At 71.4% G+C, this 109,454-nt stretch carries 109 protein-coding genes and 1 tRNA gene (1 of these 110 running past the window's edge); 55 read left to right on the top strand and 55 right to left on the bottom strand.

The features are described from left to right. A protein-coding gene (locus tag ACGWYJ_RS01810; protein WP_395103704.1) for an FAD-dependent oxidoreductase crosses the window boundary here: on the top strand, nucleotides 1–414 show its 3' portion. Its footprint begins 1,245 nt before the window's first position; the window shows 414 of its 1,659 coding nt (coding positions 1,246–1,659); the start codon falls outside the window, past its left edge; the stop codon is at nucleotides 412–414. Continuing rightward, on the top strand, nucleotides 411–1,877 hold the full coding sequence (locus ACGWYJ_RS01805; protein ID WP_395103703.1) for an ATP-binding protein: 1,467 nt from the start codon (nucleotides 411–413) through the stop codon (nucleotides 1,875–1,877). The genes ACGWYJ_RS01810 and ACGWYJ_RS01805 overlap by 4 nt, the downstream gene beginning before the upstream one ends. Before the next feature lie 4 nt (nucleotides 1,878–1,881). On the opposite strand, the gene ACGWYJ_RS01800 is transcribed toward ACGWYJ_RS01805, so the two are convergent. The 3 genes from ACGWYJ_RS01800 to ACGWYJ_RS01790 form a co-directional block, all read right to left on the bottom strand. Further along, nucleotides 1,882–3,090 (bottom strand): alpha/beta hydrolase family protein, encoded by a 1,209-nt coding sequence (locus ACGWYJ_RS01800; RefSeq protein WP_395103702.1) that lies wholly within the window; start codon nucleotides 3,088–3,090, stop codon nucleotides 1,882–1,884. A 61-nt stretch (nucleotides 3,091–3,151) separates the two neighbouring features. After that, nucleotides 3,152–4,786 (bottom strand): long-chain fatty acid--CoA ligase, encoded by a 1,635-nt coding sequence (locus ACGWYJ_RS01795; RefSeq protein ID WP_395103701.1) that lies wholly within the window; start codon nucleotides 4,784–4,786, stop codon nucleotides 3,152–3,154. A gap of 209 nt (nucleotides 4,787–4,995) precedes the next feature. Beyond that, on the bottom strand, nucleotides 4,996–6,408 hold the full coding sequence (locus ACGWYJ_RS01790) for a PucR family transcriptional regulator (RefSeq protein WP_395103700.1): 1,413 nt from the start codon (nucleotides 6,406–6,408) through the stop codon (nucleotides 4,996–4,998). A 204-nt stretch (nucleotides 6,409–6,612) separates the two neighbouring features. Between ACGWYJ_RS01790 and ACGWYJ_RS01785 the strand changes: the two genes are divergently transcribed. The 5 genes from ACGWYJ_RS01785 (at nucleotide 6,613) to ACGWYJ_RS01765 (ending at nucleotide 11,714) form a co-directional block, all read left to right on the top strand. After that, nucleotides 6,613–7,371, top strand: a complete 759-nt coding sequence (locus tag ACGWYJ_RS01785; protein WP_395103699.1) for an ABC transporter ATP-binding protein — start codon at nucleotides 6,613–6,615, stop codon at nucleotides 7,369–7,371. Nucleotides 7,372–7,445: 74 nt separating this feature from the next. Beyond that, a complete protein-coding gene (locus ACGWYJ_RS01780; protein ID WP_395103698.1) occupies nucleotides 7,446–8,213 on the top strand; it encodes an ABC transporter ATP-binding protein in 768 nt (255 codons plus the stop codon). 2 nt (nucleotides 8,214–8,215) lie between these two features. Further along, a complete protein-coding gene (locus ACGWYJ_RS01775; protein WP_395103697.1) occupies nucleotides 8,216–9,097 on the top strand; it encodes a branched-chain amino acid ABC transporter permease in 882 nt (293 codons plus the stop codon). Between the two features lie 247 nt (nucleotides 9,098–9,344). Beyond that, nucleotides 9,345–10,421, top strand: coding sequence for a branched-chain amino acid ABC transporter permease (locus ACGWYJ_RS01770; protein ID WP_395103695.1), 1,077 nt, complete (start codon nucleotides 9,345–9,347; stop codon nucleotides 10,419–10,421). Nucleotides 10,422–10,424: 3 nt separating this feature from the next. Then, entirely contained in the window at nucleotides 10,425–11,714 is a 1,290-nt protein-coding gene (locus ACGWYJ_RS01765; protein WP_395103694.1) for an ABC transporter substrate-binding protein, read from the top strand. Between the two features lie 87 nt (nucleotides 11,715–11,801). On the opposite strand, the gene ACGWYJ_RS01760 is transcribed toward ACGWYJ_RS01765, so the two are convergent. Together ACGWYJ_RS01760 and ACGWYJ_RS01755 are read right to left on the bottom strand one after the other, a co-directional pair. After that, entirely contained in the window at nucleotides 11,802–12,044 is a 243-nt protein-coding gene (locus tag ACGWYJ_RS01760) for a hypothetical protein (protein WP_395103693.1), read from the bottom strand. Nucleotides 12,045–12,096: 52 nt separating this feature from the next. Continuing rightward, the gene (locus tag ACGWYJ_RS01755) at nucleotides 12,097–12,423 is read right to left on the bottom strand and encodes a hypothetical protein (protein ID WP_395103692.1); all 327 of its coding nucleotides are present in this window, start codon (nucleotides 12,421–12,423) and stop codon (nucleotides 12,097–12,099) included. 49 nt (nucleotides 12,424–12,472) lie between these two features. On the opposite strand from ACGWYJ_RS01755, the gene ACGWYJ_RS01750 reads away from it, so the two are divergent. Both ACGWYJ_RS01750 and def read left to right on the top strand, forming a co-directional pair. Next, nucleotides 12,473–13,144, top strand: coding sequence for a haloacid dehalogenase type II (locus ACGWYJ_RS01750; protein WP_395103691.1), 672 nt, complete (start codon nucleotides 12,473–12,475; stop codon nucleotides 13,142–13,144). Nucleotides 13,145–13,218: 74 nt separating this feature from the next. Next, a complete protein-coding gene (def, locus tag ACGWYJ_RS01745) occupies nucleotides 13,219–13,791 on the top strand; it encodes a peptide deformylase (RefSeq protein ID WP_395103690.1) in 573 nt (190 codons plus the stop codon). On the opposite strand, the gene ACGWYJ_RS01740 is transcribed toward def, so the two are convergent. Continuing rightward, on the bottom strand, nucleotides 13,788–15,287 hold the full coding sequence (locus ACGWYJ_RS01740; RefSeq protein WP_395103689.1) for a hypothetical protein: 1,500 nt from the start codon (nucleotides 15,285–15,287) through the stop codon (nucleotides 13,788–13,790). The two genes, def and ACGWYJ_RS01740, sit on opposite strands and share 4 nt — an antisense overlap. Nucleotides 15,288–15,745: 458 nt before the next feature. Here ACGWYJ_RS01740 and ACGWYJ_RS01735 point away from each other — a divergent pair, with 458 nt between their 5' ends. After that, a complete protein-coding gene (locus ACGWYJ_RS01735; protein ID WP_395103688.1) occupies nucleotides 15,746–15,910 on the top strand; it encodes a hypothetical protein in 165 nt (54 codons plus the stop codon). Between the two features lie 60 nt (nucleotides 15,911–15,970). Here ACGWYJ_RS01735 and ACGWYJ_RS01730 read toward each other — a convergent pair whose 3' ends face one another. From ACGWYJ_RS01730 to ACGWYJ_RS01720, 3 genes are read right to left on the bottom strand one after another with little or no spacing between them, the layout of a single operon-like run. Beyond that, nucleotides 15,971–16,510 carry a DUF488 family protein gene (locus tag ACGWYJ_RS01730; protein ID WP_395103687.1) on the bottom strand — a complete coding sequence of 180 codons (540 nt, stop codon included), beginning with the start codon at nucleotides 16,508–16,510 and terminating at the stop codon, nucleotides 15,971–15,973. 9 nt (nucleotides 16,511–16,519) lie between these two features. After that, nucleotides 16,520–17,041, bottom strand: coding sequence for a MaoC family dehydratase (locus ACGWYJ_RS01725; protein WP_395103686.1), 522 nt, complete (start codon nucleotides 17,039–17,041; stop codon nucleotides 16,520–16,522). A gap of 60 nt (nucleotides 17,042–17,101) precedes the next feature. After that, on the bottom strand, nucleotides 17,102–17,962 hold the full coding sequence (locus ACGWYJ_RS01720; protein WP_395103685.1) for a TIGR03620 family F420-dependent LLM class oxidoreductase: 861 nt from the start codon (nucleotides 17,960–17,962) through the stop codon (nucleotides 17,102–17,104). Nucleotides 17,963–18,063: 101 nt separating this feature from the next. Here ACGWYJ_RS01720 and ACGWYJ_RS01715 point away from each other — a divergent pair, with 101 nt between their 5' ends. Continuing rightward, entirely contained in the window at nucleotides 18,064–18,600 is a 537-nt protein-coding gene (locus ACGWYJ_RS01715) for a TetR/AcrR family transcriptional regulator (protein ID WP_395103683.1), read from the top strand. Nucleotides 18,601–18,651: 51 nt separating this feature from the next. Here the strand turns inward: ACGWYJ_RS01715 and ACGWYJ_RS01710 are convergent, their stop codons facing one another. The 3 genes from ACGWYJ_RS01710 to ACGWYJ_RS01700 are packed head-to-tail and all read right to left on the bottom strand — an operon-like array spanning nucleotide 18,652 to nucleotide 19,962. Further along, the gene (locus ACGWYJ_RS01710; RefSeq protein ID WP_395103682.1) at nucleotides 18,652–18,840 is read right to left on the bottom strand and encodes a zf-HC2 domain-containing protein; all 189 of its coding nucleotides are present in this window, start codon (nucleotides 18,838–18,840) and stop codon (nucleotides 18,652–18,654) included. Beyond that, complete coding sequence (locus ACGWYJ_RS01705; RefSeq protein ID WP_395103681.1) at nucleotides 18,837–19,499, bottom strand: cytochrome b/b6 domain-containing protein; 663 nt, start codon at nucleotides 19,497–19,499, stop codon at nucleotides 18,837–18,839. Before ACGWYJ_RS01705 ends, ACGWYJ_RS01710 begins: the two co-directional genes overlap by 4 nt. Beyond that, nucleotides 19,486–19,962, bottom strand: coding sequence for an Ig-like domain-containing protein (locus ACGWYJ_RS01700; protein WP_395103680.1), 477 nt, complete (start codon nucleotides 19,960–19,962; stop codon nucleotides 19,486–19,488). The genes ACGWYJ_RS01705 and ACGWYJ_RS01700 overlap by 14 nt, the downstream gene beginning before the upstream one ends. Nucleotides 19,963–20,103: 141 nt before the next feature. On the opposite strand from ACGWYJ_RS01700, the gene ACGWYJ_RS01695 reads away from it, so the two are divergent. From ACGWYJ_RS01695 to ACGWYJ_RS01660, 8 genes are all read left to right on the top strand, one after another. Continuing rightward, nucleotides 20,104–20,616, top strand: coding sequence for an RNA polymerase sigma factor (locus ACGWYJ_RS01695; RefSeq protein ID WP_395103679.1), 513 nt, complete (start codon nucleotides 20,104–20,106; stop codon nucleotides 20,614–20,616). Further along, nucleotides 20,609–21,295 (top strand): anti-sigma factor family protein, encoded by a 687-nt coding sequence (locus ACGWYJ_RS01690; RefSeq protein ID WP_395103678.1) that lies wholly within the window; start codon nucleotides 20,609–20,611, stop codon nucleotides 21,293–21,295. Before ACGWYJ_RS01695 ends, ACGWYJ_RS01690 begins: the two co-directional genes overlap by 8 nt. A 37-nt stretch (nucleotides 21,296–21,332) precedes the next feature. Beyond that, a complete protein-coding gene (locus ACGWYJ_RS01685; RefSeq protein WP_395103677.1) occupies nucleotides 21,333–22,193 on the top strand; it encodes an arylamine N-acetyltransferase in 861 nt (286 codons plus the stop codon). Nucleotides 22,194–22,197: 4 nt separating this feature from the next. Next, nucleotides 22,198–22,680 carry an RrF2 family transcriptional regulator gene (locus ACGWYJ_RS01680; protein WP_395103676.1) on the top strand — a complete coding sequence of 161 codons (483 nt, stop codon included), beginning with the start codon at nucleotides 22,198–22,200 and terminating at the stop codon, nucleotides 22,678–22,680. Nucleotides 22,681–22,768: 88 nt separating this feature from the next. After that, nucleotides 22,769–23,245 (top strand): carboxymuconolactone decarboxylase family protein, encoded by a 477-nt coding sequence (locus tag ACGWYJ_RS01675; RefSeq protein ID WP_395103675.1) that lies wholly within the window; start codon nucleotides 22,769–22,771, stop codon nucleotides 23,243–23,245. Between the two features lie 147 nt (nucleotides 23,246–23,392). Next, nucleotides 23,393–23,917 carry a GNAT family N-acetyltransferase gene (locus tag ACGWYJ_RS01670; RefSeq protein WP_395103674.1) on the top strand — a complete coding sequence of 175 codons (525 nt, stop codon included), beginning with the start codon at nucleotides 23,393–23,395 and terminating at the stop codon, nucleotides 23,915–23,917. 270 nt (nucleotides 23,918–24,187) lie between these two features. Continuing rightward, nucleotides 24,188–24,340: a hypothetical protein gene (locus ACGWYJ_RS01665; protein ID WP_395103673.1), complete on the top strand. Its 153-nt coding sequence runs from the start codon at nucleotides 24,188–24,190 to the stop codon at nucleotides 24,338–24,340. Between the two features lie 44 nt (nucleotides 24,341–24,384). Further along, nucleotides 24,385–24,819, top strand: a complete 435-nt coding sequence (locus ACGWYJ_RS01660; RefSeq protein ID WP_395103671.1) for an acyl-CoA thioesterase — start codon at nucleotides 24,385–24,387, stop codon at nucleotides 24,817–24,819. Here ACGWYJ_RS01660 and ACGWYJ_RS01655 read toward each other — a convergent pair. Beyond that, a complete protein-coding gene (locus ACGWYJ_RS01655; protein ID WP_395103670.1) occupies nucleotides 24,816–25,559 on the bottom strand; it encodes a PaaX family transcriptional regulator C-terminal domain-containing protein in 744 nt (247 codons plus the stop codon). The genes ACGWYJ_RS01660 and ACGWYJ_RS01655 overlap by 4 nt on opposite strands. Before the next feature lie 59 nt (nucleotides 25,560–25,618). Between ACGWYJ_RS01655 and ACGWYJ_RS01650 the strand changes: the two genes are divergently transcribed. Both ACGWYJ_RS01650 and ACGWYJ_RS01645 read left to right on the top strand, forming a co-directional pair. Next, the gene (locus tag ACGWYJ_RS01650; protein WP_395103669.1) at nucleotides 25,619–27,403 is read left to right on the top strand and encodes an acyl-CoA dehydrogenase family protein; all 1,785 of its coding nucleotides are present in this window, start codon (nucleotides 25,619–25,621) and stop codon (nucleotides 27,401–27,403) included. A 63-nt stretch (nucleotides 27,404–27,466) separates the two neighbouring features. Next, a complete protein-coding gene (locus tag ACGWYJ_RS01645) occupies nucleotides 27,467–28,717 on the top strand; it encodes a cytochrome P450 (protein WP_395103667.1) in 1,251 nt (416 codons plus the stop codon). Nucleotides 28,718–28,747: 30 nt separating this feature from the next. Here the strand turns inward: ACGWYJ_RS01645 and ACGWYJ_RS01640 are convergent, their stop codons facing one another. Beyond that, nucleotides 28,748–29,659 (bottom strand): NAD(P)-dependent oxidoreductase, encoded by a 912-nt coding sequence (locus ACGWYJ_RS01640; protein WP_395103666.1) that lies wholly within the window; start codon nucleotides 29,657–29,659, stop codon nucleotides 28,748–28,750. Between the two features lie 60 nt (nucleotides 29,660–29,719). Here ACGWYJ_RS01640 and ACGWYJ_RS01635 point away from each other — a divergent pair, with 60 nt between their 5' ends. The 3 genes from ACGWYJ_RS01635 to ACGWYJ_RS01625 all read left to right on the top strand — a co-directional run bounded on the left by ACGWYJ_RS01635 (nucleotide 29,720) and on the right by ACGWYJ_RS01625 (nucleotide 31,484). Beyond that, entirely contained in the window at nucleotides 29,720–30,763 is a 1,044-nt protein-coding gene (locus ACGWYJ_RS01635; protein ID WP_395103665.1) for an NAD(P)H-dependent flavin oxidoreductase, read from the top strand. Nucleotides 30,764–30,915: 152 nt separating this feature from the next. Further along, nucleotides 30,916–31,260, top strand: a complete 345-nt coding sequence (locus ACGWYJ_RS01630; protein WP_395103664.1) for a DUF3140 domain-containing protein — start codon at nucleotides 30,916–30,918, stop codon at nucleotides 31,258–31,260. Nucleotides 31,261–31,292: 32 nt separating this feature from the next. Then, complete coding sequence (locus ACGWYJ_RS01625; protein ID WP_395103663.1) at nucleotides 31,293–31,484, top strand: hypothetical protein; 192 nt, start codon at nucleotides 31,293–31,295, stop codon at nucleotides 31,482–31,484. 54 nt (nucleotides 31,485–31,538) lie between these two features. Here ACGWYJ_RS01625 and ACGWYJ_RS01620 read toward each other — a convergent pair whose 3' ends face one another. After that, on the bottom strand, nucleotides 31,539–31,721 hold the full coding sequence (locus ACGWYJ_RS01620) for a hypothetical protein (RefSeq protein ID WP_395103662.1): 183 nt from the start codon (nucleotides 31,719–31,721) through the stop codon (nucleotides 31,539–31,541). Nucleotides 31,722–31,770: 49 nt separating this feature from the next. Here ACGWYJ_RS01620 and ACGWYJ_RS01615 point away from each other — a divergent pair, with 49 nt between their 5' ends. Further along, nucleotides 31,771–32,463, top strand: coding sequence for a haloacid dehalogenase-like hydrolase (locus ACGWYJ_RS01615; RefSeq protein WP_395103661.1), 693 nt, complete (start codon nucleotides 31,771–31,773; stop codon nucleotides 32,461–32,463). 268 nt (nucleotides 32,464–32,731) lie between these two features. On the opposite strand, the gene ACGWYJ_RS01610 is transcribed toward ACGWYJ_RS01615, so the two are convergent. From ACGWYJ_RS01610 to ACGWYJ_RS01595, 4 genes are all read right to left on the bottom strand, one after another. Continuing rightward, the gene (locus ACGWYJ_RS01610; RefSeq protein ID WP_395103660.1) at nucleotides 32,732–33,622 is read right to left on the bottom strand and encodes a hypothetical protein; all 891 of its coding nucleotides are present in this window, start codon (nucleotides 33,620–33,622) and stop codon (nucleotides 32,732–32,734) included. 94 nt (nucleotides 33,623–33,716) lie between these two features. After that, complete coding sequence (locus tag ACGWYJ_RS01605; protein ID WP_395103659.1) at nucleotides 33,717–34,361, bottom strand: LuxR C-terminal-related transcriptional regulator; 645 nt, start codon at nucleotides 34,359–34,361, stop codon at nucleotides 33,717–33,719. Between the two features lie 10 nt (nucleotides 34,362–34,371). After that, entirely contained in the window at nucleotides 34,372–35,679 is a 1,308-nt protein-coding gene (locus tag ACGWYJ_RS01600; protein ID WP_395103658.1) for a sensor histidine kinase, read from the bottom strand. A 160-nt stretch (nucleotides 35,680–35,839) separates the two neighbouring features. Next, nucleotides 35,840–36,709: a polysaccharide deacetylase family protein gene (locus tag ACGWYJ_RS01595; protein WP_395103657.1), complete on the bottom strand. Its 870-nt coding sequence runs from the start codon at nucleotides 36,707–36,709 to the stop codon at nucleotides 35,840–35,842. Nucleotides 36,710–36,858: 149 nt separating this feature from the next. On the opposite strand from ACGWYJ_RS01595, the gene ACGWYJ_RS01590 reads away from it, so the two are divergent. After that, nucleotides 36,859–38,112 carry an amino acid deaminase gene (locus ACGWYJ_RS01590; RefSeq protein ID WP_395103656.1) on the top strand — a complete coding sequence of 418 codons (1,254 nt, stop codon included), beginning with the start codon at nucleotides 36,859–36,861 and terminating at the stop codon, nucleotides 38,110–38,112. A 14-nt stretch (nucleotides 38,113–38,126) separates the two neighbouring features. On the opposite strand, the gene ACGWYJ_RS01585 is transcribed toward ACGWYJ_RS01590, so the two are convergent. The 7 genes from ACGWYJ_RS01585 to ACGWYJ_RS01555 all read right to left on the bottom strand — a co-directional run bounded on the left by ACGWYJ_RS01585 (nucleotide 38,127) and on the right by ACGWYJ_RS01555 (nucleotide 46,718). Then, nucleotides 38,127–38,249 (bottom strand): hypothetical protein, encoded by a 123-nt coding sequence (locus ACGWYJ_RS01585; protein ID WP_395103655.1) that lies wholly within the window; start codon nucleotides 38,247–38,249, stop codon nucleotides 38,127–38,129. Nucleotides 38,250–38,588: 339 nt separating this feature from the next. Then, nucleotides 38,589–41,195, bottom strand: coding sequence for an ATP-dependent chaperone ClpB (gene clpB / locus ACGWYJ_RS01580; RefSeq protein WP_395103654.1), 2,607 nt, complete (start codon nucleotides 41,193–41,195; stop codon nucleotides 38,589–38,591). A 16-nt stretch (nucleotides 41,196–41,211) separates the two neighbouring features. Then, on the bottom strand, nucleotides 41,212–41,682 hold the full coding sequence (locus ACGWYJ_RS01575) for a heat shock protein transcriptional repressor HspR (protein WP_395103653.1): 471 nt from the start codon (nucleotides 41,680–41,682) through the stop codon (nucleotides 41,212–41,214). 7 nt (nucleotides 41,683–41,689) lie between these two features. Continuing rightward, nucleotides 41,690–42,856, bottom strand: a complete 1,167-nt coding sequence (dnaJ, locus tag ACGWYJ_RS01570; RefSeq protein ID WP_395103652.1) for a molecular chaperone DnaJ — start codon at nucleotides 42,854–42,856, stop codon at nucleotides 41,690–41,692. Between the two features lie 175 nt (nucleotides 42,857–43,031). Beyond that, nucleotides 43,032–43,754 carry a nucleotide exchange factor GrpE gene (gene grpE, locus ACGWYJ_RS01565; RefSeq protein ID WP_395103651.1) on the bottom strand — a complete coding sequence of 241 codons (723 nt, stop codon included), beginning with the start codon at nucleotides 43,752–43,754 and terminating at the stop codon, nucleotides 43,032–43,034. Further along, nucleotides 43,751–45,619 carry a molecular chaperone DnaK gene (gene dnaK / locus ACGWYJ_RS01560; RefSeq protein WP_395103650.1) on the bottom strand — a complete coding sequence of 623 codons (1,869 nt, stop codon included), beginning with the start codon at nucleotides 45,617–45,619 and terminating at the stop codon, nucleotides 43,751–43,753. The genes grpE and dnaK overlap by 4 nt, the downstream gene beginning before the upstream one ends. A gap of 235 nt (nucleotides 45,620–45,854) precedes the next feature. Then, nucleotides 45,855–46,718 (bottom strand): AraC family transcriptional regulator, encoded by an 864-nt coding sequence (locus ACGWYJ_RS01555; RefSeq protein ID WP_395103649.1) that lies wholly within the window; start codon nucleotides 46,716–46,718, stop codon nucleotides 45,855–45,857. Nucleotides 46,719–46,803: 85 nt separating this feature from the next. Between ACGWYJ_RS01555 and ACGWYJ_RS01550 the strand changes: the two genes are divergently transcribed. After that, entirely contained in the window at nucleotides 46,804–48,195 is a 1,392-nt protein-coding gene (locus ACGWYJ_RS01550; RefSeq protein WP_395103840.1) for a pyridoxal phosphate-dependent decarboxylase family protein, read from the top strand. Here the strand turns inward: ACGWYJ_RS01550 and ACGWYJ_RS01545 are convergent. After that, nucleotides 48,192–49,748, bottom strand: a complete 1,557-nt coding sequence (locus tag ACGWYJ_RS01545; RefSeq protein WP_395103648.1) for a 3-hydroxyacyl-CoA dehydrogenase — start codon at nucleotides 49,746–49,748, stop codon at nucleotides 48,192–48,194. The genes ACGWYJ_RS01550 and ACGWYJ_RS01545 overlap by 4 nt on opposite strands. A gap of 198 nt (nucleotides 49,749–49,946) precedes the next feature. Between ACGWYJ_RS01545 and ACGWYJ_RS01540 the strand changes: the two genes are divergently transcribed. The 4 genes from ACGWYJ_RS01540 (at nucleotide 49,947) to ACGWYJ_RS01525 (ending at nucleotide 55,435) form a co-directional block, all read left to right on the top strand. Continuing rightward, entirely contained in the window at nucleotides 49,947–51,158 is a 1,212-nt protein-coding gene (locus ACGWYJ_RS01540; RefSeq protein ID WP_395103647.1) for an acetyl-CoA C-acetyltransferase, read from the top strand. Between the two features lie 102 nt (nucleotides 51,159–51,260). Further along, on the top strand, nucleotides 51,261–51,851 hold the full coding sequence (locus tag ACGWYJ_RS01535) for an RNA polymerase sigma factor (RefSeq protein WP_395103646.1): 591 nt from the start codon (nucleotides 51,261–51,263) through the stop codon (nucleotides 51,849–51,851). Beyond that, the gene (locus tag ACGWYJ_RS01530; RefSeq protein WP_395103645.1) at nucleotides 51,848–52,990 is read left to right on the top strand and encodes a CU044_5270 family protein; all 1,143 of its coding nucleotides are present in this window, start codon (nucleotides 51,848–51,850) and stop codon (nucleotides 52,988–52,990) included. Before ACGWYJ_RS01535 ends, ACGWYJ_RS01530 begins: the two co-directional genes overlap by 4 nt. 276 nt (nucleotides 52,991–53,266) lie before the next feature. Beyond that, entirely contained in the window at nucleotides 53,267–55,435 is a 2,169-nt protein-coding gene (locus ACGWYJ_RS01525) for a (Fe-S)-binding protein (RefSeq protein WP_395103644.1), read from the top strand. Here ACGWYJ_RS01525 and ACGWYJ_RS01520 read toward each other — a convergent pair. After that, a complete protein-coding gene (locus tag ACGWYJ_RS01520; RefSeq protein ID WP_395103643.1) occupies nucleotides 55,422–57,101 on the bottom strand; it encodes a BTAD domain-containing putative transcriptional regulator in 1,680 nt (559 codons plus the stop codon). The two genes, ACGWYJ_RS01525 and ACGWYJ_RS01520, sit on opposite strands and share 14 nt — an antisense overlap. A gap of 145 nt (nucleotides 57,102–57,246) precedes the next feature. On the opposite strand from ACGWYJ_RS01520, the gene ACGWYJ_RS01515 reads away from it, so the two are divergent. Then, nucleotides 57,247–57,981, top strand: coding sequence for a hypothetical protein (locus ACGWYJ_RS01515; protein ID WP_395103642.1), 735 nt, complete (start codon nucleotides 57,247–57,249; stop codon nucleotides 57,979–57,981). A 162-nt stretch (nucleotides 57,982–58,143) separates the two neighbouring features. Here the strand turns inward: ACGWYJ_RS01515 and ACGWYJ_RS01510 are convergent, their stop codons facing one another. The 4 genes from ACGWYJ_RS01510 to dcd form a co-directional block, all read right to left on the bottom strand. Beyond that, entirely contained in the window at nucleotides 58,144–59,034 is an 891-nt protein-coding gene (locus ACGWYJ_RS01510) for a glycine betaine ABC transporter substrate-binding protein (protein ID WP_395103641.1), read from the bottom strand. A 90-nt stretch (nucleotides 59,035–59,124) separates the two neighbouring features. Beyond that, on the bottom strand, nucleotides 59,125–60,003 hold the full coding sequence (locus ACGWYJ_RS01505) for an ABC transporter permease (protein ID WP_395103640.1): 879 nt from the start codon (nucleotides 60,001–60,003) through the stop codon (nucleotides 59,125–59,127). After that, nucleotides 59,990–61,219 carry a glycine betaine/L-proline ABC transporter ATP-binding protein gene (locus ACGWYJ_RS01500; protein WP_395103639.1) on the bottom strand — a complete coding sequence of 410 codons (1,230 nt, stop codon included), beginning with the start codon at nucleotides 61,217–61,219 and terminating at the stop codon, nucleotides 59,990–59,992. The genes ACGWYJ_RS01505 and ACGWYJ_RS01500 overlap by 14 nt, the downstream gene beginning before the upstream one ends. A gap of 197 nt (nucleotides 61,220–61,416) precedes the next feature. Further along, entirely contained in the window at nucleotides 61,417–61,992 is a 576-nt protein-coding gene (gene dcd / locus ACGWYJ_RS01495) for a dCTP deaminase (protein WP_285700611.1), read from the bottom strand. Between the two features lie 81 nt (nucleotides 61,993–62,073). Here dcd and ACGWYJ_RS01490 point away from each other — a divergent pair. Beyond that, nucleotides 62,074–62,144 (top strand) — tRNA-Gly (locus tag ACGWYJ_RS01490). 93 nt (nucleotides 62,145–62,237) lie between these two features. On the opposite strand, the gene ACGWYJ_RS01485 is transcribed toward ACGWYJ_RS01490, so the two are convergent. After that, the gene (locus ACGWYJ_RS01485) at nucleotides 62,238–62,507 is read right to left on the bottom strand and encodes a hypothetical protein (RefSeq protein ID WP_395103638.1); all 270 of its coding nucleotides are present in this window, start codon (nucleotides 62,505–62,507) and stop codon (nucleotides 62,238–62,240) included. Between the two features lie 767 nt (nucleotides 62,508–63,274). Between ACGWYJ_RS01485 and ACGWYJ_RS01480 the strand changes: the two genes are divergently transcribed. Continuing rightward, a complete protein-coding gene (locus ACGWYJ_RS01480) occupies nucleotides 63,275–63,865 on the top strand; it encodes a hypothetical protein (RefSeq protein WP_395103636.1) in 591 nt (196 codons plus the stop codon). A gap of 624 nt (nucleotides 63,866–64,489) precedes the next feature. Continuing rightward, nucleotides 64,490–64,990, top strand: a complete 501-nt coding sequence (locus ACGWYJ_RS01475) for a DinB family protein (protein WP_395103635.1) — start codon at nucleotides 64,490–64,492, stop codon at nucleotides 64,988–64,990. Between the two features lie 39 nt (nucleotides 64,991–65,029). Here the strand turns inward: ACGWYJ_RS01475 and ACGWYJ_RS01470 are convergent, their stop codons facing one another. After that, nucleotides 65,030–65,671, bottom strand: coding sequence for a hemerythrin domain-containing protein (locus tag ACGWYJ_RS01470; protein ID WP_395103633.1), 642 nt, complete (start codon nucleotides 65,669–65,671; stop codon nucleotides 65,030–65,032). Nucleotides 65,672–65,784: 113 nt separating this feature from the next. On the opposite strand from ACGWYJ_RS01470, the gene sigJ reads away from it, so the two are divergent. The 3 genes from sigJ (at nucleotide 65,785) to ACGWYJ_RS01455 (ending at nucleotide 67,814) form a co-directional block, all read left to right on the top strand. Continuing rightward, the gene (gene sigJ, locus ACGWYJ_RS01465; RefSeq protein ID WP_395103632.1) at nucleotides 65,785–66,675 is read left to right on the top strand and encodes an RNA polymerase sigma factor SigJ; all 891 of its coding nucleotides are present in this window, start codon (nucleotides 65,785–65,787) and stop codon (nucleotides 66,673–66,675) included. 66 nt (nucleotides 66,676–66,741) lie between these two features. Continuing rightward, nucleotides 66,742–67,320: a DUF6939 family protein gene (locus ACGWYJ_RS01460; RefSeq protein WP_395103631.1), complete on the top strand. Its 579-nt coding sequence runs from the start codon at nucleotides 66,742–66,744 to the stop codon at nucleotides 67,318–67,320. Continuing rightward, a complete protein-coding gene (locus ACGWYJ_RS01455; RefSeq protein WP_395103630.1) occupies nucleotides 67,317–67,814 on the top strand; it encodes a GNAT family N-acetyltransferase in 498 nt (165 codons plus the stop codon). The genes ACGWYJ_RS01460 and ACGWYJ_RS01455 overlap by 4 nt, the downstream gene beginning before the upstream one ends. Nucleotides 67,815–67,825: 11 nt before the next feature. Here ACGWYJ_RS01455 and ACGWYJ_RS01450 read toward each other — a convergent pair whose 3' ends face one another. From ACGWYJ_RS01450 to ACGWYJ_RS01415, 8 genes are read right to left on the bottom strand one after another with little or no spacing between them, the layout of a single operon-like run. Further along, nucleotides 67,826–68,737, bottom strand: coding sequence for a TIGR03621 family F420-dependent LLM class oxidoreductase (locus tag ACGWYJ_RS01450; protein ID WP_395103629.1), 912 nt, complete (start codon nucleotides 68,735–68,737; stop codon nucleotides 67,826–67,828). Between the two features lie 37 nt (nucleotides 68,738–68,774). Continuing rightward, nucleotides 68,775–70,091 carry a hypothetical protein gene (locus ACGWYJ_RS01445; RefSeq protein WP_395103628.1) on the bottom strand — a complete coding sequence of 439 codons (1,317 nt, stop codon included), beginning with the start codon at nucleotides 70,089–70,091 and terminating at the stop codon, nucleotides 68,775–68,777. After that, nucleotides 70,078–70,482 (bottom strand): hypothetical protein, encoded by a 405-nt coding sequence (locus ACGWYJ_RS01440; RefSeq protein ID WP_395103627.1) that lies wholly within the window; start codon nucleotides 70,480–70,482, stop codon nucleotides 70,078–70,080. The genes ACGWYJ_RS01445 and ACGWYJ_RS01440 overlap by 14 nt, the downstream gene beginning before the upstream one ends. Further along, a complete protein-coding gene (locus ACGWYJ_RS01435; protein WP_395103626.1) occupies nucleotides 70,479–71,618 on the bottom strand; it encodes a molybdopterin-dependent oxidoreductase in 1,140 nt (379 codons plus the stop codon). Before ACGWYJ_RS01435 ends, ACGWYJ_RS01440 begins: the two co-directional genes overlap by 4 nt. Further along, on the bottom strand, nucleotides 71,615–72,238 hold the full coding sequence (locus ACGWYJ_RS01430; protein ID WP_395103625.1) for an SAM-dependent methyltransferase: 624 nt from the start codon (nucleotides 72,236–72,238) through the stop codon (nucleotides 71,615–71,617). The genes ACGWYJ_RS01435 and ACGWYJ_RS01430 overlap by 4 nt, the downstream gene beginning before the upstream one ends. 13 nt (nucleotides 72,239–72,251) lie before the next feature. Further along, nucleotides 72,252–72,917: a TIGR04282 family arsenosugar biosynthesis glycosyltransferase gene (locus ACGWYJ_RS01425; RefSeq protein ID WP_395103624.1), complete on the bottom strand. Its 666-nt coding sequence runs from the start codon at nucleotides 72,915–72,917 to the stop codon at nucleotides 72,252–72,254. Next, a complete protein-coding gene (locus ACGWYJ_RS01420; protein ID WP_395103623.1) occupies nucleotides 72,914–73,579 on the bottom strand; it encodes a glycosyltransferase family 2 protein in 666 nt (221 codons plus the stop codon). The genes ACGWYJ_RS01425 and ACGWYJ_RS01420 overlap by 4 nt, the downstream gene beginning before the upstream one ends. Then, complete coding sequence (locus ACGWYJ_RS01415) at nucleotides 73,576–74,595, bottom strand: NAD-dependent epimerase/dehydratase family protein (protein ID WP_395103622.1); 1,020 nt, start codon at nucleotides 74,593–74,595, stop codon at nucleotides 73,576–73,578. Before ACGWYJ_RS01415 ends, ACGWYJ_RS01420 begins: the two co-directional genes overlap by 4 nt. Before the next feature lie 118 nt (nucleotides 74,596–74,713). On the opposite strand from ACGWYJ_RS01415, the gene cbiT reads away from it, so the two are divergent. Then, a complete protein-coding gene (cbiT, locus tag ACGWYJ_RS01410) occupies nucleotides 74,714–75,319 on the top strand; it encodes a precorrin-6Y C5,15-methyltransferase (decarboxylating) subunit CbiT (RefSeq protein WP_395103621.1) in 606 nt (201 codons plus the stop codon). Here the strand turns inward: cbiT and ACGWYJ_RS01405 are convergent. Next, nucleotides 75,279–76,316 (bottom strand): cobalt-precorrin-5B (C(1))-methyltransferase, encoded by a 1,038-nt coding sequence (locus tag ACGWYJ_RS01405; RefSeq protein ID WP_395103620.1) that lies wholly within the window; start codon nucleotides 76,314–76,316, stop codon nucleotides 75,279–75,281. The genes cbiT and ACGWYJ_RS01405 overlap by 41 nt on opposite strands. 18 nt (nucleotides 76,317–76,334) lie before the next feature. On the opposite strand from ACGWYJ_RS01405, the gene ACGWYJ_RS01400 reads away from it, so the two are divergent. After that, nucleotides 76,335–77,069, top strand: a complete 735-nt coding sequence (locus tag ACGWYJ_RS01400; protein ID WP_395103619.1) for a cobalt-precorrin-6A reductase — start codon at nucleotides 76,335–76,337, stop codon at nucleotides 77,067–77,069. A 122-nt stretch (nucleotides 77,070–77,191) separates the two neighbouring features. Further along, a complete protein-coding gene (locus tag ACGWYJ_RS01395) occupies nucleotides 77,192–79,030 on the top strand; it encodes a substrate-binding domain-containing protein (RefSeq protein ID WP_395103618.1) in 1,839 nt (612 codons plus the stop codon). A gap of 13 nt (nucleotides 79,031–79,043) precedes the next feature. Here the strand turns inward: ACGWYJ_RS01395 and ACGWYJ_RS01390 are convergent, their stop codons facing one another. Continuing rightward, nucleotides 79,044–80,249: a PucR family transcriptional regulator gene (locus ACGWYJ_RS01390; protein WP_395103617.1), complete on the bottom strand. Its 1,206-nt coding sequence runs from the start codon at nucleotides 80,247–80,249 to the stop codon at nucleotides 79,044–79,046. Between the two features lie 257 nt (nucleotides 80,250–80,506). On the opposite strand from ACGWYJ_RS01390, the gene ACGWYJ_RS01385 reads away from it, so the two are divergent. From ACGWYJ_RS01385 to ACGWYJ_RS01355, 7 genes are all read left to right on the top strand, one after another. Beyond that, nucleotides 80,507–81,310: an ABC transporter ATP-binding protein gene (locus ACGWYJ_RS01385; RefSeq protein WP_395103616.1), complete on the top strand. Its 804-nt coding sequence runs from the start codon at nucleotides 80,507–80,509 to the stop codon at nucleotides 81,308–81,310. Further along, complete coding sequence (locus ACGWYJ_RS01380; protein WP_395103615.1) at nucleotides 81,307–82,155, top strand: ABC transporter ATP-binding protein; 849 nt, start codon at nucleotides 81,307–81,309, stop codon at nucleotides 82,153–82,155. Before ACGWYJ_RS01385 ends, ACGWYJ_RS01380 begins: the two co-directional genes overlap by 4 nt. After that, a complete protein-coding gene (locus tag ACGWYJ_RS01375) occupies nucleotides 82,152–83,051 on the top strand; it encodes a branched-chain amino acid ABC transporter permease (RefSeq protein WP_395103614.1) in 900 nt (299 codons plus the stop codon). The genes ACGWYJ_RS01380 and ACGWYJ_RS01375 overlap by 4 nt, the downstream gene beginning before the upstream one ends. After that, nucleotides 83,044–84,210 (top strand): branched-chain amino acid ABC transporter permease, encoded by a 1,167-nt coding sequence (locus tag ACGWYJ_RS01370; RefSeq protein ID WP_395103613.1) that lies wholly within the window; start codon nucleotides 83,044–83,046, stop codon nucleotides 84,208–84,210. Before ACGWYJ_RS01375 ends, ACGWYJ_RS01370 begins: the two co-directional genes overlap by 8 nt. Continuing rightward, nucleotides 84,207–85,478, top strand: coding sequence for an ABC transporter substrate-binding protein (locus tag ACGWYJ_RS01365; RefSeq protein ID WP_395103612.1), 1,272 nt, complete (start codon nucleotides 84,207–84,209; stop codon nucleotides 85,476–85,478). Before ACGWYJ_RS01370 ends, ACGWYJ_RS01365 begins: the two co-directional genes overlap by 4 nt. 48 nt (nucleotides 85,479–85,526) lie before the next feature. Continuing rightward, nucleotides 85,527–88,496, top strand: coding sequence for an AAA family ATPase (locus ACGWYJ_RS01360; protein WP_395103611.1), 2,970 nt, complete (start codon nucleotides 85,527–85,529; stop codon nucleotides 88,494–88,496). Nucleotides 88,497–88,765: 269 nt separating this feature from the next. Continuing rightward, nucleotides 88,766–89,182, top strand: a complete 417-nt coding sequence (locus ACGWYJ_RS01355) for an ATP-binding protein (RefSeq protein WP_395103610.1) — start codon at nucleotides 88,766–88,768, stop codon at nucleotides 89,180–89,182. A gap of 13 nt (nucleotides 89,183–89,195) precedes the next feature. On the opposite strand, the gene ACGWYJ_RS01350 is transcribed toward ACGWYJ_RS01355, so the two are convergent. Continuing rightward, the gene (locus ACGWYJ_RS01350; RefSeq protein ID WP_395103839.1) at nucleotides 89,196–90,746 is read right to left on the bottom strand and encodes an MDR family MFS transporter; all 1,551 of its coding nucleotides are present in this window, start codon (nucleotides 90,744–90,746) and stop codon (nucleotides 89,196–89,198) included. Between the two features lie 173 nt (nucleotides 90,747–90,919). Here ACGWYJ_RS01350 and ACGWYJ_RS01345 point away from each other — a divergent pair, with 173 nt between their 5' ends. From ACGWYJ_RS01345 to ACGWYJ_RS01330, 4 genes are all read left to right on the top strand, one after another. Then, nucleotides 90,920–91,522 carry a TetR/AcrR family transcriptional regulator gene (locus ACGWYJ_RS01345; RefSeq protein WP_395103609.1) on the top strand — a complete coding sequence of 201 codons (603 nt, stop codon included), beginning with the start codon at nucleotides 90,920–90,922 and terminating at the stop codon, nucleotides 91,520–91,522. A 41-nt stretch (nucleotides 91,523–91,563) separates the two neighbouring features. Further along, nucleotides 91,564–92,106 carry a MarR family winged helix-turn-helix transcriptional regulator gene (locus ACGWYJ_RS01340; protein WP_395103608.1) on the top strand — a complete coding sequence of 181 codons (543 nt, stop codon included), beginning with the start codon at nucleotides 91,564–91,566 and terminating at the stop codon, nucleotides 92,104–92,106. Nucleotides 92,107–92,204: 98 nt separating this feature from the next. After that, nucleotides 92,205–93,398 (top strand): homogentisate 1,2-dioxygenase, encoded by a 1,194-nt coding sequence (locus ACGWYJ_RS01335; RefSeq protein ID WP_395103607.1) that lies wholly within the window; start codon nucleotides 92,205–92,207, stop codon nucleotides 93,396–93,398. A gap of 202 nt (nucleotides 93,399–93,600) precedes the next feature. Further along, complete coding sequence (locus ACGWYJ_RS01330; RefSeq protein WP_395103606.1) at nucleotides 93,601–94,749, top strand: Ig-like domain-containing protein; 1,149 nt, start codon at nucleotides 93,601–93,603, stop codon at nucleotides 94,747–94,749. 32 nt (nucleotides 94,750–94,781) lie between these two features. On the opposite strand, the gene ACGWYJ_RS01325 is transcribed toward ACGWYJ_RS01330, so the two are convergent. The 6 genes from ACGWYJ_RS01325 to ACGWYJ_RS01300 all read right to left on the bottom strand — a co-directional run bounded on the left by ACGWYJ_RS01325 (nucleotide 94,782) and on the right by ACGWYJ_RS01300 (nucleotide 101,932). Next, nucleotides 94,782–96,032, bottom strand: coding sequence for a DUF4032 domain-containing protein (locus tag ACGWYJ_RS01325; protein WP_395103605.1), 1,251 nt, complete (start codon nucleotides 96,030–96,032; stop codon nucleotides 94,782–94,784). A 7-nt stretch (nucleotides 96,033–96,039) separates the two neighbouring features. Continuing rightward, complete coding sequence (locus ACGWYJ_RS01320; protein ID WP_395103604.1) at nucleotides 96,040–97,371, bottom strand: ABC transporter ATP-binding protein; 1,332 nt, start codon at nucleotides 97,369–97,371, stop codon at nucleotides 96,040–96,042. Nucleotides 97,372–97,379: 8 nt separating this feature from the next. Next, a complete protein-coding gene (locus ACGWYJ_RS01315) occupies nucleotides 97,380–98,210 on the bottom strand; it encodes a carbohydrate ABC transporter permease (protein WP_395103603.1) in 831 nt (276 codons plus the stop codon). Beyond that, complete coding sequence (locus ACGWYJ_RS01310) at nucleotides 98,210–99,142, bottom strand: carbohydrate ABC transporter permease (RefSeq protein ID WP_395103602.1); 933 nt, start codon at nucleotides 99,140–99,142, stop codon at nucleotides 98,210–98,212. Before ACGWYJ_RS01310 ends, ACGWYJ_RS01315 begins: the two co-directional genes overlap by 1 nt. A gap of 13 nt (nucleotides 99,143–99,155) precedes the next feature. Then, complete coding sequence (locus tag ACGWYJ_RS01305; protein ID WP_395103601.1) at nucleotides 99,156–100,484, bottom strand: extracellular solute-binding protein; 1,329 nt, start codon at nucleotides 100,482–100,484, stop codon at nucleotides 99,156–99,158. A 449-nt stretch (nucleotides 100,485–100,933) separates the two neighbouring features. Beyond that, nucleotides 100,934–101,932, bottom strand: coding sequence for an SCO0930 family lipoprotein (locus ACGWYJ_RS01300; protein ID WP_395103600.1), 999 nt, complete (start codon nucleotides 101,930–101,932; stop codon nucleotides 100,934–100,936). Nucleotides 101,933–102,178: 246 nt separating this feature from the next. Here ACGWYJ_RS01300 and ACGWYJ_RS01295 point away from each other — a divergent pair, with 246 nt between their 5' ends. Both ACGWYJ_RS01295 and ACGWYJ_RS01290 read left to right on the top strand, forming a co-directional pair. Further along, a complete protein-coding gene (locus tag ACGWYJ_RS01295) occupies nucleotides 102,179–103,432 on the top strand; it encodes a hypothetical protein (RefSeq protein WP_395103599.1) in 1,254 nt (417 codons plus the stop codon). A gap of 57 nt (nucleotides 103,433–103,489) precedes the next feature. Next, nucleotides 103,490–104,563, top strand: a complete 1,074-nt coding sequence (locus ACGWYJ_RS01290; protein ID WP_395103598.1) for a quinone-dependent dihydroorotate dehydrogenase — start codon at nucleotides 103,490–103,492, stop codon at nucleotides 104,561–104,563. Here the strand turns inward: ACGWYJ_RS01290 and ACGWYJ_RS01285 are convergent. The 4 genes from ACGWYJ_RS01285 to ACGWYJ_RS01270 all read right to left on the bottom strand — a co-directional run bounded on the left by ACGWYJ_RS01285 (nucleotide 104,560) and on the right by ACGWYJ_RS01270 (nucleotide 108,385). After that, nucleotides 104,560–106,071, bottom strand: coding sequence for a methyltransferase (locus tag ACGWYJ_RS01285; protein ID WP_395103597.1), 1,512 nt, complete (start codon nucleotides 106,069–106,071; stop codon nucleotides 104,560–104,562). The two genes, ACGWYJ_RS01290 and ACGWYJ_RS01285, sit on opposite strands and share 4 nt — an antisense overlap. Nucleotides 106,072–106,075: 4 nt before the next feature. Next, complete coding sequence (locus tag ACGWYJ_RS01280; RefSeq protein ID WP_395103596.1) at nucleotides 106,076–106,891, bottom strand: N-acetylmuramoyl-L-alanine amidase; 816 nt, start codon at nucleotides 106,889–106,891, stop codon at nucleotides 106,076–106,078. A 100-nt stretch (nucleotides 106,892–106,991) separates the two neighbouring features. After that, nucleotides 106,992–107,228: a hypothetical protein gene (locus tag ACGWYJ_RS01275; RefSeq protein ID WP_285701466.1), complete on the bottom strand. Its 237-nt coding sequence runs from the start codon at nucleotides 107,226–107,228 to the stop codon at nucleotides 106,992–106,994. Between the two features lie 158 nt (nucleotides 107,229–107,386). Then, on the bottom strand, nucleotides 107,387–108,385 hold the full coding sequence (locus ACGWYJ_RS01270) for a LacI family DNA-binding transcriptional regulator (RefSeq protein ID WP_395103595.1): 999 nt from the start codon (nucleotides 108,383–108,385) through the stop codon (nucleotides 107,387–107,389). Nucleotides 108,386–108,725: 340 nt separating this feature from the next. On the opposite strand from ACGWYJ_RS01270, the gene ACGWYJ_RS01265 reads away from it, so the two are divergent. Further along, nucleotides 108,726–109,409 carry a TetR/AcrR family transcriptional regulator gene (locus tag ACGWYJ_RS01265; RefSeq protein ID WP_395103594.1) on the top strand — a complete coding sequence of 228 codons (684 nt, stop codon included), beginning with the start codon at nucleotides 108,726–108,728 and terminating at the stop codon, nucleotides 109,407–109,409. Nucleotides 109,410–109,454 lie beyond the last annotated feature (45 nt).

Genomic DNA, 109,454 nt, shown 5'->3' with positions numbered 1-109,454 from the left:
ATCCGCTCCATCGACAACATCAACGTGCGGCTGCGCACGACCGTGGTCGGCGCGCACGGCGACGAGCACCTGGAGGAGCTGACGCTCTGCGAGCAGGACGGCGGCCAGATCGAGCGGGTCCCGTGCCGGCACGCCTTCGTGTACATCGGCGCGACCCCGCACACCGAATGGCTGAGCGACACCCTGAGATGCGACCAGCACGGGTTCATCTGCACCGGGCCCAGCCTGCTGGCCGAAGGGGCCAGACCGCCGGGCTGGACGCTCGACCGCGACCCCTTCTACCTGGAGTCGTCCGTCCCGGGCGTGTTCGCCGCCGGGGACGTGCGGTCCCAGTCCGTCAAGCGAGTCGCCTCCGCCGTCGGCGAGGGCGCTATGGCGGTGGCGCTCATCCACCGCTATTTGGAGGAACGGTGAACGACCAGGAAGCGGTGAGGATAGACGAGCTGCGCACCAGGCCCGATGAGCTGCGGAAGCTGTTCCTGTTCGAGGCGCTGACCCCCGAACAGCTGGAATGGGTGGCCGCGCACGGAGAGGTGGAGAGGTACGCGCAGGGCGCCGCGGTGATCCGCGAGGGCGACCCGGCGACGTGCTTCTACGTCCTGCTGGAGGGGACGCTGCGGCTGACCCGGCAGGTGCGCGGCTCCGAGATCGAGATCAACCGCACCGGCCAGCGCGGCGTCTACACCGGCGCCACCCAGTTCGTCCTGGCCGAACGCCAACCCGACCAGCGCTACATGCAGACGGTGTACGCGCTGACCGACTGCGCGCTCTTCCAACTCCCCGCACGGGAACTGGGCGACCGGTTCCGCGAGTGGTTCCCGATGGCCACGCACCTGCTGGAGGGGCTGTTCGAGGGCGGCCGCAACATCCGGCAGATCGTGGAGCAGCGGGAGCGGCTGCTGGCGCTGGGCTCGCTGTCGGCGGCGCTCACCCACGAGCTGAACAACCCGGCCGCGGCGGCGGCGCGGGCCACGGCGTCGCTGCGCGAACGGGTCGCGGGCATGCGGCACAAGCTGGCGCTGCTCGCCAAGCACGACATCGACCCCAACCTGCTTGAGAAGCTGATCGACGTCCAGGAGGACCTGGTCAAGCGGGTCGCGGACGCGCCCCAGCTCAGCGCGGTGGAGTCCTCCGACCGGGAGGACGAGCTCACCGACTGGCTGGACGAGCACGGCATCGCCGAAGGCTGGGACATGGCGCCCTCCCTCGTCCCGGCCGGGATCACGGTGCGCGACCTGGACGGGATCGCGGAGAGCGTCGGCGACGCGTTCGTCAACACCGCCCTGCGCTGGCTGACCTACTCGCTGGAGACCGAGACGCTGATGGGGGAGATCGAGGACGCCACGTCCCGGATCTCCAACCTGCTGGCGGCGGCCCGGCAGTACTCCCAGATGGACCGGGCGCCCTACCAGCGCGTCGACGTCCACCAGGGCCTGGACTCCACCCTGGTCATGATGGCCAGGAAGATCGGGCCCGAGGTGCGCGTGGTCAAGGAGTACGACCGCTCGCTGCCGCCCATCCCGGCCTACCCCGGCGAGCTCAACCAGGTGTGGACGAACCTCATCGACAACGCCGTGTCCGCGATGGACCGCAAGGGCACGCTGACCGTGCGCACCACGGCCACCGAGGACGGCTGTGTCCAGGTCGAGATCGCCGACACCGGCGCCGGCATCCCGAAGGAGAACCTGGAGCGGATCTTCGAGCCGTTCTTCACCACCAAGCCGATGGGCGAGGGCACCGGTCTCGGCCTGGACATCTCCTACAAGATCGTGGTCAATCGCCACCACGGCGATCTCCGCGTCACCTCCCGGCCGGGCGACACCAGGTTCCAGGTCATCCTGCCGGTCCAGGAGCAGACCCGGGCGTCGGAGGGATGACCGGTCACGGGCACGCCGGGTAGAGCGGCCGGGTGCCGGTGTTCCGGACGGCGGGGTCGGTGAAGCGGCAGCCGTAGGCGGGGTCCGCCACGACACCGCGGGTCTTGACGTCGTCGCCCGGCGGGCGCACGCCGTACCGTTCCCAGCGGACGAGGTCGTCCCAGGCGTCGCCCGCCTCCTTCGGCGAGAACTCGCAGTGGCCCGCGGCGCGGATGGCGCGCTGCACGAGCAGCCCGGTGCGGCCGTGGCGGGCCACGTCGTCACGGTAGAGCTGCTCCATCGAGAACGGCACGAACAGGTCCCCCAGGTTGTGCAGGGACAGGACGGGCACGCTCAGCCGTCCCGAGATGCTCGGGTTCTCGGTCAGCCTCCGGGTGGCGCGCAACCCCGGCTCGGCGGGACGGACCCGCTGCACTGTCTTGTTGACGTTCACCGGCTTGTCCGGGACGTACCGGGTGCGAAGGTTCGTCGCGACCTGCTCGGGCTCCTGCGCCAGGGTGCCGTCGGGGACGCGCGGCGTGGCCAGCCCGAACAGGAAGCGGTACCAGTTCGCGAACGCGGCCGTGTCGCCGGGCCGCGGCCCGCCGCTCCGGTTGATCACGATCGAGCGGAACTGCTTGCCCAGCGCGTTGGTGGTGTCGGGGCCGGTCGGGGTGAGCCCGGTCAGTCCGAGCGCCGCCTGGATCTTCGGGACGACCACCGTCTGGTAGTCCGCCGGGACGGGGTAGGCGGGCAGGTCCGCCAGATCCTGCGCCACCACCTGGAAGTCGAGGAAGAAGTCGAACAGGCCGTGGTCGCCCATCACGCCGCACATCGGCATCGCGGCGTCGTAGTAGCCCGGGTACTCCTCGATCGACCGTCCCGTGATGTGGCCGCCCATCGACACGCCCACGATGAACCGCTTCTTCGGCTTGCCCACGAGATGCGCGAAACGGTCCGCGAGGTGCCGGGTGCTCAGCACACCGGCCTTCACGTCATAGTCGTTGGCGTAGTACGACGACGACGCCCACGCGTACCCCTGGCTCACCAGCTTCTGCCGTAACCCGAACGCGGGCGGCTCCGGGGACAGCACCCTGGTCTCGCCGACGAACCCGTGCGCCCACATCACGAGCTGCCCGTTCCACCGCGCCGGCACCTCGATGATGTACGCGGCATGCCCGGTCGTCCCCTGGAGCACGCGCGCCGGCCGGCCGTCGACGACCAGCGGGGCCAACGGCGGATTATTGATCGTGTACCCGGGGAGCGGCTGGTCGTCCGGTACGGGGTCGCGCGGCCTACCCTGGGCCGCCGCCGGCGCCGCGCCCGCGATGGCCAAGGTCAGGCCGCAGAGCACTGCCAGGCATCGCCTCGCCCTCCGCGCGTGATCCCGTCTTGGCCGGTGAACGGGACGGCTCATGGCCGTCACCTCCTTCTTGGGGGGTGGTGGTCGCCGCGCCGGACGGCGGCAGCCCGAGACGGCGTTTGAGAATCTTGCCGGTGGGGCCGGTCGGGAGCTCGTCCACGAACCAGACCTGCCGGGGGTACTTGTAGGCGGCGACGCGTTCCCTCACGAACGCGCGCAGCTCGTCCGGGCCGACCGGGGCGCGCACCGCCACGCACGCGGCGACCTCCTCGCCCAGCTCGGGATGCGCGACGCCGACCACGGCCGCCTGGCGGACGGCCGGATGCTCGTACAGCACCTCCTCGACCTCCCGCGGGTACACCGTGTAGCCACCGCGGATGATCACGTCGCGGCGCCGGTCGACCAGGAAGAAGAAGCCGTCCTCGTCCATTCGCCCCAGGTCGCCGGTGTGAAACCAGCCGTCCCTGACCGCGCCCGCGGTGGCCTCGGGGTCGTTCCAGTAGCCCTTCATGACGTTGGGGCCGCGCACCACGATCTCGCCGATCTCCCCGGCGGGCAGCTCGCAGCCGTTCTCGCCGACCACCTTCATCCGCACGTCCCTGATGGGCTGCCCGATCGAGCCGGGCCGCCGTCCCGCGCCGACCCGGTTGGTCGCGCTGACCGGCGAGGTCTCGCTCAGCCCGTAGCCCTCGATGATCTGCACGCCGAACCGCTCCTCGTACGCGCGCAGCACGTCCACCGGCATCGCCGCGCCGCCGCTCACGCACAGCCGCAGCAGCGACAGGTCCGACACGCCCGGCTGGTCGAGCAGCGCGATGTACATCGAGGGCACGCCCTGGAACACCGTCACCCCGTCCCGCCTGATCACCTCAAGGGCGCGCGACGCCTCGAAACGCGGCAGCAGCGTCAGCCGCCCTCCCGCGCAGATGGTGGCGTTCAGCGAACAGGTCTGCCCGAACGCGTGGTACAAGGGGAGCGCTCCCAGCACGACGTCGTCCACGCCGAGCGCGTGCATGTGAGCCACCGTGGCCGCGTTCCCCCCGAGGTTGGCGTGGGTCAGCTCGATGCCCTTGGCCCTGCCGGACGTCCCGGCGCTGTAAAGGATGACGGCGGTCTCGTCCCCGGACATGGGCGCGATGTCGTGCTCGGGCGCCACGCCGCGCAGCAACCGCTGGAACTCCTCGGGCACCACGAACAGGAAGTCGGCGCGGGTTCCGGCCGTGCCCGCCTCCACGGTCTCGGCGTACGCATGCCAGGCGATCACCAGCCGGGCCCCGCAGTCCCCCAGATACGCGGCGATCTCCCGGCGCTTCAGCAGCGGGTCGAGCGGGACGACCACCGCCCCGATCCGCAGCAGCCCGTAGTAGACCACCGCGAACTCGGGCACGTTCGGGAGCATCACGGCGATCCGGTCGCCGGGGCCGATGCCGCGGCGGCGCAGCAGCGCGCCCACCCTCGCGCTCATGACCTCCAGCGCCCGGTAGGTCAGCGCCGCCCGGTCCAGCGTGAGGGCGGTCTTGCCGCCGAGCCGCCCGGCGGCGACGCGCAACCGGTCAGCGAGGTTCATGGCTGTTGTCGTGTGGGGGGGCGACCCCCCACACCCCCCGGGGACGCGGCGGCCGCGTCCCTCCGCTCGCAGAACTCGCTCCAGGCCACGGCCTCTTCGCCGCGGTCAGGGGCTCCGCCCCCAACACCCCCGGCAAGGGGCTCCGCCCCCTGCACCCCCGTCCGGGGGCTACGCCCCCCGCGCCCCCGGTCACCACTGGGATCTGGGGCTCATTTCGCTGGGTCATGATGCGACGTTATGTCGGCCGTCCCATGGCTCTCATTGGTCGCGGAAACCAGTCTTTGCCGCGCGGAGTTGGTCCCAGGGGCGGTCCCGGGGGGTAGGGCGTCCTGGAGGGCTATCGCCACCAGCAGGTCGACCAGGTCGGTGATGTGCCGCAGGTTGCGGCCGGTGCGCTCCTGGATGCGGCGCAGCCGGTACTGGGCGGTGTTGTGGTGGATCTGCAACCGCTCGGCCGCGGCGCGCAGATTGAGGTCGGCGGACGCGAACGCCCTGATGGTGGCGGTGAGCACGCCGCCGCGGGCCCGGTCCTCGGCCAGCAGCCCGGTGATGCGGGGATCCACGAGGTGGCGCGCGGTGTCGTCGGCGCGCATCGCCATGTACTCGAACGGGCTGATGCGGGGCAGCGCCGCCACCCCGCCGTCCTCCGGCAGGAACTCCAGCACCGCCCGCGCCTCGTGGTAGGCGCGGGGGATCTCCTCCACGCCCTCGACCACGGTGCTGATCCCCACGGCCAGCGCGATCCCCTCGGCCAGCAGGTTCGCCTGGACCTCCTGGAACCGGTCGCACAGCTCCTCGGGGTCGCCACCCGGGCCCAGCGCGGGCACCGCGACGATCTCCGACTGGCGGACCACCGACAGGGTCCGGCGCCCGTTCACACCGGTGCGGGCGATCGCCGCGCACGCCGCGTGCCGCGCGTCCGCGCCGCATCCCGGCAAGGCGCTGGGACGGGACATCGCCGCCGTACCGTCCTGGCCGACCAGGACGGCGCTCACCACCATCAGCGGCGCGCGGGGGTCGGTGACCAGGCCGTGCGCGTGCGCGGCGGCGAGCTGCGGCCCGCGGGTCGGCATTTCACCGGCCAGCAGCACCTCCACCAGGTCACGGCTCTCCCGTACCGCCTCGGCCGCCGCGTACTGCTGGAACTCCATGTACGCGTTGGCGGCGTGCGTGCTGGCGAAGTCGCAGTACCGCATCAGTGGCCCCGCCAGCGTGAGCGCCGCCTCGTGCCCCGCGTATGACCCGCCCGCGTGAGCGAGCACCGCCTCCCAGAACACCTGCTGCCCCACGCGGAAGGCGTTGATGTAGTCGGCCAGCGCGAACCCCGCCTGGGCGCGGCGCATCGACGCGCGCCGGCTGAACGCGATGTCCTCGAAGGTCACCGTGCGCTCTTCGAGGAAGATGGCCAGCTTGGTGCGGTAGTGGCGGCGCACCTGCTCCAGCACGTCGGCGTGGAAGCCGGCGTCCTGCGCCTCGTACGCGGGGATCTCCGTGCACATCACGGCGAGCGCCCGTTCCGCCAGTTCGTCGACTCGATCGAGGAGTTCGGCAAGGATCCGTGAGCGTTCGGCACGGACCGTGTCCGCACCGGTGAGCGTTCCCGTGCTGAAGCCACCGGACATGCCCGGATGATCCACGTCACAGAGCGGGGCGTCAACGGTCCGTGACACGTCCGAGACGCGGCCTGTTCTCTGCGGACAACTCGCCGGTCCCATCTTGGGTTCTCGTGCCCAATGTGCTCTCTGAGGTGCGGATTTTACGCTGACGCCCTACTCCAGAACCTCGTTCCGCCGTCCCACCGCACCACCCCGAAGGCAGGAGGCCGGATGCTGGAGGTTGACGACCTCACCGTTCGCTTCGGTGGCATCACCGCGCTGGACGGTGTCGGCTTCGCCGTGCAGCCCGGCGAGATGGTGGGACTGATCGGCCCGAACGGCGCCGGCAAGACCACCCTGTTCAACTGCCTGACCCGCCGGTACGAGGCGAACTCCGGCCGGGTCGTCTATCAGGAGCGCGACCTCCTGGCCGAGCCTCCGCACGCGATCGCCGCCCTCGGCATCGCCCGCACGTTCCAGAACCTCGGGCTGTTCCCGCGGATGACGGTGCGTGACAACGTCATGGTCGGCGCCCACCACCACGGCCGCACCGGCTTCGTCAGCGCGAGCCTGCGGCTGCCCTCCGCCCGCCGCGAGGAGGCCCGGCTGCGCGCCGAGGCCGACGAGGTGCTGGACCGGCTCCAGCTCACCGACGTCGCCGACCACCCGGCGGCGGGCCTGCCGTTCGGCACGCTCAAACGGGTGGAACTGGCCCGCGCGCTCGCCGTCCACCCCACGCTGCTCCTCCTGGACGAACCGGTGAACGGTCTCAGCTCGTCGGAGGTCGACGACTTCTCCGACCTGCTCAGGACCATCCGCGCCGACCTGGACCTGACCCTGATCGTGGTGGAGCACCACATGGGCTTCGTGATGGGCATCTGCGACCGCGTGATCTGCCTCGACTTCGGCCGCAAGATCGCCGAAGGCCCACCCGACGAGGTCCAACGCAACCCGTCCGTCATCGAGGCGTACCTGGGGACCGCAGCATGAGCGAGCGAAGCGAGCACATGTCTGCGGCGGCTGCCGGGGGGTCTGGGGGGTCGCCCCCCCAGAAAGAACACAGCATGAGCGAGCGAAGCGAGCACATGTCTGCGGCGGCTGCCGGTGAGCCCTCCGACGCGTTCCTGGTCGTCGAGGACCTGCACGCCGGGTACGGGGCGGTGCGCGTTCTGGAAGGCATCAGCCTGTCGGTCGGGGAGGGTGAGATCTGCGCGATCCTCGGGCCGAACGGCGCGGGCAAGACCACTCTTCTGCGGGCCCTGAGCGGTGTCGTCAAGGGGCGCGGCAGTGTGCGGCTCGACGGCATCGCGCTCTCCGGGCGCTCCCCCGACGCCGTGGCCCGGCTCGGTGTCGCGCACGTCCCGGAAGGACGCGGGACGTTCATGCCGCTGACCGTCGAGGAGAACCTGCGGCTCGGCGCGTTCGCGCGGCGCGACCGGGCCGCCGTCCAGGCCGACCTGGAGCGCGTGTACGGCCACTTCCCCGTCCTGAAGCGACGGCTGAAGCAGGCGGCGGGCAGTCTCAGCGGCGGCGAGCAGCAGATGCTCGCGATCGGCCGCGCGCTGATGCTGCGGCCCCGGCTGATGCTCCTGGACGAGCCGTCCCTGGGACTGGCACCGATGGTGACCAGGGAGCTGTTCGGCATCGTGCAGTCGATCAACCGGGAGGAGCGCACCACCGTGGTCGTGGTCGAGCAGAACGCCCATCTGGCGCTGGACATCGCCGATCAGGCGCACGTGCTGGAGACCGGCCGGATCGTGCTGTCGGGCTCGGCGGCCGACATCCGCGCGGACGAACAGGTCGCCCAGTCCTACCTCGGATACCGGATCTAGGCATGACGGACTTCCTGCAGCAGATCGTCGAGGGACTCGGCGCCGGCGCGATCTACGCCAGCCTGGCGCTCGCCCTGGTGCTGATCTACCAGTTCACCGGGATCGTCAACTTCGCGCAGGGCGAGCTGGCGATGTTCGCGACCTACATCGCCTGGCAGTTCGTGAACGGCGGGATGCCGTTCTGGCTGGCGCTCGTGCTCACCCTGGCCATCTCCTTCCTCGGCGGGATGGTGATCGAACGCGTGATCATCCGTCCGGTGGAGGGGGCGCCGGAGCTGACCGTGGTGATCGTCACGGTGGGGCTGTTCATCTTCGTCAACGCCACGGCCGGCTGGATCTGGACGTTCCTCATCAAGGACTTCCCCAACCCGTTCCCGCGCGGCGCGCTGGAGGCGGGCGGGGTGAGCGTCGCCTACTCGACGCTGGGCGTGCTCGCCGTGGTCATGGCCGTGATGGGCCTGCTCTACCTGCTGTTCCAGTACACCAAGATCGGCCTTGGGATGCGCGCGGTGGCCACCAACCCCGACTCGGCGCGGCTGGTCGGCATCCGGGTCGGCTGGACGCTGGCGCTCGGCTGGGGCCTGGCCGCGATGGTCGGCGCGGTGTCCGGCGTACTGGTGGCGCCGCTGCTGTTCCTTGAGCCGAACATGATGGGCGGCGTCCTGATCTACGCGTTCGCGGCGGCGACGCTGGGCGGCTTCGACAGCCCCGTGGGCGCGGTCGTCGGCGGCCTGATCGTCGGTGTCGCGGAGACCCTGGCGGGCGCCTACATCGGCTTCATCGGCTCCGACCTGAAGATCGGCGTACCGCTGGCCGTCATCCTCGGCGTCCTGCTGCTGCGCCCCCAGGGCCTCTTCGGCCGAGCGGCGGTGGAAAGAGCATGAGCGGGCCTGAGGGGCGCGGCGCCGCCTGGACTGAGGAGCGCAGGGAGCGAGGAACGAGCGACCGCAGCGACGAAGGAAGGCGGCGCCAAACAGCGCCCCGCAGGCACGCGGACAAACACAGCATGAGCGAGCCCAAAAGGCGCAGCGCCACCTGGACTGAGGAGCGCAGGGAGCGAGGAACGAGCGACCGCAGCGACGAAGGAAGGCGGCGCCAAACAGCGCCCCTGAGGCTCGCGGGGAGCACTGCATGAGCGAGAAGACGAAGGTCGAGCTGGAGAAGACCGCGTCCGACGACGAGACCCCCGCGCCGCCGGTGGAGAGCGACGAGCGGGCGCCGGAGGGCCGGGGTTCCGTGGTGGGGCGGCTGATCGGACTGGTAAGGAGCCGACCGCAACTCGTCGCCGTGGTGGTGCTGCTGGTGGTGGCGCTGTACGTGCCGTTCCAGCTCGTGCCGTTCCGGGTGTTCCAGTTCACGATGGTGATGGTCTACGCGGTGGCGTTGCTGGGCCTGAACCTGCTGGTGGGGCATGGCGGGCAGATCTCGCTGGGGCATGGGGCGTTCTACGCGGTGGGCGCGTACGCGGCGGCGATCATGATGTTCCACTGGGACGTGCCGTACCCGCTGACGCTTCCCGCCGCGGCGGTGGCGGCGTTCGTGATCGGGCTGGCGCTGGGGGTGCCCGCGACCCGGCTGCGCGGGCTGTACCTGGCGCTGGTCACCCTGGCCATCGCGGTCTTCCTGGTGCCGCTGCTGAAGCGGTTCGAGTCGGTCACGGGCGGGTCGATGGGGCTGTCGCTGGAGAAGCCGCAGCCGCCGGCGTGGACGGGGCTGGCCGAGGACCAGTGGCTGTACCTCATGGTGCTGGCGGTGACGATCGTGGCGTTCGCGGGCACCTACAGCATGCTGCGCTCGCGGGTGGGCCGCGCCCTGCACTCGGTGCGGGACAACGAGACGGCGGCCGAGGTCATGGGCGTGCGGCCGGCCTCGTACAAGCGGCTGGCGTTCGCGTGGAGCGCGATGTTCGCGGGGGTGGCCGGCTGCCTTCACACGTGGACGTTCGCGTTCGTCTCGCCGGACTCGTTCACCGTCAATCTGTCGATCATGCTGCTGGCGGGGATCGTCGTGGGCGGCCTGGGCTCGTCCTGGGGGCCGCTGCTCGGCGGGCTGTTCGTGATGTTCGTGCCCAGCCTGTCCCAGGACAACAACAAGGCGGCACCCGGAATGATCTTCGGGCTGCTGATCATCGCGGTGATGTACGTGGCCCCGACCGGGCTGGCCGGGCTGGCGGGACGAGCTGCGCAGGCGCTCAACCGGAAGGGATAGGACATGCGGTCATTCGGAGGCGGGACGGTGCGCGGCACGGCGGCGACGGCGGCCGTGCTGCTCGCGGCGACGATGCTGGCCTCGTGCGGCGGGCGCGGCGAGGACGGAGGCACCCAGGCCTCCGGCGAGTGCCAGGGCCAGCAGACGACGGGTATCACCGACAAGACGCTGAAGCTGGGCGGGGTCTACCCGCTGTCCGGCCCGGCGTCGGCGTACGGGGACATCCCCAAGGGCATCCAGGCGTACTTCGAGTACGTGAACAAGGAGAAGGGTGGTCTGGACGGACGCCAGGTCGAGTTCGTCGTCCGCGACGACGGCTACCAGCCGCCGAAGGCGGTGGAGGAGGTGCGCCGCCTGGTGGAGCAGGAGCAGGTGTTCGCGCTGTTCCAGACCCTGGGCACCCCGTCCACCACGGCGACCTGGGACTACACCAACCAGCGCAAGGTGCCGCAGGTGTTCGTGGCGACCGGCGCGTCCAAGTGGGGTGCGGACACCAAGCACCCGTGGACGATCGGCTGGCAGCCGAACTACGTCTCCGAGGCCCGGGTGTACGCCAAGTACCTCAGGACCGAGAAGCCGAACGCCAAGGTCGCGGTGCTCTACCAGAACGACGACTTCGGCGAGGACCTGCTGGGCGGCTTCAAGAAGGCGATCGCGGGCAGCCAGATCTCGATCGTGGCGGAGCAGAGCTACGAGGTCACCGACCCGAGCGTGGAGCCGCAGATGCGGAACCTGTCCGGCTCGGACGCCGATGTGTTCCTGAACATCACCACGCCGAAGTTCGGGTCGCAGGCGCTGGCGGCCGACGCCAAGCTCACCGACTGGAACCCGCTGCACATAGTGAACAACGTGGCCGCGTCCATCACCGTGCTGCGCCCGGTCGGGTTCGAGAACGTGCAGAACGTGCTTTCGTCCACCTACTACAAGGACCCGGTCGACCCGCAGTGGGCGGACGACGCGGAGATGAAGCTGTACAAGGCGAAGATGAAGCAGTACCAGCCGAACGCCGACCCGAACGTCCCGTACCACGCGTTCGGCTGGGCGGTGGCGGACAGCTTCGCCAAGACGTTCACGGCGGCCAAGTGCAAGACGCGCGAGGGCCTGCGCGACTCGATGCGCAACCTGAACAACGTCCAGGTCCCGATGCTGCTGCCGGGCGTCACGATGACGACCTCCAAGGACGACGGCTTCCCGATCGAGTCGATGCAGATGATGCAGTTCAAGGGCGAGCGGTGGCAGCTGCTCGGCGAGGTCATCGACACCCGCAAGGAGTTCGGCCCGCTGACGGGCTGACCCTCGGGTCCCTGGCCGCCCGCGGCTGAGGATGGATCTGCGGCCGCCTCCCGCCTCACAGGTAGGCGATGAGGCGGCCGCAGACGATCACGGTCGGCCAGGCGACGAGGGACACCACCGCGGCGGCCCGCTCGCCGCGGCCAGTCCGCTCACCGGCACCCGCCGCGCGAAGCCCAGCAGGCGCAGGTCGAAGACGGCGATCGCGCCGAACATCGTGGCGAGCCCGATGAGGTGGGCCGATTCGGTGAGCGGGTAGATCCACCGGCCTCCTCGCACGGCGCCGGCCGGCGGGGTCTCCTCCACCCAGGTCAGGGCGTCGAGGAACGTCACCCGCCGTCCGTCCCGCCCGAGGCTCCGCCCGTGCGGCGCATGCGGAGGCGGATCAGGGCGATGACGCGGACATGTCCGCCAGCGTGCCCGTCACGTCCGGTGGGAGCAGCAGGTCGCGGACCTGCCCGGCGCCCTCCGGCGCCGGATGCCCCGTCCAGTTCTCGTACCCGCCGAGCCGGCGCACGTCCGGCAGGTCGCGCGGCACGGTCAGGTTCGCCGGGACCTCGATCCGCATCGTCCCGTGCGGGAACGCGTACCGGGCCTGGATGATGCGGCCGCGCAGGTAGAGGGGGTGACCCGAGTCGTACCTGCCGGTGCCGCCGTGGTGGGCGAGGATGCCGTGCAGGACGAGCAGCCTGAGCGCGGTTCCTGCGAACATGGCCACCTTTGTAGGTAAGAGCCGCATAAAGGACCGAGAAAGGCGGACAATGCCCATACCTTCCCGACCGCAGGTGGTCGCGTTCGACGTCATCGAGACCCTGATAGCCCTGGAGCCGCTGCGCGCCCGTTTCGTGGAGGCGGGCCTGCCGGGTCACCTGCTGGAGACCTGGTTCACGCGGACGCTGCGGGACGGGATGACCCTCAGCGCGACGGGCGACTTCGAGCCGTTCCGTCCGGTGGCGGAGAACGCGCTGCGCGCGGTCACCCGGTTCGAGGTCGGGGACGCGGCGGTCGCGCACGTCCTGGACGGCTTCGCGACGCTGCCCGCGCACCCGGACGTGGAGCCCGCGCTGCGGCGGCTCGCGGACGCGGGCGTCCGGGCGATGCTCCTCACCAACGGCGCCCGCGCCACCACCCTGGACTTCGTCGAGCGCCATTCCCTCACCGACCTCATCGAACGCGTCGTCACGGTCGAGGAGGTGCGGAGGTGGAAGCCTCCGGCGGTGGTGTACGAGCACGCCGCGTCCGTCGCGGGCGTGCCGGCCGACCGGCTCGCGCTCGTCGCGGCGCACGCCTGGGACTGCCACGGGGCGAAGCGCGCCGGGCTGGTCACCGGCTGGGTGTCCCGTCTCGAACGCGACTACTCCGCGATCTTCGCGCCGCCCGACGCGCGCGGCGACGACCTGGTCGAGGTGGTGGACGCCCTGCTCGCGCTCTAGCGGGCCGCATCCGGCGTCCCTTGAGCACCGCCACGCTCAGTAACATTCGTGGTGGTTCCGAGGAGAGGACGCCGATGGCCGGCAACGTACGACCGATCACCTTGGTGGGGACGCCCGTCCTGCACCGGCCCTGCCGTGAGGTCGACTCGTTCGACGACGACCTGGCACGGCTGGTCGACGACATGTTCGCCAGCATGTACGCGGCGGAGGGCGTGGGCCTCGCCGCCAACCAGGTCGGCGTTGACCTGCGCGTCTTCGTCTACGACTGCCCGGACGGGAACGACGTCGCCCAGAAGGGCGTCGTGGTCAACCCCACCCTCGTCCTGCCCGGCCTGGAGGAGCGCCGCCTGGACGACGGGGAGGAGGGCTGCCTGTCGGTTCCCGGTGCGCACGCGCGGCTGGCCCGTCCCGACCGCGCGACCTGCCACGGCTTCGACGTACGAGGCGAGCCGGTGACGGTCGAGGGCACCGGCCTGCTGGCGCGCTGCCTCCAGCACGAGACCGACCACCTGGAAGGGCGCCTCTACATCGACCGGCTGTCCAAACGGGCCCGCAAGCAGGTGCTCAGGGACTACGAGAACTTCCGCGCAGAGGCCGCCGCCGGTGGCGACGCGGAGCCCTCGCCAGGGCCCGAGCCCGACCTCTAGAGCAGCGCCTCGTAGGCGTCCAGGACGGCGTGGAAGTCCGCGACGGGGAGTTCGCAGGATCGACCGTCCAGCCACAGGTGCTCAAGCCGCACCGACTCGGCGCCGCGGATCAGATGGCAGGCGTTCCCCGTGTGCTCCCATCCCGGTTCGGCCGCGCGCAGGACGCCGATGTGGTGCCTGTGGCATTGGACGTCCTGGAGCAGGAACGCGGCCAGCACGTACCGGCGTCCCGTCACGCCGGGAAGCCCGTCGACCAGCGACATGACCTGCTCCGGAGGAGGACAGCCCATCACCGGGAAGAACACGCGGATGTGCCCGGCCGCGATACCCGCCGCTTCGGGCTCGACGGGCAGCCGCCCCACCCCGTTCGGATCGAGGTAGCCGTGTCCCGGCACGTCGGCGACCACGCCCGTCCACGCTCCCGGGATGCCGGGGATGAACGCCGCGTCGTCCGCCATCAGCGCCCCGACCAGGTCCGTCATGACCCGGACGCCGTCCACCCGGCGCGGCAGGAAGGTCTTGGTTCCCGTCCACACCCGGCCCGTCCCATGGTCCTTCATCGCCAGGTCCGCCCAGTACACGCCCGTGCCCGCGCCCATCACGCCGCGCGGCAGGCAGTCGTCGGGATGCGGGACGAGCCCGGCCACCTCGGTGAGGGCCGCGTGGGACGTCTGGAGCAGTCCCCACCCCCACACGGGCTCCGCGACCCGGCCGAGCGCCAGCATCATCACCGCCGGTCCGGGTCCCGTTCCCGTTTCCGATAGTTGGAACGCAGGCGGCAGTTGCGGCGGCTCGGTCGCGAACGAGTCGAAAAGCGCCTGTTTGTACGCGGCCAGCGCCTGCCGGAACGTCTCGGTGTCGAGGCTCGTGATCGAGCCGTCCATCGTGCCGATCAGGGTGGTGGCTCCGGTGACCTGCACCGTGTACACCGGCCCAGGCCAGGTCACGGCGGGATCGTCGTGGTCCAGCTCGTCCAGCAGCCAGTCCAGCACCGGCAGCATGGTGACGTCGTCGGACCCGAGCAGCCCGGCCAGGTGCCCCTCGTGCCCCGGCGCCGCCCGGCACTCGATCCGGCCGGGTTCCAGGATCCGGAACGACACCGGCAGTTCGCGGTCGGGCACGAAGCGCGGCAGGCCGCCTTCCGCCTTGATGTGCTCCAGCGTCCGCCGGTGCTCGGCGAGGCCGACCAGCTCAAGGTATTCGACCAGGCAGGCGTCCAGCACGGCCGGGTGGACCGCGTACTCGGGACCGTTCCCGTCGAGGGCGCGCACGTGGACCATCGCGCCGTCGTAGTCGAGCACGTGATACCTGTACCGGGACTGCCACGGCAGGTAGGGGTCGCCGGACGACAGCAGCGCCCGCGTCCGCGCGATCGTCGTGATGCGCAGTCCGAGATCGCGGACGAAGAAGTCGCGCAGGGGCTCGTGGCCGGGGTCCGCCTCGACGGCCACCCGGGTGTCGTCACCATGGAAGCGCAACGGCAGCGGCATCATCATCGTGCGATTATGCCGCCCTCCACCCCATAAAGCGGCGCATCCCGCCAAATATCCGCCGTCCTCACGCCCCCGGGGCGCCCACCCCGCGACCGGGCACGACGCATTTCCAGCCCGGCCGCCGAAAGACCGGAGATCAATGGTTGACAGCGCACCGGACCCTACGGCAATATCTACGCCATGGGTTCCTGATCCGCATGGGTTGAGCCGCCGCAGCAGTCCAGCGGCCCGCTCCCCTCTCTCCGGCGCCACCGGCGCTCTCATCCCGCATCTCGCCTCGTAGCGCGTCCGCATCCGCGTGCCCGCGCGTGTTCTCGCACGTCCGCGCATGCCCGGCGGCGGTCGCCCACCGGGGCCGATGCCATGCCGATTCCAGTCCACGGACCATTTTCCGCGACCTTTCGAACGCCCGTTCACGGCCGTTCCACGGTCGAATTCGCCATGCCCGGAGGTGTCAGTTCATGCGTGCCGTGCAACAGAATTCAGGTGACGAGAAGCCCTTCCAGAAGGCCCTGAAGAAGAAGGGGAAGAACCGGGGCTTCGACCCCCGGTCCAACGGCTTCGCCCGTAACCAGGGCCGCAACGCCCGCCAGATGCCCAGCCGCCGCCTCCAGCGCGGCCGCTGACCCAGGGGATCCATCGGCCCCCGGCGCGCTCGGCGCCGGGGGCCGATGGCGCCTGCTCCTTCACGCGAGCGTCGACTGGCCGCCGTCGTACACGAGCAGCCCGTCGTCGCGTACCCGCGCGGCGGCGAAGGGCTCGTGCTCGGTCAGCCTCCCGTCGTGCATGAGGTGCGCCACGGGCACGTCCCGTACGAGCACCAGGAAGTCGGCGACCAGCCGCCGATGGCAGCGCCACCACACGCTCTCGCTGCACATCACCGCCACCCCGCCGTCCCCCTCCGCGAGCAGATCGTCGATCCCGTCCGAGAACTCCTCGGTCCGCATGTGCGCGGCGTATCCGCGGAACATCCGCTCCCGCCACGCCACGTCCGGCGAGTCCGGTGGCGGACGGCGGAACCCGCCGAGGCGTTTGTCCCAGCGGTAGCGGATCCCGTGCCCGGGCAGCCACCGCTCCAGCTCGCGCCGGGCCACGTGCGGGTTGCGCCGGCTTCCGGGCGCGGTGCGGATGTCCACGAGCGACCGGACGCCCGCGCCGCCGAGCAGTTCGAGGATCCGCTTCTCGCTCGCGGTGCCGTGCCCGAAGGTGATCAGCCGTGTGTCCACCCTCCCCCTCTACCCCGTCCGGCCCTCCCGGACGGGACGGCGGCGGATGAGGTTCATGGCGCGCAGGGTCAGCACCGTCCGCTCGTCGTCCTTGGTGATCAGCTCGCAGCCCGTGGTGACGATGCCGCGGTCGGGCTTGGACCTGGACGGCCGCGCCGCCAGGATGGTCGTGCGCAGCCGTACCGAGTCGCCGGGACGCAGCGGCGCCGGCCAGCGCAGCTCGTCGATCCCCGGGGACGCCAGGCTCGCCCTTGGCGGCAGGTAGTGATCGGCGATCAGGCGCATGCAGAGGGCCGAGGTGTGCCACCCGCTGGCGATGATCCCGCCGAACGGCCCGGTGGCGGCGTACTCCCGGTCGACATGGATCGGCTGGGGGTCGAACCGTTCCGCGAACTCGATGATCTCCTCTTCGGTCACGGTGAGGTACCCGTACTCGTGGACCGCGCCGGGCCGGTAGTCCTCGAAGTGGCGCTCTTCGGGAGGGACGGGGAAGTCGGTGTCGCTGAGGGTCCTGGTCGTACCGTTCGTCATGCGATCAAGCATCGCGCACCCCGTCCCGCGCCGCCGTCCCGGTCGGCCCTTGAGGCCCGGTCAGCCCTTGAGAAAGGGCGCCAGGCGTTCCAGCTGGTCGACCGTGGAGACGAGATCGGGCGCGATCGGATGGACGAGCACATGATCGGCCCCCGCGTCGGCGTGGGCGCGCAACCGCTCGGCGACGGCGGCCCCGTCGCCCCAGGCGAGCAGATCGTCGATGAGCCGCTCGCGCTCGTCGTCCCGGTACCCGAGACGCCGGTAGTTGCGCCTGTACGAGGATTGCGCGTCGCCGACGCCTCGGCTGAACAGCGCGAGCAGCCGGCCGCGGGCGGCGTCGGGATCGGTCTCCAGGACGACCGTCTGCTGTGGGATGACCAGCTTGCCCGACCCGAGCGAGGCCCGTGCGATCTCCGTCTGCCGGACCGGCTGGAGGAACGGATGGGCGCCGTCGGCCCTCGCGTCCACGACCTGGTGCGCCTTCGGGCCGAGCGCCGCCAGCACGCGCGGGTACCGGACGGAGGGAAGCAGGCGCCCGGCCGCGGCGTCCATCGCGTCCAGGTACTCCCGCAGCATCGTGAGCGGCCGCGGGCCCGAGTGACCTCCGAGCCCGAGGACGAACCGGTCCGGGTACGCTTCGGCGAGCGTGGCGGCGCCGCCGTGCATGGCCACCGGGTCGCGCATGACGATGTTGGCGATGCCCGTCCCGACCACGAGGCGTTCGGTGGCGGCCAGCATGATGCCGTGCTGGGTGAACGCCTCCCGCGAGCCACCGTGGACGCCGGGCGGTTCTCCGCTCCACAGCGACCTGTACCCCAGCCGTTCGATCCTGGCGAACTGCTCGCGCTGCACCACGACGGGAGTCTTCAGCAGCGTCTGAGGTGACAGCCAGACCCCGAAACCCTGGCGAATCGCGTCCATATCCCTGCCCCTCTCTAATCGGAGGCAACCTCCGCTTTGTCGCCTCACTACGATAGGGAGGTGGCCTCCGCTTAGCAACAGGGGGAGGAAGGAGGAACCGCATGCGGGCCGACGCGCGGCGCAACCACGAACGGCTCGTGGCCGAGGCGCGCGCCGCCTTCGCCGAGCACGGCACCGAGGCGTCGCTTGAGGACATCGCGCGCCGCGCCGGGGTCGGGATCGGCACGCTCTACCGGCATTTCCCGTCCCGGGACGCGCTGCTCGAAGCGCTGCTGCGGGAGCGCTTCGACACGCTCGCCGCCCAGGCCCGCGAGGCCCCCGCCACGCGCGACGCCCTCCTGTCCTGGACGCGGACCCTCACGGAGAGCAGCACCGCCTACCGCGGCCTCGTCACGGCCTTCCTCACCACCCTGCGGGACGAGTCGTCCGCCCTCTACGCGTCCTGCAAGGCCATGAACGCGGCGGCCTCGGACCTGCTCGCCCGTACCCAGAAAGCGGGCGAGATCAGGCCCGACCTCGAACCGTCGGAGTTCCTCACCCTCACCTACGGCATCGCCTGGGCCGACGAGCAGGTCGCCGCGCCACCCCGCCGCGACCGCCTGCTCGCCCTCCTCTTCGACGGCCTCCGCCCGTCCTGACACGGACCCCGCCAGGCCCCCGCACCGGCGTCCTGCGCGGCCCGCCTCCGGTCAGGTGGTCGCGTCGCCGGGTGGGCGGATCACCAGGCTCGCGAGTGCTCGCAGGATGCCCGCGAAATCGGCCACGTCCGCCCGGCAGGAGGGGCACTCCTCCAGATGGACGGTCATGCGCTCGCGGTCGCCCGGGGCCAGGATGCCCAGGGCATAGGCGGCCGTGTCCATCCGGAAGGGGCATCTCATCGTCGATCCGGGCGGCCCTCGCGGGCGCGCTCGAACCAGCCGGGCCAGAGACGCCGGGCCACCCGGGCGTCGAGCCGCCCGCCCAGGTGCATGGACCGCCAGACACCGCGGTAGCCCGGGAGGACACCGGCGGCGATGAGCACGTGCCCGGCGATGAGCACCGTGCAGAGGTAGGTCGACCACTTGTGGAGGCGGACGAGCACGGCGAACGTGGGCCCGCCGTGCAGGAGGACGAGCCCCACGCCGCTGCCGACCAGGACGAGCAGGGAAGCCGCCAGCAGGACGTTGACCACCCGCTGCCCGGGGTCGAAGCGACCTTCGTGCCGGGCGAACCGTCCCGTCAGGGCGGCGGACGGCCACGCGCGGAACCACCTGAGGTCGCCCCTGCGGAACCTCAGCGACTCCACCGCGAACGTGGAGGCCCCCCGTACCCCGAGGACCAGCAGCACCGCCAGTGCCCAGCCCACGGCCTTGTGGACGTCCGTGTCCGGGACGCCGGTCAGCCGGGCCACCGGGGTCGGGTCGCCCTCATGCCCGAGCAGCAGCCACCAGCCGGTGCCCAGCAGCACCAGGACCGTCAGGTAGACGCCGGCGTGGAACCACCGCACCGGGCGGGCGTGGCGTTCGACGACGACGCGGCCCGATTCACGGGTAGTCATAGCCGCCGCCGCCTCCGGACGGCGCCGTGGTCTCACCGCCTCCGGACGGCGCCGTGGTCTGGCCGCCTCCGGCGACGTTCACGTTGACCTGGGCGGACGCGCCCGCGTCCGAGTGGTCGGCGTGCTGGAGCGTCACCCCGATGCGGTGCCGTCCCGGCGTGAGGCCGTCGATCCGGTGGGTCGTGGACGTGACGACCTCGTAGTCGTCGGTCTTACCGTCGATGGTGACGTGAACATGGTGCTTGCCGGACTCCTCGGGTCCGATGTCCTCGCTGCTGGTGAACGTCAGCGTCACGGGCGCCGTCACGGTCGCGCCCTCGGCCGGCGAGGTGATCGTCAGCGTCGGCCCACCGCCGCCCGCCGCGTCCCCGTCGCCCGAGTCCCCCGCGCCCGAGCAACCGCCGAGCGCCAGCATCGCGCAGGCGAACCCGGCCGCCGCCAACCCCTTCACGCGCATCGCCATTCGATCTCCTCCTTCGCGGAGCGAGTGTCGAAGGTAATACCGCCGGGCGGCCGGAAAAGATTCTCCCGCGGGTGAACCCTTTCGCCTTCGGCGGCCGTATTACTTCTGTGGGAACTATCAGATGAGTCATTGCTCGCGGGTATGGCCGCGGGCGACGCGGAGACGGCCGCCGTGTTCGTCCGGCGATATCAGGCACGGGTCTACGGCCTGGCGTTCGCGCTGGTCGGATCGTCGGCGATCGCCGAGGAGATCGCGCAGGAGGCATTTCTGCGCGCCTGGCGCCATGCCGGTGCCTACGATCCGCGAAAAGGCCGCGCGGTCAGCTGGCTTTTGACGATCACAAGAAACCTGGCCGTGGACGCGGTGCGGCTGCGCGGCGATACGCCGGTCGATCCGCATATTCTGCTGAACACGCTGACCAGGAATGAGCGGGCCAATCCGGCGGCGGCCACGTTCGAGGACACCGAGGAACTGCGCGCGGCGCTGCGCGCGCTCCCGCCCGAGCAGAGCACCCCGATCGTCCTGTCGGTGTTCTACGGGCTGACCGCCACCGAGATCGCCGACCGCGAGCGCATCCCGGTCGGCACCGCCAAGACCCGGCTGCGCCGCGGGCTGGCCAAACTCCGCGAGGCGCTGGGAGTGACCCATGACTGACCGTCCCGCCTGCGCCGGCACCCGCCCGCTCCTGCCGGAGCTGGCGGCGGGCATCGCCTCGGCGGAGGAACGCGCCCGGTCGCTGCGCCATCTCGCCGGATGCGGGCGGTGCCACCGCGAGCTCGAAGCGCACACCGCCCTCGTCGACGAGCTGCTCCTCCTCGCCCCCGAACGGCAGCCGCCCGCGGGTTTCGAGGCCGCCGTCCTCGCTCCCATGACCCAGCGGCGCGGGCCCCGCCGCCGGCGGCTTCGTGACGCGGCCCTGCTGGCGGCGGCCGCCGTCCTCATCGCGGCGACCTCCGCGGGATCGGTCTGGCGGCAGACGGAGGACGACCGGGCCCTGGCCGACGGCTACCGCGAGACCCTGGCCGTCGCCAAGGGCCGCTACCTGAAGACGGTCGCCATCGACGGGGCCGGCTCCACCCCGGCGGGTTATGTCTTCGCCTACCAGGGCACCCCCGCCTGGTTGTTCGTCACGATGCCGGGCGACCTCCGCCAAGGCGACTACCGGATCACCCTGACCAGCCGCGACGGCCGCACCGTGCCCCTGGGCACGATGACCGTCCGGCCCGGCGGAGGCTCCTGGGGGCGGACCATTCCGCTGGACGTCCACGACATCCTCGTCCTGCGCATCCACGACCCGGGGGGCGGCGAGTTGCTGGCCCGCTTCATGGTCTAACCTAGACATCGATCGTCCAGAATATGGAGGGACGCCGATGGTCCAGGGACTCGACGGTACGGGGTGGCAGGGGGAACTACTGGACGTCGACGCGTACCTGGAACGCATCGGCTACCTCGGCGACCGCTCGCCCACGATCGACGCGCTGCGGGCACTGCACCGCGGGCATGTCACGTCCATCCCGTTCGAGAACCTGGAGATCGTGCTCGGACGTCCCATCGTCCTGGGCGTCGAGGCTTTGCAGGACAAGCTCGTCCGGCGGCGGCGCGGAGGCTACTGCTTCGAGCACACCGAGCTGTTCGCCGCCGCGCTCGAACGGTTCGGGTTCACCTTCACCGCCCTGTCGGGGCGGGTGCAGTTGGGGGCGCCGGAGCTTCGCCCACCCACGCACGCGCTGGTCCGGGTCGAGGTGGACGGCGGCGTGTGGCTCTGCGACGTCGGCTTCGGGTCCGGCCCGCTCGCGCCGCTGGAACTCGTCGACGGCGCCGAGTCGGCACAGGAGGGCTGGGCGTACCGGCTCGAACGGCTCACGGCCTCGCAGGGCGGCCTGCCGGGCGTCGAGCAGTGGGCGCTGCACCAGCGGCGCCCCGAGGGGTGGGTGCGGCGGCACGTGTTCACGGTCGCGCCCTCCTACCACGTCGATTACCACCTGGCGAACTACTACGTGTCCACCAACACGCGGTCGCCGTTCACCGGCCGGCTCTACGCGCAGCACTTCGCCCCGGACGTCCACCACCAGCTCGACGACACCCGCCTGACGATCACCCACCCGGAGGGCCCTGTCGAGACCCGCGTGGTGGAGCGGGGCGAGGTACCGAAGATCCTCGCCGAGGTCTTCGGCATCGAACTCGGCGCCGGCGACACCGCCCGCCTCGTGGCGGGGCTGCCGGGAGCGTGACGGCATGAGGATGAGCGAGGGCGTCGAGTGGGCGGTGCACGTCTGCCTGCTCCTCGACTGGCTGGAGACGGACCGCCCGGTCTCCACGACCCGGCTCGCCGCGAGCTACGACCTGCCGCCCCCATACCTCAACAAGCAGCTCCAGGCGCTGGTCCGAGCCGGGATCGCGACCTCCACCCCGGGTGCGAGAGGCGGCTTTGCCCTGGCCCGGCCGCTGGACCAGATCACCTTGATGGACGTGGTCACCGCGATCGAGGGCCCGGACGAGGCGTTCCAGTGCACCGAGATCCGCCGCCGCGGCATGGGCGCCGGGTCGTCCGGGCCCGAAACCGAGATCCCGTGCGCGGTGAGCATCGCGATGCACCGCGCCGAACTGGCGTGGCGGCGCGCCCTGGCCGCGCAGACCCTCGCCGACGTCCGCAAACAGGCCGAACGGGTGTCGCCCCGCCTGGGCGAACGCATCCGGGCCTGGCACGCCCGTAACTGACCCGCCCCCGGCCCGTACCCACCGACCCGCGCCCTCCCTGTGGCGTGAACCTGGACACAAAATGTCCAATTAAGAGGAGGAGACACACATGAAACCGCGCATGGACAACATCTCCGCGCTCGCCCCCGGCGCCTACAAGGCGATGCGACAGGTCGAGAAGTTCCTGCACGAGAGCGGCGTTCCCGACACCACGCTGCATCTGATCAAGCTCCGCGCGAGCCAGATCAACGGCTGCGGCCTCTGCGTCGACATGCACTCCCACGACGCCAAGCGGGCCGGGGAGACCGACGAGCGCCTCTGGTCGGTGGCGGCCTGGCGCGAGGCCCCGTACTACACCGACGAGGAGCGCGCCGCCCTCGCCCTCACCGAGGCCGCGACCCGGATCGCCGACAACCCCGGCGGTGTCCCCGATGACGTCTGGGAGCAGGCCGCCGACCACTACGACGAGGAGACCCTGGCCGCCCTGATCATGGGGATCGCCCAGATCAACGCCTGGAACACCATCAACGTCACCATCCGCCAGACCGCCGGGGCCTACCGCCGCGCCGCGGCGGCGAGCGCCTGACGGTCGCGCCTGGCCTCCGGAACGGCGTGCGGCCGACCGGAGGCCAGGCGAAGCTCCCCCCAATACCCCCGACGAGGAAAAGCCCTCCGATGTGGGTACGGTCCTCCCGGGGTCCCACGTACCCGGCACGACCAAGGAGCGGCGAGCATGGCGGAGACCTACCTCAGCCGCCACCCCGGGCACATCCCGCTCGGCACGCTGGACGAGATGGCCGACCTGTACGAGCGGGTCTACGCCGAGCCGCCCTACGACTCCGCGCCGAAGTTCTCCCGGGCGCGCTTCGCCAGCAGAACGCGCGAACAGGCCCTGACCAGGGACTTCACCCTCATCACCGCCCGCCGGGACGGCGTGCTCGCCGGCTACACCTTCGGCTTTCCCATGCCGCCCGGCGCCTGGTGGGCCGCCGCGTCCAGGCCGTCCGCCGCGATCCTCGCCGCGCCCAAATTCGCCGTGATCGAACTCATGGTGGACAGGCCGCGCCGCAGGGAAGGCATCGGCCGGGCGCTTTTATCGGCGCTCCTCGACAACCGTCCCGAGCCCTACGCCACCCTCGCCGCCGTCGTCAATGCCGACGCCTACGGCTGGTACCTGCGGAACGGCTGGCGCAAGACCGGCGAATTCCGCGTCGAACCCCCTTTCGCCGATGCCCTTCTCCTTGATCTGCCCCGCTGACCAGCAAGGATCTCGTTTCACCGGACGACCCGGCACACACGAGATGTGCGGGCCCGACATAGTTCACCGCCGACCGGCGAATTTCCTATTCGCACAATTCTTCCGCAGACACGAAGGGGTCCGGAAAAATGTCGGTGAGAACAGGTGCCATGGCCCCGTACCGGGGCAACAAAAAGATCCGTATGGTTGCAACTTTCGGGCGTCCGGCGTTCGTTGTCCAGGTGAGGCTCGCTGGACCCGCCCCGCGCGCCCGACATGGAGGAGTTCGGTATGGCTTCGCTCGTTGATCGGATCAAGCGTTTTCTGCATGGTCCCCAGGGGCGGCAGGCCCGCGCCCGCGCCGAACGGCTGGCGCGCGACCCCCGTACGCAGGCCAAGGTGCGCGGCATCCTGGCCAGGCTCCGTGGCGGGCGCCGCCACTAGAGCCGCGGATCCCGCCCGGTCCGGCGGTTCCTATTCTGGACGCCGTGAACGACGACTACGCGCATTGGGTGACGGTTCCGACGCGGTGGAAGGACAACGACCTCTACGGCCACGTCAACAACGTCGTCCATTACTCGCTGATGGACACGGCCATCAACGAGTGGATGATCCGGTCGGCCGGGTTCGACCCGGGCACGGCCGAGATCATCGGGCTGTGCGTGGAGTCGCACTGCTCGTACAAGGCGGAAGTGTCCTTCCCTGAGCCGATCCAGCTAGGGCTGCGGATCGGGAGACTCGGGCGTTCCAGCGTCCGGTGGGAGGTCGGGCTGTACCGCCCGGACGGGACGCTGGTCGCCGAGGGCCACTTCGTGCACGTGTTCGTCGGCCGTGAGGATCGGCGGCCGGTCGCCGTCCCCGAGCCGATCCGCGCCGAGATGGAGAAGCTGGTGGCCCCGGGACGCCCGGACGGGGGCGGCTAGTCGCCCCCGAAGATGTGCTCGGCCAGCACGCGCTCGAACCCGGCCTCGTACCGCTCGTAGTGTTCCCGCAGGTCAGGGCCGGGCCAGGCGTCGGGCAGCAGCGGTACGGGCAGGAGCGGGTCGCGGAGCAGGTGGCGCCGTACCGCCGCCGACACCGTGAACCGCTCGGCCAGCGTGCCCGCCTTCCCGAGAAGGGCACGCAGGTCATGGGCCGTGGACGCCCAGGCGTCCAGGTCCCACAGCGTGGCGGCCAGCGCCGCGGGATCGCCTTCGGGGCGCCCGGAGAGGTAGGTGCACTGGCGTTCGACGATCGGGGGCCGGGAGTCCCTGGTCAGGTTGGCGGGCCGCAGCCAGGTGCCTTCGCGCAGCTCGGCCAGCCGCAGCTCGGACATGGCCTGGCGCAGCGCGGCGCGCTCGGCGGCGGGTCGGCGCTCGGCGGTGATCACGGCGATCTCCCAGGTGCCGTCCCAGGGCCGGGTGCGCGGGAAGCGGCCCTCGTCCTGCCGGGCCTGCCGGAGCCGCAGCCGTTCGGACAGCTCGTAGACGCCGCCGGTCTGGACGAGGTCGCCGGAGGCCACCATCCGCGACAGCGCCACCCGGATCGTGCCCTCGGCGATGCCGAACAGCTCGCCGACCCGGACGAAGCCGCGGGCGCCGAGGCGGGGCGGGTGCAGTCCGAGCAGCGTGCTGAGCACGACCGACCGCGCCGTCAGCGGACGCAGCCCGAGACCGTTCGCCATGCCGGGCACCCCTCGATTACAGACTTCCGCCAGGTGTAGCAAGAGTGTAATGTCCGGATATGGCCTCCTACCTCATCGAGCCCGTGGACAGGCTTCCCTTCGGCGGCCCCGGCAAGGCCCGCCGGTACGCGACCGAGCGCTACCAAGGGGCCGTCGGCCTCAACTGGTACACCAGCGACCCGACGCTGCGCTTCCTCATGCGGCGGCACCTGGGAGCGGACGGCCTGGCGTGGGCCGAGCCGCGCCTGACCGAGCTGGGCGCGCTGATGGGCGGCCCGGTCGCGCGGTGGGCGGAGGAGACCGACCGCAACCCGCCGCGCCTGGAGAAGTACGACCGGTGGGGACGCGACATCAGCCAGGTCGTGATGCCGGCGTCGTTCGAGGCGGCCCGGCGCGAGCTGGTGGCCTCCGCGTCCAACCGTCCCGACTTCCACGCCGAGGCGAAGGCGGCGGGCGTGGACCCGGCGCCGATCGAGGTGGCCTGGAGCTACCTGCTCGACCAGGCCGACATCGGGATGGCCTGTGCGCTGGGCACGGGCGGCGACATGGTGGTGCGGCTGACCGAGCTGTTCGCGCCCGAGGACGTCAAGGCCCGCGTGCGGGAGCTGTTCGCGGCCGGTGAGTTCTCCGGAGAGGCCGCGCAGATGCTCACCGAGCGCTCCGGCGGCTCCGACCTCGGGGCCCTGGAGTCCACCGCCTCCCCCGACGCCGACGGCGCCTGGCGGCTGAACGGCTTCAAGTGGTTCGCGTCCAATGCCAACGGGTCGGCGTTCGTGGTGCTGGCCAAGCCCGAGGGGGCCGTGGACGGGGTGCGCGGCATCGCGCCGTTCCTCGTCCTGCGGGACCGCCGGGACGGGACGCGCAACGGCGTCCGGATCCGGCGTCTCAAGGACAAGCTCGGCACCCGCTCCGTCGCCTCCGCCGAGATCGAGTTCACCGACGCCGAGGCGTTCCTGCTCGCCCCGGCGTCCACCGAGGGCGGCGCGGGCGACGGCAAGGGCCTGGCGCGGATGATGGAGCTGACCAACGGCGCCCGGCTCGCGATCGCGGCGATGGGCCTGGGCTGCGCGCGCCGGTCGCTGGTCGAGTCGCTGTGCTACACGCGGGCCCGCGAGGCGTTCGGGGCGCCGCTGTACGAGCAGCCGCTGATGCGCCGCAAGCTGGCGGAGCTGATCGTGGAGACGGAGGCCGCGCAGGCGCTGGTGTTCGACGGCTACCTGGGCCGTCCCCGGCTGCGGCTCGCCCCCGCGCTGATCAAGCTGCGCGCGGCCCGGCTCGGCGTGACGGCGGCCAGCGACGCCATCGAGATCCACGGCGGCAACGGCTACATCGAGCAGTGGCCGGTCGCGAGGATCCTCCGGGACGCGCAGGTCAACCCGATCTGGGAGGGCGGCGACAACATCCTGTGCCTGGACGTGCGCCGCGCCATGGAGAGGGAGCAGGCGCACCTGCCGTTCCTCGACCGCGTCGAGGAGGCCGCCGCCCGCGCCCCGGAGGGCGACGCCGCCACGGCCGACCTCGTCCACCAGCGCGTCGGCGACCTGCGCAAGGCGATCAACCGGTGGTCGGGGCTGGACCGGGTCACGGCCGAGGCGCGCCTGTACCCGCTGGCCCAGTACATGGCGGACGTGTACGCGGCGGCGCTGCTGCTGGAACAGGCCGGCTGGGAGCGCGCCGAGCTGGGCACCGACCGCAAGGCCCTGGTCGCCCGCCTCTACGCGTCCGCGCATCTGGCCGACCACGGCGCCCTGCGGGGCATCGACGCCCCGTCCGAGGATCTCGAACGGTTCAAGGATCTGGCGGACGGCGCACTGATCGATACTCGGCCGCCCGCGGATGGTTGACCGAATGGGGTTCGGCTTTTAGGTTCCTTGCGGGCGGCGCTGCCGATCGAAGGAGCCGGACACATGAGCCTCACCGTGGAGGAGGCGGGCCGCGCGCTCGCCGATCCGACCGCGTACGCCGACGACGCACGGCTGCACGCGGCGCTGGCCCTGCTGCGCAGGGACGCCCCGGTGCACTGGGTCGAACGGGACGGCTACAACCCCTTCTGGGCGATCACCAAGCACGCCGACGTCCTGGAGATCGAGCGCAACCACGAGCTGTTCCTGAACGCGCCGCGGCCCCTGCTGGCCACGGCCCTCCAGGACCAGATCAACCGCGAGCGGGCCGAGCAGGGCATCGCGCTGCGGACGCTCATCCACATGGACGACCCCGACCACCGGGTGATCCGCGCGATCGGCGCGGACTGGTTCCGTCCCAAGGCGATGCGCGAGCTGGAGCCGCGGATCAGGGAGCTGGCCCGCCGGTACGTCGACCGGATGGCGATCCTCGGCCACACCTGCGACTTCGTCCAGCAGGTCGCGGTGCACTACCCGCTGTACGTGATCCTGTCCCTGCTCGGGCTGCCGGAGTCCGACTTCGACCGCATGCTCAAGCTCACCCAGGAGTTGTTCGGCGGCGACGACTCCGACCTGCGCCGCGGGGACAGCCCGGAAGAGGTCCTCCAGGTCCTGATGGACTTCTTCGCCTACTTCCAGCAGCTCACCGAGGCCCGGCGCGCCCGTCCCACCGACGACCTGGCCTCCGCCATCGCCAACGCCAGGGTGGACGGGGAGCCGCTGAACGACTTCGACACCGCCTCCTACTACGTGATCATCGCCACCGCCGGGCACGACACCACCAGCTCCACCGTCGCCGGCGGCCTGCACGCGCTCATCGAGCACCCGGACCAGCTCCAGCGCCTGCGGGACGACCCTTCCCTCATGCCACTGGCGGTGGAGGAGATGATCCGCTGGGTGACCCCGGTCAAGGAGTTCATGCGCACCGCCACCGCCGACTACAAGCTGCGGGACGTCACGATCCGCGAGGGCGAGTCGGTGCTGCTGTCCTACCCCTCGGCCAACCGGGACGAGGAGGTCTTCGACGACCCGTTCACCTTCGACGTGGGCCGCGACCCCAACAAGCACCTGGCGTTCGGATTCGGCGTCCACTACTGCCTGGGCGCGGCGCTGGCGCGCATCGAGACCCGCGCGTTCTTCGAGGAACTGCTGCCCCGGCTGGAGTCGATCGAGCTGGACGGCACGCCCGAACTCACCGCCACCACCTTCGTCGGCGGCCTCAAGCGGCTGCCGATCCGGTACTCGCTGCGGGGATAGGCCGCCGACGCGCCCTGCTAGCGGACCCTGCTAGCGGACCCTGTGCAGCAGTTCCTCGCCCGCGGCGAGGCGGCGGCAGTTCTCGACGGCGGTGTCGAAGTAGCGGTCCCAGGTCTCCCGGGTCAGGTACGCCACGTGCGGCATGACCACCACGTTGTCCAGGGCGAGCAGCGGGTTGTCCGGCGGCACCGGCTCCTGCTCGAACACGTCCAGGCCCGCGCCGCCCAGCCGGCCCGACGACAGCGCCGCGACCAGCGCCGCCTCGTCGATGATCGCGCCCCGGGCGGTGTTGACGACGATCGCGCCGGGCGGCAGCAGCGCGAGGCGGCGCGCGTCCAGGAGGTGGTGCGTGTCGTCGGTCAGCGGGATGTGGACGGAGAGGACGTCGCTCGCCCGCAGCAGGTCGTCCAGCTCGCGCCAGGCCGGGTCGTCCGGGCGCCGCGTCCGCGAGGTGTACAGGACGCGGGCGCCGATCGCCTCCAGCGTCCCGCGGACGAGACCGGCGATCTGGCCGCCGCCCAGCAGCCCGACCGTGCGGCCTTTCAGCTCCCCGCCGACCAGGGCGCCTCCCGCGGGCCAGCCGCGTCCCTCCCGGGTGCGGGCGTCGAAGGTGATCACGCGGCGCAGCGCGGCGAGCATGAGCAGCAGGGTCGCCTCCGCGACGGCCTGCGCGTTGCGGCCCGGCATGTTCGCGACGGCGATCCCGCGCGCCTCCGCCGCGTCCAGGTCGATCGTGTTCACCCCGCTACCGAGCTTCTGGACGAGGCGCAGCTTCGGCGCCCGGTCGAAATCGGCCGCCGTCAGGGGCCGCAGGTTGTGCCAGATGACCTCCGCCTCGGGCAGCAGCTCGGCGAACCGCTCGTCGTCCTCCTGCGGGCAGCTCACCACGTCGAGCCCGTCGGCTCCGGGAAACTCCATGTCGTAGTGCAGCAAAACCCGCATTCCCGCCCCTCTTCGTTGGTAGGTCACCCCGTAGTATTTCGCGGGCCGCGAGGAGGGGTCATGCTGGATCGGGCGGGATCGCTGGAACGGCTGGGCATCGAGCATCCGATCGTCCAGGCGCCCATGGCGGGCGGCGCCTCCACGCCGGCGCTGGCGGCGGCGGTGTCGGAGGCGGGCGGGCTCGGGTTCCTGGCCGCGGGCTACAAGAGCGCCGCCGCGGTACGGGAGGAGATCACCCAGACCCGGGGGCTGACCTCGCGTCCCTTCGGGGTGAACGTGTTCATGCCCGCCGTGGACGCGGTGGACGGCTCGGCCGTGCGGGCGTACTGGAAGCACCTGCTGCCCGAGGCCGAACGGCTGGGGGTGGGGCCGGGAAGCCCGCCCGGTGATCGCACCGACGACTGGGACGCCAAGATCGAGGATCTGCTGGCCGACCCGCCGCCCGTGGTGAGCTTCACCTTCGGCTGCCCGGACCTCGGCACGGTGTCGGAGTTCCAGGTCCAGGGCACGTTCGTGATCGTCACCGTCACCACGCAGGACGAGGCCCTGTCCGCCGCCACCGCCGGAGCCGACGCGCTGTGCGTCCAGGGGGTGGAGGCCGGTGGCCACCAGGGGTCGTTCGTGAACGACACGGCCGGGACCCCGCTGCGGGAGCTGCTGGCCGCCGTCCGGACGATCACCACGGTGCCGCTGATCGCCGCCGGGGGCCTCGGGACGGGCGAGTACATCGCCGAGGTGATCGAACTGGGCGCCGACGCGGCCCAGCTGGGGACCGCGTTCCTGCGCTGCCCCGAGAGCGGCGCGCATCCCGTCCACAAGGCGGCGCTGGCCGATCCCCGCTACACCCGCACGTCGCCGACCAGGGCGTTCACCGGACGTCCCGCGCGGAGCCTGGTGAACAGGTTCGTCGAGGAGCACGGGGAGCAGGCCCCCGCCGCGTACCCGGACGTCCACTACCTCACCTCGCCGCTGCGCAGGTCCGCGGCCGAACATGGGGACCCGGACGCCATGAGCCTGTGGGCGGGGACCTCGTTCAGGCTCGCCGTGGACGCGCCCGCCGCCGAGATCGTCGCCACCCTGGTGGAGGGCGTCCAGCGCGCCTGACCGGGTGCTTTGCACGATTTTGGGCATACCGGGCCTTTCGCCGGGTACGCGCGGCTAACGAAGCCCATCAGCCGAGACACCAGGGAGCGAGAACACGACGGCGTCCGTCCCGTACGGCGCGATACCCGCCTGACGCCCGGAAGGAGAGACGAATGGCCGAACCGACACCCGCGGACGTCGAGCGGCTCTGGGAGCAGTTCCACCAGGTCGTCAACATGACCTCGGACGAGATCCGGGTGTGGCTGCTCACCGACGCCTCCAACGAGGACGGCGCGTTCCCGCCGGATCCGGACATGCACCTTCCGGAGCTCGGCACCCAGGTGGTGGAGGTGCTGCGGAAACGCAAGAGGGACCTCACACCGCACGACACCGACGTGATGCGCCAGGTCGTGGACTACGTCGAGGACCGCACGGAGAATCCGCCTCCGAGCGCCGAGCGGAACGAGGAGTGGCGGCGGTCGCTGATGTCCGTCGGCCACGACCCGCTCAAACCCTGACCGCTCATCGAGGGGAATCGGAGGGAGTGGACATGCCGAACCCGCAGCAACGCGAGATCAGCAGGTCCGAGCGCACGGCCGTGAACGAGGAGCCCGCGCCCGAGGCCACCGACCCGAAGCCGACCCGCCAGAAGGGCCACGCCCACGGGACCGACAAGGGGAACAAGGGCGGCGGCAAGGGCGGCGGCGTACCGCCCGACCAGCAGTCGCCCTACCCCGGCTGAGCCTGTGAGAAGCGGGCCGCGCGAGATCCTCTCGCGCGGCCCGCTCATGTCGGATCAAGGGATTTCGGTCTGCGAACTGTACCCGTCGTCTTCGCCACCGGGGGTGTCGGCGGGGGCGTTCGGGGGGTCGGACGGACCGGGCTCGTGCTCCTCCGCGAAATCGGGCTCCTCTTCCTGCGGCGCACCGCTCTCCGCCCGCCGATCCGCGAACGACTTCCTGTCGCTCTTCTCGGTCATAGGCAGCCGATACCCGTCGAGCGCCGACCCAGTCGCCTACGATCCAGGCGTGCGAACCCTGGTGCTGTGGGACATCGACCACACGCTGATCAACGCGGGCGGCGTCGGCCGGGAGGCGTACGCGGCGGTGTTCCAGCAGGTCATCGGGCGTCCCCTGGAGAGGCACGCGGAGATGGCGGGCCGCACCGACCGGGCGATCACCGCGGAGACGCTGCTCCTGCACGACATCGAGCCCACCGGCGACCTCATCACGACGTTCACCGCCCTGCTCGCCGAGTCGTTCGCGACGCGCCGCCACGAACTGGCCGTCCGGGGCCGCGTCCTCGCCGGCGCGCACGCCGCCCTGCGTGCCCTCGCCGACCGCCCGGACGTGGTGCAGTCCGTCCTCACCGGCAACATGGAGCCGATCGCGCGCTACAAGCTGCTGGCCTTCGGGCTGGACGGCTTCGTGGACTTCCAGGTCGGCGCCTACGGGATGGACGGCGTGGAACGTCACCCGCTGGTCCGGCTGGCCCGCCAGCGCGCCGAACGCAAGTACGGCCAGGTCTTCGACGAGTCCACGACCGTCCTGATCGGCGACACCCCGCACGACGTCCGAGCGGGCCACGAGGGCGGCGCGAGGGTCGTGGCCGTCGCCACCGGCTCCACCCCGGCCTCCGCCCTCCGCGCCTGCGGCGCGGAACGGGTCATCCCCGACCTGACCGACACCGAGACCGTCCTGGAAGCCATCCTGACCCCCTAGCCCCACGCCCCGGTGCGGCCGGACCGCCGATCGATCACCGCCCAGGCGGCATGCCCCGCGGCCGACCTCATCCGCATAGGCGCCCGCCAGCAGCAACCCCCGCCCATGCTCGGCGAGCTCCTCCCCCGAAGTCTCCTCCGGCGCTGCCGCACCGCCACTCGAACGCCTCGGCCAGCGCGGAATCATCGGAAAGCGGCAAGGCGTGGAGGCCAGCCCTCCTGCCCACCGGGATCGGGGTGCGGGACGGCCCCGCGGGGAGCGGGCCCCGTCACTGGGATGACGGGTTGTGGAGGCGGGTGGCGGGGAGCTGGGTCAGGCGGGTCGTCGTGGTCGCCGGATCGGAGATCAGGGCGGCGGGTTCGGCCTTCAGGAGGTCGGCCAGGGGGAGGACGGCGCAGAGCAGGGAGCTCGGGGTCCGGGTGATGACGAGGGGGCCCAGTTGGGCTCCGCCCTGGTCGATCTGCTTGAGGGCGCCGATGAGGTCCTGGACGGGGTCCAGGCGGGCGTCGTCGGCGGGGGGCGTGGAGAGGTCGCGAAGCAGGTCGAGGAAGTCGCTTTCCAGTTCGCGGGGGCTTCGGCCGGTGAAGTAGTAGCGGGTCTGCCAGGCCGAGTCGCTGTCGGGCATGCGGTAGGCGGCGGGGGCGGTCAGTTCGACGCGCAAGCCGTACTGGGCGGCGAGGCGTTCGTAGGCGTGGGTGAGGTCAGGGCTCGGGCTGGCGGCGGAGCCCAGGGCGCCCGCGATCGTGTCGGCCGGGTCGGCGCCGAGGGACGTGGCCACGGACGCCTCAAGGCGGGCGACGAGGTGGTCGCGGAGGCGGGTCACCTCGGCGTCGAGACGGTCGATGGCCTCGTTCTGCTGGTTGAGGCGGGCGTTGACCTCGGGCAGCATCCGGTCGTTGATCTGGTCGATCAGGGAGCGGATCCGGGCGTCGGCCTCGATCACCGATTCGGCCTGTTTGGCCTGGGTGGACGCCAGGCGGGCGATCTGATCGTCATGGGTGGCGTGGTGGTGTTCCAGCTCGCCGCGGACGCCCTCCAGGAGGCTCAGCCGCCTGCGCAGATCGGGGAGGTCCGGGACGGCGGGGCGCCTGCGGTCGAACGCGAGGTAGAGCTCGCGACCGGCGATCGCCAGGCAGAGCAGGACCAGAATCCATGTCATGGGCACGACCCTCCGGATGAGTCCTGGCAGGCAGGATATTCACCCTGGTGGGGACGGGGCAGCCCAAAGCCCGGTTTGCGTGGGCCTGACGGGGTCAGCGGTTGAGGTAGGCCAGGACGGCGAGGACGCGGCGGTTGTCGTCGTCGGAGACGGCCAGGCCGAGCTTGTCGAAGATGTTGGCGGTGTGCTTGCTGATGGCCCGTTCGGTGACGACGAGCTGCTGGGCGATCGCGGCGTTGGAACGTCCCTGCGCCATCAGTTCGAGCACTTCGAGCTCGCGGGGGGTGAGGCGGGCCAGCGGTTCCTCGCGGGTGGTGCGGGCCACCAGCCGGGAGATGACCTCGGGATCCATCGCGGTGCCCCCGGCGGCGACCCGGCGGACGGAGTCGATGAACTGGGCGGCGTCGAACACCCGGTCCTTGAGCAGGTAGCCGATGCCGCCGGTGCCGTCGGCGAGGAGCTCGCGGGCGTAGAGCTGCTCGACGTACTGCGACAGCACCAGCACCGGCAGGCCCGGAACCTGGCGGCGCGCCTCCAGCACGGCCTGGAGTCCCTCATCGGTGAAGGACGGCGGCAGCCGCACGTCGACCACCGCCACGTCGGGACGGTGGTCGAGCAGCGCCTTGATCAGCGACGGGCCGTTGTCGACGGCGGCGGCGATCTCGAAGCCGTGCGCCTCCAGCATGCTGACCAGGCCCTCCCGCAGGAGGGCCAGGTCCTCGGCCAGGACGACGCGCATCAGCGGCGGCTCACGGGTGGGACGTGGTACGCAGGTCGCAAGGAACCTCCAACGTGACGATGGTGGGGCCGCCGGGCGGGGAGCTCAGGGCCAGGACACCGTCGAAGGTACCGATCCGGCGTTCGACGCCGCGCAGCCCCGTACCGGCCTCCAGAGAGGCGCCGCCCTGCCCGTCGTCGGTGACGGTGGCGCGGAGCGTGCCGTCGTTGTGCGTGAGCTCCACCCACACGCGCCGGGCGCCGGAGTGCTTGGCGGCGTTGGTCAGCATCTCGCAGATCGCGAAGTAGACGGCGGACTCGACCGGCGCCTCGGGACGTCCCGGAAGCTCGACGGTCACCTCCACCGGGAGCGGGTGGTCGAGGGCGAGCGCCTTGACGGCGTCCCCGACACCGCGGTCGGCCAGCACGGGCGGGTGGATGCCGCGGACCAGGTCGCGCAACTCGGCGAGGGCCTTGGCGGACGACGCGCGGGTCTCGGCGAGCAGCAGCCGGGCCTTCTCCGGGTCCTTGTCGAGCAGGTGCTCGATCGCGCCGAGGCTCATGCCCATCGCGACGAGCCGGGCCTGGGCGCCGTCGTGCAGGTCCCGCTCGATGCGGCGCAGTTCGGCGGCGGAGACGTCCACGGCGTCGTGCCGGGTCTCGGTCAGGTGCTGGACGCGCAGCGCCAGCTTCGCCTTCTCGGTGGGGCCGAGCAGCCAGCGGGCCCACCGGGCGTGGTAGTCGAGCATCGCGGGCCCGATCAGGAAGCCGACCGCGATGAAGAGGGTGCCGAGGACGGCGGTGCCGACGACCCGCTCGGGCTGCTGCGTGTAGTCCTGGCTGATCGGGATCATCACGTACCAGTCCTGGGCGCCGATGTCGCCGAGCACCGACCCGGCCCACAGCGACAGCATCCACCCCCACACCCCGTACACGATGAGGAGGAACGGCAGCGCGCAGGTGAAGACGGCCACGATCGGCTCGCACATCAGGAAGGAGTAGTCCCGCCAGGTGGCCGGGTCGGAGACGGCCCGCATGAAGCACCGCTGCGCGCGGGTCATGGTGGCGAAGCTCCCCTTCGTGTGCGGCAGGTAGGGACGTTCGATGGGGCGGCCGGTCCACGCGCCGATCCGGTCGCGGTAGACGTTGGTCATCCGGCGCTGGAGCTTCGCGGCGGAGGGGATCATCGGGATGCCCACCCCGATGCTGATCAACGACACGGCGGTGTTCATCCAGGTGACCACGATCATCGTGGGGAACGAGAGCAGCCACAGCCGGAAGCCGTGCCAGGGGGCCCGTGCCCGCGTGTCCAGCCAGGTCCGCCGGTCTTCCCGCGTCATCTCGCCTACCACCGGTTCCTCCGCACGTCGCCTGGGATCACAGCGTCCAGTCTTCGGCCGATCCCCGGCATGCGCAGTGTGCCTTCATCCCCAATGGGGGGTGTAGCCAGCTACACCTTCCGGCCACGCCCCCTGGCTCCACCATCGCATGCGAGAACGGTCAAAGGGAGACGAAGGTCATACCGCGTTTCTTCAGTTCCGGGATGACGGACCGCAGCGCCTTCAGCGTCTGGGACCGGTCGCCGCCGCCGTCGTGGACGAGCAGGATGTTCCCGGCCTCGCATTTGAGCAGCGCCTTGCGGATACGGCCGACCCCTGGGCGGGACCAGTCGCGGGGGTCCACCGCCCAGTCCAGCGGCAGCATGCCGTGCTCGGCGACGACGTCGAGCACCCGGGGCGTCCAGTTGCCGCCCGGGGCGCGGAAGAACGTGGGGACCACCCCGGAGACCTGCGCGATCCGGTCGTGCGCCTCGCCGATCTCCGTCTCCAGCCGCTTCCCGGACATCCCCCGGAAGGAGATCGGGTGGTTCATGGTGTGGTTGCAGATCTGGTGCCCGGCGTCCACGATCCGCCGGGTGATCTTGGGATACCGCTTGACCTGCGAGCCGATGGCGAAGAACGTGGCGCGCACGTCGTGCTCGTCCAGCAGGTCCAGGATCCGCGGGGTCCACCTGGGGTCGGGGCCGTCGTCGAGGGTGAGCGCGACCGACGCTCCGGGCGGCGGCGGGACGAGCTGCCGGAGGTCGCTGATGGGCTTCTTCGGCGTCGTCGCGGCGAGCCGCGCGGACGTCCAGGACGCGGGCCGGGGCGTGGGCCGCCGGGGCGGCGGTGTCGCGTGGGTAGCCGGGCGCACGACGAATTGCCCCTGGTCGGCCATTCCGGCGCGGGTCGGCGACGCCGCGTCGGCCGCCAGAAGCGCCGCGCCGCCCATGCCCATCAACCAGAGGGCCCTGCGGCGGGTGATCAGTTCCGAACGGTCCAGCCGCAGGTCAGAGGGGTCCAGGCGGAGATCAAAGGGGTTCAGCCGCACATCAGAACGGTATCGGTGCGAGCGGGGTGATGGTGACAGAAGTGATCATAATCGACCCGACGCCGGCGGACGTCGGCGTGCCGCTGGGCGGTGCCGACCCGTGGCGATCATCGAGAGTGGTAGCCCGCCCGGAGTGGTAGGGAGATCATGTGGGCATCGACAGAGACGCGGTGGACGCGCTGGGCGACGAGGTTCTCGACTGGCGTTACAAGGCGATACCCGCGTCCGCCCATGGAAGCACCGTCCGGGACTATGTGCGCGCACACCGGCCCTTGGACGAGTTCGGCACCCCCCTGCTGACGTTCGACGAGAGCGCGCTCGACCACAACGTGCGCCTGATGGCCGACTGGACGCGCAAGGCCGGGGTGGAACTCGCCCCGCACGGCAAGACGACGATGGCCCCGCAGCTATGGCGGCGGCAGCTCGACGCGGGCGCGTGGGGCATCACCGTTGCGAACCTGCCTCAGGTGCGGGTGGCGCGGGCGTTCAAGGTGTGCCGCGTCCTGCTGGCCAACTCGCTGCTGGACGAGGCGGGCCTGGCATGGCTGGCGGGCGAACTCGAAAACGAGCCGGAGTTCGACTTCCTGTGCTGGGTGGATTCGGTCCGTTCCGTGGAGTTGATGGACGGGGCGCTGCGTACTGCGCGCGCGCAGCGGCAGGTCGATGTGTGCGTGGAACTCGGCGGCCCTCATGGACGAACCGGCGTCCGGGATGAGAACGACGCCGTCACCGTGGCGGAGGCCGTCCGCAAGGCCGCGACGCTACGGCTGGTGGGCACCGCCGGTTACGAGGGCGCGCTCGCGCATGACTCGTCCAGCGAAGGGCTGGCCGCGGTCGACACCTACCTGCGGCGGCTGGCCGACCTGTACGGGCGGCTCTCGTACGAGACGGACGAGCCGGTGGTGACGGCGGGCGGCAGCTCGTACTTCGACCAGGTCGTGGACGCGCTGGGCGGGCTGGACGCGACGGTGGTGCTGCGGTCGGGCGCGTACATCATCCATGACGACGGCTTCTACCGGCAGATATCCCCGTTCGCCCGCACCCTCCCAGGCCCGGACCGGTTCAGGTCGGCGATGCACGGGTGGGCGCGCGTGGTGTCCCGTCCCGAACCGGGACTGGCGTTGCTGGACGCGGGCAAGCGCGACCTCCCGTTCGACGAGGACATGCCCATGCCGCAGTTCGTCCGCGGCAGGGGCGCGGAACCGGTGGCGGGGGCGCGCGTCACCGCCCTCAACGACCAGCACACCTACCTGCGCGGCTCCCAGGTCGAGGTCGGGGAGGTCGTGCGGCTCGGCTTGTCGCATCCGTGCACCGCCTGCGACAAGTGGAACCTGATCCCGGTGGTGGACGACGCGGACGCGGCCCATCCCGTGATCGTCGATCTGATCAGGACCTGGTTCTGACCGGTCAGCGCCCGTCAGGCGTCGGGCAAGGTGATCCGCACGGTCGTGCCCGCGTCCGGCCCGCCGGTGATCTCGACGCTGCCGCGCAGCGCGCCGACCCGGTCGCCTTCGAGCGCTCCGGCATCAGGCGGCGCCACCGCGAGCCCTTCGTGGACCGCGGCGACGGGGTGCTCGCGCTCATCCACCCGGTGGACGAGGTCCCGAAGACGCTGCTGCTGCACCCGTTCGTCCAGATCTGGACGAGGGGCGCGTAGGTCCGTGCGAGGACGCCCTCGTAGCCGTGGCGGACGATGGACTGGTAGATGTCCTCCGACACCACCAGCGCCAGCGGGGAGGTCGTGTGGCGCAGGGCCTCCTTGGTCTCGGGGGCGTCCAGGAGCCGGAACGTGGCGGGCCGCTGCCACCAAGGCTGGATCCACACACACGCCCGTCTTCAAGGCGGGGCGGCCCCAGGGCCGCCCCGCCTTGTCTCGGGGTCAGGACTTGGTGAGGGTCAGGCCGCTCGCCGGGACGACCGTGAGGGCGTCGGCGGCTTCGTCCAGGTCGACCACGACCTCGTCGCCGTCCTGGATGTGGCCCGACAGCAGCTCCTTGGCGAGCTGGTCGCCGATCGCGGTCTGCACGAGGCGGCGCAGCGGGCGCGCGCCGTACAGCGGGTCGTAGCCGGTCAGGGCCAGCCACTCGCGGGCCGCGTCGGTGACCGTGAGGGTCAGCCGGCGGTCGGCCAGGCGCTTGGCGAGGCGGTCGACCTGGAGGTCCACGATGCGGGTCAGCTCCTGCGTGGACAGGGCGTCGAAGAGGATGACGTCGTCCAGCCGGTTCAGGAACTCCGGCTTGAACGCGGCGCGCACCGCGCTCAGGACGGCGTCCCGCTTGGCGCCGTTCTCCAGCGTCGGGTCCACCAGGAACTGCGATCCGAGGTTGGAGGTGAGGATCAGGATCGTGTTCCGGAAGTCGACCGTGCGGCCCTGCCCGTCGGTGAGCCGCCCGTCGTCCAGCACCTGGAGCAGGATGTCGAAGACCTCCGGGTGGGCCTTCTCCACCTCGTCCAGCAGGACCGCCGAGTACGGGCGGCGCCGGACGGCCTCGGTGAGCTGGCCGCCCTCCTCGTACCCGACATAGCCGGGCGGCGCGCCGACCAGGCGGGCCACCGAGTGCTTCTCGGAGTACTCGCTCATGTCGATGCGGGTGATCGCCCGCTCGTCGTCGAAGAGGAACTCGGCGAGGGCCTTGGCCAGCTCGGTCTTGCCCACGCCCGTCGGGCCGAGGAACAGGAACGAGCCGGTCGGGCGGTCCGGGTCGGCGACCCCGGCGCGGGCACGGCGGACCGCGTCGGAGACGGCGCGGACGGCGTCCTCCTGGCCGATCAGCCGCTTGCCGATCTCGTCCTCCATGCGCAGCAGCTTGGCCGTCTCGCCCTCCAGGAGCCGCCCGGCGGGGATGCCCGTCCAGGACGCGACCACGTCCGCCACGTCGTCCGGCCCGACCTCCTCCTTGACCATGGCGTCGCGCCGTCCGTCGTCGGCCTGCTCGGCGGCCTCGTTCAGCTGCTTCTCCAGCGCCGGGATCTCGCCGTAGGTGAGCCGGGCGGAGGTCTCCAGGTCGCCGTCGCGCTGGGCGCGCTCGGCCTCGCCGCGGAGCTGGTCGATGCGCTCCTTGAGCTCACCGACCCGGTTCAGCCCGGCCTTCTCCTGCTCCCACCGGCCGACCAGCGCGTTCAGCTGCTCCTGGCGGTCGGCGAGGTCGCGGCGCAGCCGCTCCAGGCGCTGCCTGGACGCCTCGTCGGTCTCCTTCGCCAGCGCCAGCTCCTCCATCCTGAGCCGGTCCACCGCGCGCTGCAGCTCGTCGATCTCGACGGGACGCGAGTCGATCTCCATCCGCAGCCGGGACGCCGACTCGTCCACCAGGTCGATCGCCTTGTCCGGCAGGAACCTGGCGGTGATGTACCGGTCGGACAGGGTCGCGGCGGCGACCAGCGCCGAGTCGTTGATCTGCACCTTGTGGTGCGCCTCGTACCGGCCCTTGAGCCCGCGCAGGATCGCGATGGTGTCCTCGACCGTCGGCTCGCCCACGAACACCTGCTGGAACCGGCGCTCCAGGGCCGCGTCCTTCTCGATCCGCTCACGGTACTCGTCCAGCGTCGTCGCGCCGATCATGCGGAGCTCGCCGCGGGCCAGCATCGGCTTGAGCATGTTGCCCGCGTCCATCGCGCCCTCGGCCGCGCCCGCGCCGACCACGGTGTGCAGCTCGTCGATGAACGTGACGATCTGCCCGTCGCTCTGCTTGATCTCGTTCAGGACGGCCTTGAGCCGCTCCTCGAACTCGCCGCGGTACTTGGCGCCCGCGACCATCGCGCCCAGGTCCAGCGCGACCAGCCGCTTGCCGCGCAGCGACTCGGGGACGTCGCCCGCCACGATCCGCTGCGCCAGGCCCTCCACCACGGCGGTCTTGCCGACGCCGGGCTCGCCGATCAGCACCGGGTTGTTCTTGGTACGCCGCGACAGCACCTGCACCACGCGCCGGATCTCGGTGTCACGGCCGATCACCGGGTCGAGCCGGCCGTCGCGCGCCGCGGAGGTCAGGTCGATGCCGTACTTCTCCAGCGCCTGGTAGGTGTCCTCGGGGTTCTCGCTGGTCACGCGGGCGTGGCCGCGGACCCGCTCGAACGCCTCCAGCAGCGCCTGCGGGGTCGCGCCGAACTCCTTGAGCAGTCCCGCGACGGGACCGCCGTCCGCGGCCAGGCCGACCAGCAGGTGCTCGGTCGAGACGTACTCGTCCTCCAACTGCTTGGCGCGGTTGGCCGCGGTGTTGAGCGCCACGATCAGCTGCCGCGACATCTGCGGGGACGACAGGGTCGAACCGGCCGCCTTCGGCATCGCCGACAGCTGCTCCTCGGCCCGGCGGCGCAGCGCCTGCCAGTCCGCGCCGACCGCCTCCAGCAGCGGGACGGCCGTGCCCTCGGGCAGGCCGATCAGCGCGACCAGGAGGTGCTGCGGCTCGACCTGCGGGTGACCCTCGGCGGCCGTCCTGCGGACCGCGACCGACACCGCCTCCTGACTCTTCTGCGTCAGCTTGTAGTCCATATTCTCTTTTCCCCCGTCAGTCCTTGCCGCGCCGCTCCTGCCACACCACGACGCTGGTGTGGCGGATCGGCACCAGATCGCCGCCCGGAGCGCCGGACGCGGCCTCCGGGGCCTCGCCCCCCCGCCGGCGCTGCTGCGCCAGCCGCGCCGCCACGGCCCGGGTGGACTCCAGCTCGTTGGCCAGGTCCTCCAGCGCGGCGTGCGCCTTGGTCAGCTGCTCGCGCAGCATGACGTTCTCGCGCTGGAGCTCCAGGATGTGCTTGATGCCGGACAGGTTGATGCCCTCTTCCTGGGAGAGCCGCTGGATCTCGCGGAGCATCACGATGTCCCGCATCGAGTAACGGCGGCCACGGCCGGCGGCGCGGCCGGGCGACACCAGTCCCATCCGGTCGTAGGTGCGCAGCGTCTGCGGGTGCAGCCCCGACAGCTGCGCCGCCACCGAGATCACGTAGACCGGGGTGTCGTCGCCGAACGGATCAGCGTTCATGACTCCCTCACTCCTCCCGTGCCTTGGCCAGCAGCTCGCTGCGCAGGTCGTCCCCCGCCCCGCTCGCGCGCAGCCGCTCCAGGGCCTCGCGGGTCTGGTCGTCGACCTTCTGCGGCACCTGCACGTCCACCGTCACCAGCAGGTCGCCCTTGGTGCCGTCGCGGCGGGTCGCGCCGCGGCCGCGGACGCGGAACGTGCGGCCGTTCGGCGTGCCCTCCGGCAGCCGCAGGGTCACCGGCTGTCCCTGGAACGTCGGCACCTTGATCTCGGCGCCGAGCGCCGCCTCCGGGAACGTCACCGGGACGGTCAGCGTCAGGTTGTCGCGGTCGCGGCCGAACACCGGGTGCGGCTTCACCTTGATGTCCACGTACAGGTCGCCGGCCGGGCCGCCGTTCTCGCCCGGGGCGCCCTTGCCCTTGAGCCGGATCTTCTGGCCGTCGGCGACGCCCGCGGGGATCCGGGCCTGGATGGTACGGGTGCCGGTCGCGCGGCCACTGCCGTTGCAGGTCGGGCAGGGGTCGTCCACGACGAGCCCGCGGCCGCGGCACTCCCGGCACGGCTCCTGGAAGCCGAAGCTGCCCAGGTTGCGGGTCTCGTGCCCGGTGCCCTCGCAGTTCGGGCAGACCCGCGGCACGGTGCCCGTCTTGGCCCCGGTGCCGCGGCAGCTCGGGCACGCGGCCTCGCTGGTCAGCTTGAGCGGCACCGTCACGCCGTTCATGGCCCGGCCGAACGACAGCGTCACCTCGGTCTCCACGTCCGCGCCCCGGCGGCCCCTGCGGGCACCGGTCGTGCGGGTACCGGCTCCGCCGCGGCCGAACAGGCCGCCGAACAGGTCGCCGATCCGGTCGCCCGCGCCGCCCGCGCCTCCGGTCCCGGACTGCCCGAAGAGGTCCCCCAGGTCGAACCCGAAGCCGCCCTGCTGGCCGCCGCGGAACCCCCGCGGCATCGCGCGGACCGCGTCGTACTCCTTGCGGCGCTTCTCGTCCGACAGGACGTCGTAGGCTTCGGACACCTCCTTGAAACGGTCCTCGGCGTCGCTGTCGCCCTTGTTGGCGTCCGGGTGGTACTTGCGGGCCAGCTTGCGGTACGACTTCTTGATCTCGTCCTGTGAGGCGTTCTTCGAGACACCGAGGACCTTGTAGTAGTCCTTTTCCAGGTAGTCCTTGGTGCTCACGGCGCCCCGCTCTCTGCTCGTGCCACTGCTTTATGGTGAAACGTCCAGGTCGTGCCTGACGTCAGCTCATCTGTACCTCGGGCGGCCCCGCTCCGGAAGGGAGCGGGGCCACCGCGAGGGTCCGCCCTCACCGGCGGTCGCCGGACGGGCGCCGGGTCGTGCGGGGCTCCGCCGGTCAGGCGTCGCCCTTCGGCCCATCGGTGTTCTGCTCACCGTCGGACGCGGCCTCCGCACCGGGCGCGGCCTCGGCCGCGGGCCCGGCGGCCTCCGCGCCGGCGGCGGATTCGGCGTTCGGGTCGGGCTCGGCCACCGCGACCCTGGCGGGCCGCAGGATGCGCTCGCCGATCCGGTAGCCGGGCTGGAGCACGTCGGTGACGCTGGTCTCGGTCACCTCGGCCGAGTAGCCGTGCATCAGCGCCTCGTGCACGACCGGGTCGAAGGGCTCGCCCTTCTCACCGAACCGGGTGAGCCCGAGCTTGCCGGTCGTCGCCTCCAGCGACTCGGCCACCGACTTGAAGCCGCCGACCAGTTCGCCGTGGTCGCGTGCCCTGCCGATGTCGTCCAGTACGGGCAGCAGTTCGTTCAGTACGTTGGCCAGGGCCTGCTCGCGCACCGCGACCCGGTCCCGCTCGACCCGCTTGCGGTAGTTGTCGTACTCCGCCTTGAGCCGCTGCAGGTCCAGGGTGCGCTCGGCGAGCTGCGTCTGGAGCGCGGCCACCTCCTCGCCGGCCTCCTTCGCCGGTTCGCCGCCGGAGGCGGTCCCGCCGGACGGGCCGGGCGACGGCGGCGTGGCCGCCGTCTCCCTGACCTTGCCCGTCTCGGGATCGATGCGCCGCTTGTCGCGGATCACCGGTCCCTCACGCTCCTCGCCCTCGCCCTTGGTGGGAGGGGTCGTCACGCGGCACCGTCCTTCTTGTCCTTGTCGTCGTCCACGATCTCGGCGTCGACGACCTCGTCGTCCTGCCGGTCGTCGCCGCCCTGGGCGTCGGCCGTCGGGCCGGCGTCACCGGCCTGCGCACCGGCGTCGGCGTTCTGCGCGTACATCGCGGCGCCCATCTTCTGGCTGACCTGGGCCAGCCGCTCGGCGCTGGTACGGATCGCGTCGACGTCGGTGCCCTCCAGGTTCTTCTTGACCTCGGCCACCGCCTCCTCGACCTCGCTCTTGAGCTCCGCGGGGACCTTGTCCTCGTTCTCCCGCAGGAACTTCTCGGTCGAGTACGCCAGCGTGTCGGCCTGGTTGCGAACCTCGGCCTCCTCCTTGCGCCGCCGGTCCTCCTCGGCGTACTGCTCGGCGTCCCGCACCATCCGCTCGATGTCCTCCTTCGGCAGCGCCGAGCCGCCGGTGATGACCATCGACTGTTCGCGTCCGGTGCCCTGGTCCTTCGCCGAGACGTTGACGATGCCGTTGGCGTCGATGTCGAAGGTGACCTCGATCTGCGGCACGCCGCGCGGCGCCGGGGGAAGCCCGGTGAGCTGGAAGGTCCCCAGCTTCTTGTTGTAGGCGGCGATCTCCCGCTCGCCCTGGAAGACCTGGATCTCCACCGACGGCTGGTTGTCGTCGGCCGTGGTGAAGGTCTCCGAGCGCTTGGTGGGGATGGTGGTGTTCCGCTCGATGATCTTGGTGAAGATGCCGCCCTTGGTCTCGATCCCCAGCGACAGCGGCGTCACGTCCAGCAGCAGGACGTCCTTGACCTCGCCCTTGAGCACACCGGCCTGCAGGCTGGCGCCGATCGCCACCACTTCATCAGGGTTGACGCCCTTGTTCGGCTCCTTGCCCCCGGTCAGCTCCTTGACCAGATCCGACACCGCCGGCATCCGCGTGGACCCACCCACCAGCACCACCTGGGAGATGTCGCCCACACCGATCCCCGCATCCCGCAGCACCTGCTGGAACGGGCCACGCGTGCGCTCCAGCAGATCAGCGGTCATCCGCTGGAACTCCGCCCGCGTCAGCTTCTCGTCCAGATGCAGCGGACCCTCCGCCGACGCGGTGATGTACGGCAGATTGATCTGCGTCTCCGACGACGACGACAGCTCGATCTTGGCCTTCTCCGCCGCCTCACGCAGCCGCTGCAAGGCCATCTTGTCCTTGCTCAGATCCACCCCGTTGGCGTTACGGAACCGCTCCACCAGCCAGTCCACGACCTTGGAATCCCAGTCGTCACCGCCCAGGTGGTTGTCCCCCGAGGTGGCCTTGACCTCCACCACCCCGTCACCGACCTCCAGCAGGCTGACATCGAAGGTCCCCCCGCCCAGGTCGAACACCAAGATCGTGGCCTCGTTCTCCTTCTCCAGGTGATAGGCCAGCGCCGCACTGGTCGGCTCATTGATGATCCGCAGCACGTTCAGCCCGGCGATCTGCCCGGCCTCCTTGGTCGCCTGCCGCTGATGATCGGAGAAATACGCCGGCACCGTGATCACCGCATCGGTCACCGGCTCACCCAGATACGCCTCGGCATCCCGCTTGAGCTTCTGCAGCACGAACGCGCTGATCTGCTGCGGCGTGAACGGCTTGCCATCGATCGTGGTCTTCCAGTCGGTCCCCATCTCCCGCTTCACCGACCGGATCGTGCGATCCACATTGGTCACCGCCTGCCGCTTGGCGACCTCACCGACCAGCACCTCACCGTTCTTGGCGAACGCCACCACCGACGGCGTGGTCCGCGACCCCTCCGCATTAGCGATCACCGTGGGCTCCCCGCCCTCCAGGATCGCGACGACCGAGTTGGTCGTCCCCAGGTCGATACCGACCGCACGTGCCATGTTCCTCGTCCTCCGTCGGGTCCGTCTTGCGGTATGTGGCTCCGGCCGGCGCCTCCGCCCGGACGAACGTCCAGGCCGGGAGGGCGGCCGGTCGAGTCTGCTGTGGGCCAGGGTGCCGCCCCCTGATCCCGGATGTCAAATCACTTGAGTCAGTTCGGCTCAAGTTTGCTGACGACTTCAGTAACAGGACGATTGAGTCGGGTATTCCGGTTCCCGATCCCGCGAACCCGTTCGCCTACAGCGATCGGACCGCGGCGTCCCTCGCGTACCGGGCGGGGGTCACGCCGACGAGCCGCTTGAAGTGCCGGGTCAGGTGGGCCTGGTCGTAGAACCCCGCCTCCACGGCGACCTCGCCCGCGGGCAGTCCCGTCTTGAGCAGCGCCTTGGCACGCCTCACCCGGGCTTGGGTCAGGTACGCGTGGGGCGTCATCCCTACGGCCTTGCCGAAGACACGGCACAGGTGGAACGGGCTCAGGCCCGTGAGCCCGGACAAGGTCTGGAGGGTGACGTTCTCCCTCGCGTGTGCCCGCAGATACTCCCTACACAGGCGGACGGCGTCATGTTCCCGGCCAGCCGCCCTCGGTTCCCTGGGCGGCTCCCCGTGCCGACCGGCCAGCAGGACGAGGGTCTCGGCCAGATACGTCTCCCGTTCGAGCGCCTCCGTCAGGGGCGTTTCCGCCAGCCGGTGGAAATGGCGGAGGCGTGCCGTGACGTCCCGGTCCCGGACGAGGTCGCGGCCGAACCTGGGCGGCTTCCCGCCACTGTCCGCGCCGAGGTCCGCGGCGATCCCGCTCATGAGGGCGGGATCGGCGTAGAGGGCGCGGTAGGTCCAGCCGGCGCCCGCCGGTGGGCCGCCCGCGTGCGGCTCCTCCGGGTTGAGCATGATCACGTCCCCTGGGCCGACCATGTGCGTGCCGCCCCGGTAGACGGCCGCGGCCCGGCCCCGCTCGGTGAGGGCGATGAAGAACTCCTCGTGCGCGTGCGGGCTGAAGGAGAACTCGGTGAGGCTGGCCCTGAACAGCTCCACGCCACCGAGGTCCGGCGCGCGCCAGATCCGGGCGCCGTGCCGGTCAGAGGACGAGGTCCACCCGGTCACCACACCAGCACTTAACCACAGCGCTTCATCACAGCAATTCCGTACAAGACCGGATATCTACGCCCGATCTAGCGTCCCCACCGTGGAGATGCTGGAGACGCAGGAGACGCGAACGAAGGAGTTGCTGGCCAGGACGGCGGAGATCGCGACCGAGTGGCTCGGCACGCTCGGCGAACGGCCGGTGTCCGTCCGCGCCACGGTCGGCGAGCTGCGGTCGAGGCTGGGCCGCCCGCTGCCCGAGGAGCCCGTCGACCCGTTCACCGTGCTGGAGGACCTGGCGCGCGACGCCGAGCCGGGCGTGGTCGGCAGCCAGTCGGGACGGTATTTCGGATTCGTGATCGGCGGGGCGCTGCCCGCCGCCGTCGCGGCCGACTGGCTCACCTCGGTCTGGGACCAGTGCCCCGGGCCGTACGTGTGCGGTCCGGCCGCCGCCGTCGCGGAGGAGGTGGCGGGCGCCTGGCTCGCCGACCTTCTCGGCCTGCCGGGGGACGCCTCGTTCGCCGTCGTCCCCGGGTGCCAGACCGCCCACCTGACCTGCCTGGCCGCGGCGCGCCACCACGTGCTGCGGGCCGCGGGCTGGGACGTCGAGGAGCTGGGGCTGGCCGGGGCGCCGCCGATCCGCGTGCTGGTGGGCGCCGGGCGGCACGCCAGCGTGGACCGCGCGCTGCGGTTCCTGGGCATCGGGCGTGCCGCGATCACCGTCGTCCCCGCCGATGATTCGGCGCGGATGCGCGTGGACCTGCTGCGCCGGGAGCTCGACGGGCTCGCCGGCGCGCCCGTGATCGTCTGCGCGCAGGCCGGGGAGATCAACACCGGAGCCTGCGACGACCTGGACGCCATCGCCGACGCGGCGGCCGGGGCGGGCGCCTGGGTCCACGTCGACGGGGCGTTCGGGCTGTGGGCCGCCGCGAGCCCGCGGCTGCGCCCCCTCGTCCGAGGGGCCGGGCGCGCCGACTCGTGGGCCTTCGACACGCACAAGTGGCTGAACGTCCCGTACGACTCCGGCCTGGCGTACTGCGCCCACCCGGAGGCTCACCGGGCCGCGATGAGCGTGAGCGCCGACTACCTGGTGCTGGGCGGCCCGGAACGGCCACGCGACCCCATCGACTGGACCCCCGCGTTCTCGCGGCGCGCCCGCGGATTCGCCATCTACGCGGCGCTGAGGTCGCTCGGCCGGCGCGGAGTCGCCGACCTGGTGGAGCGGAGCTGCGACCTCGCGCGGGCGTTCGCCGCCGGGCTGAGCGGCGTCCCCGGCTGCCGGTTGCTGAACGAGGTCGTCCTCAACCAGGTGCTCTTCCGCTTCGGCGACGACCGCACGACCGACCTGGTGCTGCGCCGCGTGGTGGACGGCGGTGAGGCGTGGATGAGCGGGACGACGTTCGGCGGCCACAGGGCCATCCGCCTGTCGGTGTCCAACTGGCGGACGACCGAGGCCGACATCGACCGCACCCTCCAGGCGCTCCGGGACGCCGTGCGCTAGGACCGCGGCACGAGGTCGGCGGGGGCGGTGCCGGACGCGGTGAGGGGAAGGCCGAGGGTGGTGCGTTCGGCCAGCCAGCGGCTCGGGCGGTAGCGGGGGTCGCCGGTGGCGTCCTGAAGGCCCGCGAGGATGTCGAAGACCTGCCCGGCCCCCACCTGATCGCCCCATTCCAGCGGCCCGCGCGGGTAGCCGAGGCCGAGCCGGACGGCGAGGTCGATATCCTCCGGCCGGGCCAGCCGCTGCTCGGCGATCCCGCAGCCGACGTTCACGATGGACGCCAGGAGCCGCTGCGCGACCGTGGCGGGCGCGTCCCGCACGACGCTGACGGGACGTCCGGTCGAGAGCAGCGCGGCGAGCGCGGCGCGCCCGGCCTCCGGGGACAGGCCGGGGTGGACGGCCAGGGTCAGCCGGGACGCGAAGCCGCCGAGAGGATCGACGCCCAGGGTCCGCTCGGCGGGCAGGCCCTTGAAGCCGACCATGTCCACCACGCTCTCGCCGACCGGGGTGACCAGCACGACCGCCCGGCCGGACGGCTCGTCGCCCTCCTCGACCTCGACCCCGGCGCCGGAGAGCAGCGCGGTCAGGGCGTTCCTCGCCTCGGGATCCCGGTCGTGGATCCAGACGGGTCGCGGCTCGGCGTCCGGAGCGGTGACCTCGGGCGGCTCCTGCTTGGCGCCGTCCACATAGGCGTAGAAGCCCTCACCGGACTTGCGTCCGTACAGGCCCGCGTCCACCCGCGCCCGGCCGATCCTGGACGGGCGGAAGCGCGGCTCGCCGTAGAAGCCGGTCCACACCGACTCCATCACCGTGTGCGACACGTCCAGCCCGGTCAGGTCGAGCAGTTCGCAGGGACCCATCCTCAGGCCCAGCACGTCCCGGGCGATGCGGTCGATGTCCACCGGTTCGGCGGCGCCCTCGGAGAGGATCTGCAGGGCCTCGGTCACCAGGCCGCGCCCGGCGTGGTTGACCAGGAACCCCGGCGTGTCCGGGGCCAGGACGGGTTCGTGCCCGAGACGCCGGACCAGGGCCATGAGCTGCTCGGTCAGCCATCCGGCCGTGCGGGCGCCGGGGATCACCTCGACCAGCCGCATCAGCGGGACGGGGTTGAAGAAGTGCAGCCCGGCCAGGCGGCTCGGGTCCTCCAGGGCGGAGCCGATCGCCGTGATCGGCAGCGAGCTGGTGTTACTGGCCAGGACCGTCCCCTGGCCGCACACCTTCTCCACGGCGGCGAACAGCTCGCGCTTGGTCTCCAGGTCCTCCCGCACGGCCTCGATCACCAGATCGCAGCCGTCCGCGGGGGCCAGCGGGCCGGCGACCGGGCGCAGCCGCGACCTGGCCGCGTCGGCCTCCACCACGCTCATGCGGCCCTTGTCCACGAGCCTGCCGTACATGGCGCCGATGTGGCCGACGGCGTCGGTCACCGCCTCGGGGTTCAGGTCGGCCAGTTCCACCGTGAGCCCGCCCGCCGCCGCGAGCTGGGCGATCCCGCGTCCCATCACCCCGGTGCCGATCACCCGGATCGTTCCGGCCCGCTCGGCCGTCCACTGCTCCATGTCGCCGCGTCCTTCCCACAGGGAAATCTCGTACCGTCCGGCCTCTCCTCCCCCAGGGCAGGCTCTCACGTCCTCGCGCGCTTTCCCCCGGCGCCGGGCGATTTGGGCGAAGCCACCATCTACCCAGGCACCGCCGTATTCCACTGCAATGCGCCCACCTATTCTCGGTAGGACGTTGATCTGCGTGAGGAGCCAAGCATGCGCGACGCGGTGATCTGTGAGCCGATACGGACCCCCATCGGCCGTTTCGGCGGCGCCCTGAAGTCGGTGCCGGCGGCCGAGCTGGCGGCGACCGTGATCCGTGCGCTGGTGGAGCGCACCGGACTGCCCGGCGAGGCGGTGGACGAGGTGATCCTCGGCCAGTGCTACCCGACCTCCGACGCCCCGGCCATCGGCCGTGTCGCCGCGCTGGACGCGGGGCTGCCGATCGAGGTCGGCGGATCCCAGGTCGACCGGCGCTGCGGCTCGGGCCTGCAATCCGTGCTGAACGCCGCGATGCAGGTGCAGACCGGCGTCGCCGACCTGGTGATCGCGGGCGGTGTGGAGAGCATGAGCAACGCCCCCTTCTACACGACGGAGGCGCGCTGGGGCGTTCGCGGCGGCGGGCTGGAACTGCATGACGGGCTCGCGCGTGGCCGGGTCACCGCGGGCGGCAAGAACCATCCCGTCCCGGGCGGGATGCTGGAGACGGCCGAGAACCTGCGCCGCGAGTACGGCATCCCGCGTGAGGAGCAGGACCGGTTCTCGGTCATGTCGCACGAGCGCGCCGTGGCCGCCCAGCGGGACGGACGCTTCGCCGAGGAGATCGTGCCGGTCACGGTGCGGTCCCGTAAGGGCGACACGGTCGTGGACACCGACGAGCACCCCCGTCCCGACACCACCGTGGAGACGCTGGCCAAGCTGCGTCCCGTCCTGGGCAAGAGCGACGACCAGGCGACCGTGACCGCGGGCAACTCCAGCGGCCAGAACGACGCCGCCGCCGCGTGCGTGGTGACGACGGCCGAGCGCGCAGCCGAGCTGGGGCTGAGGCCCCTGGTGCGCCTGGTGTCGTGGGCGCAGGCGGGCGTGCCGCCCCGCACCATGGGGATCGGGCCGGTGCCCGCCACCGCCAAGGCATTGGAACGGGCCGGGCTGAGCCTGGACGACATGGACCTGATCGAGCTGAACGAGGCGTTCGCCGCGCAGGTCCTCGCCGTGCTGCGCGAGTGGGGCCTCAAGGAGGACGACTACGACCGCCTCAACGTGAACGGGTCCGGCATCTCGCTCGGCCACCCGGTCGGCGCCACCGGGACGCGCATCCTGGCCACCCTCGCCCGTGAGATGGACCGCCGCCAGGTCCGCTACGGGCTGGAGACGATGTGCATCGGCGGCGGGCAGGGGCTGGCCGCGATCTTCGAGCGGGTCTCCTGAGGTTCTCCGAGGTCTCCCTGTAACGATGGGCCGTCCGGTCCCACTTCCGGGTGTCAGTGCACATCCACACCGGAAGACAAGGGACGGACGGAGGTGCGGTCGATGACCGCTGAGTCCGGAGAGCCGGGCGAGCCCGGGGACGCCGCGCGCTTCACCGCCATCTACGACGCGTGCAGGCAGCGCGTGTGGGCGTACGCGGCGGCGCGTGCGGGACGGCAGGCGGCCGACGACGTGGTGAGCGAGACGTTCGCGGTGGCGTGGCGGCGGCTGGGCGACGTGCCCGAACCGCCGCTGCCCTGGCTGCTCGGCGTCGCCCGGAACGTGCTGCGCGACCGTTACCGCGAGCAGGCGCGGCATGCCGCGTTCACCACGGACTTCGCCGGTGAGCCACCGCCGGGACGGCAGGGCGCCACGGACGGCGACATCGCCGAGCGGGTCGCGGAACGCCTCGCGATGCTGCGCGCCATGGCGGCGCTCCCTGACGGCGACCGGGAGATCCTCATCCTGGTCGCCTGGCAGGGCCTCTCCCCCAGGGACGCGGCGAAGGTCGTCGGATGCAGCGCCGCCGCGCTGCGCGTCCGGCTGCACCGCGCCCGCAGGCGGCTGCTGCGCGCCGTCGGGGACGCCCCGCCGGAGCCCCGCGGAACGGCCGTTCCCTCCCACGTCCGGATGGTCACCAAGGAGATCTCATGAGCCGAGACGTGATGCGGGTCCTCGCGGAGGCGCGGCCCGCCGAACTGGACCCGGACGCGCCCGTCGACGCCTCGACGAGGGCCGCCGAGCTGGCGGCGGCCATGGCGGCGCCCGCCGCCGATCCCCGGGCGGTCCCGCCGCGCCGCCGCGTCCGGCCGCTGTGGCACGGCGGGCTGGGACTGGCCGGGGCGGCGGCCGCGGCCGCGCTGGTGCTCACGTCCCTCGGCGGCGGGCAGGGCGACGTCGTACCGGACCGGCGGGAACGGCCGGACGCCACGTCGGCCCGCGCGGTGCTCCTCGCGGCGGCGTCCAAGGCGGAGCAGGCCCCGGCCACGGGCAAGTACTGGCGCGTCACCCGGATGCACCTGATCCCGATCAAGGTCGGCCCCGAGGAACGGCGCTACACCGTCGTGGAGGCGCGGATCAACGAAGAGTGGGCCGACGCGAACGGGCGCGGCTGGTTCGGGTACAGGACGGCCGGCGCCGCTCCGAGGACCCCGCAGGACGAGAAGGCGTGGCGGCTCGACGGCTCGCCCGCGCGCTGGGACCTCGGGCGTGGCGACACGGTGGGAGGAGAGCGCCTGCGCGTCCAGGTCAAGCCGGGCAAGGGAACGCTGGTGAAGTCGGCCGGGCCCAACGACCTGCACGTCCCCATCGCGGGACCCGATCCGACCTTCGACGACCTGCGGAGGCTGCCGTCGGATCCGGCGGCGCTGCGAGCCCTGGCCGAGAAGCGCGCCCTCTCCGACGGAGATGACATTCCGTTGCAGGCGGACGGGCCGCAGGCGCGGCGGGCGTTCGCGGCGGGCAAGCTGATCGACCTGCTCACCACCGCGCCGGTGCCGCCGAAGGTGCGGGCGGCGGCGTTCCGCGCCCTGGCCGGAATGCCCGGTGTCACCTCGGAGGGCACGGCCGTGGACGCCCGCGGCCGGAAGGGGGTGGCGCTCTCGATCGTCACCCGCACTCGCGGCGGTTCCACCAGCGCCCGGCTGATCATCGATCCGGCCACGTCGCAGGTGCTGTCCGAGCGGCTTGCCGCGCAGCCGGCGGCCAAGAGCGGCCCCGGCAAGGAACGCACGACCCTCTACCTCGGCGCGGGCTGGACCGACGAGACCCCCCGGCCCCCGGCGCTGCCCTGACCCTCGTCGCCGTATCCGGCCGCCGTCCGCTCTGGACGGCGGCCGGTTGTTCGTCGTCCCAAGAACGGCCGGGCCGGGGTGGGAGGGAACATGGGGGTTTGCGTTTGACGAGGCCACACGTATATACCCGGGGTCACGACAGTGCGGTGCTCGTGTCGGCTGGACGTGGGCGACCCGTAAGCTACCACCGAGTAGTATTCGAGCCCCGGATGAAACGCGATCTGGAGCGAGTCCTACGCTGACAGCCGACGCCCGTACCTTCAGGAGGACGGAACCTTGCAGTACCCGATCACGTTGATCGTCGGGCTTGCCGGTACGGCGGTGGCGCTAGCGCTGGCCGGCCGGCGGGTGAAGTTCCTGTGGAGCCTGTTCCGCGCGGGGCAGCCCGACCCGGAGCGGGTCCTGCAAGTGCGGCGGGACCCCAAGACCGATGTCGAGGACCAGGTCGTCGAGGTGCTCGGCCAGCGCAAGCTGCTGAAGTGGACCGTCGCGGGCGCGGCGCATTTCGCGGTGATGTGGGCGTTCCTGCTGCTGCTGACCGTGTACGGCGAGGCCGGCGTGCAGTTGCTGTTCGGATTGCACGCGCACATCCCGGGGTTGCAGACCTGGGGGCCGATCGGTTTCGTCCAGGACACCATCGCGCTCGCCTGCCTGCTGGGGCTGGCCACCTTCACCGCGATCCGGATCAAGAACTCGCCCAAGCGGCTGGACCGGGCGTCCCGGTTCAAGGGCTCGCACACCGGCGGCGCCTGGCTGATCCTGTTCATGATCTTCAACGTGATCTGGACGATGCTGGCGTTCCGCGGCTTCGAGGTCGCCAACGGCAACTTCTCCTACGGCAAGTCCGGCTACGCCTCGTACGGGGTCGGGCAGGTCCTGTCGGGCATCGGCGAGCCGGAGTCGGGCCTGATGGTCGGGCTGGAGGCGTTCTTCCTGCTCGCCCACATCGGTGTCGCGCTGGCGTTCCTGGTCATCGTGGTGAACTCCAAGCACCTGCACATCTTCATCGCGCCGCTGAACGTGATGTTCAAGCGCCGCCCGGACGGGCTCGGCGCGGCGCAGCCGATGATGTCGGGCGGCAAGCCGCTGGACTTCGAGGAGGCCGACCCGGACGAGGACACCTTCGGCCGGGGCAAGATCGAGGACTTCACCTGGAAGGGCTTCCTCGACATGGCCACCTGCACCGAGTGCGGGCGATGCCAGTCGCAGTGCCCCGCCTGGAACACCGGCAAGCCGCTGTCGCCGAAGATGGTCGTCCTCGAACTGCGCGACCACGCGTTCGCCAAGGCGCCCTACATCCTCGCCTCCGACGAGGAGCGCGCCGCGTTCACCGACGAGCAGAAGACCGCCATGCAGGTGGACAAGGAGCTCGTCGGCGAGGACGGCGTCATCCACCCCGACGTGCTGTGGTCGTGCACCAACTGCGGCGCCTGCGTCGAGCAGTGCCCGGTGGACATCGAGCACATCGACCACATCCTGGACATGCGCCGCTTCCAGGTCATGATCGAGTCGAGCTTCCCGTCCGAGGCGGGCGTGATGCTCAAGAACCTGGAGAACAAGGGCAACCCCTGGGGCATGTCGGAGATGAAGCGCCTCGACTGGGTCGAGGAGCTGGACTTCGAGGTGCCGGTCGTGGAGGACAAGCTGCCCGCCGACACCGAGTACCTGTTCTGGGTCGGCTGCGCCGGGGCGCTGGAGGACCGGGCCAAGAAGACCACCAAGGCGGTCGCCGAGCTGCTGCACATCGCGGGTGTGAAGTTCGCCGTGCTCGGGCCGATGGAGGCGTGCAGCGGCGACCCGGCCCGCCGGCTGGGCATGGAGTTCGTCTACCAGATGCTCGCCCAGCAGAACGTGGAGACCCTCAACGAGGCGGGCGTCAAGAAGATCGTCGCGACCTGCCCGCACTGCTTCAACACCCTGGGCAACGAGTACCCGCAGATCGGCGGGAACTACGAGGTCGTCCACCACACCCAGTTGCTGGCGCACCTGGTGGAGACGGGCAGGCTCGTCCCGGTCACCCCGATCGAGGAGAACATCACCTACCACGACCCGTGCTTCCTGGGCCGCCACAACAAGGTCTACAAGCAGCCGCGCGACATCATGGCCACCGTCCCGGGCGTGAAGACCCGGGAGATGCACCGGCACAAGGACCGCGGCTTCTGCTGCGGCGCGGGCGGCGCGCGGATGTGGATGGAGGAGCGGATCGGCAAGCGCATCAACACCGAGCGCGTCGACGAGGCCCTCACCACCGACCCCGACACCGTCTCCACGGCCTGCCCGTTCTGCCTGGTCATGCTGGGCGACGCCATCAACGAGAAGAAGAACGCCGGCGACGCCAAGGAGTCGCTGGAGGTCGTGGACGTCTCCCAGCTCCTCATCCGTTCGATCAAGGGTGAGGGCACTCCGGGCAGCCCTCAGCAGAAGGAGCCCGTCACGGCCGAATGACCTCCGGCGCGGCCGGTGGCGGCATTCCACCGGCCTCCGGGGTGCCGGCGGCCGGGGTGCCAGTGGTCGGGGTGTCGACCGGCGGGGGAAGCACGACCAGGACCTCGTACAGGGATTGGATCACCTCGGGCGGGACGACGCCGCGCGCGATGAGCTCGTCGATGGAGGCGAACGGGCCCTGCACCTCCCGGACCGTCACGATGAGCTTGGCGTTCTGGAATCCGAGGCCCGGCAGCAGGGCGAGCACGTGCTCGGGCGCCGAGTTCACGTCCACCAGGCCGCCGTCGTCGAACGTCCTGGGCAGGTCGGGTCGGCCGATGTGCAGTTCCCTGGCGATGGACGGGTGGTGCAGAAGCAGGGCGCGCGCCTGTTCACGGCGGGTCCTGCGCTCGATCAGCTCGACCACGTGCGGGTCGGGCTCCGCCTGCTCGGCCGCCCCGCCCTTGTGGGACGGCCAGCCCGATCCGGTGAGCACCGCGACGTGCACGGCCCCGCCGATGGCCGCGATCATGCCCGCGACCATCGCCACGTCGTCGATGGGCCGCAGCTCGCTCGTATCACTTATCGTGAGCCACGAGAACAGGCTCAGCGCGAGCCAGGCGACACCGGCCAGGGCCAGCCGGGCACTGCGCCTGCGTCCCGCGAGATAGGCGACGACGGCCCAGCTCAACGTGCCGCAGGTGAAGATCGGCACCGCGATGGCGGTGATGCGCAACCCCACCCGTAGCTGCCGCTCGGTGCGCTCGACCGCCTGTCGCCGCGCGAGAGCGGCACCCGCCATCGGCGTCCATGCCGGCGGAGTCGCCGCCGGGACCGCTTGAGGCGCGTTGGGTCCCGGCGTGCTCCCCACCGGGTCCTGAACGGGTGGTTTCTGCCAGTTCAGCAGCGCCGGATCGGAACGCAGGATCCGCAGGTGCAGGTTCTGGAGCCGCTCGCCCGGCTCGACGCCGAACTCCTCGGCCAGGAACTCGCGGGCGTCCCGGTACGCGGCGAGGGCCTCGGCCTGCCGTCCCGACCGGTAGAGGGCGAGCATCAGCAGGTACCGGGCGCCCTCGCGGAGCGGGAAGTCGTTCACCAGCCGGATCAGCTCGGGAACCAGGCGCGCGTGCCGTCCCAGGTCCAGCTCGACCTCCGCGCACGTCTCCAGGGCCGCCGCCCGGTCCTCCACCAGGCGCTCGCGGGCCGCGTCGAAGACCGGGCCGGTCAGCCCGGCCAGCGGCGTCTCACGCCACATCGCCAGCGCCTCGCCCAGCCGCTCGATCGTCTCCGCCGCGTCCGCCGCCCCGGCCCGCGCCGTCAGAGCGCCGCGGACCCGCTTCTGGAAGACCTCGGCGTCCAGACCGTCCGGCGGGACGTGCAGCACGTACCCCGCGCTGGTCAGTTGCAGGACGCGCGCGGGCGTACGCGGCGACCGGTCCGGTTCGAGCACGCGGCGCAGCCCCGCGACGTACTTCTGGACGACGTTGGCGCCGTTGTCGGGCGGGTCCTCGCCCCAGACCGCGTCCACGATCGCCGTCGTCGGCACCGGGCGGTTGGGGTTCAGCAACAGCACCGCCAGGACCGCCTGCTGCTTGCCCGGCCCAAGGTCGAGCTCCTGCTCACCACGCCAGGCGCGCAGCCGCCCCAGGATCTCGAAACGCAGTGTGGGAGCGTCCCGCGCGTCCATCACCACCTCCACTCACCTGCTGCGGCAGCGAGGCCGCAGCCGAACGGCAGCCGGAGCACAGCGACGGCAGCGAGACGTCAGCCCGGCCGAATCGCCCCCCTGGACGCTCTCACTGAAACACGCAAGACCGACATAGGGGGTCGGAATGTCTGGCAAGAATAGGACGGCGCGCTTCGCGGTAGGGTTGCCGCTCGCCGCCGCCCTCGCGTTCTCCACGGCGGGCTGCCTGGGTGAGGACACCGTCACCCGCGCGAGCACCTCGGCCAAGCCGTCCCAGGCCACGAACGGCATCGACAAGCTGGACGGCTCCGAGGCGTTCTCGCGCGCCACCAAGGCCACGCTGTCGGCCGACTCGGTGCGCCTGCGCGGCCAGGTGCAGGACGGCAAGGACACCATCACCATGGACTTCCGCTACGCGGGGGCCAACCGGTCGGGCGGCACGCTGCGGATCGGCGTCCAGCAGATCGAGCTCATCAGGCTCGGCTCGGTGGTCTACTTCAAGGGCAACAAGCCCTTCCTCCAGGAGATCGGGGGGAAGGAGGCGGTGACCGCCATGTCCGGGAAGTACTTCAAGACCTCATCCAACAACGATCCCGACTTCGCCGACATCCAGGGCTTCACCAATCTGGCCGACCTGATGAAGGAGGCCACGGCCGAGTCCCAGGGCTGGCGTATCGACAAGCCCGGAAACGTCGGGGGCAGTCCCTCGATCGCTCTGGTCAGCCTGGCCGGCGACAAGATCCACATCGCGACTCAGGGCCCCCCGTACATCCTGCAGTTCGACGACGGTCCGCAGAACCGCATCGACTTCCTCTCCTACAACGAGCCGGTCACCCTCAAGCGGCCTCCATCGAACCTCGTCATCGACATGAGCGGCTGACCCCCTCCGCCCGTGAGGTGGGGAGGTCCGTCCGGTACGCGCGAGGTCGCTCCGCGCATGGAGAGGATGTGCCGCCGGTCGCCGGCAAACCGGCGGCATTTCGGGGGTGGGCCGCCGGGACTTCGGTCCCGGCGGCCCGTCGCGGTCAAGGGTTCGGCGCGGTCAGCCGGTGATGGCCTTGGCGAAGTCCGGGTTGGCCTGCATCCACTCGTTCACGGCCTGCTGGGGCTTGCCCTTGTACTTGTTCTCCATCAGGTCTTCGAGCGTGCCGAGCTGCTGGTCGTTCATCGTGAACTTCTTCAGCCAGCCCGCGACCTCGGCCTGGTCGCCGGAGAAGCCCTTGCGGCCCACGATGTTCACCCCGTCCGGCTGGCCCATCGCGCCCTTGGGGTCCTCAAGGTCGCGGATCGGGAACTTCGCGTACGCCCAGTGCGGCCGCCACAGCGTGACCACGATGTCCTTCCTGGCATCGGTGGCCTTCTTCAGCTCGGCGAGCATGGCCGCCGTGGAGGACGTCGTGACCTCGTACTCGCCCTCCAGGCCGTAGGCGGGCAGCATCTTCTCCTTGGAGATCCGGTACAGCCCGGAGCTCTTCTCGATGCCGATGATCTTGCCGCCGTAGGTGCCGCCCTTGCCCTTCAGGTCCTCCAGCGACTTCAGGGGCGAGTAGTCGGGCACGGCGATGGTCAACGGCGCCTTGTCATACCAGATACCGATCTTCTCGAGCTTGTCGCCGTACTGCTTCCAGTAGTCCTCGTGCGTGCCCGGAAGCCAGGAGTCCAGGAACACGTCCACGTCCCCCTTGGACATGCCCGCGTAGAGCGGACCGGTGTCGAGCGTCTTGACCTCGACCTTGTAGCCCTTGTCCTCCAGCATCCGTTCCCAGAGGTACGTGGCGGCCTCGCCCTCGGCCCAGCCCGCGACCATGCCGATCGTGATCTCCTTGTCGCCTGCGCCGTCCGAACCCGCGTCCTCACCTCCACAGGCGGCGGCGGACAGGCTCAGCGACAGCGCGGCGGCCACGGCGGCCACGCGCTTGAACGTGAAGCGCATACTCGGAACGTTCCTTTCGGTAGCTCTGTCGTGAAACAGAGAGGAGCGGCCCCCGGGCTTGCCTCGGGGGAGGGGCGTTGAACGCGCCCATCAGGACGCGGACGCCTTCGCAAGGGCGCGGGCGACGGCGGTGCGGTCGCCCAGCGCGCTGGTCAGCCGGTCAAGGAAGATCGCCAGCACCACCACGGCCAGGCCGCCCTCGAAGCCCTGGGCGATGTCCACCCGCTGGATGCCCTCCAGCACCTCGTTGCCCAGGCCACCCGCGCCCACCATCCCGGCGATCACCACCATGGACAACGACAACATGATCAGCTGGTTGATCCCGGCCATGATGGACGGCATCGCCAGCGGGATCTGGATCCGGCTCAGGATCCGCCCCGGCGGCGTGCCGAACGCCTCGCCCGCCTCCACCATCTCCGCGTCCACACCGCGGATGCCCAGCTCGGTCAGCCGCACCCCCGGCGGCAGCGCGAAGATGACGGTGGCCACCACACCGGGCACCACCCCGATGCTGAAGAAGAAGATCGCCGGGATCAGGTAGACGAACGCGGGCATCGTCTGCATCAGGTCCAGCACCGGCCGCACCGCCCGGCTCACCAGGTCGTTGCGGGCCGCCGCGATGCCCAGCGGAATCGAGATCACCACCGCGACCAGCGCGGACACCAGCACCAGCGCCAGCGAGTCCATCGCCGGCTCCCACAGCTCCATGCTGTCGATCAGCCCGAAGCCCAGGAGCGTGAACAGGCCCAGCCGCCAGCCGCTCAGGAACAGCGCCAGCAGCGCGAACACCCCCGTCAGCACCAGCGCGGGCGGCCCGGTCAGCACCGCGGTCAGCCCGTCCACCGTCCCCTCGACGGCCGCGCCGATCGCGTCGAACAACCACCCCAGGTTGTCCGTCAGCCAGGTGACCAGCCCGTCGAACCAGTCGCCCACCGGGATCCTCGGCAGCACGACGTCAGCGGGTCTCAACGACACTGCCCTCCATCAGCTCGGCCGGCGGGGCGGTCCTGATCGCACCCAGCGCCGCCAGCAATGTCACCCTGGGGATGACCCCGACCAGGACACCTCCCTCGTCGGTCACCGGGACGGGCAGGTCGCTCTCCGCGCACCGGGCGAACAGGTCGGCCACAGGCGTGTCCGGCGCCACCGGCTCCAGATCCTCCGGATCCAGCAGCGCCTCCAGCTCCTGGACGCCGTTCTGCACGGCATCGGCCACCGCCGACCCGGTCACCTTGCCCAGCAGCCTCCGGTCCCGGCCCACCACGAACGCCGCCGAGGTCTGGTGCTCCCGCATCGTCCGCAACGCCGTCCGCGGCCCCGTGCTCGCGGGCACCGTGACCAGCGGCTTCTCCATCACCGAGCGGGCGGTCAGCACCCGCGTGCGGTCCACATCCGCCACGAACTGCGCCACGTAGTCGTTCGCCGGGTCGGTCAGAATCTCCTCGGCCGTGCCGATCTGCACGATCCGGCCCTCGCGCATCACCGCGATCCGGTCCCCGATCCGCATCGCCTCGTTCAGGTCGTGGGTGATGAACACGATCGTCGTGCTGAGCCTCGACTGCAGGTCGACGAGCAGGTCCTGCATCTCGCGCCGGATCAGCGGGTCCAGGGCGCTGAACGCCTCGTCCATCAGGATGAGGTCCGTACCGGCCGCCAGCGCGCGGGCCAGGCCGACCCGCTGCCGCATCCCGCCCGACAACTGGCCGGGCAGCCGGTCCCCCCACCCTTCCAGACCCACCAGCTTCAGGTACTCGCGTGCGGTCTCCGCGCGCTCCCGCTTCGGCACCCCGCGCACCTCGAGCCCGTACGCCGCGTTCTCCAGAACGGACCGGTGCGGGAACAGCGCGAAGTGCTGGAACACCATGCTGACCTTCTTCTGCCGCAGGTCCCGCAGCGGCCTGGCCGCCATCCGCGCGATGTCCTCGCCCTCGATCTCGATCGTCCCCGAGGTCGGCTCCAGCAGCCCGTTCAGCATCCTGATCAGCGTGGACTTGCCGGAGCCCGACAGGCCCATCACCACGAAGATCTCGCCCTGCTCCACCGTGAACGTGGCGTCCACCACGGCGGCGGTCACACCCAGATCGCGGATCTCCTCGGGTCCAGCACCCGCGTCGAGCCTTCGCCGCGCCTCGGCGGCCTTCCTGCCGAACAGCTTCGTCACGCTCTCCGCGCGGAGTATGGACACGGTCTCCTTCCGCGTTCCCGCGGTCGCGGAAACGTCTGGCTCAGCACCGCCCGGAAGTGAGACGAGACGCATACTGGAAGCACGTCAACCGGACGGCAACGTCATGCGTCACACGAAACTACCCGCCAGCCAAAAAACTTTCACCTTTTGGTGATCTTGGTCACATCACCCGCCCGACCTGCGCGGCGACGATGGCTTCACACCCGCGTGCGGTGAAAGTTGAGATACGACCTCGACGGCGTCGGCCCCCGCTGATCCTGGTACCGCGACCCGTACTGCTTCGACCCGTACGGGTACTCCGCCGGCGAGCTCGTCCGGAACAGGCACATCTGCCCGATCTTCATCCCCGGCCACAGCTTGATCGGCAACGTGGCCACGTTCGACAGCTCCAGCGTCACATGCCCGCTGAACCCGGGGTCGATCCACCCGGCCGTCGAGTGCGTCAGCAGCCCCAACCGCCCGAGCGAGCTCTTCCCCTCCAGCCGCGCCGCCAGGTCATCGGGCAACGCGAACACCTCATAGGTCGAGGCCAGCACGAACTCCCCGGGGTGCAGCACGAACGCCTCGTCCCCGTCCACCTCGACCAGCCGCGTCAGCTCCGCCTGCTCGATCGCCGGGTCGATGTGCGGATACTTGTGGTTCTCGAACACCCGGAAGAACCGGTCCAGCCGCACGTCCACACTGGACGGCTGAACCATCCCCGGGTCGAACGGGTCGATCTTCACCCGCCCGGCCTCGACTTCGGCCCTGATGTCACGATCGGAGAGCAGCACCCTGAAAAGCTACCGGCTCCCCCACCCACTCGCAGACCACCGCCCCACGACATCCGGTACCATGTCCAAGGCACACACCAAGCGGGTGTAGTTCAATGGTAGAACTTCAGCTTCCCAAGCTGACAGCGCGGGTTCGATTCCCGTCACCCGCTCCCACGAAGAAGGCCCAGGTCAGGATATAGATCCCAACCTGGGCCTTGATCATTATCTGGCCGGTTTCCGACCGCCGGGCCATTAACAGGCCATTAGGCCACCGGCACCAGCGCCCCCGCCGCGCCGCCGTCCTCCTCGTCGTCCTGGCCCCATTCGGCTTGAACGAGCGCATCCAGGCCGTCAGCGATGGCGCGATCACCCTTGGTCGACCGGTGCTGATAGCGCAGCGCGGCCCGTTCGTTGTCATGGCCCATCCGAGCCATCAGGTTCTTGGTGGAGACGCCCATGTCGGCGGCGAGTTGGTTGCCCGTGTGCCGGAGATCGTGAAAGTGCAGGCCCGGCACACCCAGCGTGGCCACCACATGCCGCCAGTTCGTGATCTTGTTGAACCCGCTCCGCCGCAGCGGTCCACCATGCCCGGCTCTGTGAGCCGGGCATGCGGCCTGTTCCGTTCGGTCCCGTCTCGCAGCCCGGGCACGGACCGCCCCAGAACCGCCAAGCGACTGACAGCGAACACCGAGAAGACAGGAGTCCGCTCCATCGGACGAACCCACGAGGTGCCGGTCAGCGGCTTCCAGGCCCTCGGCGCCAACTACGCCCCACGGCCGCCAGCCCGATAACCGTTTGCCCGGCCACGAACGTGAACCTACTCTCTCCCATGCTCATCACACGGTGATCCGGTGACGGCCTCTCCCGAACCGACATGGTGAGGCAGTGATTCTTGCAAATACACACCCGTAAATCCGGCGGCATGCAGGGGGCTGAGGGTAAAGGACTGACGCGCCGCTTCTGGTGCTCGGGCACCTGCGCTCCGGGTTCGCTTGCCCTCGGATGAACGGGCGCTGCCGGCCGCGGGGTTGCGGAGCGGGCGTGCGGCCGGTTCCGTCCGGGCCCGTTTCGTAGCCTGGTCACGGCCGTTCACTTAGGGAGCGCGCCCAGGGAGTGGGGTAGGGCCCGTGCGGGTTCCGTTTGGGTGGGCGATGCTGACTGTATGAAGGGTCTTGCCTGGGTTTCCGGCTTGGTGTCAGGCGGGCTACTCGTCGTGCGGCTGGGCACGCGCCGCCTTAGGCCGGTTCTCAGGCCAGAGAGCAGGCGTGTCACTCGGGCACGGAAGGCCGCGTGTGAGCGGGTGGACCGGGATCTCGCGGCGATCGCTCAAGGTGTCCCTGAGTTTCGCCTGCTGGCCAGGGCCGACCTCGACACCTGCAGCCGTGGCGAGAACAACTGGAAGACTCGGGATCCCTTCCGATCGAGATGCCAGATGCGGGTGGCGGTCGCGTACACGTTCGCCGGCGAGCTTGCTCCACGGGCTATGGCGCTGCATGCAGTGCTGAGCGGGCGAGGCTGGAACGGAAGAGGGATTCCGCTGGTGCTGGACGAGTACTGGGATGCCGCGCTGGATCAGCCGCGTTACCGCTCTGGGCCGCCGGAGACGCAGTATCAGCAGGGCACGCCCACGCCGCCCAGCAGCCAGACCCTCACCGACATACCACGCGTACTACACATCGCCTTCTTCTCGGGCGACGACCCCGATCGGTACACCCGGGGCTTCACTGCGAGCATGGCTCGCATCCAAGATGTCCAGGCTCAAGGCTTCCGCTTTTTGGAGTACTACCGCACGTTCAGCGGCACGCCCTATGCCGCACCCTGGCTCGCCGTCCGTCAGCCTGGGACCCGACTGGTGGTGCTGATGTTCTCGGAGAACTATGTCCGGAACTGACCGGCCGACCCAGTTCGATCCACGCAGCACATGCGTCGCTGACGGCCTGGTCGTGGAGGCGCCGAACTGGCCAATGTCACTCCATTGACGGTCCCCATGAGCTTGCGCGACTGCCACCTGCGGCACTGCGTGTGGACGGCTGGACGTGGATGAGCGTCTCCGACCCGGTTAAATGAGTGCTATTCGGAACCCCGCGGTTCCCTGAGCCCTCCGGAGCTTGGAGCACTCGTTCGCGCGATTATCCGTTGCGAAATGCAGGCCCTGACGGACAAATTAATGCTATTACCAATCCGACAGCGTGGCGCCCTTTTTAGGATGGCCATCACGGGCTTTGGGACAGTGCCTCCCAATGGCCGAGTATCCGCACCCGTAATTGATCGCTTATGTTGCTCTTAGCACTTCGCTCCCGCAAGCTTTGGTTGGTGATGAAACTGTGGTTCCCTTCCGCACGGTGCCGTACCCGATCCGGCTCCTGGCGATAGGTGCCAATCTGCCTCGCGGAGCTATGGCGGCATCGAATCTCTGGCCTTGACCTGGGGCTGCCTGGAGGGATTGCTGCCAGACGATAGGGGGTCTACGCCTCTGGCGGGCTTGGGAGGTTGTGGGGCGGGTAGCGTGCCGGGCGTGACCAGTGCGGAGTTGCTTGTCGATGCCTTCGGCCGGGTTCAGGACGGCGTGTGGCGGGTTGTCGAGGGTCTTACGCCCGAGCAGTTGGCGTACAGGATCGAGGGCCGGGCGAACTCGATCGCTTGGATTGTGTGGCACCTGACGCGGATCCAGGACGACCATGTCGCGGAGGTCGCGAACAGGGAGCAGTTGTGGACGTCCGAGGGATGGACTGAACGATTCGGGCTTCCCTTCGACGACACGCAGACGGGTTGGGGGCACAACGACGAACAGGTGGCGGCGGTCCAGGTCGACTCGTTCGAGCTGTTGTCCGGTTACCACAACGCCGTCTACGAGCAGACGGTGGCGTTCGTGCGTGGACTGACCGACGAGGACCTTGGGCGGGTCGTGGATCGTTCGTGGGATCCGCCCGTCACCCTGGGGGTGCGGTTGGTCAGTGTGATCTCGGACGACCTTCAGCACCTTGGCCAGGCGGCCTTCGTCCGCGGCCTGTTGTAGGGGGTCTCCCCCGCCCAGGTGGGCGGGGGAGACGTTGTGTCAGACCCTGGGCGATGAGTTCCAAAGGTTCAGGGCCTTGTACGCGGGCACCCACTCGTTCTGGTACGCGGCGCGTACGGGTTCGGGCAGCGGTGCCAGCATCGTGGCGACGATGTGGTCGTCCGCGCCGTCCAGCATCCAGGGGATGATCCGTGACGCGTCCGGGCCGACGAGGCGGCCGCTGTGCTCGCCGAAGTGCCGCCACTGCTGGAGGTCCAGGGTCGCCTGGATCAGCGGCAGCACCTCGTCCTCCTCGTGCTTCAGGTGCGCGGTGAGGGCGGTGGTGAGGCTGTCGGTCAGCTCGCCTAGGCGGTCGGGGGCCGCCTCGCGGTCGGCCAGTGTGGTGTCGATCGACTCGATGATGGGGTCGATGGCGGCGTGCTCGTCCTCCATGGCCTTCAAGAGGGACAGGTCGTCTGAACGGCCGGCGACGGCCTCGCGCAGCGGCGGCCAGAGCGCCTCGTCCTCGGCCGTGTGGTGGACGTGCAGGGCCTTCTTGAACAGTTCCCAGCCGACGGCGGTGGCCAGGACGCGGCGGGGGTCGTCGTCCGTCCTGGCGGTGACCTTGGCCAGGTGCTCCAGGTCGCGCCGCAGCGCTCCGTGGTACGCGTACATCGGGCCCATGTCGAGCGTGTCAGTCACGGTGACTGCTCTCCTATCGCAGGTAGGCGGCCTTGTGAGGACGAGCGGGTGTCACAAAAGGCCGCGGTTGATCCGTCATTGCATCGACGGAACAAGAACCGAGGATGTGACCTATGGACGAGCGCGAGTTCCTGGCCGACCGCTTCGAGGAGCACCGCGGCCGCCTGAAGGCGGTGGCGTACCGCATGCTCGGCTCGCTCAGTGAAGCGGAGGACGCGGTGCAGGAAGCCTGGATCCGGTTGAGCCGCACCGACACCGGTGAGGTGGAGAACCTGGGCGGCTGGTTGACCACGGTGGTCGGCCGCGTCTCGTTGGACATGCTGCGTTCTCGTAAGTCCCGCCGTGAGTACCCCTTGGACGGGCACCTGCCGGACCCGATCGTGAGCCCGGTGGATAGGAGCGACCCAGAGCATGAGGCGTTGACCGCGGATTCGCTTGGGCTGGCGTTGCTGGTCGTCCTGGAGACGCTGACCCCGGCCGAACGGCTCGCGTTCGTGCTGCATGACATGTTCGGGATGTCGTTCGAGGAGATCGCCCCGATCGTGGGACGGACCCCGGTGGCGGCCAGGAAGCTGGCCAGCCGCGCCCGTCAGAGGGTGCGCGGAACGGCTCCGACGCCGGACGCCGACCTGAGCCGCCAGCGTGAGGTCGTGGACGCCTTCCTGGCCGCCTCGCGGAGCGCCGACTTCGAGGCGCTGCTCACCGTGCTCGATCCGGACGTGGTGTTGCGCGCGGACACGGGTGCTTTGGCGGGCATCGGCGTCACCATGCGGCGCGGCGCCCGTGCGGTGGCCGAGAACGCGCTCGCGTTCCAGCGTCTCGCCCGTTCGCGTACCACGGTGCCCGCGCTGGTGAACGGCGCGGCCGGGTTGGTGAGCCTGGAGGACGGGCAGCCCGAGGCCGTTCTGGCGTTCACGATCGTGGGCGGACGGATCGTCGAGATCGACATCCTTTCGGATCCCGACCGGCTTCGTGCCCTCGACCTCGCCGTTCCGGGCGCCTGACCGGCGAAGCCGTGGATTGTCGGAGGCGTGCGGCAGACTGCGTCCGAACGAGACGAGGGGGCTGCCATGGCGATCCATGTGGCGAACCGGCGGCGGGCTCGGGCCTCGGTGGAGGCGGCGTACCCGGGCGCGCTGATCCTGGACGTCACGTCGCGCGCCGAGGCGCCCTGGGTACGGCTCAGCCCGTTCTACCCCCATGGGGGAATACCGGTGCCGTTCAGTCCTGGGGTGACGGCCCAGTCGGTGGAGGGCATCTGGCAGGCGCTCAAGGTCTTCCAGGGCCACGACGTGGACCCGGCCAAGCTGGAGGTAGCGTCGATGCGGGGGCTCAAGCGCACGGTCCGCAAGTACGGTCCCGTGCGCGGGCACCGCGCCGGGCTCACCGGGGAGGTGTTGCTGCCGTACGAGCGGGCGCGCAGGGAGATCTACCTGCCCTCGTACCGGTGGGTACTGGAGAATCCGGCGGCCGACCTGGTAGACGAGTTACGGCGGCTCGCCGCGCAACGGGACGTCGTGCTGCTCGACTACGGCACCAATGACGATGTGGCGGATGTGTCCAGGCCGTTGTCGCACGCCGGTCTCGTCCGACGTCATCTCGAAGGGCGCTGGCAGGCGGCCGCCGACCACTCCGTCAGGGGACCATGACCAACAGCGACGGGACCTTGGAAGGGCTTCGCATCCGGTTGGCCGACGCGGACGATGACGCGTCGCTGTTCGATCTGCGCTCGGCGCTGGACCGGGAGTCGCGGTTCATGATGCTGGAGCCCGGTGAGCGCGAACGGCACGACGAACTGCCAAGCCGGTCGTTCCAGGTGGTCGCGGAGGAAGGCGGCCGGCTGGTCGGCTATGTGCACGTCTCGGTGCTGCCCTATGCGCGCGCCCGGCACTGCGGGCAGCTCGTGGTGGGCGTCCGCGCGTCCCACACCGGACGGGGCGTGGGACGCGCTCTGCTCGACGCCACCGTGCGGCAGGCCCGTCAGCGGGGCCTGCGGCGGCTCGAACTCACCGTGATGACGCACAACCGTGCGGCGCTTGCGCTCTACACGCGCTGTGGGTTCCAGGTCGAGGGGTTGCGCCGCGGGTCCCTTCAGGTGGACGGCGAGCAGGTCGACGAGTACTACATGGGTCTGCTGCTGTAGGGGCCGCCCGCCTAGGATCCGGCCAGTTTCGCGACGACCGGGGAGAAGGCGTTCAGGTCGGTCTCGTGATGAAGGACGAAGTAGGACATCCCGTATTCGTCGCGCCAGTGCCGGAGCTTGTCGGCCATGTCGGTGACGCTGCCCGTAAGGACCTGGGGGGTGCCGCCCTGCTGGGAGGTGTCGGCGGCGCTCCAGGCGGCCTGCGCGGCGCCCTCCCCGATCTGCATCACGCTGGTGCCGATCTCGATCTGCTCGAAGCGCGGCCCGGCGGCCTCCCGGAGCAGTTCGATCTTCCGGATGAAGGACGCGGCGCCGCCGTCCGAGGGGTCGGGGCCGCTGCCGTCCGGGAGCGTGCGCATGGTGAGGTTGACGATGTCCGCCTCGGCCGCGGCCAGGCGCAGCATGGCGGGGCCTCCGCCGCCGATGAGGATCGGCGGGTGCGGGCGCTGCGCCGGTCGCGGGTCCTGCTCCAGGTCGCGGACGTGGTAGTGCTCCCCTTCGTAAGAGAAGGGACCGCCCGACCACGCCCCCTTGAGGACGGCGAGCCCTTCGCGTAGGCGGCGCAAGCGGACGCGGGGTTCGTCCAGGGTGAGTCCGGCGGCGTTGTAGTCCTTGCCGAGCCAGCCGGTGCCGATGCCCAGTTCCAGCCGTCCGTCCGAGAGGACGTCCAGGGTCGCGGTCTCCTTGGCCAGGAGGACGGGGTGCCGGAAGTCGTTGGCCAACACCATCGTGCCGACGCGCAGCCGTGTGGTGGCGTCGGCCGCGGCCATCATGGCGGTGAGCGGCCCGAACCTCGGGCCGACGATGTGGTCGGGGACGAGCATCACGTCGAAGCCCGTGTCCTCGAGCCGCCGCGCCTTGTCGATCCATGCCTTCCGCGTGCCCGCCAGCCGGACCACCGCGCCGAACCGGAATCCGCGCATCCTCGCCCCTCTCGGTCAACCAAGCGCTTGGCCAAGCCTACCAATGGGACTGGACGAGCATCTGCACGCCCACGGCCAGGACCGCTTGCGCCGACAGCCACGCGCGCGCCGGGGGCCTGTGGTGCGCCGCCGCCAGGACCACCCAGGCCGCGTACGGGACCCAAATACGCTCGACCTCCCCTCTGGTCACGCCCGAGACGTCCAAGGCGGCCACACCGACCAGGGCGGCGCCGACCAGCAAGGCCAGCGGACGGCGGCCAGCGAGCACCGAGGGCAGGGCGTGGGCCGTCGCCGGTCCTACCAACAGCCCCAGCACGGCGACGTTCGCGATGATGAAGTAGGCGTAGGAGCGTTGCGCGGAACCCCTGCTGATGAGATACGTCTCGTGGGTCGCCGCCACTCCGTCCGGCCACCAGAAGCCGGCGAGGGTGAAGGCCAACGGGACGACCGCCGCGCAGCACACCACGATCGCGAGCAGCCGACGGTGAGGGCGGGCCAGGACCACCACCGCAAGCGGCAGTGCGAAGAGGGGAAGCAGGCCGTAGCTGAGGTACGGCAGCGTTCCCAAGAGCAGACCCCCGCCTGCGGATGCGAACGCACTGGCTCGCGTGGCCGCCACCGCGATGAGAGCGGTCGCCCAGGCGCCCACGCCCAGGAAGAAAGCGTCCATGGACGTCGCGATCCAGAGTGTGAGCGGGGCCAGTACCAGAAAGGGCAGCGCCCGCCGGGCGGTCGTCTCGTCCGCCACACATCGGACGGTGATGGCGATGGCGATGACGGCGGACGTCCCCACCGCGATGATGAGGGCGGCCGACCAGCCGGTGCCGCGCAACCCGGTCTCCTCCAGTGCCCAGAGCACCAGAGTCGGAAGCGGCGGATGCCCTCGTACGTGGGTGGTGTAACCGCCCAACCGCTCGGTGAAGGTACGCACCCATCCGAGGGGGTCGGCCCGTACGTCGTCCAGTGCGGCCGGGTATTCGGTGGGCGCGTCCAAGGGCCGGTGCAGCGCGTCTAGGCCGTCGCTAAGGGAGAGGACGACCGTCCAGGCGATGGCCGCGATCCACGACACCGGCAGCAGCATCCGCCAAGAGAGGCGTTGGGCGAGCCACGGAAGAAGCGCGACGGAGACGGCGGCCACGCAGACGGCGGGAAGTATCTGCCAGGTGAGCAGGTGTGGCTCCGCGTGAAGCGGGGGCAGGTCGTCTTCGGTGGCCAGGCCCGCACGCCGTAGCGCCTCACCCGTGATGAACGCGCCTGCGATCAGCAGCGCCCAGAGACCGACCGCGACCCACCCTGAACGGGCCTGCGAACTGCGTGGAGGAGCCTGCGGTCGCTCCAGGTCAATCAGGCTCATCCGAACGCTTCCTGAAGAAGCCCCAGAGCAGAGCGATCACAGCGATGGCCGCGAGGACGATGAGGAGGTTCCTGCCGTAGGGGAGCGGAAGTATGGACGGGTTGTCGGCGCGCCGCCCGTACCCGAGGACGAACGGCAGCGCCATAAGCGACACCGTGCCCGCCACCAGAAGCGTGTGCTGTACGCGCCTCCGGTAGGACGCAGGCAGACGAGTGGTGAGCGCCTCCACGAGGAGCACGCACGGGGCGAGGACACCGTCATGGGCGACCGCGGCTCCCGCGAACCACACCGCCCACCCCGGCGGGTTGGTGTCGGACCCGGTGACGATGCCCCACACGCCGAGCACGATGAACGCGACCCCGGCCGCGTAGGCGGCGAGGCGCGCCCTCATGCGACCACCATCCGGTGCACCCACTTGGTCTGGTTCACGCCAGGACGGTTGGGCGCGATGAGCCTGCACGGGAACCCGTGGTCGAGGTCCAGGGGCCTCCCGTTCACGTCCAGCGCGAGAAGCGTGAGGGGGTCGTGCCAGTGGCGCGGGCTGACCCAGGAGGTCTTGTAGAGCCCGGCCACCTCCATCGACACGAGCTGTACGCGGGCGTCCGGATCCACACCGGCCAGGTGAAGGAGGTCGCGGAGCCGCACGCCTCCCCAGGTCGCCCCCGCGCTCCAGCCTTCGACGCACGCAATGGGCAGCCGTACCGAGCGGGACGGGAGCGCACGCAGGTCACTCAGGGACAGCGACAGTTCGCGTTGGACGCGTCCGGTGACCCGTAGCCGCCAGGCCGGGTCGTTCGCGTTCGCCTGGGTCACTCCTGCCGCGAAGGCGGACCGGTTGACCGGTAGTCCTTGTGGGCCGACGCCGGGCCGCCTTGGAGCGAGCACCGCCAGTTGGGCGAGTGGCGGGAACGCCTCGCCGACCGTGGTGACCGTGATGGCTCCCCCGGCGGCGGCTACGGTCGCCAGGAACGCGCGCCGGTTGAGGCCGTCCTCTGGACGCTTCATCACCGTGTGGCGCGTCGTGGCCCATTGGTTGGCCACATGGATGAGGAGCGCCCCGATGAGGATGTACGCCGTCCAGTAGTGGGCCGTCGTGAAGAAGAAGGGAAAGGCGTACCAGTAGGCGATGTTCAGTACCCCGGTGACGACCTGGAACAGGGACGCCCCCACGAGGAGGAAGATGAACGCGCGCTCCAGCGCATGCCCTACGGAACGAATGGGCGGCCTCTGCAACAGCTTGGGATAGACCGTCCACAGCTTGGCCAGCAGCAGGGGGATGGTGGCCAATCCCCCGATGACGTGCAGTCCCTGCGTGACCCGGTAAAGGTTCACCGGACGCGACGGCCACATCAGCCAGCCGGGCGGATGCTGCATGAAGTGGCTGATCAGCCCCGTGACGAAGGCGATGGTGAAGGAGACGCCCAGCCAGATCCCCAGCCAGGACGCCACCCGCTCGTCATGCAGGCGGCTGCTGAAACGGACAACCCCCGCCCGCTGGACGGCCCCCGCCCGCTGGACGACACTCATCTGTTCAAGGCGACGAACCACCGGCCCGCCTCCTCCCAGACTTCGGTGACGGCGGCCCCGCACTCGCCCGCCAGGCCGGCGATGTCGTCGGCGGACACCCACGCCCACGGGAACCAGTCCCCGACCACACGTCCGTTACGGAGCCGCACCCGGCCGGTGTACGTCCGGATCCCCGGCGGCATCACCTCCGCCAGGACACGGCCTCCGGGCGCCAGCAGGCCGAGCGCCCGCTCCAGCAGTGTGCGCGGGTCGCCGCCGATCCCGATGTTGCCGTCGGCCAGCAGCAGCGTCGTCCAGATCCCGGCCCCGGGGACGTTGCCGAACACGTCCCGGCACAGCGCCGGACCGCCCGCCGCCACCGTCAGGGCGACCGCGTACGGCGCGATGTCGATGCCGAGGGCGAGCAGCCCTCGTTCGGTCAGCGCGACGGTGAGCCGCCCCGGGCCGGAGCCGACGTCCAGCGTGGGGCCGGAGCAGCGTTCGAGCAGGCCCTGGTCGCCTGGACGCAGCGCCATCCACTCCTGGACGGGGAGAGGGTCGCGGTGGCCCGTCCCGTCCTCGAACTCGACCTCGACGCCGTCGCGGCCCTCCAGCGCCCGCTCGTACAGCTCGCCGATCACACCGTCCTCCCGATCACGCCGTTCCTCCGGTGGCGGTCCCCGTGAAGGCGGCCACCGGCGGCGTGACGGTCCGGAAGGCGGCGGCGAAGCGCCCGTGCGGTGCCAGGGCCGCGACCTCCGCGGCATCGGCGGCGGTGTCCACATCGGTCAGCGGCGGCAGCGGGGCGACGTCCAGGCCCGCCGCGCGGAGCCGGGCGAGCTGGACCCGCCCGGTGTCGGGACGCGACATCGGGACCCCGCGCAGCAGCCCCGCGTTCGGGCGTGCGAGGCCGAGCAGCCAGAAGCCGCCGTCGGCCGCCGGGCCGAAGACCGCGTCGCGCGTGCGCAGGGCCGCCGCCGCGCGCTCCAGCAGGCCCGTGGTGACCTGAGGGGTGTCCATGCCGATCAGGACGAGGGGACGCCCGTCGTAGGCGTCGTCGTAGGCGTACGCGAGCCGCTCGTCCAAGCCGTCCCCGCGCTGAGGGATCACGCGAATGCCGGGCGGCAGCCAAGGACCGGGACGGCCCCGCAGGACGAGGGTGCGTGCACAGGCGTGGGTGCGGGCGACCACGCTGAGCGTGTCCTCCAGGGACGCCTCCGCCAGCGCCGCGGCCTGTTCGGGTGTGTACGGGGGCGTCAGTCGTGTCTTCACCCGTCCGGGGACGGGCTCCTTCGCTATCACGAGCAGATCGGCCGTCACCGCGCCACTCCGGCCAGCACGCGGCGCATGTCGCGCACCGCCCGTAGGGTTCCGCCTACCGTGCCGGTCACCTTGGAGCGACCTTGGCGGGGACGGTACGCGACGTCGATCTCGGTGATGCGCCAGCCCGCGTCCACCGCTCTCATCACCATCTCCAGGGGGTAACCGAAGCGGCGGTCGGTCAGGTCTAAGGCGAGCAGGTCCTTTCTGTGGACCGCTCGCATGGGGCCGAGGTCGTGCAAGGCGGTCCCGGCTCGCCTGTTGAGGGAACGGGCCAGAACGGCGTTGCCAGCGCGGGCATGCAGTGGCCAGGCCCCGCGTCCCGTTGGGCGCCGCCGACCGAGCACCAAGGCGGCCCCCGCATCGCCCAGCGCCTCCACGAGCCGAGGCAGCTCCGCCGGGTCGAGCGAGGCGTCGGCGTCCATCACGCACACGACGTCCGCTTCGGCCGCCAGCAGCCCGGCATGGCAGGCGGCGCCGAACCCACGGTTGGGTGCGTCCACGACATGCGCGCCGTGGCGTAGCGCGACGCCCGCCGAGCCATCGGTGGAGGCGTTGTCGACCACGATGGGACGAAAGCCCTCGGGCATGCGCGACAGCACCCAGGGCAGGGCTTCCGCCTCGTTCAGGCAAGGAAGGATGACATCGGCCGTAGGACTCATCGGCCTGCTCCCACCATGGCGAACTCGGCCATCCCCTCGGTGAACGGCACCGCGGCCACGTACCCGAGTTCGCGCCGCGCCCGCTCAGGGCTCGCCACGATGTGCCGGACGTCGCCCAGCCGGTAGCCACCGGTCACCTGCGGGGCCGGGCCGCCGTACACGTCGGCCAGCGCGTTCGCCATCTCCGCTATGGAACGAGGCGTGCCACTGGCGACGTTGTAAGCGCGCAGCCCCCCGTTGTGGGCGCGCGACCCCGGAGACTCGGAATGCTCCAGGGCAAGCACGTTCGCGCGCGCCACATCGCGCACGTGGACGAAATCCCGCAGTTGCCGCCCGTCCTCGTACACCAGCGGCGCCTCGCCCCGCTCCAGCCGTGACCGGAACAGCGCGGCCACCCCTGCGTACGGCGTGTCCAAGGGCATCCGCGGCCCGTACACGTTGTGGTAGCGCAGGGCCACAACGGTGCCCCCGGTCATGCGTGCCCAGGACGCGGCCAGATGTTCCTGCGCCACCTTGGTGTCCGCGTACACGTTCCGTGGATCCAGGACGGTCTCCTCAGGCACCACACCCGGCTCCAAAGGGTCGCCGCATACAGGGCAAGCGGGCTCGAAGCGCCCCGCCCGAAGGTCGCTCTCCGCACGCGGACCGGGCCGGACGTCCCCATGGTGAGGGCAGGTGTAGGCGCCTTCCCCGTACACCACCATCGACGAGGCCAGCACCAGCCTTCGCACCCCGGCCCGTGCCATCTCCGCCAAGAGGACGGCGGTGCCGCCCACATTCACCGCCGCGTACGCAGGGAGGTCGAAGACGTCCACACCGAGACCGACCATCGCGGCCTGGTGGCAGACCGCGTCCACGCCCCGCAGGCAACGCGCCACGGCATCGTGGTCACGAACATCCCCGACCTCCGCCCCCGGCCGCAGATCGAACCCGCGCACCTCGTGCCCGGAGGCCGTCAGGGCCTCGGCGATGTGCGAGCCGATGAACCCGGCCGCGCCTGTGAGCAGCACTCGCATGCGACGACCGTAGGTCACCTGATGTGCGCGAACGCTCGCGAAACGCGACCCGTACGAACCTCGTAAGATTTGCCGCCCGCCGCATGCCCGTTCACTTGCCCGCCGACGAAAGGACGCGATGACCGCACACGACCAGGCCGTCCCGGGGCTGCCGGACGACGCGTACGACCACGACGGCCAGCTCACCAAGCGCGAGGTGCGCGCGGTCACGCTGGCGCGCCTCGCGCCCGCCCCCGGGGAACTCCTTTGGGACGTGGGCGCCGGTGCGGGCAGCGTCGCGATCGAGTGGATGCGCGCGGCCCCGTCCTGCCGTGCGGTCGCCATCGAGAGCCGGGCCGATCGCGCGGCCCGCGCCGCCGCCAACGCCGCCGCCCTCGGCGTCCCGGGCCTCCAAGTGGTCACCGGCGAGGCCCCGGGCGCGCTCGCCGGCCTCGACACCCCTGACGCGATCTTCATCGGCGGGGGCGCGACCGTTCCCGGTCTGATCGAGACCTGCTGGAACGCGCTGCGCCCGTCCGGCCGCCTCGTCGTCAACACGGTCACCGTCGAGGGCGAGCGCGCGGTCCTGGCGGCCCGCGAGCGCTTCGGCGGCGACCTGACCCGGATCGCCGTCGAGCACGCCGTCCCGCTCGGCGGTCTCACCGCCTGGCGTCCCCGGCTTCCCGTCCTCCAGTGGACGGCGGTCAGGGGGCCCGGCCGACGATCGTCCCGGCCCGGTCGATGACCACGATGTCGACCTCGACCGGGGCGCCGCGCAGGACGTCCAACGCCACCTCGCGGGCGCGGGCGGCGACGAGGTCGCCCAGCGGCAAGCCGGCGTCCGCGCAGATCCGCAGCGCCTCCAAGGCCGTGCCTGCGCCCCTTACCCGTTCGGCGACCTCCGGGTTCTCCTGCACCAGTCCCGCCAGCAGGCCGAAGTCCACCTCCGAGCGCTTGGAGTGCAGGTCCAGATGGCCCGCGGCCAGCTTGGCGAGCTTGCCGATGCCACCGGCGATGGTGAGCCTCGGCACCGGGTGGCGCCGCAGGTACTTGAGGACCGCTCCGGCGAAGTCGCCCATGTCCAGCAGCGCGTCCTCGGGCAGGCCGTGCAGGTCGGCGACGACCCGTTCGGACGTGCTTCCCGTCGCCCCCGCGACATGGGTGCGCCCGGCGGCGCGCGCAACGTCCACCCCGCGCCGGATGCTGTCGATCCAGGCCGAGCACGAGTACGGGACGACGATGCCGGTCGTCCCCAGGATCGACAGGCCGCCGAGGATGCCGAGCCGCGGGTTCCATGTGTGGCGGGCCAGTTCCTCGCCGCCGTCGACCGAGATCTCCACGATCGCGTCGGCGCCGTCCAGGACCTCCCGCATCATCCGGCGCGGCACCGGGTTGATCGCGGGCTCCCCGACCTCCAGCGGCAGCCCCGGCTTGGTGACCGTGCCGACGCCCGCCCCGGCGCGGAACACCACGCCCGTGCCCGGAGCGCCCAGCCGCACGGTGGAGCGGACCAGCGCGCCATGCGTGACGTCCGGGTCGTCGCCCGCGTCCTTGACGATCCCCGCCATGGCGGCGCCGTCGCTCAGCTCCTCGGCCGCCAGCGCGAAGGCCGGGCGCCGCCCGCCGGGCAGGGTGATCTCGACCGGGTCGGGAAACTCTCCGGTCAGCAGCGCGGTATAGGCGGCCTTGGTCGCCGCCGTCGCGCACGCGCCCGTCGTCCATCCGTACCGCAGAGAGCTCACGGCCCTACCATGCACCCCGTGCGGGTGTTGCTGCTCGGCGGGACCGCCGAGGCTCGGCGGCTGGCCGGTGAGCTGGCCGGACGGCCGGAGTACGACGTGGTCGGCTCGCTGGCGGGACGGGTCGCCCAGCCCGCTCCGGCGCCCGTTCCCACGCGGATCGGCGGGTTCGGCGGCGCGGACGGGCTGGCGGCCTGGCTGGAGGCGGAGCGGATCGACGCGGTGGTGGACGCCACGCACCCGTTCGCGGCGAGGATCACCCGGTCGGCCGTGGCGGCTTCGCGGCGGACGGGGGTGCCGCTGCTGGTGCTGCGCCGCCCCGGCTGGGCCGAAGGGCCGGGGGACGACTGGCGCCGCGTCCCGTCTTTGGAGGAGGCGGCGCGGCGGCTGCCCGGCGACCGTGTCTTCCTCACCACGGGACGCATGGGGCTGGCCGCGTTCGCGCACGACCGCGAACGCTGGTACCTGGTGCGGTCGGTCGAGCCCCCGGCCCCGCCGATGCCGCCGCGCGCGCAGGTCGTGCTGGGACGCGGCCCGTTCACCGTGGACGGTGAGGTCGCCTTGATGCGTGAGCACCGCGTCGACGTGCTCGTCACCAAGGACAGCGGTGGAGAGGCTACGGCCGCCAAGCTGGTCGCCGCGCGCAGGCTGCGCGTCCCCGTGGTCATGGTGGACCGGCCTCCCGCGCCCGACGCACCCATGGTGACCAGCGCGGACGAGGCGCTGACCTGGCTGTTCCGCCTGACCGCGGATTAACAAACACCCGGAAACTTCCTACGAAACGCCTTTTTCGCTTATCAAGGGAGAGAATTCAACTATCCGGGCGAAAATAGTCCTGGTTCGGTCTCGACCGGACTCGACCGGAAGCGAGGGCGGCGGTGAGCGGACCTCTCCCCCCAGGCGGATCCGGAGGCCGCGATCCGCGCGATCCCGCCAAGTACTTCGGCGGCGGCACGCCCGACGACACCGGTGAGCACGAGGCCCCGCACCGGCCCGAGACCCGCCCGGCCCGGATCGCGCGCCCGCGACGCGGCATCATGGTCGGCCCGCTGGCGGGCGCGGTCGCGCTCGTCGTCCTGCTCGGCGTCAGCCTCTACGCCTTCGTGGTCGCCGACGGCGCATGCGCCGGCGCCGGGACGATCACGCTGGACGTCGCCGTGGCGCCCGGCATCGAGCCCGCGATGAAGAACGCGGCCGACCGCCTCGCCACAAGCGGGCAGGCACGATGCACACGCGCGACCGTGCGCACGGCCGACCCCGCGGAGGTCGCCGCGCTGCTGGCCGGGACCGTCCCGGGACGGGCGGAGCGCAGGCCCGACGTGTGGATCCCCGACTCCTCCCTCTGGGTCGCGATGGCGGGCACGAAGGACCGGAACGTCCTGCCGACCCGCACGTCCGTCGCCCGGAGCCCGGTCGTCGTGGCGCTCCCCCGCTCCCTGGCCACCACCCTCAGGTCCCGGGGGAACCCGTCGTGGAACGACCTGCTGCGGGCGGCCGGGGCCACGACGGGCGGCGCGGCCCCCGGGAACGCGGTGATCCCGCCCGGCGCGGCGCGGCTGCTGGTACCCGACCCGGCCCGTAACGCCGCCGGGATGCACGCGCTCGTCCTCACCGACGCCCTCCTGGCCGGCGACCCGAACCAGAACGCGATCTTCGCGGGGGTCGCGCGTACCGTCCGGGAGAGCACCGTGCCGACCGTGCGGGCCGAGTTCGCGCGGTTCCGGCCGATGAGGACGGGTCGGCGGCCGATCGCCCTGGCCTCCGAGCGGGACGTGTGGGCGTTCAACCGGACCCGTCCCGCCGAGCCCGCCGTCGCCGTCCACCCGCGGGAGGGGACGCTGTCCCTCGACCACCCGTACACGATCACGGCCATCGACCCGGCCCGCCGGAACGCGGCGCGGCTCCTGGAGCGCGCCATGGGCGCCCGCGCCACCCGGGACGAGCTGCGCGCGCTCGGCTACCGCGCCCCGGACGGGACGGCCCCGGCCACGTTCACCGCGGCGTCGGGGGTGAACCCCGCCCGTACGCGGGAGCTGCCCGCCCCGCGCCCGGCCAGGGTGCGGCACGTCATGCAGTCCTGGTCGAGGCTCGCGCTGGGCATCCGCCTGCTGACCCTGCTGGACATCTCCGGGACGATGGCCGAGCCGATCGCCCCGGGCACGACCCGGCTCCAGGCCACGGCGCGGACCGCGCAGACCGGGCTCAGCATGATGTCCGACGACACCGAGCTGGGCGTGTGGGCGTTCTCCACCAGGCTGCGCGGGAACCGGGACTGGATACAGCTCGTCCCGGTCGGTCCGCTCGGCGAGCGGATCGGTTCGGCGACCCGCCGCCAGAAGGTGCTGTCCAGCCTGGGCGCCATCCGTCCCAAGGTCACCGGGGACACCGGGCTGTTCGAGACGCTGACGGCGGCGTACCGGGAGATGACGCTGAGCTACAAGCCGGAGTTCATCAACACGGTGCTGCTGTTCACCGACGGCAAGGGCAACGACGACCCGGGCGGGCCGACGCCGGCGCGCACGCTGTCCCGCCTGCGGGCGATCACCGACCCCGGCCGGCCGGTGCAGATCATCATGGTCGGGGTGGGCCGGGGCGTGGACACCCGCGAGCTGCGGCGCATCGCGGGAGTGGTGCCGGGCGCGGTGTACGTCGCGGAGTCCCCCGACCGGATCATCGAGATCTTCCTCGCCGCGCTGTCCCGCCGGATCGGCGGCTGAACCGCGCGTCCCGCTACGGCGGGTCCAGCAGCCGGACCGCGGCCAGCGCCAGCACCATCTCCGTCAGGTCGCCGGGACGCGCCAGCAGCCTGCCGGTGAGCTGCTCGATGCGGCGCAGCCGGTTCAGCACCGTGTTGTGGTGGCAGTACAGCTTGGCCGCCGCGCGGGACGCCGAGCCGTCGCACTCCAGCCAGGTCGTGAGGGTGGACAGCAGAACGTCACGGTAGGCCGGGTCGATCTCGTACAGCGGGCCGAGGACGGTGCGGCCCAGCCGGCTCGCCAGCCGGGGCTGGGAGACCACCAGCGCCGCGGGCAGCCGCCGGTCCAGCGGCGCGATCTCCGGCTCGCCGCCCCAGCAGGTACGCCGCGCCAGCTCGGCGAGCCACCGCGCGGTGCCCAGTTCGGCCAGCGTGGTCACGACCGGGCTGACCCCGGCGTGCGCGCGCAGACGCGGGCGCAGCGCCTCGACCAGCTCGTCCAGGCTCGCGGTGCCGAGCGCGACCAGGGCGACCTGGGCGTCGGCGCGCATCCGCCAGATGAACCGCATCCCGCCGGAGGTCACCGGGCCGTCCTCGCCGCCGGGCCGGTCGGGCATCTCCGTCTGGCCGACCGCGACGACCGCGTACCGGCCCTGCTCGGGCAGCCCCAGCACCTCGTCGGCGGTGGCGATGAGCGAGCCGTCGGAGCCGTGCCCCTCCAGCAGCGCGTCCACGACCGCATGGATCCGCTCCTCGCTGCGGCGCAGCAGGTCGTACTCGGTGCGGTGGTAGGCGGCAGCGGCGGCGCTGGACTGCTCGTCGATCGTGTACCAGGTGCGGGTGGCGTGCCGGACCAGCATCGGCACCTGCTCGGGCGCGTCCTGGCTGACCGCCTCGACGACGGCCTCCCAGAACACCATCCCCGCCAGCCGGTACGAGCGCAGGAGCTGGTCCAACGGCTGGCCCTGCTCGGCGCGGCGCCGTCCGAGGCGCTCGGCCCACTCCAGGTCGGTACGGCCGCGGCCGGGTTCGAGGATGGCCTCCAGCCCGTGCCCCAACCCGACATGGCACACCTGCCAGAGGTCGTCGCGCAGGCCGGGCGGGCGTTCCCACTCCTCGCCGCGCAGGATCTCGGCGACCAGCCGGTCGGCCAGGTCCGGCAGCCGGTCCGACAGCCGCCGCACCGCCTTCCGCATGATCGCCGCACTGCCGTGCTCCGCCTGCGTCGCGCTGATCGCCATGTCTCCCTCCCCTCCGGGGGTGGCGCCATGGTGCCATCGGTCCGCGGGTGTGACCAGACACAGGGAGGCCCGCCGCCCGCGGACTGTGACGGCTCACAACGCGGGCCCGCGGCGGTTGCTTCGCCTCCCTCAATCCGAACCGCGCTCTGGACCGGCCTCTCCGGGGCGTGCTGATGTTCAACCCCCGACCACCGGGATCGGACCCACGAAGGAGGCCAGGTGCGCGCTCAGCGACCGCGAAGCGGGGGGACACCGGGATGAGCCCGCCGGCATTGGCGGTGACCGGACTCACCGTCGACTACGGCCCCGTCCGCGCGCTGCGGGACGTCTCGCTCCTCGTGCCCGAGGGCGGGTTCGTCGCCGTGCTGGGCGGCAACGGGGCGGGCAAGTCGACGCTGCTGCGGGCCATCTCCGGGGTGCTGCCGTTCCACGGCGGCGTGGTGCGCGAGGGAGGGATCGCGGCGGCGGGGACGTCGTTGCGCGGCCGCCGTCCCGACCAGATCGTCCGGCAGGGCGTGGTGCAGATCCCCGAGGGACGGGACGTGTTCGCGCGCATGACGGTCGCCGAGAACCTGCGGGCGGGCGCTCTGGGCGTCCGCGACCGCGCGGCGGTCGCGGCCGCCAGGGACCGGGTGCTCCGGCTGTTCCCTGTGCTGGCCGAGCGCGAGAGGCAGCGCGCCGGGCTGCTGTCGGGCGGCGAGCAGCAGATGCTCGCCATCGGCCGCGCGCTGATGGCCGGGCCGCGGCTGCTCCTGCTGGACGAGCCGTCGCTGGGCCTGGCCCCCATCATGATCGGCCGGATCGCCGAGACGATCAGCGCGATCAACGGCGAGGGCATCGCGGTGCTGCTGATCGAGCAGAACGCGGCGCTGGCCCTGGAGCTGGCCTCGTACGCCTACGTGCTGGAGGTCGGCGCCGTCGCGCTGGAGGGATCGGCGCGGGAGCTGGCCGCGTCCCCCGAGGTCAGGGACCGGTACCTGGGCATCACCGGCGACGCGGACGACGAGCCCGACCTTTCGGCGGAGGGCCCGGTGAAGACGCTCACGAGGTGGTCGGGATGACCACGGCCACCGCCCGGCCCGGCGGCGCCGCGCCCGCGCCGCCGCCCTCGGACGCGCCCGAGCTGGTCGTGTCCGCGCTCACCGTCCGGTTCGCCGGGCTGACCGCGCTGGACGAGGTGAGCTTCACCGTCCCGCCCGGATCCCTGCACGCGCTGATCGGGCCGAACGGGGCCGGCAAGTCGACGTGCTTCAACGTGCTCTCCGGGCTGTACCGGGCCACGTCCGGCAGCGTGCGGCTCGGCGACGTCGAGCTGACGTCGCTCAGCCCGCACCGGATCGCCGCGCTCGGCGTGGCCCGCACGTTCCAGAACATCGCGCTGTCGGGACGGCTCAGCACCGCCGACAACCTGATGCTGGGCCGCCACCGGCTCACCAGGACCGGCTTCGTGTCGGCCGGGCTGCGGCTGCCCCGTGGGCGCCGCGAGGAACGCCGGCACCGCGAGCGGGTCCAGGAGATCGCCGAGTTCGTCGGGATCGCCGACCATCTGCCCGTCCCGGCGGGGCTGCTCCCGTACGGCGTGCAGAAGCGGGTCGAGCTGGCCCGCGCGCTGTGCCTGGAGCCGCGGATCCTGCTGCTGGACGAGCCGGTCGCGGGGATGAACGGGTCCGAGCGGCGCGCGATGGCGGCCACGCTGCGCCGGATCCGCGCCGGGCTCGGGCTGTCGATCCTGCTGGTCGAGCACGACATGGACATGGTCGCGCGGCTGGCCGACGAGGTCACCGTCCTGGACTTCGGCAAGCGCATCGCCACGGGCCCGCCGGCCCGCATCCAGCGGGACCCCGAGGTGATCCGCGCCTACCTCGGCACGTCCCACATCCGCCGCGAAGGTGAGGCCACCCCATGAGCGCGTTCGCCGAGGTCCTGGTCAACGGGCTGTCCAGCGGGGCGGTCTACGCGCTCATCGCGCTGGGATTCGTGATCATCTACAAGGCCACCGAGGTGATCAACTTCGCCCATCCGTCGTTGCTGCTCGCCGGGGGCTACGTGATCGCCGAGCTGCACGACGAGGTCGGCTTCGCCGCGGCGGTGCTGCTCGGCGTCGTCACCACCGCGGCGCTGGCCGCGCTGGTGGAGCTGGTGGTGCTGCGCCGGCTCAAGGCGAGCGCGGCGGGCGGGCACTCGACGCTCAGCATCGTCACCATCGGCGTGGACATCGTCCTCACCGTCGAGCTGACCCGGCGGATCGGCACCGAGGTCATGCCGCTGGGCGACCCCTGGGGCGACCGGGTGGTGCGGCTCGGCGACGTGACGATCGCGCAGACCAGGATCGCGGCCATCCTCGTCGCCGTCGCGGCGATCACCGCGTTCCTGCTGGCGTTCAAGTACACCTCGTGGGGCATCGCGATGCGGGCCACCGCGGAACGCAGGGAGACCGCGGCGCTGATGGGCGTCAGGCTCGGGCGCGTGTCCGCCGGGGCCTGGGCGGTGGCCGGGGCGTTCGCCGCGCTGGCCGCGCTGTTCCTGTGCGTGTTCCCCACCCCCGGGCTCGATCGCACCACCTCGTTCGCCGCGCTCAAGGCCCTGCCCGCGGCGGTGATCGGCGGCGTGGACTCCACGACCGGCGCGCTGGTCGGCGGGCTGCTGATCGGCGTCACCGAGTCCGCGGTGGTCGGCTACCAGAACGACTTCTCCCTGCTGGGCGGCGGGTTCGCCGAGGTCGCCCCGTACCTGCTGATGGCCGTGGTGCTGCTGGCCCGTCCCGCCGGGCTGTTCGGGACGCGGGAGGTCGGCCGTGTCTGAGCGCCTGCCGCGCCTCCTGCCGCCCGCCGCCGGCCTGGCCGTCATGCTGGCGCTGCCCTTCTACGCGGGGTCGTTCTGGCTCCAGGCGGGACTGTTCGCGATGTCGGCCGCGATCGGCGCCATCGGCCTGAACCTGCTCACCGGCGCGGCCGGGCAGCTGTCCCTCGGCCACGCGTTCTTCCTCGCCGTCGGCGCGTACTCCTACGTCTGGCTGGCCGCCGAGCCGGAGACGGCCTCGGGGCACGAACTGACCGGCCTCGCGCTGCCCACGCCGGTCGCGGCGGTCGCCGCCGTCGGCATCGCCGGGCTCGCCGGCGGGCTGTGCGCGCCGCTGGCGGGACGCCTCAAGGGCGCCTCGCTCGGCGTCGCCACGCTCGCGCTGGTGTTCGCCGGCCAGCACGTCCTGTTCCGCGCCGAGCCGCTGACCGGCGGCGTCAACGGGCGCGCGGTCCCGCCGATGGAGCTGTTCGGGCTGAGCCTCACCGACGTGCCGCAGCCCGCGGTGATCCTCGGCGTCCCGTTCGGCGGGCTCGAACGGCTCTGGTACCTCGGCCTCGCCCTGCTGGTGGCCGCGGCCTGGTTCGCCCGCGGCGTGCTGCGCTCCCGTCCGGGACGGGCGCTCAACACCATCCGCGACCACGAGATCGCCGCCGGGGCGCTGGGCGTGCCGGTCGCCCGGTACCGGGCCGCCGCCTTCGCGCTGTCGTCGATGTACGCGGGCGTGGCCGGGGTGCTGCTGGCGCTGGTGTTCCAGCGCACCGTCCCCGACTACTTCGGGCTCGCGCTGGCGCTCGACTACCTCGCCATGATCGTCATCGGCGGGCTCGGCTCGGTGGCCGGCGCGGTGCTCGGCGCGGTCTTCGTGTCGATGCTGCCGTCCCTGCTGACCCGCTACGGCGACGCGATCCCCCTGGTCGCCGAGCCGGGCGCCGCGTCCGGCCTGGCCCCCGCCGAGGCGGCCAGGCTGCTGTACGGGGCCGCGTTCATCGCCGTCCTGCTGTTCCTGCCCGGCGGGCTGCTCGGCCTGGCCGCCCGCGCCCGGCGCAGGCCGGCCCTCCCGTCACCCCGCCGCGCCGACCCGCTCGGGCGCGGCGGGGCCGCCGAAGCCCCGCCCGCCATCGGCCATGCCGGCCAAGAAACCGAGGAGCGAACCGTATGAAGCAACCGACGTACCGGCGGCGTATCACCGCCGCCACCGCCGCGGCGCTGTCGCTGGCCCTCGCGGCCGGTGCCGCGGGATGCAGCGGCAAGGCGACCGGGGGCGGCGGGTCCGGCGAGGTCAAGACGGGCCCCGGCGTCACCGCCGACAAGATCACCCTGTCCGCGCTGACCGACCTGACCGGCCCCTACGCCGCGCTGGGCAAGGGCGTCACCCAGGCGCAGAAGCTGTACTACGACCAGCTGAACGCCGCCGGGGGCGTGTGCGACCGCAAAATCGACTTCAAGGTGCGCGACCACGGCTACGACCCGCAGAAGGCGCTGGCCGCCTACAGCGAGGTCGGCCCGCAGTCGGCCGCGATCCCGCAGGTCATCGGCTCCCCGATCACCATCGCGCTGAAGTCGCGCATCGAGCGGGACCACATGCTCACCATCCCGCAGGCGTGGGCCCACACGCTGCTGGGCAGCAAGTACATCCAGATCACCAGCACCACCTACGACCTGGACATGGTCAACGGCGTCGACTTCCTCACCCGGACCAAGGGCATCGAGAAGGGCGACAAGATCGGTCATCTGATCCTGGAGGGCGACTACGGGCAGAGCGCGGTCGCCGGGTCCCGCTACGCCGCGGGCAAGGCCGGGCTGAGCCTGGTCGAGCAGCAGGTCAAGGCCACGGACGCGGACATGACCGCGCAGGTCGGGGCCTTCAAGAAGGCCGGGGTCAAGGCGATCCTGGTGAGCGTGAGCCCGCGGCAGGCCGCCTCCGTGGTCGGCGTGGCCGCCGCGACCGGGCTGAACGTCCCGTTCGTGGCGAGCAACTCCGCGTTCGCCCAGCAGCTGCTGGCGACCCCGGTCGGCCCGATCATGGAGAAGTCGTACTTCATCATGACGGCGGCGCCGCCCTTCAGCCTGCGGAACCCGGCGATGGAGAAGCTGGCGGGCGAATACCAGATGGCCTACAAGGGGCAGCCCCTGGACTCGGCCGTGTACTCCGGCTACGCCACGGCCGCCATCGTGGGCGAGGCGCTCAAGAAGGCGTGCGCCAACAAGGACCTGACCCGCGACGGGATCGTCAACGCGCACCGCTCCAACGCCAAGTTCGACATCGGCACGGGCGGCACCCCCATGGACTTCACCCAGTTCACCCGTCCCGCGTCCCGGGCGAGCTACGTCGTCCGGCCGGACAAGGCGGCCCGGGGCGGCACCAGCCTCGTCGAGGAGGCGAGGGAGTCGGAGCTGGCCAAGGGCTACGACCCGCCGCAGGGCTGATCCGGGGAACGCCGCCGAGGAGGAGTCACACGAAACGGAGGGCGCGACGTGGGATCCGTAAGCCCGTCCGCCCGGGAGCACATCCCGGGCGCCACCCCGACGGGCCTCCTGGACACCACCCCACACGACACCAACCGACACGACCCACTCCGGCACGACACCACCCGACACGACACGGCTCCACACGACAGGCCGACCGTGGCCGCCGCCGGCACCGCGCTGGACGGCGGCGGCCCGGCGCGCCCGCTCCGCGGACGCGACCGGGAGCTGGCCAGGCTCGACGGGCTGCTGGGCCGCGCCCGTGACGGCCACGGCGGTGCGCTCACCGTCATCGGCGGCCCGGGAACGGGCAAGAGCGCCCTGCTCGGCACCGCCGTCCGGAAGGCGGGGACAAGCTTCCTGGTCCTGCGCGCACGCGGCGTCCGGCAGGAAAGCGCGGTCCCGTACGCGGGACTGCACCGCGTGCTGCGCCCGATCGCCGACCTCATGGAACGGTTCCCCAGCGTGCGGCAGGGCGGCGTCCCTCCCCTCGCCCTGTACGCGGAGGTGTGCTCGCTGCTGGCCGAGTCCGCCGCCGAGCGGCCGGTGCTGTGCTGGATCGACGACGCGCACCGCCTGGATCGCGTCTCGCTGGAGGCGCTGGCGTTCGCGGCGCGGCGGCTGGCGGACGTCCCGGTGGCCGTCCTGTTCGCCGCCCGTCCCGGCCCGCCCGGGTCGGCGGTGGCCGAGTGCCTGGACGACATCCCACGGCTGGCGCTGGAACCGCTGGACGAGGCCGCGAGCGTCCGCGTGCTCCAGGACCTCACGTGCGGGGCCCTGGACGAGGAGGCGGCCTCCGAGGTCGCCGAGCCGTCCGGGGGCAATCCGCTCGCGCTGGCCGAACTGGCCGGCGCGCTGACCCCCGAGCAACTGTCCGGCACGGCGCCGCCGCCGCGCTCGCTGCCGCAGGGAAGCGCGCTGCGTGCCCACTACCGGCGGCGCTATCTGCGGCTGACCACCGGGGCCCGGCGGCTGGTGCTGCTGGCCGCCGCCGACGACCGGCTCGAACTGACGACGCTGTCGCGCGCCGCCGCCCTGGACGGCATCGACCCGCGCGAGCTGGAATGGGCGCGCGCCTCCGGGCTGGTCGAGATCGACGGGGGGCGGGTGGACATGCCGAGCGCGCTCGTCCGGTCCTGCCTGTACGCGGACGCCTCACCGGCCGAGCGGCGCGCCGTCCACGACCTGCTCGCCCGCGCGCTCGAGGGCGAATGGCACGCTCCCCGCCGGAGCTGGCACCGGGCGGCGCCCGCGGACGAGCCCGACGACGCGCTGGCCGACGACCTGGCGTGCGCGGCCGAGACGTCGCGGAGCACGGGCATGCACGCGGACGCGTCCCGCCTCTGGGAACGCGCCGCTTCCCTGTCCACCCGCCCGGAGGTGCGCGCGGAACGCTACCTTGCGGCGGCGCACGAGGCGTGGGCCGCGGGGCGGGGACGGCGTGCGCGCGTCCTGCTCAGGCGGGTGCGTCCGCTCACCTCCGACACCAGCCCGGCTCTGGCGGGACGCACCGATCTGCTGCACGGCGACATCGAGTTCTGCGACGGGCTGCCGGTGATGGCGCAGTGGATCCTGCGGGAGGCCGCCGAACGCCTCGCCGAGGCGTCCCCGGCCGACCCGGCGCCCGCGCTGGACGCCCTGCTGCGCGCCTCGGCCGCCGCCGACGCCACCGGCGACCACCACTACTACGGCGCCATCGTGACGCAGGCGCTGACGCTGACGACCCGTCCGCTCCCGGACGGGGCCACGCCGTCACCCGTCGTCGAGCTGATCCACGACTACTTCGCGGGAATGGCGGCGGCGGGGGTGAACCGGCGCGGCGAGGCGGTGCGGCGGCTCCGCCGCGTCCTGAAGCTGGTCGAGACCATCGACTCCGCCGGCCTGCACCGCACCGACCTGCGGACGTGGGCGTGCGCCGCCGCGGTGGTGATCGGCGACGACCGGCGGGCCCGGGACCTGGCCGCCAGGGCCGTGGCGGCGGCGCGCAACGACGGCGGCGCGGTCGGCCTGCCCCGCGCGATGACGCTGCTGGCGCACTGCGAGATGTATCTCGGGCGGTACCCGGCCGCCGAGTCCACCGCCCGCGAGGGGCTGCGGCTGTCCATGGCGGCGGGGCAGCGCAACCAGCTGATCGAGCAGCGCGCCGTCCTGGCGCTCCTGGCCGCGTTCCGCGGCGACAGGGCGACCGCGCTCTCCTGTCTGGACGGGCTGGCCGAGGAGGGCGGGCGGCGCGAGCTGATCCGCGCCACCTCGTTCGAGCCCTGGGCGCTGGCCTGCCTCGACCTGGCCGACGACCGCGCCGAGGACGCCGCCGCCCGGCTCCGGCAGCCCGCCGGGTCGGGGTCGGGGCACCCGGTGCTGCGGCTGCTGGCCATTCCGCATCTGGTCGAGGCGTGCGTGCGGATGGGCGAGCGCGAACCGGCGCGGCGCGCGTTCGCCGCGTTCGAGCGGTGGGCCGGGTACGGGCGCGGCCCGGCGCGCGCCGCACTGGCCGAACGCTGCCGGGCGCTCCTTGCCACGGACGAGGAGACCGCGCACCACCACTACGAGGAGGCACTGCGCCTGCACGAGGACGGCGACTCGGCGTTCGAGCTGGCCCGTACCGCGCTCCTGTACGGGCACCGGCTGCGGCGCGACCGGCGTCCCCGGGACGCCCGCCCGCACCTGCGCAACGCCGCGCAGATCTTCCAGCAGGCGGGGGCGGAGCCCTGGGCCGCCCGTGCCCGCGCCGAGCTGCGCGCCGCCGGGGAGACCCTGAACGGCCCCGCGCCCGCCGGGGGCGGCGCGGGCCGGGGACCGCTGGACGCGCTGACCGCTCAGCAGCTCCAGATCGCCCGGCTGGTCGCCGCCGGCGCCACCAACCGGGAGATCGCCGCCCGGCTGGTGATCAGCCCGCGTACGGTGGACGGCCATCTGCGCAACATCTTCACCCGCCTCGGGTTGCGTTCCCGGATCGAGCTGGCCCGGCTGCTCCGCTGAGCCGCGCACCAGCGAAAGGGATATTTCGCCACGCTCACCGCGAAAGGACGCACGGTCTGCGAAGCGATCGATGAAGTTTGCGCATTGCTCCATGTAAGGGCCCCGGGGGCGGGGGTACGGTGGTGCCCGCCAAGGAGAGCGGGACCCGGGCACCGCGCGCCGTTCGGGCGACCGGCCGCTGGAGGCGTAGTCACACGAACGATCGACGAGCAGGATCGTGGTGATCTCGTGACCGGGTGCGGAGTTCGGCCAGTCATGGCGGTGCGGCCATGACGGCCGCGATGGAGCGGCTCGGCGACCCTTTGCGGGTGTCCGGAGGCCGCGACGACAGGCGGCGGGGCCAGGCGGTGCGCGGGGCGGTGCGCGAGCGGGCCGCCGCGCTCGTCGGCGACCCGGAGCTGCTGGACGACATCGAGCTGATGACCTCCGAGGCCCTCGCCAACGCCGTCCTGCACGGCTCGGGCCCGATCGGGGTCACGGTCGCGACGAACGGACGGCGGCTGCGGGTGGAGGTCCGCGACGAGGGCCCGGCCGCCGCCCCGGCCGAGCCGGGACGGCGGCGCACCGACCACGGGCGCGGCCTGACGGTCATCGGCGCCCTGGCCGCCGACTGGGCGCTGGAGCGTTCGGAGACCGAGACCCGCCTCTGGTTCGAGGTGGAGCTCCGCCCTCGCAGGAGCGGCTAGCGCCGCCGGGAGGTCAGCGCGCGGGCTCGGCCGTCACCTCGGGCAGGTCGCCGTCCGGCGCCTTCTCGCCGGGCAGGTCGAGCGCGTCCCGCAGGACGACCGGCTTGAGGGCCAGCGCCGCGACGATGCCGACGGCCGCGATCGCGATGGAGATCAGGAAGATGTGGCCGGTGGCGTCGCCGTAGGCCGCGCGCACGACCGCTTGGATGGGGGCGGGCAGGGACTGGATGTCCAGGTCGGCCCCGGCTCCGCCGCCGTTCCCGCTGACGCCGAGCTTGGCCAGGCCCTGCGCGATGTTGGTCGCGACGTGGTTGGCCAGCACCGCGCCCAGCACCGAGACGCCGATCGTGCCGCCGAGGGAGCGGAAGAAGGTGACCGCGCCGCTGGCCGCGCCGACCTCGCGCAGCGCCACCGAGTTCTGCACGACCAGGACCAGGTTCTGCATGGACGAGCCGACGCCCAGCCCGATCAGCAGCATCGCCAGCGTCAGGAACCACAGCGGGGTGGTGTGGTCGATGGTGGCCATCATGGCGAACCCGCCGGTCAGCACGACGGTGCCGAACACGATGAACGGCTTGGGCCGGGCCGTCTTGCTGGTCAGCCGGCCGATGACGGTGGAGCCGCCCAGGACGCCCAGCATCATCGGGAAGGTGAGCAGGCCCGCCTCGGTCGGGCTGTAGCCGCGGCCGATCTGGAAGTACTGGCCGAGGAACACCGCGCCGCCGAACATCGCCATGCCGACCGACAGGCTCGCCACGATCGCGAGCGCGGTGTTGCGGCGGGCGATGACGTCCAGCGGGACGATGGGCTCGCGCACCCGCGACTCCACCAGCACCGCCAGCGCGATGATCAGCAGGCCGGGGACGACCATCGCCGCGGTCTGCCAGGAGACCCAGGGGAACGAGCCGTCGACGAAGGTGATCCACAGGAGCAGCAGGCTGACCCCGGTGGCGATGAGCACGGCGCCCCAGTAGTCGATCGAGACGTCCTCACGCCGCACGTGCGGCAGCTTGAGGGTCTTCTGCAGCAGCAGGAACGCCGCCACGGAGAACGGCACGGCGATGAAGAAGCACCAGCGCCAGCCGAGCGCGGAGTCGACGATGACGCCGCCGAGCAGCGGGCCGCCCACCGTGGCCACGGCCATGACGGCGCCCAGGTAGCCGTAGTACCTGCCGCGCTCGCGCGGGCTGATCATGCTGGCCAGCACGATCTGGACGAGGATCTGCAGGGCGCCCATGCCGAGGCCCTGCACGGCCCTGGCCCCGATCAGCGTCTCGGTGTTGTGCGCGAAACCGGACACCAGCGAGGCCGTCGTGAAGATCACGATGGCGGCCTGGAGCAGCTTCTTCTTGTCGTAGAGGTCGGCCAGCTTGCCCCAGATCGGGGTGCTGACGGTGGAGGTGAGCAGGGCCGCGGTGACGACCCAGGTGTACTGCGACTGGGTGCCCTTGAGCGCGCCGATGATCTGCGGTAGCGCCGTGGCGACGACGGTCGCGCTCAACATGGCCACGAACAGCACCAGCAGGAGGCCGCTGAGCGCCTCCAGGGTCTGTCGCCGCGTCATTGGCGCGGGTTCGGTCTGCGCGCTCAAGCAGTGCCTCCTCAGGCGGTCGAACATGAGTCGGTTCGGTGCGCATGCATCTGTGCGACATACACAGAATGCCCCGCGCCGAGGGAAAATTCCCAATGGGCAAAGTTTCTCAGTGGGCAGCCGACCCGCTGGATAGGCTGCACACCATGGGCACCCCTGCCGGGCTCCGGGAGCGCAAGAAGGAGGCGACGCGCCAGGCGCTGCACGAGGCCGCGATGCGCCTGGCCGTGGAGCGCGGCCTGGACAACGTCACCGTCGAGGCCATCGCCGACGCCGCCGGGGTCTCCCGGCGGACCTTCTCCAACTACTTCGCGGGCAAGGAGGACGCCCTCCTCTACGGCGACGAACGGCGTATGAACCGGCTGCTGGAGGCGTTCGCCGCCCGTCCGCCCGGCGAGCCCTCGTGGACCGCGCTCCACCGGGCGGCCCACGGCGTGTACGAGGAGATCGGCGAGCCCGACCCCCAGTGGGTCGCCCAGTCCCGCCTCGCCCGCAAACATCCCTCCGTCCTGGAACGGCAGCTCACCCACTACGCGGGGTACGAGCGCCGCCTGGCCGGCCTCATCCGCGACCGCGACGGCCTGCCGCCCGGAAGCCGCCGTCCCCGCGTCCTCGCGGGCGCCTTCCTCACCGCGATGCGGATCGCGGCACAGGTCTGGACCGAGGAGGAGCCCACAAGCCCCCTCCTGGCGGTGCTGGACGAGACCGTCGAGGAGATGGCCCGCCCCTTCACCGAACCGCCGGACTAGTACACGGTTGAACTATCCGTGCGCGCCGCTAGGGTGACGGCATGGCCGGGGACGATCGGGCAGCCGAGGGCGCGGTGGACTTCTGGTCGTTCGTGGAGCTGGCCGACCGGCGGCTCTCCGAGGAGTTCGGCTTCCGGCACCGGCTCGCCACCCAGGTGCTGCTCACCCTGAACCGCGCGGCCATGATCGTCACCTATGACCTGGAGGCGTCGGTGCACCGGCCGCGCGGGCTGTCGTGGGCCGCGTTCCGGCTGCTGTTCGTGACCTGGCTGGCCGGCCCGCTGGAGTCGCGGCGCGCGGCCACGCTGGCGGGCATGACCAGGGCCGCGGTCTCCAACCTGGCCAAGTCGCTGGTCGCGGACGGCCTGCTGGCCCGCTCGCCCGGCGAGCGGGACGGCCGCTCGGTGCTGCTGTCGCTCACCGACCGCGGGCACGCCACGATGCTGGAGGTCTTCCGCGCGCAGAACGAGCGCGAGCACCAGTGGACGGGCGTGCTCACCGAGACCGAGCAGCGCATCCTGATCATGCTGCTGGACAAGCTGATCTCCAACCGAGACCAGTTCGACGTGCGCGAGCGCAGGTGATCTCGCCCCCGCACGGGTAGGGGATTGACGGGGCCGCCCGCCGGAGAGACGGTTAATACATGAACTAATTCCTCGGACGAGCCGGAGGAGGGGGAGCGATGGCGTACTACCGCCGGGTCGGTGACGTGCCGCCCAAGCGCCACACCGCGCACCGCGACGGCGAGGGGCGCCTCTACCGCGAGGAGCTGATGGGCGAGGAGGGCTTCTCGTCGGCGTCCTCGCTGCTGTACCACCGCGGCGTGCCCTCGGCGCTGGTGGACTCCACCATCTGGGAGATCCCCGACGTGGCGACCACGCCCAACCACCCGCTCAGACATCGCCACCTGCGCCTGCACGAGCTGTTCCCCAAGGACACCTGGGCGAGCACCGACGTGGTCACCGGCCGCCGGCTGATCCTGGGCAACGCGGACGTGCGCCTGTCGTACGCGGTCTGCACCGCCGACTCCCCGCTCTACCGCAACGCCACCGGCGACGAGATCGTCTACATCGAGTCCGGCGAGGCCACCGTCGAGACCATCTTCGGCGCCCTGCACGCCAGGCAGGGCGACTACGTCATCCTTCCCACGTCCACGACCCACCGCTGGCTGCCCAAGGGCGAGGGCCCGCTGCGCGCCTACATCATCGAAGCGACCGGGCACATCGCCCCGCCCAAGCGCTACCTGTCGCGCTACGGCCAGTTCCTGGAGCACGCCCCCTACTGCGAACGCGACCTGCACGGCCCGACCGACGTCCTCCAGGCCACGGGCACGGACGTCGAAGTGCTGGTGAAGCACCGCACCTCGCGCGGCCTGGCCGGCACCCGCATGGTGTACGCCGAGCACCCCTTCGACGTGGTGGGCTGGGACGGGTGCCTGTACCCCTTCACCTTCAACGTGCACGACTTCGAGCCGATCACCGGCCGGGTCCACCAGCCGCCGCCCGTCCACCAGGTGTTCGAGGGCAACAACTTCGTGGTCTGCAACTTCGTGCCACGCAAGGTGGACTACCACCCGCAGTCGATCCCCGTCCCCTACTACCACTCCAACGTCGACTCCGACGAGATCATGTTCTACTGCGGCGGGAACTACGAGGCGCGCAGAGGATCGGGCATCGGCCAGGGCTCGGTCTCCGTCCACCCCGGCGGGTACGCCCACGGCCCGCAGCCGCTCGCCTACGAGCGCAGCATCGGCGTGGAGTTCTTCGACGAACTGGCCGTCATGGTCGACACGTTCCGCCCGCTGGAGCTGGGCGAGGGCGGCCAAGCCTGCGAAGACCCCGCCTACGCCTGGACGTGGGCAGGACGCCACGCCTGAATGCCCGTCATCCCCTCCCCGCTCGGTGACTCTTCGTTCTCACATCGCAATCACCATCCCCCGGGACGGAGAGGCCATAGCAGGGTATTTTTTCAACATCAATAAATAACGGCCTCTTGTGACGGGTGAGGGGAGCCGGCTCGGCGTGGCGCAGGTGCTGATGGACGGCGAAAGCAGGCGACGTTGGCGAGCCGGAGCGCTCATGCTCTGTGTCTGGCTGGCACTGACCGGATGCGAGACCCAGACGCACCGGGGCACCACGGCGGGCGGTGAGACCACGGTTCCCGCGGCCAAGGTGACGATCACGCCGGCGCAGGGCACCAAGAAGGCACGTCCCGACAAGGGCGTCGTGGTGACGGCCGCCGGGGGGACGCTGCAATCGGTCACCGTGCGGGCCAAGGGCAAGGACGTGCCGGGCGAATTCAACGCCCAGCGCACCCAATGGCGGTCCAAGTGGACGCTCAGGCCGTCCACGTCCTACACGGTGAACGCCGTCGCGAAGAACTCGATCGGCACCGCGTCGCAGGCGTTCAGCTCGTTCAGGACGCTCAAGCCGAAGAAGACCATCGACGTCTCGCTGGACTGGATCCTGGAGAACAACCGGGGCGACACCTACGGCGTCGGGATGCCGATCATCCTCAATTTCGACCGCGCGGTGTTCAACAAGGCGGCGGTCGAGCGGGCCCTGGAGGTCAGGGCCGAGAAGCCGGTCGAGGGCGCCTGGCGCTGGATCGGCGACCGGCAGGTCGTGTACCGGACCAAGGAGTACTGGGCCGCGCACCAGAAGGTGACGCTGAAGGCGCGGCTCGCGGGCGTGCGCGCCGCCAAGGACGTGTACGGCACCAGCGACTTCACCCGCACCTTCGAGATCGGCGCGGCCCGGATCACCAAGGTCGACCTGAAGAAGCACCGGTCGGTGGTGACGGTCGACGGCGAGAAGAAGCGCACCATCCCGGTCAGCGGCGGCAACGGCAGCACCCTGGAGTACACGACCACCAGCGGCGTGCACCTGACCATGGAGAAGAACAACCCGACCCGGATGATCTCGCCGGGCCGCAAGAAGGGCGACCCCGGCTACTACGACGAGCTGATCGGCTGGGCGGTGCGGATCTCCAACAGCGGCGAGTACCTGCACCAGACCGCGGGCGAGGAGTACTGCCTGGGCCGCGCCAACTGCAGCCACGGCTGCGTCCGGCAGCCCGCGCGCGACGCCATCTGGTTCTACAAGAACTCCCAGCCGGGCGATGTCGTCATCATCAAGGGCACCAGGCGCAAGCTGGAGTGGAACAACGGCTGGTCGTTCTGGCAGCTCTCCTATGAGAAGTGGAAGAAGGGCAGCGCCCTCGACTGACCGGCGGCGCGCCCCCGCGCGGGCCCCAGAGTTCAGTCGCGTGATGCCGGGCGGCGCTTGGACGCCTTGTTGGCGGTCAAGGTGAGCTCGTCCGGCACCTTGGGCAGGACGTTGCGGAAGTAGTCGCGGGCCGCGGCGGTGGTGCCGACGTCGCGGCCCTTGCGCTCCGACAGGAACCAGCGGTGCTCCAGCACCTCGTGGAAGACCTCCACCTCGTCCAGCCGGTCGCGCAGCTCCTCCGGGATGGCCGCGACGACCGGCTCGTACACCTCGGCGAGCCACTTGTTGGCCGCCACCACCTCCGGGACGGGACGCCCGAACTTCTGCTCCAGGTGCCCGCGGAAGGACGCGATGTCGTTCAGCAGGCGGCGCGCCTGGTTCTCCTGGGTGCTGAGCGCGGTACGGGTGTAGAGAAGCTGCCGGTGGTGGCCGGGCTCGGCGACGCAGGTGCGCACACGCAGCCGCGACCCCTCCTCGCCCGCGTCCACCAACTCGACCTCGTCCACGTCGAAGCCCAGCTCGTTGATGCGGCGCAGCCGCTCCGCGATCCGGTACCGCTGGTCGTCGGGATGCAGGATCTCCTCGCGGGTCAGCTCGTCCCACAGCGCCTCGTACCGCCGGACGACGTCCTCGGCGACGCCGACCGGATCGACCGAGCGCGGCAGCGTCCCCGCGGCGTACAGGTCGAACAGCTCCCCGGCGATCCGCTCCCTGGCCAGCTCCACGTCGTAGCCGCGCTGCCCGTCGGTGAGGGACGGGTGCAGCTCGGCGGTCTCCGCGTCCACCAGGTACGCGGCGAACGCGCCCGCGTCGAACCGGAACAGCGCGTTCGACAGCGAGCAGTCGCCCCACATGAACCCCGCGAGATGCAGCCGGACCAGCAGCTCCACCAGGGCGTCCAGCAGGCGGTCGGTGGGGTGGCCGCCGCGCGGGTTGGCGAACAGGGCCCGGTAGGAGCTGGAGAACTCCAGGAACTTGGTCACCAGGACCGCGTCGGCGCACTCACCGCGGTCGACGACCACTCCCAGCACGTCCACGGCGGGCAGCGCCAGCTCCTTCAGCTTGCGCAGCAGCCGGTACTCGCGCCGGGCGAGCCGCCCGTCCAGCTCCTTCAGCGCGTACACCTGGCCGGACTCGGCGACGAACCGCACGACGTGCCGGGACAGGCCGCGCTGGCGGATGTCCACCAGGCGGTCGTCGTCCCACGCCTCCAGCGGCTCGCGCCAGGGCAGGTCGAGCAGCCCTGCCGCCGGCTCCGCCGGAGGCGCGAAAAGGAAGCGCATCGCGTCGCTACTCGCTCGCGCCGCTCCCCTCATCGCCCCCGCCGGATCCCGCCTCCTTGGAGGCGGCTGCCGCCGCCGTGGCGCCCGTACCGGCGGCGCGCTCGGAGCGCTCCTTCTGGGCGCGGCGCTGCGCCTCGCGGGCCTTGTCGGCCTGCTCGCTCAGCTTCGCCACCCGCTCCTCGTCCCGGGTCAGGTTCTCGCCGGTCTCCGCGTCGAAGATGTGCGCCCTGCCGGTGTCGATCCACAGCTCGGCGTCCTCGCCCGCCGTGATCAGGCTGCCGGCGTCCAGCGCCACCACGGCCTGGGTGCGGAGCTGGTCGCTGTCCAGCTCGCGGGACAGCTCGCGCAGCTTGGTCGACACGATGTCCGGCGCCTCGTACGGGACGTACGCGTACAGCTCGTTGCCCAGCCACTCGGTGACGTCCACGTGCGCGCGCACCGTGGCGCCGCGGGAGCGCTTCTCGTCGGAGACCAGCGAGGCGTCCTCGAAGTGCTCGGGACGGATGCCCACCAGCACGATCTCGCGGTCGCCGATGGCGGCGGCCTTGCGCTCGTCCAGCTCGAAACGGCCCAGCGGCGTGTCCACGTGCGAATCCGCCGCCGTCGCGGGCAGGAAGTTCATCGACGGCGACCCGATGAACCCGGCCACGAACAGGTTGGCCGGCTCCTCGTACAGCTCGCGCGGGCTGCCGACCTGCTGGAGGACGCCCTTGCGCAGCACCGCGACCCGGTCGCCGAGCGTCATCGCCTCGGTCTGGTCGTGCGTGACGTACACCGTGGTCACCCCGAGCCGCCGCTGCAACCGGGAGATCTCGGTGCGCATCTGGCCGCGCAGCTTGGCGTCCAGGTTGGACAGCGGCTCGTCGAACAGGAACGCCTGCGCGTCCCTGACGATCGCGCGGCCCATCGCGACGCGCTGCCGCTGCCCGCCCGACAGGTTGGCCGGCTTGCGCTGCAGATGCTCGGTCAGCTCCAGCAGCTCGGCGGTCTCGTTCACCCGGCGCTGCACCTCGTCCTCGGGGGTCTTGGCCAGGCGCAGCGGGAAGGCGATGTTCTCGAACACGGTGAGGTGCGGGTACAGCGCGTAGTTCTGGAACACCATCGACAGGTTGCGCTCCCGGGGCGCGACCCTGTTGACGACCTTGTCGCCGATCCGCATCTCGCCCGCGGTGATGTCCTCCAGGCCCACGATCATCCGCAGCAGGGTGGACTTACCGCAGCCGGACGGCCCGACCAGGATCATGAACTCGCCGTCCCGCACCTCCAGGGACACGTCGTTCACGGCCGGGAACCCGTCGCCGTACTTCTTGACGATGTTCTTCATGGTGATGGCGGCCATGGCGCTCCCTATCCCTTGACGGCGCCGGACGTCAGCCCGGCGACGATCCGACGCTGGAACAGCAGGACGATCGCCACCACGGGCACCGTGACGACCACGGCGGCGGCACAAATGGCGGTGGTGGGCTGCTGGAAGAACGACTCCCCGGTGAAGAAGGCCAACGCCGCGGGCACCGGCCGGGCCCTGTTGGTGGAGGTGAGCGAGATGCCGAAGACGAAGTCGTTCCAGCAGAAGAAGAACACCAGGATCGCCGCGGTGAACACCCCGGGCGCCGCCAGCGGCACGATCACCTTGCGGAACGCCTGCCAGGTGGTGGCGCCGTCGACCTGCGCGGCCTGCTCCATCTCCCAGGGGATCTCGCGGAAGAACGCCGACAGCGTCCAGATCGCCAGCGGCAGCGCGAACGAGATGTACGGGATGATCAGGCCGGGCCAGGTGTCGTACAGGCCGACGTTGCGCCACAGGTCGAACAGCGGCCCGACCAGCGACACCACCGGGAACATCGCGATGGCCAGGGCGAAGGACAGGATCGTCTTCTTGCCCGGGAACTCCAGCCGGGCGATGGCGTAGGCGACCAGCGTCGCGAACACCACCCCGATGAACGTGGCGATCAGCGAGATCCCGATCGAGTTGATCAATGCCGCGGTGAACAGGTCGGTGCTGAAGACCGTGGAGTAGTTCTCCCAAGTCCACTGCTTGGGAAAGAACCCCTTGATATTACCGATCTCACTGGGATCCTTGAACGACAGCATCACGATCCACACGATGGGGAAGGCCGACCAGACCAGGATGAACAGCGAGGCCAGGATCCAGCCCCATTTCGATCGGGTCGACTCCATCAGCGATCTCCTCGTACCTGGGAAAGGTCCACCCGGAACCCCTTGATGAACACGGCTGCGATGAGCACCACCGAAAGGAACAACAGCACCCCGACCGCGTCACCCAGCCCGATGGCGGTACGGGTGATCGTCTGCCGGTAGGTGAGGAACGAGAACACCTCCGTGCCCTGCTGGCCGGAGGTCATGATGAACGGGTTGTCGAAGATCCGCCAGGCGTCCAGGGTGCGGAACAGCACCGCCACCAGGATGGCCGCCTTCATGTTCGGGATGGTCACCCGCCACAGCCGCTGCCAGGCGGTGGCGCCGTCCACCGTGGCCGCCTCGCCGAGGTCGCGCGGCACCTGCGCCAGCCCGGCCAGCAGCAGCAGCGAGATGAACGGGGTCGTCTTCCAGATCTCGGACAGGATGATCACGAAGATCGCCGACCAGCGATGGGAGAACCAGGCGTAGTCGCCGAGCCCGAACCACGGGTTGACGAACCCCGACTGCGGGTCGAAGGCGTACTTCCAGGCGAACGCCGAGATCACCGTGACGATGCCGTAGGGCAGCAGGATCCCGGTGCGGACGGTGCGCCGGCCGAAGATCGCCCGGTGCATCACGGTCGCCAGCATGAAGCCGAGTACCAGCTCCACCGCGACCGTGACCGCGGTGATCACGAACGTGGTCAGCACGACCTGCCAGAACAGCCCGTCCGTCAGCGCGGTGACGTAGTTGGAGAACCAGACGAAGCGCTTGTCCTCGGGCGCGGTGAGACGGTAGCTGAACAGCGACAGGTACACCGCGTTGAGCAGCGGATACCCCGTCACCAGCAGCATCACGATCACCGCGGGCGCCGAGAGCAGCAGGCCCATCCTGCGCTCGGCGCGGCTGCGGTCGGAGATCGCCGCCTGCGCCTCCCGGTCGGCGGCCGGCGCCTTTTCCACCAGAGTCATCGAGGCCCCTCTCTCAGAGCAGCGCCTGGTCGCGCAGGACCTGACGGACGAACACGCTGGTCCGGCCCGGTGTGTTCTCGTTCACCTCGGTAGGCGGGTGCCAGCGGTTCTGTACCGCCCCTGACAGATCGGCGTAGTAGGGGGTGTTGGGACGAGGCGACGAGGCGACGATCGAGTCGCGGAGCAGCGGCGCCATCGGGAACTGCTGGAGGATGTCCGGATCATCGAAGATGTCCGGACGGGCCGCCACGTTGCCCTCGTCGAGCATGTACTGCTTCATGTTCGCGGGTGAGGTGATGCACCGGACCGCCTCCACGGCGACGTCCTGATGCCTGCCGAAGGCGCTGACCCCGATCTCGATGCCGCCGAAGGGCGGTTTGGCCGGCCGGTTCGGGGTCACCTTGGGATAGGGCGCCCAGCCGAGGTCGTTGACGATGTTCTGGTCGATGGCGCCGTCCTCCGCGTCGCCCTGCTCCGCTTGCCAGACATAGCCCCAGTTGAGGAGGAACCCGCCGCGCGGACTGTTGATCGTGGCCCGGGACTGCTCCTCGATGTCGGTGGCCAGGGTCGGGCTCGCCACGCCGGACCGCGCGAGCTTGCCGATGATCCGCGCGGCCTCCCGCCCGGCCGGAGAGTCGATCTCGATGGAGGCGCGGGAGCCCCGCTCGGTCTGGCCGATCATGCGGCCGCCGGCCGAGGCGATCAGCGCGTTGATCCACACCACGTAGCCCTCGTACCGGTTGCCCTGGACGCCGACCAGGGTGTTGGTACGGGTGGCCGCGTCGATCATCTGGTCCCAGGTGAAGTTGGGGTCGTTGGGGTTGATCCCGGCGCGTCTCGCGACGGACTTGCGATACCAGAGGATCTGGGTGTTGGCCCACATCGGCGCCGCGTAGAGCTTCCCCTTCCAGGTGGAACTCTGCACCGCCACGGGGAACACGCCCTGGGTGAGCGGCGCGGCCTCGCTGGGAGTGAACGGGCGCAGGAACCCGGCGTTGGCGGCCTCGGGGACGAAGACCGGGTCCAGGCTCATCAGGTCGATCCCGGAATCCTTGGCCGCCAGCCTGCGAATGAGCTGCTCACGCTGGGCGGTGGCATCGCTGGGGAGAAGTGAGGTGGTGATGGTGTAACGGCCGCCCGAAGCTTGACTACAACGTTGAGCGATTTTCATCTGGCCGCCGTTGTCGGGGTTGACGTACCAGGTGAGCTCGGGCGGGCCGCCGTCGTCGCCGCACGCGGCCAGTCCCGCCCCCAGGAGCACCACCGCGAGGGCCGCTCGCAGGCTCCTGGCCCTGCCCCGAACGCCGCCGTACCGGGTCCGGGTTCCGCTTCGCTCCGCCATCGGACCTCCAGAAAGCTCCCACCATGCGGGCGCTTCACCGGGCCGCATTCCATGGCGGGACCGGATCCCACGTAAACACCCGGCTTAGGAGCTGTCGAGATCTCGGTTTACTACCCGACTAAATCGTGAGAAAAACGCAACGCTATGGAAACGGGAATCTCTTCCGAAACATTGTGATCTTGTGGCATAGGGTCGGCATGGGGTGCGGCCCGCACTCGCGGCATACCCCGTCGCCCCACCCTTCCATACCTCTTCTGGCACTTCATTACATTCCCGACATAGCTGACATGCAAGAAGGCGTGGAGACCGCGGACCCCGACCGACCCGCGAAATCTCCACGCCTTCGCCTGTGCGGCGGGCCGTCCGGACCCCGTCCGGAGACCGCCCGCCCGTCCCGGAATTCCTCCCATCACCCCTGTTCGGGGGATGGTCAAGGCCCGGGACGAAGATCAATAGCCGTACCTCCCGCCCCTGCCGTTGCCTCCGCCATGATCCGGCCCGCCGGTGCCCGTGATGACCCGCTCGCCGCGCGGCGACACGACCCACCACACGTTCCCGACGCCCTGCCCCTCGGTGTCACCCGGGCGGTCGTCCCCGGCGAAGTGGTACATCGGGCGTCCCGCGATGGTGAGCTGGCACCGGCCGTCGTCCTTGCGTTCGATGAAGCCCACGAGACGGCGATCCACGCCTTCGACGCGCAGCCTGCTCCAGGTCGTGAAGATCACCGGCGGCCAGGCCCGCTCGCAGGCGCCGAAGCAGGTGGTGGTGCGTGGCCGGTCCCGGTCGAACCGGTACATCACGCGTCCCGCGCCATCGGTGACGATCATGCCGAGCCGCGGATCGCGCCGCACCTTGACCACCGTCCACCCGGCCCGGCGGTCGCCGCCCTCCCGCTGGGGACGTTCCCGCGGCGGGGGCGCGGCCTTCTTGCCGTCCGGCCGGGCCGCGTACCACGCGCCGCCCACGCCCTGCCCCTTGGCGTCCCCGGGCTGCCGGTCCTTGGCGTACGTGTAGAGCGGCCAGCCTGCGAGCGTGACCTGCCATTGCCCGTCCGGGCGCCGCACCTTGCCGACCAGGTCCTCGTCCACGCCCTTCACCTGGACGGCGCCGTCCCCGGCCGGCACCGGCGGCCACGCCTTCGCGCACGCGTCCACGCAGGTGGACGCGGGCGGCCGGGCCGTGTCCTTGTCGAACCGGTACAGGGTGCGTCCCTTCCGGTCGGTCACCACCCTGCCGAGCCCGCCGACGCTCGCCACCTCCAGCGCCGTCGGCACCGCGGTCGGCGACGGAAGGGGCGGCCGCGACGGCGCCGCGCTCGGGTTCGTCCCGGCGCGGGCGTTCAACCTGCCGCCGGACCCCTCGGACCCGCAGGCCGTGAGAACGATCGCCGAGGCCGCCAGGACGGCCACCGCGGGCGCCGTCCATGGCGCCCATCGCGAGATCCCCATTCCGCCTCCAGCCGATCAGCCGATCCGGCCCCCGGGTCGACGAGCAATACGCGGTCGGCACCGGGACGGGTTCAACACCGTCCCCACGAGTCCCACCGGCCATGGCGGTCCGGCGCTCCGCCGGCGTTCCGCGCGCTGGGCCGGATGGGGTGAACGACAGCAGCGCGATCGACGTCCACAATGGACATACGGCCCGATCTTGATGCCGGCCAGGGCAGGGCCAGGACCGCACCCGGGAGCGCAGTCGTGACCACAGGGCCACTGGAGAAGGACTCAGGGCCGCCGCGGAAGGACGGGGTGCCCGGGGGCCCGGCCGCGGCCTTCCCTCCCATCGACCTCACCAAGCCGCCCGCCGCTCACGGCCGTCCTCTGGGCACGCAGGCGGGTCCGGTGTGGATCGTCGTCCCGGCACGGGTGATCGCCGTGGTGATCGTCCTGCCCCTCCGCCTGGTCTACGATCTGGCGGCGCTGGCCGGGCGTGGCCTGAAGCGGACACCCGGATGGATCGGGCGGATGCTGCGCGCCGCCTACCTGACCCTGCTGCATCCCATCGTCCGGTTGATCGGCATGGGCGCCGCCGCCCTCTGGTCGGGCGTGGCCTGGCTCTGGACGGCCCTCGTGTACGGGCCGCTCCGCTGGCTGGCCGTCGTCGCCCTCTGGGGCGGCCTGCGGTTCCTGGGACGGGGCATCGGACGGGCCGCGTCCTGGTTCACGGCGGTGTTCCTCGCGCCGATCGGCAGGCTCCTCGCCGCCATCGTCTCCGGTCTGGCCACCGGCCTGCGCCGGCTCGGCACGCAGATCGGCACGATCCTGAACCTGATTCTCGTTCGCCCGCTCGCCGCCCTGTGCCGGGGCATCGGGTGGGTCCTCAAGCAGATCGGCCTCGGGCTGTGGATCGCGCTCAAGGGCATCGGCACCGGGCTGTGGCTGGTGCTGAAGGGCGTCGGCATCGCGCTGAGGTTCCTGGGCGACGTCCTGATCGTCCGACCGGCGATCGTGCTGTGGCGGTACGTGCTGCGCCCTCCGCTGGCCTTCCTGGCCCGGCTGGCACGCGCCACGGGCGCGGCCCTCCTCCGGGCCCTGCAACTGCTGGGAACCGGCGTCTCGGCCGTCTGGGGCATCTTCCTGGGGGCGTTGTTCTGGGCCTGGCGGATGCTCGGCCGGCTGTTCTCGTGGATCGCGCGGATCCTGTTCGTGATCCCGGCGCTGGCCCTGTACCGCTACCTGCTCCGCCCCATCGGCCAGGCCATCGCCGCCCTGTGGCGGTTCACCGCCCGCGGCCTGAGGTGGCTGTGGCGCACCCTCGTCGTCGCGCCCGCCCGCGTGGTGAAGGACACCGTGCTCGTCCCGGCCGGGCAGGTGATCCGCGCGACCTGGCGGGTGACCGTCCGCGACCCGGCCCGGTGGGTGCGCAGGAGCGTGCTGTCGCCCATCCGGCAGACCGTGCGGGACGTCCGGCTCCAGTTCCGCCGCGCCTTCCGCGGCCGCCCCGCGCGCTGACCCGCCCGCTGACCCCGCCCCGTGCGGCCGGGACCGGCCCTGGGACAATCGACCTCGATGTACGGGCTGCTGTTCTCACAGGTCATCTCCCGGGTTCCGGCCGAGACCGCGCACCACTGGACGCTGCGCGGGCTGCGGGCGATCCAGGCGATACCCGGCGCGACCGCGCTCCTGCGGCGCCTTCTGGCCCCGCGCGACCCGGCGATCGCCGTCCGCGCGCTGGGCCTGGAGTTCCCCAGCCCGCTCGGGCTCGCGGCCGGCTTCGACAAGGACGCGGTGGCGTGCGACGCGCTGGGCGCGTTCGGGTTCGGGCACGTCGAGATCGGGACGGTGACCGGACGGCCCCAGCCGGGCAACCCCCGCCCGCGGTTGTTCCGCCTTCCCCGTGACAGGGCGGTCATCAACCGGATGGGATTCAACAACGAGGGCTCGGAGGCCGCCAGGCGGCGGCTCGCCGCGCGCCGTCCCGGGACGATCGTCGGGGTCAACATCGGCAAGACCAAGGCGGTGCCGGAGGCCGAGGCCGCCGCCGACTACGTCACGAGCGCCGAACGCCTCGCCCCGTACGCCGACTACCTGGTCGTCAACGTCAGCTCGCCCAACACCCCCGGCCTGCGGAACCTGCAAGCGGTCGAACATCTGCGCCCCCTGCTCACGGCGGTCCGCGAGGCGGCCGACCGGGCGTGCCGCGAGCGCCGCGTCCCCCTCCTCGTCAAGATCGCTCCGGATCTGGCGGACGCCGATGTGGACGCGGTCGCCGAACTCGCGCTCGACCTCGGGCTGGACGGGATCATCGCCACCAACACCACGGTCGGCAGGGAGGGGCTGGCGAGCCCCGCCGAACTGGTGAAGGAGACCGGCGGCCTGTCCGGCGCGCCGCTGAAGGAACGCTCCCTGGAGGTCCTGCGCCGCCTCCGGGCCCGCACCGGCGACCGGCTCGTGCTGATCTCGGTCGGCGGCGTCGAGAACGCCGACGACGTCTGGGAACGCATCCGGGCGGGCGCGACCCTCGTCCAGGCGTACACCGCCATGATCTACGGCGGCCCGCTCTGGGCACACCGCACCAACCGGGACCTGTCCCGCCGCGTCCACGGCAGCGCCTTCCGCGACCTGTCCTCCGCCCGCCCCTAGGTGGGTCGGGCCGGGACGAGCTCGAAGAAGCCGTCGGCGATCAGCTCGGGCAGCACCGCCTCGGCGTGCGCCCGTACCTGACCGGGTTCGAGCGCCAGGAGCTGCGCGATGGCGTCGAGCAGCGGGCCGAGCGGCAGCGTCCCGTCGCACACCCCGGCGAGGGCGGCCTCGACCGTGCCGACGCCCGCCGCCCGGCGCAGCCGATCGCTCTGCCGGAGCAGGATCCGCTCCGGGTCCTCCGCTCCCGGTGGTCCGATCTGCTCCTGCGCGACGCCGTCCACGGTACGGAGCAGCAGGCCCTCCGCGACACCCTTTCCACAGGCTGTGGAAAACTCGCGGGCGGCACGGAACCCGTCCAGGATCCGGTCGGCGTAGGCGCCCACCGGCTGATCGACCGCGTGCCGGATCTCCTCCACCCGGATCACCGGGCGGTCCGCTCCGGTACGCCGCAGCACGATCCAGCCGAAGCCGATTCCGGTCACCTCGTGCCGCTCGAAGTAGTCGAGCCAGGCGTCGTACCGCTCCCGGTACCGGGACGTCCCCGCCTCGCGGGAATCGCGCAGCCACAGCTCCGCGTACTCCGCCGGGTCTTGCGCATCCCGCTGGACGACCCACGCATCACAGCCGGACTCCTCCACCCAGGCGCCGACCCGCTCCTCCCAGGGGACGCCCTTGACCTGCAACCAATTGGCCAGGAACCGGCAATGGCCGCCCTCGTTCAGCAGTCCGGGCGCCTCGGCGACCAGGCGCCTGCAGAACTCGTCACCCGGTAAGCCCGACTCGCGGTAGACGTACCGCGTGCCCTCCTCCGGCGGGGCGATGACGAACGGCGGGTTGGAGACGATCAAGTCGAACCGGCGTCCCGCGACCGGCTCCAGAAGCGAGCCCTCAAGGAACTCGACCCCCTCCACCCCGGAGAGGGCGGCGCTCATCCTCGCCATCGCCAAGGCCCGGGGGTTCACATCCGTGGCGGTGACGTGGCGCGCCCGTGAGGCCAGCCACAGCGCCTGAACGCCGCAGCCCGTACCCAGATCAAGGGCGTTATCCACAGGGCTGTGGACAGCGAGCCTTGCCAGGCCGCCGGACGCGCCGCCCGCGCCCACCACGTGATCGGACCGGACGGCTGCGGCGCTTCCCGGCAGCACCTTCAGATCCGAGACGACATAACCGGCGTGGCCACCCGCCGGGTCGTCCACCGCCTCCAGCGGCTCGACGCGCAGCAGCGCCCGCACCTCCCCACCGGACGGCTCGGCCAGCCCGGCGGCGATCAACCCGTCCGCGCCGTACCGTCCGGAACCCAGCGACGCGGCGGGAACGGGCACCTGAAGCCAGAACAACCGGACCAGCGCCTCCAGCGGCGACCCCCCACCGGTCGCCCGCAGCGCCGGAACGATCTCGTCCCGCGCCAGCGCGCCGCCCGCGACCGGGCCCAGCAGGTCCCGGACCCCCTGGACCGTGTAGCCCGCACGCTCCCACGCCCGGCCGAGCGCACGCAGATCAGCGGACATCCGCTCAGCGCGCCAGGAAGGCGGCGAAGCCGTTCGCCAGGGACTCGGCCATCCGCTGCCGGAAGGCGGCGCTCCTCATCTTCGCCGCGTCCGACGAGTTCCGCATGTTGCCGCACTCGATGAACACCTTCGGCACCTTGGACAGGTTGAGCCCGCCCAGGTCGTCCCTGCGGTCGATGCCCCGCGTGCCCCGGTACGTCGAGAACGGCAGGCCGGTGCCCCCATGGAACGCGTCCCGGATCGCCGTACCGAGGGTGCGCGATGACCCGACGATCTGCGTGTTGAACCCCCGCACCCCGATCGGCTCGATGACATGGAACCCGTGGCCGGACGCCGGCGCCCCGTCGCCGTGGATGGAGATCGCCGCGTCCGCCTTCGCCCGGTTGGCGATACCGGCCCGCTCGGTGATGCAGGGCCCCACGCTGGTGTCGTTCTCGCGGGTCAGCTTGACCTCGGCGCCGCGTTCCCTCAGCAACTTGGCGAGGCGCTTCGACACGTCCCAGGTGAAGGCGTGCTCGCTGTAACCGTCGTTGGTGGACGTCCCCGTGGTGTCGCACGGCTTCCGCCCGTTGCCCACGAAGACCAGCCGGTTGATCTCCCCCGGGTGCCGGGCGTTGCCGCCGTTGTGCCCCGGATCGATCACGATGACCTTGCCCCGCAGCGCGTCGGACCCTCCGGTCGGGCCCCGCCCGTCCGGCGTCTCGCCTGTCCGCGTGGACGTGGGCGGCTGAACGCCACGGTCCGGTCCACTGCCCTGATCGGAACCGTCACCGCACGCCCCCAGCACACCCAGGCACAGCGCCAGAGCGACCGCGGCCATGCCGTGTCGGTGCGATCCCATGGGCCGACCCCCAGTAACGAGTTCGTTATGGACCCTGACAGTCTGCATACAGGTACGGATTCGTCAAAACGCGCACCGGTCAGCTCGCCGGTTCCGCCTTGCCGAGCAGCGCGGCCAGGGCACGCGCCTCCTCCGTGTCCAGGCCGAGGACCACACGGGGGCGTCCCCAGGGATGGTCGATCGAGTGCGCCACGTAACTCGCCACCGACTCCGACAGCTCCTCGGCGAGGCCCCGCGCGTGCCGCCACTCCGACCAGGCACGCTCCAGCTCGCTCGCCGCACGCTGCGCGGACGACACCAACTCCGGATCACGCACGACCCCGCCCCCCGGTGACATCGATCTCTTGCGGCGCGCCACGGGCCGCCGAACGGTCGCCCCCATTAACACCCCGTCCGGCGCCCGCGGCACGCCGCTTGCGGGAGGCTTGACCGTCCCCTTGCCAGGAGAGAACGGACGAGCCTCCCGCGGCGGCGTCACTCCGGCGCGGGCCCGGTCGTGGACCGCACCACCAGATGGGGAACGACCAGGTTCTGGCGCGCCACCCGTCCCGGATCCTCGATCCGCGCGGTGAGCAGCTCGGCGGCGACCCGCCCCATGTCACGGCGCGGCTGATCCACGCTGGTCAGCGAGATATGCCGGATCGCCGCCAGATGCGTGTTGTCGTACCCGACGATCGAGACCTGCTCGGGCACGGGCAGCCCCAGCTCGTCCGCCGCCGACAGCGCCCCGGTGGCGACCAGGTCGTTGGGCGCGAAGATCGCGGTGGGCCTGCGGTCACGCGACAACAGCGCCCGCGCGGCCCGGTACCCGCCCTCCTCGGTGAAGTCGCCGTGCTCGACGACGATCTCGTCCTCCAATCCGTGCCGCCGCATCGCCTTCTCGTACCCGGCCCGGCGGTAGCGCGCCGTGGTCGAGCGTGCCCCCTCGATATGGGCGATGCGGCGATGTCCCAGCTCCACCAAATGCTCGACGGCCAGGCTGGCGCCCAGCTCGTCGTCGTCCACCACGATGTCGACCCCCATCACATCGCGTTCGCCGACCACCACCACCGGAACGCTGGCCGCCGCCTCCTTCAGCGAATCGGGCACGACGCTGAGCAGCACCAGGCCGTCCACCCGCATCTCCAGGAACGCCTCGACCGCCTCCGCCTCGAACATCGGATCCCAGCGCCCACTGCCGACCAGCATGCGCAGGCCCTCGCCGTGCAGGGTCTCCTGGAGCCCGTCCAGGAACTCGGCGAAGAACGGGTTGTGCAGGTCGGCCACGATCGCCCCGATGAGCCTCGTCCGGCCCTCCACCAGGCTGCGTGCGACCGCGTTCGGCCGGTACCCCAGCTCACGGGCCGCCTGGAGCACGGCCTGCCGCCGCCGCTCGCTCACATGCGGCGACCCGCGCATCACCAGGGAGACCAGGGACTTCGACACTCCCGCACGTTCGGCGACATTGCGGATCGTCGGCTTGGGACCGGGCACCGCGCGCCCTGCGCCGCCACGCGGCAGGGGCACAGCGCCCTTTCGTTCACGCGGGGGACTACTACCTTCACCAAGTGACATGGCACTCCGTCCAGGGGGCCTGCAGGACCTGCCGCCTCGGCGAACCGGGGCCCGCTGGAGGGGCCGGCGCGCCTCCCCCACTCGGGGGGAGATGCCATGATGCCTTGCCTTCGCTCCGAATCGTCGCAACCGTGAGTAACGGGCGTACGTCAATGGCAGTTCGGGCCTGTGGTGTTCTGGAGCACAATGCCGAGGTGCTCCGTTCACGAGTGGAAAAAGGGCGCGCGTTCCCGTCGGCGCACTCGGATACGCTGCGCAGGTGGGCGAACGTACAGTGACCGGAGGCAAACCGAGGAACGGGCAGCGGACCCGCCGCAGGCTCAGCGTGGACGAGCGCCGGGACGAGCTGATCGAGGCGGCGCTGCAACTCTTCAGCACCCGCCCGCCCGAGGACGTCTCCATCGACGACGTCGCCGCCGCCGCGGGCGCCTCACGCGCCCTCGTCTACCACTACTTCGGCGGCAAGTACGAGCTCTACCTGGCCGCCCTCACCAACGCGGCCAACCAGCTCACCGACCTCCTCAAGCCCCCCACCGAAGGCAAACCGCTGGAACGCCTCCGGATCTCCCTGGAACGCTACTTCGGCTTCGTCGAAGGCCACGCCGCCGGCTACGCCGCCCTCCTCCGCGGCGGCCCCGCCGACCGCTCCGGCGAAGTCGGCGAGATCATCGACGGCGTCCGCTCCATGCTCCTGGAACGCATCCTCTGCGCCTTCGACGCGGAGTCGCCCCCACCCATCCTGCGCATCACCCTGCGCTCCTGGATGGCCTCCGTCGAAACCGCCGGCCTCGACTGGCTCGAAACCCGCGACGTCACCCGATCCACCCTGGAAAACCTCCTGGTAGACCAGCTGATCGTCCTCCTGGAAGTAGCCGGCCGCCACGACCCCGCCGTAGCCACCCTGGTCAACAAACTAGTAGAACAAGAACTAAACGCCAGCTAAGACTGTGTTCATTGCAAGCACGAGCTGCGCTCCTCGCCTGGCGGC

The organism is Actinomadura sp. SCN-SB, assembly GCF_043906805.1.
Classification (GTDB): Bacteria; Actinomycetota; Actinomycetes; order Streptosporangiales; family Streptosporangiaceae; genus Spirillospora.
The sequence above is the reverse complement of the archived record's forward strand: the minus strand, read 5'-3'. Positions and strand labels throughout refer to the sequence as shown.

What these genes read in the sequence shown, in the direction of transcription:
- ACGWYJ_RS01365 (WP_395103612.1), top strand. Translation starts at nt 84,207, where the DNA reads ATGAAGCAACCGACGTACCGGCGGCGTATCACCGCCGCCACCGCCGCG.
- ACGWYJ_RS01415 (WP_395103622.1), bottom strand. Translation starts at nt 74,595, where the DNA reads ATGCGAGTGCTGCTCACAGGCGCGGCCGGGTTCATCGGCTCGCACATC.
- ACGWYJ_RS01330 (WP_395103606.1), top strand. Translation starts at nt 93,601, where the DNA reads ATGCTCTGTGTCTGGCTGGCACTGACCGGATGCGAGACCCAGACGCAC.
- ACGWYJ_RS01335 (WP_395103607.1), top strand. Translation starts at nt 92,205, where the DNA reads ATGGCGTACTACCGCCGGGTCGGTGACGTGCCGCCCAAGCGCCACACC.
- ACGWYJ_RS01685 (WP_395103677.1), top strand. Translation starts at nt 21,333, where the DNA reads ATGGTCCAGGGACTCGACGGTACGGGGTGGCAGGGGGAACTACTGGAC.
- cbiT (WP_395103621.1), top strand. Translation starts at nt 74,714, where the DNA reads ATGACCGCACACGACCAGGCCGTCCCGGGGCTGCCGGACGACGCGTAC.
- ACGWYJ_RS01390 (WP_395103617.1), bottom strand. Translation starts at nt 80,249, where the DNA reads ATGGCGATCAGCGCGACGCAGGCGGAGCACGGCAGTGCGGCGATCATG.
- ACGWYJ_RS01630 (WP_395103664.1), top strand. Translation starts at nt 30,916, where the DNA reads ATGGCCGAACCGACACCCGCGGACGTCGAGCGGCTCTGGGAGCAGTTC.
- ACGWYJ_RS01795 (WP_395103701.1), bottom strand. Translation starts at nt 4,786, where the DNA reads ATGAACCTCGCTGACCGGTTGCGCGTCGCCGCCGGGCGGCTCGGCGGC.
- ACGWYJ_RS01720 (WP_395103685.1), bottom strand. Translation starts at nt 17,962, where the DNA reads ATGGACGCGATTCGCCAGGGTTTCGGGGTCTGGCTGTCACCTCAGACG.
- ACGWYJ_RS01780 (WP_395103698.1), top strand. Translation starts at nt 7,446, where the DNA reads ATGAGCGAGCGAAGCGAGCACATGTCTGCGGCGGCTGCCGGTGAGCCC.
- ACGWYJ_RS01515 (WP_395103642.1), top strand. Translation starts at nt 57,247, where the DNA reads ATGTCTGGCAAGAATAGGACGGCGCGCTTCGCGGTAGGGTTGCCGCTC.
- ACGWYJ_RS01280 (WP_395103596.1), bottom strand. Translation starts at nt 106,891, where the DNA reads ATGGCCGCGGTCGCTCTGGCGCTGTGCCTGGGTGTGCTGGGGGCGTGC.
- ACGWYJ_RS01680 (WP_395103676.1), top strand. Translation starts at nt 22,198, where the DNA reads ATGAGGATGAGCGAGGGCGTCGAGTGGGCGGTGCACGTCTGCCTGCTC.
- ACGWYJ_RS01435 (WP_395103626.1), bottom strand. Translation starts at nt 71,618, where the DNA reads ATGAGTGTCGTCCAGCGGGCGGGGGCCGTCCAGCGGGCGGGGGTTGTC.
- ACGWYJ_RS01635 (WP_395103665.1), top strand. Translation starts at nt 29,720, where the DNA reads ATGCTGGATCGGGCGGGATCGCTGGAACGGCTGGGCATCGAGCATCCG.
- ACGWYJ_RS01610 (WP_395103660.1), bottom strand. Translation starts at nt 33,622, where the DNA reads ATGACATGGATTCTGGTCCTGCTCTGCCTGGCGATCGCCGGTCGCGAG.
- ACGWYJ_RS01755 (WP_395103692.1), bottom strand. Translation starts at nt 12,423, where the DNA reads ATGTTCGCAGGAACCGCGCTCAGGCTGCTCGTCCTGCACGGCATCCTC.
- ACGWYJ_RS01325 (WP_395103605.1), bottom strand. Translation starts at nt 96,032, where the DNA reads ATGCGCTTCCTTTTCGCGCCTCCGGCGGAGCCGGCGGCAGGGCTGCTC.
- def (WP_395103690.1), top strand. Translation starts at nt 13,219, where the DNA reads ATGGCCGGCAACGTACGACCGATCACCTTGGTGGGGACGCCCGTCCTG.
- ACGWYJ_RS01445 (WP_395103628.1), bottom strand. Translation starts at nt 70,091, where the DNA reads ATGAGCCTGATTGACCTGGAGCGACCGCAGGCTCCTCCACGCAGTTCG.
- ACGWYJ_RS01695 (WP_395103679.1), top strand. Translation starts at nt 20,104, where the DNA reads ATGGCCGCGGGCGACGCGGAGACGGCCGCCGTGTTCGTCCGGCGATAT.
- ACGWYJ_RS01310 (WP_395103602.1), bottom strand. Translation starts at nt 99,142, where the DNA reads ATGACTCTGGTGGAAAAGGCGCCGGCCGCCGACCGGGAGGCGCAGGCG.
- ACGWYJ_RS01520 (WP_395103643.1), bottom strand. Translation starts at nt 57,101, where the DNA reads ATGGACGCGCGGGACGCTCCCACACTGCGTTTCGAGATCCTGGGGCGG.
- ACGWYJ_RS01300 (WP_395103600.1), bottom strand. Translation starts at nt 101,932, where the DNA reads ATGGGGATCTCGCGATGGGCGCCATGGACGGCGCCCGCGGTGGCCGTC.
- ACGWYJ_RS01770 (WP_395103695.1), top strand. Translation starts at nt 9,345, where the DNA reads ATGAGCGAGAAGACGAAGGTCGAGCTGGAGAAGACCGCGTCCGACGAC.
- ACGWYJ_RS01385 (WP_395103616.1), top strand. Translation starts at nt 80,507, where the DNA reads ATGAGCCCGCCGGCATTGGCGGTGACCGGACTCACCGTCGACTACGGC.
- ACGWYJ_RS01305 (WP_395103601.1), bottom strand. Translation starts at nt 100,484, where the DNA reads ATGGCGGAGCGAAGCGGAACCCGGACCCGGTACGGCGGCGTTCGGGGC.
- ACGWYJ_RS01530 (WP_395103645.1), top strand. Translation starts at nt 51,848, where the DNA reads ATGAGCCGAGACGTGATGCGGGTCCTCGCGGAGGCGCGGCCCGCCGAA.
- ACGWYJ_RS01670 (WP_395103674.1), top strand. Translation starts at nt 23,393, where the DNA reads ATGGCGGAGACCTACCTCAGCCGCCACCCCGGGCACATCCCGCTCGGC.
- ACGWYJ_RS01290 (WP_395103598.1), top strand. Translation starts at nt 103,490, where the DNA reads ATGTACGGGCTGCTGTTCTCACAGGTCATCTCCCGGGTTCCGGCCGAG.
- ACGWYJ_RS01700 (WP_395103680.1), bottom strand. Translation starts at nt 19,962, where the DNA reads ATGGCGATGCGCGTGAAGGGGTTGGCGGCGGCCGGGTTCGCCTGCGCG.
- ACGWYJ_RS01640 (WP_395103666.1), bottom strand. Translation starts at nt 29,659, where the DNA reads ATGCGGGTTTTGCTGCACTACGACATGGAGTTTCCCGGAGCCGACGGG.
- ACGWYJ_RS01320 (WP_395103604.1), bottom strand. Translation starts at nt 97,371, where the DNA reads ATGGCCGCCATCACCATGAAGAACATCGTCAAGAAGTACGGCGACGGG.
- ACGWYJ_RS01350 (WP_395103839.1), bottom strand. Translation starts at nt 90,746, where the DNA reads ATGACGCGGCGACAGACCCTGGAGGCGCTCAGCGGCCTCCTGCTGGTG.
- ACGWYJ_RS01535 (WP_395103646.1), top strand. Translation starts at nt 51,261, where the DNA reads ATGACCGCTGAGTCCGGAGAGCCGGGCGAGCCCGGGGACGCCGCGCGC.
- ACGWYJ_RS01510 (WP_395103641.1), bottom strand. Translation starts at nt 59,034, where the DNA reads ATGCGCTTCACGTTCAAGCGCGTGGCCGCCGTGGCCGCCGCGCTGTCG.
- ACGWYJ_RS01645 (WP_395103667.1), top strand. Translation starts at nt 27,467, where the DNA reads ATGAGCCTCACCGTGGAGGAGGCGGGCCGCGCGCTCGCCGATCCGACC.
- ACGWYJ_RS01345 (WP_395103609.1), top strand. Translation starts at nt 90,920, where the DNA reads ATGGGCACCCCTGCCGGGCTCCGGGAGCGCAAGAAGGAGGCGACGCGC.
- ACGWYJ_RS01440 (WP_395103627.1), bottom strand. Translation starts at nt 70,482, where the DNA reads ATGAGGGCGCGCCTCGCCGCCTACGCGGCCGGGGTCGCGTTCATCGTG.
- ACGWYJ_RS01460 (WP_395103631.1), top strand. Translation starts at nt 66,742, where the DNA reads ATGGCGATCCATGTGGCGAACCGGCGGCGGGCTCGGGCCTCGGTGGAG.
- ACGWYJ_RS01625 (WP_395103663.1), top strand. Translation starts at nt 31,293, where the DNA reads ATGCCGAACCCGCAGCAACGCGAGATCAGCAGGTCCGAGCGCACGGCC.
- ACGWYJ_RS01355 (WP_395103610.1), top strand. Translation starts at nt 88,766, where the DNA reads ATGACGGCCGCGATGGAGCGGCTCGGCGACCCTTTGCGGGTGTCCGGA.
- sigJ (WP_395103632.1), top strand. Translation starts at nt 65,785, where the DNA reads ATGGACGAGCGCGAGTTCCTGGCCGACCGCTTCGAGGAGCACCGCGGC.
- ACGWYJ_RS01735 (WP_395103688.1), top strand. Translation starts at nt 15,746, where the DNA reads ATGCGTGCCGTGCAACAGAATTCAGGTGACGAGAAGCCCTTCCAGAAG.
- ACGWYJ_RS01600 (WP_395103658.1), bottom strand. Translation starts at nt 35,679, where the DNA reads ATGACGCGGGAAGACCGGCGGACCTGGCTGGACACGCGGGCACGGGCC.
- ACGWYJ_RS01665 (WP_395103673.1), top strand. Translation starts at nt 24,188, where the DNA reads ATGGCTTCGCTCGTTGATCGGATCAAGCGTTTTCTGCATGGTCCCCAG.
- ACGWYJ_RS01675 (WP_395103675.1), top strand. Translation starts at nt 22,769, where the DNA reads ATGAAACCGCGCATGGACAACATCTCCGCGCTCGCCCCCGGCGCCTAC.
- ACGWYJ_RS01715 (WP_395103683.1), top strand. Translation starts at nt 18,064, where the DNA reads ATGCGGGCCGACGCGCGGCGCAACCACGAACGGCTCGTGGCCGAGGCG.
- ACGWYJ_RS01340 (WP_395103608.1), top strand. Translation starts at nt 91,564, where the DNA reads ATGGCCGGGGACGATCGGGCAGCCGAGGGCGCGGTGGACTTCTGGTCG.
- ACGWYJ_RS01420 (WP_395103623.1), bottom strand. Translation starts at nt 73,579, where the DNA reads ATGAGTCCTACGGCCGATGTCATCCTTCCTTGCCTGAACGAGGCGGAA.
- ACGWYJ_RS01315 (WP_395103603.1), bottom strand. Translation starts at nt 98,210, where the DNA reads ATGGAGTCGACCCGATCGAAATGGGGCTGGATCCTGGCCTCGCTGTTC.
- ACGWYJ_RS01765 (WP_395103694.1), top strand. Translation starts at nt 10,425, where the DNA reads ATGCGGTCATTCGGAGGCGGGACGGTGCGCGGCACGGCGGCGACGGCG.
- ACGWYJ_RS01380 (WP_395103615.1), top strand. Translation starts at nt 81,307, where the DNA reads ATGACCACGGCCACCGCCCGGCCCGGCGGCGCCGCGCCCGCGCCGCCG.
- ACGWYJ_RS01710 (WP_395103682.1), bottom strand. Translation starts at nt 18,840, where the DNA reads ATGAGATGCCCCTTCCGGATGGACACGGCCGCCTATGCCCTGGGCATC.
- ACGWYJ_RS01540 (WP_395103647.1), top strand. Translation starts at nt 49,947, where the DNA reads ATGCGCGACGCGGTGATCTGTGAGCCGATACGGACCCCCATCGGCCGT.
- ACGWYJ_RS01705 (WP_395103681.1), bottom strand. Translation starts at nt 19,499, where the DNA reads ATGACTACCCGTGAATCGGGCCGCGTCGTCGTCGAACGCCACGCCCGC.
- ACGWYJ_RS01545 (WP_395103648.1), bottom strand. Translation starts at nt 49,748, where the DNA reads ATGGAGCAGTGGACGGCCGAGCGGGCCGGAACGATCCGGGTGATCGGC.
- ACGWYJ_RS01655 (WP_395103670.1), bottom strand. Translation starts at nt 25,559, where the DNA reads ATGGCGAACGGTCTCGGGCTGCGTCCGCTGACGGCGCGGTCGGTCGTG.
- ACGWYJ_RS01740 (WP_395103689.1), bottom strand. Translation starts at nt 15,287, where the DNA reads ATGATGATGCCGCTGCCGTTGCGCTTCCATGGTGACGACACCCGGGTG.
- ACGWYJ_RS01750 (WP_395103691.1), top strand. Translation starts at nt 12,473, where the DNA reads ATGCCCATACCTTCCCGACCGCAGGTGGTCGCGTTCGACGTCATCGAG.
- ACGWYJ_RS01285 (WP_395103597.1), bottom strand. Translation starts at nt 106,071, where the DNA reads ATGTCCGCTGATCTGCGTGCGCTCGGCCGGGCGTGGGAGCGTGCGGGC.
- ACGWYJ_RS01550 (WP_395103840.1), top strand. Translation starts at nt 46,804, where the DNA reads ATGCTGGAGACGCAGGAGACGCGAACGAAGGAGTTGCTGGCCAGGACG.
- dnaK (WP_395103650.1), bottom strand. Translation starts at nt 45,619, where the DNA reads ATGGCACGTGCGGTCGGTATCGACCTGGGGACGACCAACTCGGTCGTC.
- ACGWYJ_RS01650 (WP_395103669.1), top strand. Translation starts at nt 25,619, where the DNA reads ATGGCCTCCTACCTCATCGAGCCCGTGGACAGGCTTCCCTTCGGCGGC.
- ACGWYJ_RS01790 (WP_395103700.1), bottom strand. Translation starts at nt 6,408, where the DNA reads ATGTCCGGTGGCTTCAGCACGGGAACGCTCACCGGTGCGGACACGGTC.
- ACGWYJ_RS01785 (WP_395103699.1), top strand. Translation starts at nt 6,613, where the DNA reads ATGCTGGAGGTTGACGACCTCACCGTTCGCTTCGGTGGCATCACCGCG.
- clpB (WP_395103654.1), bottom strand. Translation starts at nt 41,195, where the DNA reads ATGGACTACAAGCTGACGCAGAAGAGTCAGGAGGCGGTGTCGGTCGCG.
- ACGWYJ_RS01450 (WP_395103629.1), bottom strand. Translation starts at nt 68,737, where the DNA reads ATGCGCGGATTCCGGTTCGGCGCGGTGGTCCGGCTGGCGGGCACGCGG.
- ACGWYJ_RS01375 (WP_395103614.1), top strand. Translation starts at nt 82,152, where the DNA reads ATGAGCGCGTTCGCCGAGGTCCTGGTCAACGGGCTGTCCAGCGGGGCG.
- ACGWYJ_RS01575 (WP_395103653.1), bottom strand. Translation starts at nt 41,682, where the DNA reads ATGAACGCTGATCCGTTCGGCGACGACACCCCGGTCTACGTGATCTCG.
- ACGWYJ_RS01775 (WP_395103697.1), top strand. Translation starts at nt 8,216, where the DNA reads ATGACGGACTTCCTGCAGCAGATCGTCGAGGGACTCGGCGCCGGCGCG.
- ACGWYJ_RS01605 (WP_395103659.1), bottom strand. Translation starts at nt 34,361, where the DNA reads ATGCGCGTCGTCCTGGCCGAGGACCTGGCCCTCCTGCGGGAGGGCCTG.
- ACGWYJ_RS01725 (WP_395103686.1), bottom strand. Translation starts at nt 17,041, where the DNA reads ATGACGAACGGTACGACCAGGACCCTCAGCGACACCGACTTCCCCGTC.
- ACGWYJ_RS01455 (WP_395103630.1), top strand. Translation starts at nt 67,317, where the DNA reads ATGACCAACAGCGACGGGACCTTGGAAGGGCTTCGCATCCGGTTGGCC.
- ACGWYJ_RS01620 (WP_395103662.1), bottom strand. Translation starts at nt 31,721, where the DNA reads ATGACCGAGAAGAGCGACAGGAAGTCGTTCGCGGATCGGCGGGCGGAG.
- ACGWYJ_RS01690 (WP_395103678.1), top strand. Translation starts at nt 20,609, where the DNA reads ATGACTGACCGTCCCGCCTGCGCCGGCACCCGCCCGCTCCTGCCGGAG.